Source organism: Collinsella aerofaciens, assembly GCF_028209395.1.
In the GTDB taxonomy this organism is placed as follows: domain Bacteria; phylum Actinomycetota; class Coriobacteriia; order Coriobacteriales; family Coriobacteriaceae; genus Collinsella; species Collinsella aerofaciens_AZ.
This window is the reverse complement of record NZ_JAQLDQ010000005.1, coordinates 1-106,453: the sequence shown is the minus strand read 5'-3', so window position 1 is coordinate 106,453 and position 106,453 is coordinate 1. Positions and strand designations below refer to the sequence as shown.

Annotated in this window: 98 protein-coding genes and 2 tRNA genes; 16 read left to right on the top strand and 84 right to left on the bottom strand. The window is 60.4% G+C overall.

Translation table 11 applies throughout. The features are described 5' to 3' along the window. Positions 1-145: 145 nt before the first annotated feature. The 27 genes from PMW67_RS04035 to pyrR all read right to left on the bottom strand — a co-directional run bounded on the left by PMW67_RS04035 (position 146) and on the right by pyrR (position 27,187). Entirely contained in the window at positions 146-2,392 is a 2,247-nt protein-coding gene (locus PMW67_RS04035; protein ID WP_271738810.1) for a polyribonucleotide nucleotidyltransferase, read from the bottom strand. 149 nt (positions 2,393-2,541) lie between these two features. Beyond that, positions 2,542-2,820, bottom strand: a complete 279-nt coding sequence (gene rpsO / locus PMW67_RS04030; protein WP_035138510.1) for a 30S ribosomal protein S15 — start codon at positions 2,818-2,820, stop codon at positions 2,542-2,544. Between the two features lie 138 nt (positions 2,821-2,958). Further along, positions 2,959-3,708 carry a DNA repair protein RecO gene (recO, locus tag PMW67_RS04025; protein WP_271738809.1) on the bottom strand — a complete coding sequence of 250 codons (750 nt, stop codon included), beginning with the start codon at positions 3,706-3,708 and terminating at the stop codon, positions 2,959-2,961. 12 nt (positions 3,709-3,720) lie between these two features. Next, a complete protein-coding gene (era, locus tag PMW67_RS04020; protein WP_271738808.1) occupies positions 3,721-4,788 on the bottom strand; it encodes a GTPase Era in 1,068 nt (355 codons plus the stop codon). A gap of 12 nt (positions 4,789-4,800) precedes the next feature. After that, positions 4,801-5,178, bottom strand: coding sequence for a diacylglycerol kinase family protein (locus PMW67_RS04015; RefSeq protein ID WP_099431794.1), 378 nt, complete (start codon positions 5,176-5,178; stop codon positions 4,801-4,803). A gap of 9 nt (positions 5,179-5,187) precedes the next feature. Beyond that, positions 5,188-5,697, bottom strand: coding sequence for an rRNA maturation RNase YbeY (gene ybeY, locus PMW67_RS04010; RefSeq protein WP_271738807.1), 510 nt, complete (start codon positions 5,695-5,697; stop codon positions 5,188-5,190). Then, positions 5,694-6,680 carry a PhoH family protein gene (locus PMW67_RS04005; RefSeq protein WP_271738806.1) on the bottom strand — a complete coding sequence of 329 codons (987 nt, stop codon included), beginning with the start codon at positions 6,678-6,680 and terminating at the stop codon, positions 5,694-5,696. Before PMW67_RS04005 ends, ybeY begins: the two co-directional genes overlap by 4 nt. Continuing rightward, positions 6,661-7,953: a MiaB/RimO family radical SAM methylthiotransferase gene (locus PMW67_RS04000; protein ID WP_271738805.1), complete on the bottom strand. Its 1,293-nt coding sequence runs from the start codon at positions 7,951-7,953 to the stop codon at positions 6,661-6,663. Before PMW67_RS04000 ends, PMW67_RS04005 begins: the two co-directional genes overlap by 20 nt. A gap of 9 nt (positions 7,954-7,962) precedes the next feature. Beyond that, positions 7,963-9,111: a molecular chaperone DnaJ gene (dnaJ, locus tag PMW67_RS03995; protein ID WP_271738804.1), complete on the bottom strand. Its 1,149-nt coding sequence runs from the start codon at positions 9,109-9,111 to the stop codon at positions 7,963-7,965. 81 nt (positions 9,112-9,192) lie between these two features. Next, on the bottom strand, positions 9,193-10,296 hold the full coding sequence (locus PMW67_RS03990) for a DnaJ domain-containing protein (RefSeq protein WP_271738803.1): 1,104 nt from the start codon (positions 10,294-10,296) through the stop codon (positions 9,193-9,195). Positions 10,297-10,354: 58 nt separating this feature from the next. Further along, the gene (gene hemW, locus PMW67_RS03985; protein ID WP_271738802.1) at positions 10,355-11,587 is read right to left on the bottom strand and encodes a radical SAM family heme chaperone HemW; all 1,233 of its coding nucleotides are present in this window, start codon (positions 11,585-11,587) and stop codon (positions 10,355-10,357) included. Between the two features lie 2 nt (positions 11,588-11,589). After that, complete coding sequence (gene dusB / locus PMW67_RS03980; RefSeq protein WP_271738801.1) at positions 11,590-12,633, bottom strand: tRNA dihydrouridine synthase DusB; 1,044 nt, start codon at positions 12,631-12,633, stop codon at positions 11,590-11,592. A gap of 4 nt (positions 12,634-12,637) precedes the next feature. Continuing rightward, entirely contained in the window at positions 12,638-14,449 is a 1,812-nt protein-coding gene (lepA, locus tag PMW67_RS03975) for a translation elongation factor 4 (protein WP_271738800.1), read from the bottom strand. A gap of 96 nt (positions 14,450-14,545) precedes the next feature. Beyond that, positions 14,546-14,812, bottom strand: a complete 267-nt coding sequence (rpsT, locus tag PMW67_RS03970) for a 30S ribosomal protein S20 (protein WP_022094714.1) — start codon at positions 14,810-14,812, stop codon at positions 14,546-14,548. A gap of 133 nt (positions 14,813-14,945) precedes the next feature. Next, a complete protein-coding gene (holA, locus tag PMW67_RS03965) occupies positions 14,946-15,908 on the bottom strand; it encodes a DNA polymerase III subunit delta (protein ID WP_271738799.1) in 963 nt (320 codons plus the stop codon). A gap of 78 nt (positions 15,909-15,986) precedes the next feature. Then, positions 15,987-18,290, bottom strand: coding sequence for a DNA internalization-related competence protein ComEC/Rec2 (locus PMW67_RS03960; protein WP_271738798.1), 2,304 nt, complete (start codon positions 18,288-18,290; stop codon positions 15,987-15,989). Then, a complete protein-coding gene (locus tag PMW67_RS03955; RefSeq protein ID WP_271738797.1) occupies positions 18,287-19,000 on the bottom strand; it encodes a ComEA family DNA-binding protein in 714 nt (237 codons plus the stop codon). The genes PMW67_RS03960 and PMW67_RS03955 overlap by 4 nt, the downstream gene beginning before the upstream one ends. A 213-nt stretch (positions 19,001-19,213) precedes the next feature. Then, positions 19,214-20,458 (bottom strand): tRNA uracil 4-sulfurtransferase ThiI, encoded by a 1,245-nt coding sequence (gene thiI, locus PMW67_RS03950; RefSeq protein WP_271738796.1) that lies wholly within the window; start codon positions 20,456-20,458, stop codon positions 19,214-19,216. Then, entirely contained in the window at positions 20,459-20,740 is a 282-nt protein-coding gene (locus PMW67_RS03945; RefSeq protein WP_035138532.1) for a DNA-directed RNA polymerase subunit omega, read from the bottom strand. It lies immediately after the preceding gene. A 5-nt stretch (positions 20,741-20,745) separates the two neighbouring features. Further along, on the bottom strand, positions 20,746-21,315 hold the full coding sequence (gene gmk, locus PMW67_RS03940; RefSeq protein WP_006236131.1) for a guanylate kinase: 570 nt from the start codon (positions 21,313-21,315) through the stop codon (positions 20,746-20,748). Continuing rightward, complete coding sequence (mihF, locus tag PMW67_RS03935) at positions 21,316-21,624, bottom strand: integration host factor, actinobacterial type (RefSeq protein WP_006236130.1); 309 nt, start codon at positions 21,622-21,624, stop codon at positions 21,316-21,318. A 239-nt stretch (positions 21,625-21,863) separates the two neighbouring features. Next, the gene (gene pyrF / locus PMW67_RS03930) at positions 21,864-22,580 is read right to left on the bottom strand and encodes an orotidine-5'-phosphate decarboxylase (RefSeq protein ID WP_271738795.1); all 717 of its coding nucleotides are present in this window, start codon (positions 22,578-22,580) and stop codon (positions 21,864-21,866) included. Next, a complete protein-coding gene (locus PMW67_RS03925) occupies positions 22,574-23,482 on the bottom strand; it encodes a dihydroorotate dehydrogenase (RefSeq protein WP_006236128.1) in 909 nt (302 codons plus the stop codon). Before PMW67_RS03925 ends, pyrF begins: the two co-directional genes overlap by 7 nt. A gap of 14 nt (positions 23,483-23,496) precedes the next feature. Continuing rightward, positions 23,497-24,264, bottom strand: a complete 768-nt coding sequence (locus tag PMW67_RS03920) for a dihydroorotate dehydrogenase electron transfer subunit (RefSeq protein ID WP_271738815.1) — start codon at positions 24,262-24,264, stop codon at positions 23,497-23,499. Between the two features lie 116 nt (positions 24,265-24,380). After that, positions 24,381-25,670, bottom strand: a complete 1,290-nt coding sequence (locus PMW67_RS03915) for a dihydroorotase (protein ID WP_271738794.1) — start codon at positions 25,668-25,670, stop codon at positions 24,381-24,383. Continuing rightward, complete coding sequence (locus PMW67_RS03910) at positions 25,654-26,598, bottom strand: aspartate carbamoyltransferase catalytic subunit (RefSeq protein WP_055309882.1); 945 nt, start codon at positions 26,596-26,598, stop codon at positions 25,654-25,656. The genes PMW67_RS03915 and PMW67_RS03910 overlap by 17 nt, the downstream gene beginning before the upstream one ends. A gap of 4 nt (positions 26,599-26,602) precedes the next feature. Beyond that, positions 26,603-27,187 carry a bifunctional pyr operon transcriptional regulator/uracil phosphoribosyltransferase PyrR gene (gene pyrR / locus PMW67_RS03905; protein ID WP_006236123.1) on the bottom strand — a complete coding sequence of 195 codons (585 nt, stop codon included), beginning with the start codon at positions 27,185-27,187 and terminating at the stop codon, positions 26,603-26,605. Between the two features lie 452 nt (positions 27,188-27,639). On the opposite strand from pyrR, the gene rpmB reads away from it, so the two are divergent. From rpmB to PMW67_RS03890, 3 genes are all read left to right on the top strand, one after another. After that, positions 27,640-27,828: a 50S ribosomal protein L28 gene (gene rpmB / locus PMW67_RS03900; protein ID WP_022094725.1), complete on the top strand. Its 189-nt coding sequence runs from the start codon at positions 27,640-27,642 to the stop codon at positions 27,826-27,828. Between the two features lie 311 nt (positions 27,829-28,139). Further along, a complete protein-coding gene (gene adhE / locus PMW67_RS03895; RefSeq protein WP_271738793.1) occupies positions 28,140-30,788 on the top strand; it encodes a bifunctional acetaldehyde-CoA/alcohol dehydrogenase in 2,649 nt (882 codons plus the stop codon). A gap of 88 nt (positions 30,789-30,876) precedes the next feature. Beyond that, positions 30,877-31,641: an aminoglycoside phosphotransferase family protein gene (locus PMW67_RS03890; RefSeq protein ID WP_006236119.1), complete on the top strand. Its 765-nt coding sequence runs from the start codon at positions 30,877-30,879 to the stop codon at positions 31,639-31,641. 174 nt (positions 31,642-31,815) lie between these two features. Here the strand turns inward: PMW67_RS03890 and PMW67_RS03885 are convergent, their stop codons facing one another. The 26 genes from PMW67_RS03885 to rpsP all read right to left on the bottom strand — a co-directional run bounded on the left by PMW67_RS03885 (position 31,816) and on the right by rpsP (position 58,499). Further along, positions 31,816-33,525 (bottom strand): proline--tRNA ligase, encoded by a 1,710-nt coding sequence (locus tag PMW67_RS03885; protein ID WP_271738814.1) that lies wholly within the window; start codon positions 33,523-33,525, stop codon positions 31,816-31,818. 12 nt (positions 33,526-33,537) lie between these two features. Then, complete coding sequence (gene ispG, locus PMW67_RS03880) at positions 33,538-34,620, bottom strand: flavodoxin-dependent (E)-4-hydroxy-3-methylbut-2-enyl-diphosphate synthase (RefSeq protein WP_271738792.1); 1,083 nt, start codon at positions 34,618-34,620, stop codon at positions 33,538-33,540. Positions 34,621-34,633: 13 nt separating this feature from the next. Beyond that, entirely contained in the window at positions 34,634-35,995 is a 1,362-nt protein-coding gene (locus PMW67_RS03875; protein WP_271738791.1) for a M50 family metallopeptidase, read from the bottom strand. 24 nt (positions 35,996-36,019) lie between these two features. Next, positions 36,020-37,207 carry a 1-deoxy-D-xylulose-5-phosphate reductoisomerase gene (dxr, locus tag PMW67_RS03870; RefSeq protein WP_271738790.1) on the bottom strand — a complete coding sequence of 396 codons (1,188 nt, stop codon included), beginning with the start codon at positions 37,205-37,207 and terminating at the stop codon, positions 36,020-36,022. Further along, a complete protein-coding gene (locus tag PMW67_RS03865; protein ID WP_271738789.1) occupies positions 37,207-38,106 on the bottom strand; it encodes a phosphatidate cytidylyltransferase in 900 nt (299 codons plus the stop codon). The genes dxr and PMW67_RS03865 overlap by 1 nt, the downstream gene beginning before the upstream one ends. A 2-nt stretch (positions 38,107-38,108) precedes the next feature. Beyond that, positions 38,109-38,903: an isoprenyl transferase gene (locus PMW67_RS03860; RefSeq protein ID WP_055309876.1), complete on the bottom strand. Its 795-nt coding sequence runs from the start codon at positions 38,901-38,903 to the stop codon at positions 38,109-38,111. Between the two features lies 1 nt (position 38,904). Next, complete coding sequence (frr, locus tag PMW67_RS03855; RefSeq protein ID WP_006236112.1) at positions 38,905-39,441, bottom strand: ribosome recycling factor; 537 nt, start codon at positions 39,439-39,441, stop codon at positions 38,905-38,907. 2 nt (positions 39,442-39,443) lie between these two features. Next, positions 39,444-40,166: a UMP kinase gene (gene pyrH, locus PMW67_RS03850; RefSeq protein ID WP_040359955.1), complete on the bottom strand. Its 723-nt coding sequence runs from the start codon at positions 40,164-40,166 to the stop codon at positions 39,444-39,446. A gap of 117 nt (positions 40,167-40,283) precedes the next feature. Continuing rightward, positions 40,284-41,153, bottom strand: coding sequence for a translation elongation factor Ts (gene tsf, locus PMW67_RS03845; protein ID WP_271738788.1), 870 nt, complete (start codon positions 41,151-41,153; stop codon positions 40,284-40,286). A gap of 45 nt (positions 41,154-41,198) precedes the next feature. Next, positions 41,199-41,927: a 30S ribosomal protein S2 gene (rpsB, locus tag PMW67_RS03840; RefSeq protein WP_006236109.1), complete on the bottom strand. Its 729-nt coding sequence runs from the start codon at positions 41,925-41,927 to the stop codon at positions 41,199-41,201. Between the two features lie 219 nt (positions 41,928-42,146). Further along, entirely contained in the window at positions 42,147-43,055 is a 909-nt protein-coding gene (locus PMW67_RS03835) for a tyrosine recombinase (RefSeq protein WP_334204043.1), read from the bottom strand. An 8-nt stretch (positions 43,056-43,063) separates the two neighbouring features. After that, entirely contained in the window at positions 43,064-44,401 is a 1,338-nt protein-coding gene (gene trmFO / locus PMW67_RS03830) for a methylenetetrahydrofolate--tRNA-(uracil(54)-C(5))-methyltransferase (FADH(2)-oxidizing) TrmFO (protein ID WP_271738787.1), read from the bottom strand. 14 nt (positions 44,402-44,415) lie between these two features. Further along, positions 44,416-45,348, bottom strand: coding sequence for a DNA-processing protein DprA (locus tag PMW67_RS03825; protein WP_271738786.1), 933 nt, complete (start codon positions 45,346-45,348; stop codon positions 44,416-44,418). Then, positions 45,348-46,871, bottom strand: coding sequence for a YifB family Mg chelatase-like AAA ATPase (locus PMW67_RS03820; protein WP_271738785.1), 1,524 nt, complete (start codon positions 46,869-46,871; stop codon positions 45,348-45,350). Before PMW67_RS03820 ends, PMW67_RS03825 begins: the two co-directional genes overlap by 1 nt. Further along, entirely contained in the window at positions 46,871-47,356 is a 486-nt protein-coding gene (locus PMW67_RS03815; RefSeq protein WP_055250020.1) for a YraN family protein, read from the bottom strand. Before PMW67_RS03815 ends, PMW67_RS03820 begins: the two co-directional genes overlap by 1 nt. A gap of 189 nt (positions 47,357-47,545) precedes the next feature. Then, positions 47,546-48,334, bottom strand: a complete 789-nt coding sequence (locus PMW67_RS03810) for a ribonuclease HII (protein ID WP_271738784.1) — start codon at positions 48,332-48,334, stop codon at positions 47,546-47,548. 93 nt (positions 48,335-48,427) lie between these two features. After that, a complete protein-coding gene (rplS, locus tag PMW67_RS03805; protein ID WP_006236098.1) occupies positions 48,428-48,769 on the bottom strand; it encodes a 50S ribosomal protein L19 in 342 nt (113 codons plus the stop codon). A 209-nt stretch (positions 48,770-48,978) separates the two neighbouring features. Beyond that, the gene (gene ppdK / locus PMW67_RS03800; RefSeq protein ID WP_271738783.1) at positions 48,979-51,729 is read right to left on the bottom strand and encodes a pyruvate, phosphate dikinase; all 2,751 of its coding nucleotides are present in this window, start codon (positions 51,727-51,729) and stop codon (positions 48,979-48,981) included. A gap of 298 nt (positions 51,730-52,027) precedes the next feature. Continuing rightward, positions 52,028-52,903: a pyruvate, water dikinase regulatory protein gene (locus PMW67_RS03795; protein ID WP_271738782.1), complete on the bottom strand. Its 876-nt coding sequence runs from the start codon at positions 52,901-52,903 to the stop codon at positions 52,028-52,030. Between the two features lie 34 nt (positions 52,904-52,937). Beyond that, positions 52,938-55,034, bottom strand: coding sequence for a glycine--tRNA ligase subunit beta (glyS, locus tag PMW67_RS03790; protein WP_271738781.1), 2,097 nt, complete (start codon positions 55,032-55,034; stop codon positions 52,938-52,940). Between the two features lie 3 nt (positions 55,035-55,037). Beyond that, positions 55,038-55,949, bottom strand: a complete 912-nt coding sequence (locus tag PMW67_RS03785) for a glycine--tRNA ligase subunit alpha (RefSeq protein ID WP_006236091.1) — start codon at positions 55,947-55,949, stop codon at positions 55,038-55,040. Positions 55,950-56,008: 59 nt separating this feature from the next. Continuing rightward, a complete protein-coding gene (lepB, locus tag PMW67_RS03780; RefSeq protein ID WP_271738780.1) occupies positions 56,009-56,572 on the bottom strand; it encodes a signal peptidase I in 564 nt (187 codons plus the stop codon). A 2-nt stretch (positions 56,573-56,574) separates the two neighbouring features. After that, positions 56,575-57,333, bottom strand: a complete 759-nt coding sequence (trmD, locus tag PMW67_RS03775) for a tRNA (guanosine(37)-N1)-methyltransferase TrmD (protein ID WP_271738779.1) — start codon at positions 57,331-57,333, stop codon at positions 56,575-56,577. A gap of 10 nt (positions 57,334-57,343) precedes the next feature. Then, positions 57,344-57,865: a ribosome maturation factor RimM gene (gene rimM, locus PMW67_RS03770; RefSeq protein WP_271738778.1), complete on the bottom strand. Its 522-nt coding sequence runs from the start codon at positions 57,863-57,865 to the stop codon at positions 57,344-57,346. A 4-nt stretch (positions 57,866-57,869) separates the two neighbouring features. Then, on the bottom strand, positions 57,870-58,115 hold the full coding sequence (locus PMW67_RS03765) for a KH domain-containing protein (protein WP_171021534.1): 246 nt from the start codon (positions 58,113-58,115) through the stop codon (positions 57,870-57,872). A 42-nt stretch (positions 58,116-58,157) separates the two neighbouring features. Further along, complete coding sequence (gene rpsP / locus PMW67_RS03760; RefSeq protein WP_022094749.1) at positions 58,158-58,499, bottom strand: 30S ribosomal protein S16; 342 nt, start codon at positions 58,497-58,499, stop codon at positions 58,158-58,160. A 201-nt stretch (positions 58,500-58,700) separates the two neighbouring features. On the opposite strand from rpsP, the gene dinB reads away from it, so the two are divergent. Beyond that, the gene (gene dinB / locus PMW67_RS03755; protein WP_368160167.1) at positions 58,701-59,954 is read left to right on the top strand and encodes a DNA polymerase IV; all 1,254 of its coding nucleotides are present in this window, start codon (positions 58,701-58,703) and stop codon (positions 59,952-59,954) included. Between the two features lie 99 nt (positions 59,955-60,053). Here dinB and rsfS read toward each other — a convergent pair whose 3' ends face one another. From rsfS to PMW67_RS03660, 19 genes are all read right to left on the bottom strand, one after another. Then, a complete protein-coding gene (rsfS, locus tag PMW67_RS03750) occupies positions 60,054-60,509 on the bottom strand; it encodes a ribosome silencing factor (RefSeq protein ID WP_035138582.1) in 456 nt (151 codons plus the stop codon). Between the two features lie 28 nt (positions 60,510-60,537). Continuing rightward, positions 60,538-61,071, bottom strand: a complete 534-nt coding sequence (gene yqeK / locus PMW67_RS03745) for a bis(5'-nucleosyl)-tetraphosphatase (symmetrical) YqeK (RefSeq protein WP_199576729.1) — start codon at positions 61,069-61,071, stop codon at positions 60,538-60,540. A gap of 86 nt (positions 61,072-61,157) precedes the next feature. After that, positions 61,158-61,835, bottom strand: a complete 678-nt coding sequence (nadD, locus tag PMW67_RS03740) for a nicotinate-nucleotide adenylyltransferase (RefSeq protein ID WP_117637231.1) — start codon at positions 61,833-61,835, stop codon at positions 61,158-61,160. A 3-nt stretch (positions 61,836-61,838) separates the two neighbouring features. Then, on the bottom strand, positions 61,839-63,305 hold the full coding sequence (gene obgE / locus PMW67_RS03735) for a GTPase ObgE (protein ID WP_199410562.1): 1,467 nt from the start codon (positions 63,303-63,305) through the stop codon (positions 61,839-61,841). An 84-nt stretch (positions 63,306-63,389) separates the two neighbouring features. Further along, entirely contained in the window at positions 63,390-63,647 is a 258-nt protein-coding gene (gene rpmA, locus PMW67_RS03730; protein ID WP_006236075.1) for a 50S ribosomal protein L27, read from the bottom strand. Between the two features lie 33 nt (positions 63,648-63,680). Beyond that, entirely contained in the window at positions 63,681-64,055 is a 375-nt protein-coding gene (rplU, locus tag PMW67_RS03725; RefSeq protein ID WP_271738776.1) for a 50S ribosomal protein L21, read from the bottom strand. A gap of 67 nt (positions 64,056-64,122) precedes the next feature. Continuing rightward, positions 64,123-64,935 (bottom strand): TIGR03936 family radical SAM-associated protein, encoded by an 813-nt coding sequence (locus tag PMW67_RS03720; RefSeq protein WP_117583244.1) that lies wholly within the window; start codon positions 64,933-64,935, stop codon positions 64,123-64,125. Beyond that, a complete protein-coding gene (locus tag PMW67_RS03715; RefSeq protein WP_271738775.1) occupies positions 64,932-66,809 on the bottom strand; it encodes a TIGR03960 family B12-binding radical SAM protein in 1,878 nt (625 codons plus the stop codon). Before PMW67_RS03715 ends, PMW67_RS03720 begins: the two co-directional genes overlap by 4 nt. Positions 66,810-66,819: 10 nt before the next feature. Next, complete coding sequence (locus PMW67_RS03710; RefSeq protein WP_271738774.1) at positions 66,820-67,749, bottom strand: YcjF family protein; 930 nt, start codon at positions 67,747-67,749, stop codon at positions 66,820-66,822. Positions 67,750-67,767: 18 nt separating this feature from the next. Continuing rightward, a complete protein-coding gene (locus tag PMW67_RS03705) occupies positions 67,768-68,994 on the bottom strand; it encodes an FtsW/RodA/SpoVE family cell cycle protein (RefSeq protein WP_022094759.1) in 1,227 nt (408 codons plus the stop codon). A 9-nt stretch (positions 68,995-69,003) separates the two neighbouring features. Beyond that, positions 69,004-71,073, bottom strand: coding sequence for a penicillin-binding protein 2 (gene mrdA / locus PMW67_RS03700; protein ID WP_271738773.1), 2,070 nt, complete (start codon positions 71,071-71,073; stop codon positions 69,004-69,006). A 13-nt stretch (positions 71,074-71,086) separates the two neighbouring features. Beyond that, positions 71,087-71,653 carry a rod shape-determining protein MreD gene (locus PMW67_RS03695; RefSeq protein ID WP_022094761.1) on the bottom strand — a complete coding sequence of 189 codons (567 nt, stop codon included), beginning with the start codon at positions 71,651-71,653 and terminating at the stop codon, positions 71,087-71,089. Between the two features lie 11 nt (positions 71,654-71,664). After that, positions 71,665-72,606 (bottom strand): rod shape-determining protein MreC, encoded by a 942-nt coding sequence (gene mreC, locus PMW67_RS03690; protein ID WP_271738812.1) that lies wholly within the window; start codon positions 72,604-72,606, stop codon positions 71,665-71,667. A 78-nt stretch (positions 72,607-72,684) separates the two neighbouring features. Beyond that, on the bottom strand, positions 72,685-73,716 hold the full coding sequence (gene mreB / locus PMW67_RS03685; RefSeq protein ID WP_006236061.1) for a rod shape-determining protein: 1,032 nt from the start codon (positions 73,714-73,716) through the stop codon (positions 72,685-72,687). A gap of 127 nt (positions 73,717-73,843) precedes the next feature. Continuing rightward, complete coding sequence (locus PMW67_RS03680; protein ID WP_229065279.1) at positions 73,844-75,148, bottom strand: tetratricopeptide repeat protein; 1,305 nt, start codon at positions 75,146-75,148, stop codon at positions 73,844-73,846. Between the two features lie 11 nt (positions 75,149-75,159). Continuing rightward, complete coding sequence (locus tag PMW67_RS03675) at positions 75,160-75,702, bottom strand: peptidylprolyl isomerase (RefSeq protein WP_006236059.1); 543 nt, start codon at positions 75,700-75,702, stop codon at positions 75,160-75,162. 107 nt (positions 75,703-75,809) lie between these two features. Further along, the gene (locus tag PMW67_RS03670) at positions 75,810-76,952 is read right to left on the bottom strand and encodes a zinc ribbon domain-containing protein (RefSeq protein WP_195919140.1); all 1,143 of its coding nucleotides are present in this window, start codon (positions 76,950-76,952) and stop codon (positions 75,810-75,812) included. A gap of 103 nt (positions 76,953-77,055) precedes the next feature. Then, positions 77,056-79,779 carry an HAD-IC family P-type ATPase gene (locus PMW67_RS03665; RefSeq protein WP_271738772.1) on the bottom strand — a complete coding sequence of 908 codons (2,724 nt, stop codon included), beginning with the start codon at positions 79,777-79,779 and terminating at the stop codon, positions 77,056-77,058. Between the two features lie 75 nt (positions 79,780-79,854). Further along, positions 79,855-79,931 (bottom strand) — tRNA-Arg (locus PMW67_RS03660). A gap of 204 nt (positions 79,932-80,135) precedes the next feature. Here PMW67_RS03660 and aroF point away from each other — a divergent pair. The 8 genes from aroF (at position 80,136) to aroQ (ending at position 88,604) form a co-directional block, all read left to right on the top strand. Further along, positions 80,136-81,158, top strand: coding sequence for a 3-deoxy-7-phosphoheptulonate synthase (gene aroF / locus PMW67_RS03655; protein ID WP_022094767.1), 1,023 nt, complete (start codon positions 80,136-80,138; stop codon positions 81,156-81,158). Between the two features lie 3 nt (positions 81,159-81,161). Then, on the top strand, positions 81,162-82,076 hold the full coding sequence (locus PMW67_RS03650; protein ID WP_238022461.1) for a prephenate dehydrogenase: 915 nt from the start codon (positions 81,162-81,164) through the stop codon (positions 82,074-82,076). 36 nt (positions 82,077-82,112) lie between these two features. Continuing rightward, on the top strand, positions 82,113-83,219 hold the full coding sequence (gene aroB, locus PMW67_RS03645; RefSeq protein WP_225093657.1) for a 3-dehydroquinate synthase: 1,107 nt from the start codon (positions 82,113-82,115) through the stop codon (positions 83,217-83,219). Next, positions 83,213-84,532, top strand: coding sequence for a 3-phosphoshikimate 1-carboxyvinyltransferase (aroA, locus tag PMW67_RS03640; protein ID WP_271738771.1), 1,320 nt, complete (start codon positions 83,213-83,215; stop codon positions 84,530-84,532). The genes aroB and aroA overlap by 7 nt, the downstream gene beginning before the upstream one ends. 1 nt (position 84,533) lies before the next feature. After that, positions 84,534-85,631, top strand: a complete 1,098-nt coding sequence (gene aroC / locus PMW67_RS03635) for a chorismate synthase (protein ID WP_271738770.1) — start codon at positions 84,534-84,536, stop codon at positions 85,629-85,631. A 53-nt stretch (positions 85,632-85,684) separates the two neighbouring features. Then, complete coding sequence (gene pheA, locus PMW67_RS03630; RefSeq protein ID WP_271738769.1) at positions 85,685-86,830, top strand: prephenate dehydratase; 1,146 nt, start codon at positions 85,685-85,687, stop codon at positions 86,828-86,830. Further along, a complete protein-coding gene (locus PMW67_RS03625; protein WP_271738768.1) occupies positions 86,831-88,081 on the top strand; it encodes a shikimate kinase in 1,251 nt (416 codons plus the stop codon). It abuts the gene before it with no gap. Positions 88,082-88,166: 85 nt separating this feature from the next. Continuing rightward, entirely contained in the window at positions 88,167-88,604 is a 438-nt protein-coding gene (gene aroQ / locus PMW67_RS03620) for a type II 3-dehydroquinate dehydratase (RefSeq protein WP_271738767.1), read from the top strand. Positions 88,605-88,666: 62 nt separating this feature from the next. Here the strand turns inward: aroQ and PMW67_RS03615 are convergent, their stop codons facing one another. The 4 genes from PMW67_RS03615 to PMW67_RS03600 all read right to left on the bottom strand — a co-directional run bounded on the left by PMW67_RS03615 (position 88,667) and on the right by PMW67_RS03600 (position 91,482). After that, positions 88,667-89,653 (bottom strand): acyltransferase family protein, encoded by a 987-nt coding sequence (locus tag PMW67_RS03615; RefSeq protein ID WP_124786122.1) that lies wholly within the window; start codon positions 89,651-89,653, stop codon positions 88,667-88,669. Between the two features lie 75 nt (positions 89,654-89,728). Further along, positions 89,729-89,805 (bottom strand) — tRNA-Arg (locus tag PMW67_RS03610). 52 nt (positions 89,806-89,857) lie between these two features. Further along, positions 89,858-90,625, bottom strand: coding sequence for an ABC transporter ATP-binding protein (locus tag PMW67_RS03605; protein ID WP_022094777.1), 768 nt, complete (start codon positions 90,623-90,625; stop codon positions 89,858-89,860). A gap of 11 nt (positions 90,626-90,636) precedes the next feature. Next, on the bottom strand, positions 90,637-91,482 hold the full coding sequence (locus PMW67_RS03600) for an ABC transporter permease (protein WP_271738766.1): 846 nt from the start codon (positions 91,480-91,482) through the stop codon (positions 90,637-90,639). Between the two features lie 160 nt (positions 91,483-91,642). Here PMW67_RS03600 and PMW67_RS03595 point away from each other — a divergent pair, with 160 nt between their 5' ends. From PMW67_RS03595 to PMW67_RS03585, 3 genes are read left to right on the top strand one after another with little or no spacing between them, the layout of a single operon-like run. After that, the gene (locus PMW67_RS03595) at positions 91,643-92,614 is read left to right on the top strand and encodes a glycosyltransferase family 2 protein (protein WP_271738765.1); all 972 of its coding nucleotides are present in this window, start codon (positions 91,643-91,645) and stop codon (positions 92,612-92,614) included. Between the two features lie 6 nt (positions 92,615-92,620). Further along, positions 92,621-93,589, top strand: a complete 969-nt coding sequence (locus PMW67_RS03590) for a glycosyltransferase family 2 protein (RefSeq protein WP_118334446.1) — start codon at positions 92,621-92,623, stop codon at positions 93,587-93,589. Beyond that, positions 93,573-95,984, top strand: coding sequence for a YfhO family protein (locus tag PMW67_RS03585; RefSeq protein WP_271738764.1), 2,412 nt, complete (start codon positions 93,573-93,575; stop codon positions 95,982-95,984). Before PMW67_RS03590 ends, PMW67_RS03585 begins: the two co-directional genes overlap by 17 nt. A gap of 37 nt (positions 95,985-96,021) precedes the next feature. Here PMW67_RS03585 and PMW67_RS03580 read toward each other — a convergent pair whose 3' ends face one another. The 6 genes from PMW67_RS03580 to rfbA all read right to left on the bottom strand — a co-directional run bounded on the left by PMW67_RS03580 (position 96,022) and on the right by rfbA (position 100,755). Beyond that, complete coding sequence (locus PMW67_RS03580) at positions 96,022-97,476, bottom strand: sugar nucleotide-binding protein (protein ID WP_271738763.1); 1,455 nt, start codon at positions 97,474-97,476, stop codon at positions 96,022-96,024. A 122-nt stretch (positions 97,477-97,598) separates the two neighbouring features. Then, positions 97,599-98,618: a dTDP-glucose 4,6-dehydratase gene (gene rfbB, locus PMW67_RS03575; protein ID WP_124786119.1), complete on the bottom strand. Its 1,020-nt coding sequence runs from the start codon at positions 98,616-98,618 to the stop codon at positions 97,599-97,601. 20 nt (positions 98,619-98,638) lie between these two features. After that, positions 98,639-99,235, bottom strand: a complete 597-nt coding sequence (locus tag PMW67_RS03570) for a hypothetical protein (protein WP_117774325.1) — start codon at positions 99,233-99,235, stop codon at positions 98,639-98,641. A gap of 2 nt (positions 99,236-99,237) precedes the next feature. Then, a complete protein-coding gene (locus tag PMW67_RS03565) occupies positions 99,238-99,423 on the bottom strand; it encodes a hypothetical protein (RefSeq protein ID WP_089573662.1) in 186 nt (61 codons plus the stop codon). A gap of 98 nt (positions 99,424-99,521) precedes the next feature. Continuing rightward, on the bottom strand, positions 99,522-99,752 hold the full coding sequence (locus PMW67_RS03560) for a DUF6718 family protein (RefSeq protein ID WP_124786118.1): 231 nt from the start codon (positions 99,750-99,752) through the stop codon (positions 99,522-99,524). Positions 99,753-99,855: 103 nt separating this feature from the next. Then, positions 99,856-100,755 (bottom strand): glucose-1-phosphate thymidylyltransferase RfbA, encoded by a 900-nt coding sequence (gene rfbA / locus PMW67_RS03555; protein WP_271738811.1) that lies wholly within the window; start codon positions 100,753-100,755, stop codon positions 99,856-99,858. Between the two features lie 169 nt (positions 100,756-100,924). Here rfbA and PMW67_RS03550 point away from each other — a divergent pair, with 169 nt between their 5' ends. Next, the gene (locus tag PMW67_RS03550; protein ID WP_271738762.1) at positions 100,925-103,396 is read left to right on the top strand and encodes a glycosyltransferase family 2 protein; all 2,472 of its coding nucleotides are present in this window, start codon (positions 100,925-100,927) and stop codon (positions 103,394-103,396) included. Positions 103,397-103,587: 191 nt separating this feature from the next. Here PMW67_RS03550 and PMW67_RS03545 read toward each other — a convergent pair whose 3' ends face one another. After that, positions 103,588-105,432 (bottom strand): N-acetylmuramoyl-L-alanine amidase family protein, encoded by a 1,845-nt coding sequence (locus tag PMW67_RS03545; RefSeq protein WP_199576462.1) that lies wholly within the window; start codon positions 105,430-105,432, stop codon positions 103,588-103,590. A 197-nt stretch (positions 105,433-105,629) separates the two neighbouring features. Continuing rightward, positions 105,630-106,453 (bottom strand): IS256 family transposase (locus PMW67_RS03540; protein ID WP_271738761.1); only part of this gene is annotated, 824 nt, incomplete at its 5' end.

The following is a 106,453-nucleotide window of genomic DNA, read 5'->3' as shown; positions in this document are numbered from 1 at the left end:
GCGTCTCGTGGGCTCGGAGATGTGTATAAGAGACAGCCTTTGCGTGCGGAACTCGCGATAAACTTCATATGCGGCCCTCCCGGGCGCAAGCAAAAGGGCGACCCCTGTCCGGAGTCGCCCTTGCGGTGCTGGTTATGTACGGCTGTTACTCAGCGTCGTGGTGACGGCGGGGCTTTCGGCCTCCGTTGTCGCCGGGACGGCGCGGACGGTCGCTGCGCTCAGAGCGCTCGCGACGCGGACGCTCACGGCGCTGGAAGTGCTCGCCGTCGCCCTCGGAGGCACCCTCGGCACGAGCCGGGGCCTCGGGCTTATCAAGACGATCGAGCGAGATCTTGCCGCGATCGTCGACCTCGATGACGACGACCTTGACCTCGTCGCCCACGTTGAGGACGTCCTCGACCTTCTCCACGCGGCCCTTGGCGACACGGGAGATGTGCAGCAGGCCGTCCTTACCGGGCAGCAGGTTGACGAAGGCGCCGAAGGGCTGGATGGAGACAACGCGACCGGTGTACTCCTCGCCCGGCTCGGGAACCTTGATGATGAGCTTAATGCGCTCGACGGCCTGGTCCACGGACTCGCCGGTGCCACCGACAAAGACGGTGCCGTCCTCCTGGATGTCGACAGAAGCGCCGGTCTCGTCCTGGATACCGCGGATGACCTTACCGCCGGAACCGATGACGTCGCGGATCTTGTCAGTCGGAACCTGGATGGAAACGATGCGCGGGGCGGTGCTGCGCGTGGTGTGGCGCGGCTCGGGGATCACATCGAGCATCTTCTGCAGGATGAAGGCGCGACCCTCCTTGGCCTGCTGCAGGGCACGAGCCAGGATGTCGAAGGTAAGGCCAGTGGCCTTGTTGTCCATCTGCAGGGCGGTGATGCCCTCGGTGGTGCCGGTGACCTTAAAGTCCATGTCGCCCAGGAAGTCCTCGAGACCCTGGATGTCGGACAGGACCACGGTCTTGCCCTCCTCCTGGATCAGGCCCATGGCGATACCGGAGACCGGGCGCTTAATAGGCACGCCGCCGTCCATAAGGGCGAGCGTGGAGCCGCAGGTCGAAGCCATCGAAGAGGAGCCGTTGGACTCCATGACCTCGGAGACCACGCGGATGGCGTAGGGGAACTCGTTCTCGTCGGGGAGCACCGGAAGCAGGGCGCGCTCGGCAAGGTTGCCGTGACCGATCTCGCGGCGCTTGGGGCTGCCCATGCGACCGGTCTCGCCGGTGCAGAACGGCGGGAAGTTGTAGTGGTGCATGTAGCGCTTGCCCTCGGTGGGCTCGATGGTATCCAGACGCTGGCCCTCGTTGAGCATGCCGAGCGACAGGACGGAGAGCACCTGGGTCTGGCCGCGCTGGAACAGGCCGGAGCCGTGAACGAGCGGCAGGTAGTTGTCCTTCACCATGATGGGACGGATCTCATCGGCGGCACGACCGTCGACGCGCTCGCCGGTCTCAACGACCATGGTGCGCATGGCCTTCTTCTCGAGCTTCTTGAGCGCCACGGGGATCTCGCGCTCCCAAGCGGCCTGCTCCTCCTCGGTGAACTCGGCGCGGATGGACTCCTTCAGAGCCTCGACCTTACCGATACGGGAGAGCTTGTCGGCGTCGCGAAGGGCGGCTGCCATCTCGTCGTAGTGGGCGAAGATGCGCTCCTGGACCTCCTCGACGGGCTGGTCGAGCGGGTACTCCTTCTTGACGATGGGGCCGTTAACCTGCTCCCACTCGGCGACGAACTCGTCCTGAGCCTGGCAGAAAGCGGCAAGGGCCTCCTGGCCAAACTTCATGGCGGCGAGCATGTCGTCCTCGGAGATCTCCTCGGCGCCGGCCTCGACCATCGAGATGAAGTCGGCGGATCCGCCCAGCTCCAGGTCCAGATCCGAGTTCTCGCGCTCCTCGTAGGTGGGGTTGACGATAAACTCGCCTGTCTCCACGTTGCGGCCGATGCGCACGCAGGCAAGCGGGCCCTCGAAGGGCACGCCGCCAAGCGTCATGGCCAGGGATGCACCCATGACGTTGATGACATCGAAGGGGTTGACCTGGTCGGCGACGAGCGAGGTGGCGACGATGTGCACCTCGTTGCGGAAGCCGTCCGGGAAGCTCGGGCGAATCGGGCGATCGATCATGCGGGCCGTGAGCGTGGCCTTCTCGCTGGGACGGCCCTCACGCTTGAGGTAGCCACCCGGGATGCGACCGGCAGCGTACATCTTCTCGTTGAAGTCGACGGTCAGCGGGAAGAAGTCGTAGTTCTTGCGCTCCTTGGAGACGACCACGGTGTCGAGCATCGTGGTGTCGCCCTGCTTGACCAGGCAGGCGCCGGTGGCCTGCTTGGCAAGCTCGCCCGACTCAAAGGTGTAGGTCTTGCCGTGCAGCTCAAAGGTCTTGGATACGAGTGTCATTGTTCTCCTTAACCCCGCAGACCCCTTGTCTGCGGGCTTCTCATGTGACGCGGGCCCCCTGCCCCCGCCACGCTTCAGAGCGTGATTGTTCGCGCCCTTACACAAAAAGAGCGCCCCGCTGCGCAGGACGCTCTTAGCATGTACAAATCCTACTGGATGTTGTCGCGGATGCCCAGAGCCTTGATGAGCTCACGGTACTCGACGATGTCGTTCTTCTTGATGTAGGAGAGAAGACGACGACGACGGCCGACGAGCATGAGCAGGCCACGACGGGTGTGGAAGTCCTTCTGGTGGGACTTCATGTGCTCGGTCAGCTCCTTGATGCGCTCGGACAGGATGGCGACCTGAACCTTGGGGTTGCCGGTGTCGACCGGGGTGTTACCGAACTGGGCAGTCAGCTCCGCCTTGCGCTCTTTGGAAACAGTCATTGTTTCACCTTTCGTTTTGCGTCGCCCACGGGCGACTCGATTCGCCTCGGACTGGGAAGCCGCCGGTGGAGCGAACAACCAAGGTCGAGGTACCAACAGGTCGGTATGTTACCACAAGCAGCCCGCGTCTGCGCATCATCACCGACCCAACATGAATTCCATCGCGCGGAGGCGCTGATCGGTGTGCGTCGCAGCCCAAACATGCGAAAGCCCGAGCAGGAATGCCGCCGTATGCGGGTCGATTCGCTCGGCCATGAGCGCATCGAAGGTCATGGACATGAGGGCGCGCAGCCATGCGGTCTCACCGGTCGACACCAGTTCGGCACCTGGAACGCTCGACGCGCACGACCCGCACATGAGACCGCCCGCCTGGGCTGAAAAATACGACAGCATGGGGTCTCCGCACAGCACACAGGCCGAAAAATCGGGACGATAGCCAACGTGCGATAGCAGCTTAAAGACATATGCCGCCACAAGTAGGTCCATATGTGCCGTGTCAAGCCCGCTGCCCACCAGGGCAAGCGCTCGCTGCGTTATGGCAAAGGTAAACGGGTCCTCGGCGTCCTCGAACGAGCACACGCGCGCGACCTCGGCGATCGCGCTTGCGGCGCAGGTCGTCTCGTAATCGGGCGCAGCGCCGAGCGGCGCCTCCATAAGCTCGGCCTGAGAAACCACGTCGAGTGACCGTCCATGTGCGAGCAGCATATCGACCGTACAGAACAGCTCGCAGCGCGCAGCCAGGCGTCCGCCGGGTTTGCGGGCGCCCTTTGCCACTGCACGAACCTGCCGTCCCCGCTCGTCAAGCATCGTCAAGATCAGGTCGGTTTCCTTGAGCTTAGTCTTGTCGAGAACGAGCACCTTTGTGCGATATGTGCGAGAGCCTGCCATGAACGCCGAGGCTTAATCTTCGGCATTGTAGCCAAAGCGGCGAATCTGGGCCTCGTCGTCACGCCAGCCGGCCTTGACCTTCACATCCAGCTCCAAAAAGACCTGCGTGCCAAAGATGCGCTCAAGATCGCGACGGGCGTCGATACCGATATGCTTGATCATCTCGCCGCCCTTACCGATGATGATGCCCTTTTGGCCCTCGCGCTCGACGTAAATGGTGGCGTGCACGCGCAGCACCTTCTTGGTCTGCTCGAGCGCATCGCAGATCACGCCAACGGAGTGCGGAATCTCATCACGGGTGCGGCGCAAGACCTTCTCGCGCACAAACTCGGCAACGAGCGTCTCATCGGAAGCGTCGGTACCCATGTCCTCGGGGAACCAACGCGGACCCTCAGGCAAAAAGTGCGCAACGGTCTCGATAAATGCATCGACGTTGAAGTTCTTGACCGACGACGTCACGATCTCGTCGTCATATTCCATGAGTTCGTGGGCTGCCTTAAGCTGCTCCATGACCTGTGCGGGGTCGGCCTCATCGGCCTTGGTGAGCACCAGGACCTTCTTGGAACGAGCGTTCTTGACGCGCTCGGCAACCCAGGCGTCTCCCCTGCCGATCGGTTTGGTGGCATCAATCAAAAACGCGACAACATCAACATCGTTCAGCTCGAACAACGCGCTCTTGTTGAGCTCGGATCCCAAGCCGTCCTTGGGCTTATGAATACCGGGGGTATCGACAAAGACCAGCTGGTAGCCGGGGCGGTTGACGACGGCGCGCATGCGGCGGCGGGTCGTCTGGGCCACCGGCGAGGTGATGGCGACCTTTTTGCCATAGCAGGCATTAAGCAGCGTAGACTTGCCAGCGTTGGGACGACCGACCAGGGCCACAAAGCCGCTGCGGAAACCGGGCTCCACGTCGCCAAAGCCCGCGAGGTTGTCGTCCTCGTCGCACAGGGCGTCGAGCTCCTCATCGCTCATGCCCTCAAACGGGTCGAACTCCTCGACTTCCTCGAGCTCCTCGGTATCCACCGCGTCCAGGGACTCGTCGTCCAAAATCTCATCGGTAGGCTGCATATTGTCGGACATGGGAATCCCTTTCTAAATAAAGCCGAGCGCGTGGGCAAATACCAGCAAGCCCACAATCGCGGCGGTGATTGAAAGAACGTATACAGAAGCGGCGGCGATGTCCTTCGCACGCTTGGCCAACGGATGGAGCTCCTGGGTCGCCAGGTCGACGATGGCCTCCATGGCGGTGTTGCAAAGCTCGCCGTGAATCACCAGGCCGCAACAGATGATAATCGTGGCCCACTCGGCAATGTCGAGCCCCACGATACAGCCGGCAATGACAGTGCACACGCCCGCCACGAGCATGACCTTAATGTTGCGCTCGGTCTTGACGGCGGTGACGAAGCCCTCCATGGCGTAGGAAAACGACTTTAAGAAGGACGGATGGTCCTTGTTCGATCCGGGAATCATAGACGGCTCCTAGTCGTGGGCGTGGTTGGTGATGGGGCCGACGTGGACTAGCTTAGGGTCCTCGCCGCGCTCGAGCGCCAGATCGCGCAGGATGGCGTCCTCGCGGGCCTCCATGACCTCGGCCTCGTCGTCCTCGATGTGGTCATAGCCCAGCAGGTGCAGCATGCCGTGTACGAGCATCAGACGGCACTCGTCAGCGGGGCTATTGCCAAAACCGGGGGCCTGACGGGCAATAACCTGCGGGGCCAAGATAATATCGCCGAGCTCGAGCGTCTCATCGGCGGGAATGTCATCGTCAAAGGCCGAATCGCACTCAAACGAGAGTACATCGGTGGTGCGATTGATACCGCGCCATTCGTGGTTGAGCTCGTGCATCTCGTCCTCGTCGACATACGAAAGGGAAATCTCGACTTCACGCTCAACGCCCTCGGCGGCAAGCACGACCTCGCAGATGTGCTCCACCTCCTGCGCATCGAGCAGCGTATCGAGCTCGGCATCGTTGCTGATCAATACACTCAACGGGACTCCTTTCGGTCGCGCGGGCGCTGCTCGCGCACGTCATCATAAGCATCATATGCCTCGACGATACGACCCACCAGGGCATGGCGCACCACGTCGGCGCGCTCCAGGTGTGCAAACGCCACATCGTCGACACGGCCCAAAATCTTCTCGGCATCCGCCAAGCCGCCACGACGACCCACCAGGTCGCGCTGACTCAGGTCGCCGGTAATCACAAACTTGGAGTTGAAGCCCAGGCGCGTCAGGAACATCTTCATCTGCTCGGGCGTGGTATTTTGCGCCTCGTCGAGCACCACGAAGGCATCGCTCAGCGTGCGGCCGCGCATATAGGCAAGCGGGGCGATCTCGATCACGCCGCGCTCCATAAGCTCATCGGTGCGCTCGCGATCCATCATGTCAAAAAGGGCGTCGTAGAGCGGACGCATGTAGGGATCGATCTTTTCCTCGAGGGTACCGGGCAAAAAGCCCAGGTTCTCCCCCGCCTCGACAACCGGACGCGTCAAGATCAAGCGGCCCACCTCGTGGCGCTTGAGCGCGGCAACGGCAAGCGCCATGGCCAGATAGGTCTTACCGGTACCGGCAGGACCCAAGCCAAACGTGATGGTATGTGAGCGGATGGCATCCACATACCGCTTTTGCCCGAGCGTCTTGGGACGAATGACGCGACCGCGATACGAAAGCAGCACGTCATCGCGAAGCGACGTAGCCTCGTGCTCACCGTCGCGCAGAACGGCCAGGCAGCGAGAGACATCGTCGACAGGCAGCGTGTGCCCGGCAGCCGCCTCGCGAAAAGCGTGTTCGAAAAAACGCGCCACGAGTTCGACCTCATCCGGGTCACCGCTCACGGCGATGCTATCGCCACGGGCGACCACATGGGCGCGAACCAAGCTCTCGAGCGCACGAAGGACGCCGTCGCCGGCGCCCAAAACGCGCGAGGGGTCGATACCCTCGGGAACGGTAAGTCTAATCTTCGAGGCTTCCATGAACCTCCCTGCGCGCATGGACCAAGCCGGAATCATCGACTCCGATGATAGCAACATCGAGCAGGCACGGGGCTGTGAGTCCACAGGTATCGTCAAGACGGGCATGATGGAACGAGCCGAGCGTCAGGTTGTCACCATACTCGAGCACGGCACGCTCGACCGTGCCCACGCGACGACGAGCGTCGGCAATAGCGAGCTCCTGCGCGGCGGCCCGCATACGGCGGCTGCGCTCGGCCATAACCTCGGGCGGCACTTGGTCGGGCATGTCGGCAGCAAGGGTACCGGGACGCTTGCTGTAGCGGAACACGTGCATACGCGAGAAACCCACACGGCGGCACAGCGCCAGCGACTCCTCGAACTCCTCGTCCGTCTCACCAGGAAAACCAACGATGACATCGCACGAAAGAGACGCCTGGGGCAAGTTGGCGCGAATCATACGCACCGTGTCCACGAAGGCCTCGGCGCTATAGGGACGGCCCATGCGATGCAGGGTCGCCGTGCAGCCGGACTGCACGGGCAAGTGCAAAAACGGGGCGATACGCTGCGGATAGCGCGCCATAACCTTAAGCAGGCGCTCAGAGATATCCATGGGCTCGACCGAGGAAATGCGCACATGCGGAATAGACGTGCGCTCCATGATGGCCTTGAGCAGCTCATCGATTTCGACATGCTCGTCAGTCGCGCTCTTGCCATCGTAGGCGCCCAGGTTCACACCGGTCAGCACCACCTCGGGCACGCCGGCCTCCTGGGCCTCGCGAACTTGCTCGAGCACGGACTCGACGGGCACGGAGCGCTCGGGGCCGCGTGCCTTCCACACAATGCAATAGGTGCACCGGTGGTTGCAGCCGTCCTGAATCTTCACGCCCAGGCGAGAGCGACCGAGCGCATCGACCACCTCGCCATCGCTGCAGGCGGGAACGCTATCGGACTCAACGCCCAGCACCTCGCAGACACGATCGGCGACATCGATCTTGGACGGCTCGGCGATCACGCGATCCGAAAGCTCCAGCAGCTCCTCGGGATGCAAATTAACCACGCATCCGGTCACGACCACATAGGGCTCGTTTGGATAAGCCAGCGCATGGCGGACGGCCTTACGGGTCTTGGCCTCGGCCTCGCCCGTAACGGCACAGGTGTTAATGACGATCAGCTCTGCATCCTGAGGCTCCACCATTGCAAAACCCAGGCGCATTAAATCGGCAGTGATACGGTCGGACTCAACCCGGTTGACACGGCAGCCGAGGTTGACGACGGAAATATGGGGTGCGAGCACGCGGGCTCCTTAATCGAGGATATCGTCGAGGGCACTCTTGATACGGTCGGTCACCGACTTCTTACCAGAAGCGACGTCATCGCCCATCTCATCGGCAAAAGCACGGAGCAGCTCGCGCTGCTTATTGGAAAGATTGGTGGGAACGACCACGCGCAGTTGCACGATCAGACGGCCACGCGAACCGCCACCGCCAATGCGCGGCATGCCGTAATTATTGACGCTCACGGTATCACCGTACTGGGCGCCGGCGGGAACCGTCAACTTAACGACCTCGTCGGGCATAATGCCCTCGACCTCGATCTCGCAGCCAAGCGCAGCCTGCGCAATCGAGATATCGCTCACCAGGTACAGGTCGTCACCGTTGCGCTTAAAGCGCTCATGGTCGGCAACGCGCACGTTGACAATCAGGTCGCCCGAAGGCTCGCCGCGAAGGCCGGCCTCGCCAAAGCCGCTCACACGCAGCTGGCGACCGGTCGAAACGCCGGCGGGAATATCGATGTCGATCTTTTCATGCGAAGGCGTGCGGCCCTGACCGTCGCAGGTCTCGCAGGGATGGTCGATGACCGTGCCCTCGCCATGGCAGTCGGGGCAAGGCGAGGAAGACTGAACCTGGCCCAGGAACGAACGCTGAACCGTCGTGACGTAGCCCGTACCGTGGCAGCGGCCGCACTGCTTTTCCTGTGCGCCCTCTGCCCTACCGGTGCCGTTGCAGTCCTCGCAAGGAGCAAGGCGGTCATAGCTGATCGTCTTTTTGCAGCCGAGCGCCGCCTCCTCGAGCGTCACCGAAAGCGAGATGGCCATGTCACGTCCGCGACGACGCTCACGACGGCTGCGGGCGCCACCGCCGGCACCGCCGCCAAAGAACGACGAGAACAAGTCGTCCATGCCCATGCCACCAAAGATATCGTTGATATCGACGTAGCCTGAACCACCAGGGCCGTCGGCAGTGCCGTAACGGTCGTAGTTAGCACGCTTCTGATCATCGGAAAGAACGGAATACGCCTCGTTGAGCTCTTTAAACTTGGCCTCGGCCTCGGGGTCGTCCGAAACGTCCGGGTGTACGGTACGGGCCTTCTTTAGAAACGCGCGCTTAATCGTCCGCGCGTCGGCATCCCTGTCGACGCCAAGTACCTCGTAGTAATCCCTATTTTCCGACACGACCGAATCCTTCCGACTTTCATTATTGTCACAGTGCGTCCTATACCCAAGCAGGGCCGGCCGCAAACAGAGGGTTTGATGTTATTGCATTTGGTACGGCGAAAGCATGGCCCGTTGCGAGCAGCTCGCGAACCAAACCGACACGAGCGCGAACATAAAGCCGTTGGCAAAACCGTTGGCAAACTGCATCGCACCGCGCTTCCACCACAGCAGACTGCGATGAAGCACACCGTCCGAAAGCACCATGAACAGGCCCATGGTAAACGGAATAAAGCACATCACGGCAAAGGCAGAGAACACGCCCGAGATGGCCGAGAGTACCAAAAACGGCGCCACGATGCCCATCAGGTAAAAACCGGTACGAGCTTTGCCTTCCAAGCGCTCGGCCTCAACATGGGCGCGGCCGACCAGGTCGCCGCCCGCGGCACCGTTGGTGCCAGCATGACCCATGCCGCTGATGCGGACCTCGTCGCCATCGTGAGTGCCGGCAGGAAACTCAATCGTCTGCTCGGAGGTTACGCGAGTACGACCGCTGCCACCGCAAACGGGGCAGGGGTCGGCCACGACCTTACCGGAACCGCCGCACTCGGGGCAGACCGACTGGAACGTGCCCGCACCAAACAGGAAGGACAGGTCGACATCGATGTGGCCGCGGCCGCCACAGCTCGGGCAGGTATGGGCATGCTCAGACGAAACGGAGCCCGAGCCGCCGCAGTTGCTACAGGTATCGAAGCGCGTGTAGCGGACGGTCTTGCGGGCACCGCCCTTGGCCTCCTTCGCGTCGAGTTTGATATCGACGACCACGTTGGCGCCGTTCTCGGGATTGTAGGCAGCCTGCCCGCGACGCTGCTGGCCCCAGGCGCCACCAAAGGGAAAGCCGCCCTCAAAAGGATTGCCATAGCCTGCGCTGCCGGCGTAGCCGCCACCATAGGGCGAAGCCGTAGGAGCACCGGCGAAGGGATTGCCAGAACGCATGGCGTCGTAGCGCGCACGTTTTTGCTCATCCGAAAGCACGGCGTAGGCCTCGGAAACCTCTTTAAACTTTTCCTCGGCATCCGGCTCTTTGTTGACGTCCGGATGGAGCTTGCGGGCCTTTTGTTGGAAGGCCTTTTGAATATCACGCGAGGTGGCATCCTTGGAGACACCCAGGATCTCGTAGTAATCTTTTTCGTTCATCGTCGCCATGCGCGGCAACCTCCTGCTCACAGCAGCGTATATATTCCGGTAATTCTACCCGAGCGGCCTAAGCTAGATCCCAAAACAGCTCGAACAGAACATTTCCATCGAGCCAGCCCAGGTGGGTCGGCGCCAGACGAGCTCGAACATGGCCCGCGACGACATCTGCCGAAGTAAAGGGTCCCTCATGGACCCCGAGCGTCTCAGGCACCCAAGTGACAAGACCCAATTCGAGCGCGCGATCGCAAGCGGCTGTCAGCCCATCGGCCGGGATGACACGAGCCGCGCGAACCAACAGGTCGGACGCGACACCGCGCGTCATGCGACAGGCGAGCATCAGGTCTTCGGCCGCAGCCTCGCGCTGCGACAGATGTTCGGCCTCGAACGCCGTCGCATCATCGTCACGTTGCACCAGACGCACGCGGTACGCATCGCCTCGAGAAGAAACACCGGGGAACAAACCTGCAAGACGGTCGAAATCCGCGGCGTCGAGCATGCCCGCGGCAGAACGCCCCAGGCCCAGGTAGCCCCGTCCGGTCCAGTAGGCAATGTTATGGGCGCACTCATGGCCGTCGAGCGCGTAGCTCGCCACCTCATACGGGTGATAGCCGGCGGCACCCAGGAGCTCGCGTGCCACGTCCATGCATGCGGCCTGAAAATCCTCATCAGGCTCGAGCGACTCGTCACGGCACGCCATGCGATAAAGGGGCGTCCCCTCCTCGAGCGTGAGCGGGTAGACCGACACATGATGCGGAGCCGCCGCCAGCACGCCATCGAGCGTACGCTTCCAACTCGCTGCGGTCTGCCCGGGAAGTCCGCACATAAGGTCGCACGACACGTCGAGCCCAGCGTTCTTGACCGTCGCGATGGCGGAGAGCGACCGATCGGCATCGTGAATGCGGCCGATGGCGGTAAGTTCGGCGTTATCGAGCGTTTGCACGCCCAGAGAAACGCGTGTGACACCAACCTTGGCAAGCGCAGCGGCAAGCTCGGCGGTCAGCGATTCGGGATTGGCCTCGCAGGTAAACTCAACGGGGGCGCACCACGCACGAATACGCCGCGCCAGCTCCACCAGGCGCTCCCCCGCCAGCGACGGCGTACCGCCGCCAACATAGACGGTGCGAATCTGGTCGAGGGCCCCAGCCTTGCCAAAAGCATCGAGGCGCGCGTACAACTGCTCAAAATAGGAATCGAGCGCGGCATCCAAATCACACGAAGCAAAGCTGCGCGAGTCGAAGTCGCAGTAGCGGCACTTTTGGGCACAGAACGGCACGTGCACGTACAGCGCGGTAACGGCCACCCTTAAGCCTCCAGCGGATGAGGGGGCACCGATTCGCCGGCGGCAAGGGCAGCCTCGCAGGCCACCACATCATGCTCGATCTCATCGACCAGCGCCATAAACTCCTCATACGTGGAGCAGCGCACCACATGGGCACGCCAAGCGGCGGCATGGGGCATGCCTTTTAAGTACCAGCTTGCGTACGTGCGGGCACGCGACATGAGCGGCAGGAGCTCATGCGTCAGCGTTAGGTGCTCACGCAGGGCGTCCAGGCGCTCGCGTGAGGAGCGAGACGGCACCGGCGTAGCGTCGAGTGCAAGGGCGCGAGCATCGCCGAACACCCAGGGGTTGCCATAGATACCGCGCGCGATAAACACCGCGCTGGCACCCGAGCTGCGCAGATGCTCCGCGGCATCCTCGGCGCAGAACACATCGCCCGAACCGATCACGGGAATCTCGACGGCATCTGCGACCTCATCGACGACCGACCAATCCGCCTGGCCAGTGTAGAGCTGCGTAGCGCAACGACCATGCACGGCGACTGCGGCAGCCCCTGCACCCTCAAGCATCTGGGCAAATGTCGCGGCATTGCGGTCCTCGGCATAAAAGCCTTTGCGAATCTTGACGGTCACGGGCACGTGCGCCGCGCCCACCGTGGCCTCGACGATCTTCTCCGCAAGGTCGGGCGTGCGCATGAGCGCCGAGCCCTCGCCCTTGGTGACAACCTTGCGGGCGGGGCATGCCATATTGATATCGATGAGCGACAGGCGATCGCCAACGCGCTCCTCGACGGCGGCGACGGCGCTCGCAAACTGATCAGGCTTGGAGCCGAAGAGCTGCACGCAAATCTGCTGCTCCTCGTCGGCCGGTAGCACCAGGCGCCAGGTCTTGTTGCTGGCATAGGCAAGGCCCGCCACGCTCACCATCTCGCTGTAGGCAAGGTTGGCACCGCGGCGGCGGCACATGATACGGTAGGCAGGGTCGGTCACGCCCGCCATGGGAGCCATAAGGAACGGCTGCTCGGCATAGGCGCCCAGCAGCCGCTGACTATATTCGGAAAGCGCCATAGACCTACTCGTCCACCTTGAGGATCGCCATAAACGCCTCCTGCGGGACCTCGACCGAGCCGATGGCCTTCATGCGCTTCTTACCCTCTTTCTGCTTCTCGAGCAGTTTGCGCTTACGAGAAATATCGCCGCCGTAGCACTTAGCAAGCACGTCCTTGCGGCGCGCCTTGACGGTGGAGCGGGCAATGATCTTGTTGCCGATAGCACCCTGGATGGGCACCTCGAACAGCTGACGCGGAATAATCTCCTTAAGCTTGTCGCACAGGCCACGGGCCAGACCATAGGCCTTGTCCTTGTGGACGATAAACGACAGCGCGTCCACCTCGTCGCCCGAAAGCAAGATATCGAGCTTCACAAGCTCGGATGGACGATACTCATTGAACTCGTAGTCCAACGAAGCGTAGCCCTTGGTACGACTCTTGAGCTGGTCAAAGAAGTCCAAGATGAGCTCGGCGAGCGGCATATCGAAGCGCATCTCGACCGATTTGCTCGTCAGGTGGATCATGTCGGTCGTGACGCCACGATGCTCGATGGCGAGCTGCATGACGGCGCCCGTGTACTCAGGCGGGCAGATGATCTTAGCCTTGAGGTAGGGTTCCTCGATACGCTCGATGCGCGTGGCCTCGGGCAGGTCCTGCGGGCTGCGGACATCGACCATCTCGCCATCGGTCTTGTACACGTGATAATCGACCGAAGGGCTCGTGGCAATGAGGTCCAAGTTGAACTCACGCTCGAGGCGCTCCTTAACGACCTCCATGTGCAGCAGGCCCAAGAAGCCCACGCGGAAGCCAAAGCCGAGCGCCACGGACGTCTCGGGCTCCCACACCAACGAGGGGTCGTTAACGTGCAGCTTATCGAGCGCGTCACGCAGGTTCTCGTAGTCCTTGTTATCGATCGGGAACAGGCCCGTATAGACCATGGGCTTGGCCTCGCGGTAACCCGGAAGCGGCTCGGGGCAGGGGTTCGACGCCCAGGTAAGGGTGTCGCCCACGCGAACGGCCTCGGGGTCCTTCAGGCCCGTGACCACGTAGCCGACCTCGCCAACCGTCAGCGCGTCAACCGGGGTCTCGGCAGGACGCTTGACACCCACGCCGTCGACCAAAAAGTCGCCCTCTGCCTGCATCATGCGCAGGGTATCGCCCTTTTTGATGGAGCCGTCAAAGACGCGCACCGTGGCGACGACGCCACGATACTCGTCGAAGTACGAATCCAGAATGAGTGCCTTGAGCGGCGCGTTCGCATCGCCCTTGGGCGGAGAGATCAAAAAGACAATGGACTCCAGCAGATCGTGGATGCCCTCGCCGGTCTTGCCCGAGACACACACGGCATCATCGGCAGGAATCGCCAGGTCATCCTCGATCTCGGTCTTAACCTCATCGGGATGGGCCGAGGGCAGGTCGATCTTGTTGATGGCCGGCACAATGTCCAGATTGGCGTTCATGGCGAGCGTCGCGTTGGAGACGGTCTGCGCCTCGACGCCCTGCGTGGCGTCGACAACGAGCACCGCGCCCTCACAGGCTGCCAGCGAGCGCGAGACCTCGTAGGTAAAGTCCACGTGGCCCGGCGTATCGATCAGATTGAACTGATACGTCTCGCCATCGTCGGCGTCATAGGACACGCGAACGGCATTGGACTTGATCGTAATGCCGCGCTCGCGCTCGATATCCATGGTGTCGAGCAGCTGCGACTCCATGTCGCGCTCGTCGACGGTATGGGTGAGCTCGAGGATGCGGTCACTGATCGTGGACTTGCCATGGTCGATGTGCGCAACAATCGAGAAGTTGCGGATGTGGGAAATGTCAATTGAAGTATTCATGCGGACTATCTTACCCGAGCGGTACAAAAAATGGAGCCTGTTCCATAAAACAGGCTCCATTTATGCGCGTAATCTGTGTGGTGTGAAATTTACAACTTAGGCGTTGATGCTGTTCACGAGCTTGGCAAGACCGGACTTGCGGTTGGAAGCCTGGTTCTTGTGGATAACATGCTTGGCGGCAGCCATGTCGAGACGCTTGGTGACGGTCTTGAGGGCAGCCTGGGCCTTCTCGGCGTCGCCCTCGGCGACGGCGGACTGAACGTGCTTGGTCAGCGTCTTGAGCTCGGACTTGACAGCCTTGTTACGCATGCGAGCTGCCTCATTGGTGCGGATACGCTTCTTCTGAGACTTGATGTTTGCCACTTCTGGAGTTCCTTTCGAGTTCCTTGCAAAAAATGTATGACACCTCTGAGACACGGTGAGGTCATGCAAGCGCCTACTATAGCACGCTCCCCCTCAAAGGGATAGAACGAATTTGTCAAATAGGCAGGTATCATCACGATTTTCTCAAGATGTTCGTAATCCAGAGCAAAAGCGCGGTCTGAGAATCGGCCGAACCCTTGAGCGCGAGCTCCACGTCGACCGCACCCTCGAGCGCTGCGACGAGCTCTGCCATCGAAAAGCGACGTGCCCAGGTCAGGTGATTCTTGACCTGCCAGGACTGGAGCTTGAGCGTTGCGGCCAGCTCACGACCCTGTCCGCGCGCATCGAGCGCCTTGGCGACGATTAGCTCGCGGATGCGGCCGCACAGCAATGTGTAAGTCCACACGTAGCTCTTGGCGGGCAGTAGATTGAAGAGCTCGAGCGAGCGTCGCATGTCACGGGCCGAGACCGCATTGAGAAAGTCCCAGGGCTGGACTTCGGCCGTGCGCACAATCCAGCGCTCCACATCGGCAAGCTCAATCTGGGGCGCCTCGACCATCTGGGCAAGCTTAGCCAAGTCGTTATCGAGCATGCGAGTGTTTTCACCCGAACGCGAGACGAGCTCCTCGGCGGCCGCCGTCGAGATCGACTTGCCGCGCTGCGTCGCCATCTGCTGCACACGGCGCGGTAGCTCCCAGCGCTTGGTGCCGGAGCAATCGACCACCGCCTTCTTGTCGATCTTGGCGATCGCCTTATACAGGCGCGTGTTCTTGGCAAGCGAGTCGGCGATGATGAGGCAGACCGTTGTGGGGCTGGGACTCGCCAGATACTCGACGAGCGGCTCCGAGACCGCCTTGGCGAGCTTTGAGCAGCCATCAAGGATTACCAAGCGAAACTCGCTGCCCATCGGAAAGGTGTTAAGCGATCCGATAATCGACTCGATATCGGGGTCCTTGGTCATGTCACGCTCGTCGAGGTTGAACTCGACCATACCCGACTTTTCCAGACGCGCTTTCATACGCGAGACGGCGTGATCGCGCTTGACTCCGTCGGTGCCGACGATCAGATATGCCGGCAGCAGACCGGTTTCGGACATTACGCTCCCCTCCCGCAGGCCTTCGTATTCGCTCCGTGCCATTCTAGCCCAGGGGCCCACCACACGCCAAGGACGTCGTCACGGTCGCTGGCATCGCATCGCAAAGCCATTCGCAGTCGGCGTGACGGTAATGTCGCCGTGTTCGATAGTGCACGCGAAAACGCCGCCCGCTTCCTTAACGGCATCGATGCAGGCATCGGACGGATGGCCGTATCGATTCCCCTCGCCCGCGCTCGCGAGGGAAAGCTCGGGCTTCAGGACGTCCAGCAACTCACCATCAACTGAAACCTTAGAGCCGTGATGCCCAAGTTTAAGGACATCGATATCCCCCACCTCCTGCACGAATTCCCGTTCTTGGTCAAGCTCGGCATCACCGGTGAGGAGTATGCGCAGGCCCTTGCCTTCCTGAACATAAGAGAGCAACAGGACAAGCGAGTCCTCATTTCCCTCGCCATCCACGGACTCGAATGGCCACACCACGCGGGCGCAAAAAGAGCCGATGTCGACCGTATCCCCACGGCACACCTGCCGATACTCCACGCCAGGTCGGTTCAATACCTCGGCAGGAGCATCCTCCAGCGCATCCGCCGCCACGGCAATCGTTCCGACCGAAAACTGTTCGAGCACGGCAGGCAGACCACCCCAGTGGTCCTCATCCCAATGCGTCACAAAGACGGCATCGATATGGTGCACGTTATTGCGAACCAACGCTGCTACCACGCGCTCGTCGAGCCCGCAGTCGACGAGTGCTACTGCGCCGCCCTGGCGGATAAGAATCGCATCGGCCTGGCCCACATCGAGCACCGTCACCGAAGGCGGCGCGAATCGATCCCAGTAGACGTACGGAATCGCAGCCAAGAGCACCAGGCATGCAAGCCCCACCGCCATAGGACGTGCGCGGGGACGCGGCCACCAGACCAGCAGAACCGCCAGCACACACGGCACTAGGTAAATCCACATGCTATCGGGCGGCACGCTCACGGATGCACCCGGCACGGCGGCAAACAGCTGCTCGAAGAACAGAGCGCAACGGGCGGCAATCATGGGCACAACGAGCGCCCAAGTCCGCAACGGCGCCACGAGCGAAAAGGGAACAAGCACGATCGACACAGCAAGCAGTACGCTCACCACCGGACCGATGACCGCATTTGCCAGCGGAGCAATGAGCGAGAACGTACCGAAGGCGGGAATGGTAATGGGAAGAGTCGCCAGTTGCGAGCACAGCGTGACGGAAAGCATGCTGGCGACGCCCGATGGCACACCCAGCTCACCCAAAGCGTAGGTCGCATAGGGGCAAAAGCACAGAATGGCTAAAACGCTGGCACATGAAAGCTGAAAGCCCATCTCGAACAGCACTGTCGGCCTCAGTAGCACAAAGATGGACATGGTTACGAAGAGAGCCGATGCGCCGTGCCGGCGACGCCCCGTGCCGTTTACGACAAGCGTCGCGAACACCATGCAGCACGCGCGCACGGCCGAGGGAGACGCGCCCGTAAAGGCAGCGTAGCCAACAAGCGTTATCGCCAATATCGCCCGCTGAAGACCACGCGAACACCGAGTCTTTTGCAATACACCCTCGATTACAAACCCCACGATAGCCAAATGGCTGCCCGAGACGGCGATAAGATGCGCCGTTCCCGTCACCGAAAACCAGTCGCCCGCCGGTTGGGCGCGCAGCTCGGCCGAACGACCACAGACGACACCGGCTATGAGCGCACGCGCCGGGTCGGTCGCAGGCGCGATGGACGCAAGCAGCCCATTTCGCAGCCGAAGCAGCGGCCCCGGAGAGCCCTCATCGACCGACACAATCCGAACGGCTTTAACCTTGCGCACCTCGCCTCGGAGCACGCGCGATCGTCCATATGCATCGTTCTCAAAACGTGAAACGCGACCGATAACACGCGCGTGCGCCCCGACCTTGAGTTCGAGGTAGCACGATAGGCGAACCGTTGCCAAGTTCTTACCGTCCGCACGTGCCTCGCAGGTATAGGAATACACGTCGTCGTTTATGGATGGATCGCCCTGCACGACAAACTCGAGGCCGCTTGCCGCTCGACCGTCGAGCGCCTTCGAGGCGTTGAGCGCGCCCGCAGCCCACCACGCCGAGACGACCGCTCCCGCCACGAGACCGACGGACGCGGCGTACAGCCACCGCTTCCAAGGGGCAAGCCGCGCACAAGATTGAGCCAGCACAACGAATACCGCCGCCGCAACGGGAATGGCCCATAGCGGCCCGACCGCCGGCGCCTGCTCCCTCAGCAGCGCGTCAGCGGCCACGTTGAGCACCAAGGCGCAGCTCATGCACATGCCGGCACACAGGGCCATCGTCCACGGTATCAGGGGCCGCGGAGGCATCACATGCTCGCGCTCGGTCGCACTCATACGCAGATGCAATCTTTGATTTTGACAAGCTTTTTCTCGCCAATTCCCGACACACGCATCAGATCGTCAACCGAGGCAAAAGCACCGTTCTTTGTCCGCTCATCGATAATCGACTGGGCCATGGAGGGACCGATGCCCGAGAGCGTCTGTAGCTCTGCCGCGCTTGCCGTATTGATGTTTACTAGGCCTGTTGCGCCACTCACGCCCGATGATGCGGAAGCCCCACCATCAACACCGGCTTCCGCAATGGACGCCTGCTGCTCCCCTACCGTTGGAACGTGGATTTTTTGTCCATCAGTGACCTTAGATGCCCGATTGAGCCCCGTAACGTCTGCCTCGGGAGCCAGCCCGCCGGCGGCATCAATCGCCTGAGCCACCCGCGCGCCGTCCTTGAGGCGATATACACCGGGCGACACAACGGCGCCATCGACATCGACATAGACCTCTGCCGCGGCAGAAGCCTTAGTCGAAGAGCCTTCGGATGTCTTTCCGCTCGAAGCATCGCCGGATCCCGGCTCCACTAACGAGCCCGTACCATCAGTGCGCTCAAACGACACACCGCCGGCACCGCCGGCAAGGTTCGCCATCGCCAAGCCGCTCGCCATCGCAATGACGCCCAGCATCGCCGCCACCACAGCCTTATGACCGAGCAGCTTGCCCGCCCAGCGGTCCATCTTTTTGACCCGTTCGTGTTGTTCGCGCTGCGCCATAGCAAAACCTCCCAACAACATCGTGCCAGGAAAAGAGCCCTGCAACAGCCATGCTTCAAAACCGGTTATCGCGGTCAAACCAAAAGCCGACCAAAACCTTGCACAAATCTGTCCATTTATTCAGGCACACGTCAGCAAATGAACACTTAGCCGCAAAATGCCCAGATAGCAAAAGACCGACGATGCAGGCGCATCGTCGGTCTATGCACAAAATTACTCGTGATCTTGGTAAATCTCACGCGGAGCAAGCTCCGAATGTTTGCGTTTTAAGGTCTTAGGGGCCTTATACGTGTTGCTATCGAAGTCGATGTACTCGGTCTGCTTGAGCAGGCGATCGATCATCTCCTCGTGATCGAACAACTCCCAGGCCTCATGCACGGCATCGAGTTTAGCGTGCGTCTCGGGACGGCGCGGCATAAACAGTGTGCAGCAGTCGGGAGCGGCCTCAGTCGAGATATCGAACGTACCGATCTCCTCGGCGCGCGCGATAATCTCCTGCTTGTCCGAACCGATGAGCGGACGGAACACGGGGATCTTCACGGCCTCGTTAACGGCCATGATATTCTCAAGCGTTTGGGAGGCAACCTGTCCAAGCGATTCGCCCGTCACGATGGCCTTGGCGCCCTCGATGTGTGCAATGCGCTCGGCAACCGAATACATAATGCGGCGATACATGATCACGCGCAGGTTGCTGGGACAGGTAACCGAAATCTCACGCTGGCAGTCGCCAAACGGCACCACGTACAGGCGGCCGATCTGGACACCCGGCTCAAGCGCACGGATGATGTCCTGCACCAAATACTCGCTCGTGTCGGGCGTCTGCGGACGACCAGAGAAATGTACCGGCACGCACACCGCGCCGCGACGCGCGAGCATCCAGGTCGCCACCGGAGAATCGATACCCGACGACAGCAGCGTCACAACCTTGCCGGCAGACCCCACCGGAAGACCACCCACGCCGCGCTCAGAGCGCGCATACACATAAACGCTACCCTGGACCACCAGCACGTGCACCATCGCATCGGGGTCGTGCATTTGAACCTTTTTATCGGGGAAGGCCTCACACAGCACCTCGCCCACCTGACGATTGATGTCAATCGAGGTGAGCTCATAGTCGGTATTGGAGCGCTTGGCGTGCACCTTAAACGAATCGAAGGAACCAAACTCGCGCAGCGCCTTCACGGCGGCGGCACAGTACTCCTGAGGGTCGCGATTGGTGTGATACGCCAAAGACACGCGAGCAACGCCGGGAACGGTGCGAATGACACGCGCCGCCTCGTCGGCCTGATGCTCGTTAAAGGTCACGAGGATATAACCGGAAATTCGAGACACGGCATTCACGGAAAAGGCGGCCAAGGCCGCCTTGATGTTATCCATGAGGATATGCTCAAAATGTGCGCGGTTCTTACCCTTCAGTCCAACCTCGTGATAGTGGACCAGGCAGACGCGAGCCGCCATTTAGGCTTCAGCAACCTTGTGGCCGAGCGCCTTCTCGTAACGGGCCTCGTCGTAAGAGATGTCGCCGTCGACAATCTCGTCCATAGCCATCGAGATGGTATCGGCACCGGAAAGCCCGATGGTGATGTCATCGACATCCTGGACGGCAAGCACGCGGTTGTGCTGGCCACGCAGCATGCTATTGATGTCGCAGGCGCGCTTGGAGGCAAGCGAAGCAAGCAGGAAGCGGTTGTGATCGGTCTTCTCCAGAAGATCGTCAATGCAAGGCTTTACAACGGACACGGACCTCAGATCCTTTCATGCATATCGAGAACGCGAACGAGCTCATCGGTCGCGCGGTCGAGATCGTCATTAACCACGACGTCGTCGTAGCGGTCGGCAAGGGCAAGCTCATCGGCGGCGTTTGCCATACGCAGCTCAATCGTCTCGGGCGTCTCGGTACCGCGACCGACCAGACGCTCGCGGAGTACCTCAAGCGAAGGCGGCTTGATAAAGATCAGCACGGCCTCGGGGAAACGCTCCTTCACCTGCAGGGCGCCCTGGACATCGATCTCCAAAATCAGAGACGCGCCCGAGGCGAGCTTGGATGTGACCTCGCTCACCAACGTGCCGTAGCAGTTACCGTGGACCTCGGCCCACTCAACAAACTCGCCGTTTGCCACGCGGCGGTCGAACTCCTCGCGCGTCAGAAAAAAGTAGTTGACGCCGTCGACCTCACCTTTGCGTGGTGCTCGCGTGGTAGCCGAAACCGTCAGGCCCAGGTTCGAGCGGCGCTCGCGCACACGAGTGACGAGCGTACCCTTGCCTGCGCCTGACGGTCCAGAAATCACAAAGAGCTTGGAATCCTGAGCGCTCACTTATTTGGTCAGCTGCTCGAGGAGCTGCTCGCGCTGACGGACGCCGAGGCCCTGGACGCGACGGGTAGCGGAGATACCGAGCTCCTCCATGATCTTGGCGGCCTTGGCCTTGCCATAACCAGGAAGAGACTCGATGAGGGTGGAAACCTTCATGCGGGAAGCGATGGGGTCATCGGAGTTGAGCACGGACTCGAGGGACTTCTCGCCCTTCTTGATCTGCTCGCGAAGCTCAGCGCGGGCGTGACGTGCGGCAGCAGCCTTCTCAAGAGCCTGCTTGCGCTGCTCATCGGTAAGCTGAGGGAGTGCCATTCGTACCTCCAAATAGTTGGGTTATATCTGATTCAATAATTGGCATTTTAGCACGTAGAACGTACAAAATGCCCAGTCGCGGCTCCATAGGTTAGACGATACCCGCAAAAAGTGCAATATACTGCGCCCAAAGTTAAGCCCCTGACCTGCGATTCCACACAAAGGATGGGAAAGTTTACGCAGGCACAGGGGCTATTTTGTGCTAATGAGACCCAAAAGTGGTGACTTAGGGGAATCTTTTACGCGACGTTTTCGACCAGCTCAGCGACGATGGCGTCAAAGGCGGCAACCGGATCGTCGGCACCGGTGATGGGACGGCCCACCACAATGTGGCTTGCGCCACGCTCGATAGCCTGGGAAGGCGTCGCCACGCGGGACTGGTCACCAAGGGCGGCACCCACCGGACGCACACCCGGAGTCACGATCAGGGCATCGGGGCCCAGCAGCTCACGCATGTCGTGAGCCTCCATCGGCGAGCACACGATACCGTCGATGCCGTTGGCCTGAGCGAGCTTTGCCAGGCGGGCGGCCTCCTCGGCCACGGGCGGCTCGACGCCGATCTCGCTCAAGGCATCCTGGTTCATGCTCGTGAGCACGGTGATGGCGACGAGCTTGGCGCGGTCCTCGCGCGCCTCCTCGGCGCCCTCGCGGCAGGCAGCGAGCATGGCGCCCGAACCCAAGCCGTGGACCGAAAGCAGATCGGCACCGGCAAGCGAGGCCGAGCGGGCAGCACCGCGAACCTGATGCGGAATATCATGGAACTTAAGGTCAAGGAAGACCTTAAAGCCCAGGTCCTTAAAGGTCTTGACGATCTCGGGGCCCTCAGCGTAATAGAGCGTCATGCCCACCTTGAGCCAAGCGGCATGACCAGAAAGCTCGTGGGCGAGCTCGAGCGCACGCTCACGGTCGCAGTCGAGGGCGACGATAACGCGGTCGCGGGCGTCGGTCTCTAGCATTCGAAAGCACCTACCAGCTCGTTGATGTCCTTTACGCCCTGGGACTCCGCCCAGGCCTCGAGCTCGTGCGCGATCTTGAGCGAAGCGCACGGATCGACGAAGTTGGCCATACCGACCGACACGCAGGTGGCGCCAGCCAGGATAAACTCGGCCGCATCCTCGCCCGTCATGACACCGCCGACACCGTTGATGGGGATATCGACGGCCTGGGCAACCTCCCAGACCATGCGCACGGCGATGTGGTGGCACAGCGGGCCCGAAAGGCCGCCCTTGGGCTTGGCCACGCGGGACTTGCGGGTATGGACGTCGATGGCCATGCCCTGGATGGAGTTGATGACTGAAAGACCGTCGGCGCCGGCAGCCTCGAGGGCCTTGGCGATCTCGGCGACGTTGACCGGCGCCATCTTCACGAACAGCGGCTTATCAGTCACCTTACGGCAGGCAGCCATAACGGAAGAGGCGCCCTCGGGCGTAGAGCCCATGGCGGCACCGCCGGCGGCGATATTAGGGCAGCTCACGTTGATCTCATAGCCGGCAGCCCAGGGGCACAGCTCAACATACATCTCGAGTGCGCGGACAAACTCGTCAACGGAGTGACCGGCGACCTGGCAGATGACCTGGCAACCGTCCTTGGAGAGCTGCTCGAGCCACGGACCGGACTCACGGGCAAAGGCAGCCACGCCGGGGTTCTGAAGGCCCACGGAGTTGATCATACCGCCGGGAATCTCGGCCATGCGGGGCGCGGGGTTGCCGGGCCAGGGCTCGGCAGCGCAACCCTTGGTGGTGATGGCGCCCAGCTGGGAAACATCAAAGAAGTTCTGGAACTGCCAACCGTAGCCAAAGGTACCGGCTGCGGTGTTGATGGGGTTCTGCATCTTGACGCCGCCGAAATCGACGGCCATGTTCACGGTACCCACTAGAAGACCACCACCTTGGAAGCATCGAACACGGGGCCGCACATGCAGGCGCCCTTCATACCGTCGACCGTCTCGACATTGCAGGTGTTGCAGGCGCCAAAGCCACAGCTCATCATGCGCTCAAGCGACACCTCGCAGTACGCACCGGCCTCGGCGGCAGCGGCGGCGACTTTCTTCATCATGACAGCGGGGCCGCAGCTGGCCACATAGTCGTAGCCGCCCTCGCCGAGCAGCTCGGCTGCCGGGTCGGTGCAAAAACCGTGCGTGCCCAGCGTGCCATCGTCGGTGCACACGTTAACCGTGGCGCCCAGCGCGCGGAACTCATCGACACCCACGGCCTTGGAAGCGGTGCCAAAGCCCAGGCACACATCCACATCAACACCCTGCTCGGCAAGCATACCGGCAAGACACAGTACAGGCGGAACGCCGATGCCACCGGCGACGAGCAGGGCCTTCCTGGTGCCCTCGGGTACCATCCAGCCACGGCCACCGGGGCCCAGCAGGTTAGAGGTGGAGCCAGGGCCCATCTGGGACAAACGACGGGTATCGTCGCCCACGACGGCGTACCACAGCTCGACGGTACCGGCCTCGGCGTCGGCGCGATAGAAGCTCAGGGGCACGCGAAGCAACGAGGACGCATCGCCGGGCACGGCAATGTTCACAAACTGACCGGGCTTGAGCGCACTTGCAAGCTTGGGGGCCGAGATGACGAGCGAGAAGATGCCGTCGGCGATCTCCTGGTTCGAGACGACCTCGAAGTCGTGCATGCGTGCAGTGGAAGGTGTGGGCATAGACGCTCCAATCCCCCATGCGATTGCATGGTCAAAACGAACAGAAAGCGCGGCACCGCAAGGGCACCGCGCACAAAAGCGATAAGGCTATGCTAGCAGATGCAGCCGTCGGCGAGCGTCTGCTTACCGCCGACAAACACATCGGTGGCACGACCGGTAAGCGTGCGGCCGGCAAAACCGGAGTTCTCGGCGCGCGACTCATAACCGTCCTCGCCGACCGTCCAGGTGGCAGAGGGGTCGAACACGGTCAGGTCGGCAACGGAGCCCGCCTTGACCTGAACCTGGTCGAGGCCCAGGATCTCGCGCGGCTTGATGGCCATGAGCTCGACCATGCGGCCCACGCTCATCTTGCCCGTGTTGACCAGCTCGGTGAGTACGAGCGACAGCGAGGTCTCGAGGCCAATCATGCCAAAGGGCGCAAGCTCAAACTCGCGGGCCTTCTCCCACGGGGTGTGGGGAGCGTGATCGGTGACGATAACGTCGACGGTACCGTCGATGACACCCTGACGGATAGCCTCGGCGTCCTCGTCGGTGCGCAGCGGCGGATTGACCTTGAACGAGGTGTTGTAGGTCTCGTCCAGGTCGTTCTCGGTCAGGAACATGTGGTGCGGGGTAGCCTCGCAGGTAACCTGAACACCGGCGGCCTTACCGGCACGCACGAGCTCCAGGCCGTGAGCGGTGGAGATGTGCTGGATGTGCAGCTTGGCACCGGTCAGCTTGGCGATCTCGATGTCGCGGGCGATCTGAAGCTCCTCGCCAGCAGCCGGCCAACCCTCGAGAGCCAGACGGGTCGAAACCTTGCCCTCGTTGATCTGGCCGTGGCCGACCAGGTCCTCGTCCTGGCAATGGCTCATAAAAACCTTGCCGAACATCTTGCCGTAGTCCATGCAGCGACGGAGCATGCCCGCGCCCTGCACGCCGCGACCGTCATCGGTGAAGGCGACGGCGCCGTGGGCGACCATATCGCCCATCTCGGACATGGCCTCGCCCTTAAGACCGCGGGTCATGGCGCCCGACGGATAGACGCGGCAGTGACCGACCTCGGCAGCACGGGACTTGACGAACTCCACGACGGTGCCGTTATCGGTGACGGGATCGGTGTTGGGCATGGCACACACGCCGGTAAAGCCGCCCTTGGCAGCTGCGCGGGTGCCGCTCTCGATGTCCTCTTTGACCTCGTAGCCGGGCTCGCGAAGGTGAACGTGCATGTCCACCAGACCGGGGACGAGGTACTTGCCGGAAAGGTCGCGGACCTCGGCCCCCTCGACGGCGAGATTCTCGCCGACCTCGGCGATCTTGTCGCCGTCAATCAGGACGTCAACGACACCGTCAAGCTCGACGGACGGGTCGACGACGTGGGCATTCTTAAGAAGCAAGGCCATTATCGGCACCTCCAAGCAGCAGATACAGGATAGCCATACGCACGCAGATACCGGCGTAGACCTGCTCCAGGATGACGGAGCGTTGCGGGTGGTCGGCCATATAGGAGTCGAACTCGACGCCGCGGTTGATGGGGCCCGGGTGGCAGATGATCGCGTCGGGCTTCATGAGCTTCTCGCGGTCCTTGGTCAGGCCGAAGAGCTTGTGGTACTCGCGAATGGTCGGGAACGGGGCACCCTCGAGGCGCTCCTGTTGCACGCGCAGCATGTAGACGACGTCCAGCTCGGGCAGGACGGAATCGAGGTCGCTCGTCACGTGGTCGCAGCCCAGGACCTCGGGCGACGGCGGCAGCAGCGTGCCGGGGGCGACGGCGTAGGTCTCGCAGCCCATGATCTTAAGGGCGGGGATCAGCGAGCCGCAGACGCGGGAGTGGGCGATATCGCCGACGACGGCGACCTTCAGACCGTGGAAGTCACCCTTGTGCTCCCAGATGGTGTACAGGTCGAGCAGGGCCTGCGTAGGATGGTTGTGCTTGCCGTCACCGGCGCAGATGACGCTCGCGGGCGAGTTCTGCGTGACGATGTAGGGAGCGCCGGCGTGCTTGTCGCGCACGACGATGCAGTCGATCTTATAGGCGTTAAGGGTCTCGACGGTGTCGACAAGGCTCTCGCCCTTGACCGTGGAGGTCGAGGAGCCACCAAAGTTGAGGCTATCGGCCGAAAGACGCTTCTCGGCGAGCTCGAAAGAGCTGCGGGTGCGCGTCGAAGGCTCGTTGAACATGTTGACGATGGTCTTGCCCTTGAGCGTGGGGACCTTCTTGATCGCACGCTCGTTGACCTCGGAGAACGCCTTGGCGGTCTCGAGGATGAGCTTGATGTCCTCTTCGGAGTACTCGGTAATGTCGATCAGGTGCTTATGGTTGAACGCCACGGTACTACTCACCTCCCAGCGGCGCGGAGCCCACGTGGGAACCCGGCGCGACGTCGTTAATCTCGACGGCGGTGTGGCCGTCGACTTCCTTCATATATAGGTGCACGTTCTCCTCATGCGACGAGGGAACGTTCTTGCCGACAAAGTCCGGCGAGATGGGGAGCTCGCGGTGACCGCGGTCAACGAGAACTGCCAGCTCAATACGGCTCGGACGGCCCAAGTCCATGACGGCGTCCAGAGCGGCGCGAATGGTACGACCCGTGTACAGGATGTCGTCCACCAAAACGACGCGCTTGCCGTCGACGCTAAAGGGAATGTTGGTGGCGTGGATCGCGGGAGCGAAATTGGTCGCATAGTCATCGCGGTAGAAGCTGATGTCGAGGCTGCCGAGCGGAACGTCGACGCCCTCGATCTCCTTGATCTCCTCGGCGAGCTTCTTTGCCAGAAGGTCGCCGCGCGTGACGATGCCGACCAGAGCGAGGTCTTCACAGCCCTCGTTGCGCTCGAGAATCTCGTGCGCGATGCGGGTCATCGCTCGATTGACGGCGGTCTCGTCCATGATGACCGCCTTGGGGGAAGTCGTGCCCATCGATCTCCTTCCTCACATGTCTTGACTGCTGACACAGTCAAAAAAATAGATGCCCGACCGCTTAAAGCGGACCAGACACCCACAGGAAGGGCTGCTCTTTGGGCAGCTATGTAATTCCATGTGGGTATCTCGTACCCCTTTAATGGTCAAGGGATAGTGTAGCCAACCTCGAGCTTAATTGCGAGCATAAATACAGAGCAATCCGTAAACGGAGCCCAAAGCTCAATAAACCTATATATATTTGTGGGACGAGCTTGAAAACGCACGCACGAGCTGGCATAATCCCCTCTGCTGCACGCAAATCGGATCTACGTCCAGGGCCGTTGCGTGAGCACTATCGCCAAAAGAGGAATATCTCTGTGTAGATTACGCACAGGGAGCTGCTTCTGTGCTATAGTTCAGGCTTGTTTGTTAACGCGACATGTTCGTTTGTCGCCCAAGGAGGGTCAGTTATGTCCAAAGTTTGCGAAGTTTGCGGTAAGCACCCCGTTGCCGGTCGCTCCATCAGCCACTCTCACCGCGTCACCAACCGTAAGTTCCGCCCCAACATCCAGCGCGTTTACGTCGTCGTCGATGGTCACCGTCGCAAGATGAACGTTTGCTCCACCTGCCTCAAGTCCGGCAAGGTTGCGCGCTCGTAAATAAGGTCTTACCAACAAGTACCTCGGACTCTCCGGGTCAAAGACCTCGCGTTCATATAGAACTTACCAAAGGCGCCCTCCCCTACGGAGGGCGCCTTTTTGCACTCATTGGGGACAGGCTTACATGAGCGAAAACACCCGTGTAAGCCTGTCCCCAATGAGTGGGGCGATGCTATAGGAAAGTTTAGTTAAAACGCTTCAGTATATTGAAGCGTTTTAGTTTGTCTTTTACGGGAATCTGCCCGTTCACCGAATTATTTCTTGCTATCATGCAAGACGTAGGGTAAATCTCCGATCGCAAGGAGACACAAATGGTGAAAAAGTCACCGGAAAACACTACTCCCGCAATTGTGGACAACGTAGAGGCGCTTGAGGCTAAGCTCGCTCAGATGCGAGAGGCCCAGGCGCTTTTTGCTACGTACACGCAGGAGCAGGTCGACAAGATCTTCTATGAGGCCGCCATGGCCGCCAACAAGGCTCGTATCCCGTTGGCGAAGATGGCCATCGAGGAGACCGGCCGCGGCGTTCTTGAGGACAAGGTCATCAAGAACCACTACGCCGCAGAGTACATCTACAACGCTTACAAGAACACCAAGACCTGTGGCGTTCTGGAGCGCGACGAGGCTTACGGCATCACCAAGATTGCCGAGCCTATCGGCATCGTGGGCGCCGTCATCCCGACGACCAACCCCACCTCCACTGCGATCTTCAAGACGCTGATCAGCCTGAAGACCCGCAACGGCATCATCATCTCCCCGCACCCGGCAGCCGCCAAGTGCACCATCGCCGCCGCCAAGCTCGTGCTTGACGCCGCCGTCAAGGCCGGCGCCCCCGAGGGCATCATCGGCTGGGTCGATGTCCCCTCCATCGAGCTGACCAACATGGTCATGCGCGACGTCGACATCATCCTCGCCACCGGTGGCCCGGGCATGGTCAAGGCCGCCTACTCCTCGGGCAAGCCCGCCCTGGGCGTTGGCGCCGGTAACACCCCGGTCATCATCGACGACACCGCCGACGTGCTGCTCGCCGTCAACTCCATCATTCACTCCAAGACCTTCGACAACGGTATGATCTGCGCTTCCGAGCAGTCCGTGACCGTCATCGACAGCATCTACGACCAGGTTAAGGCCGAGTTCCAGAAGCGCGGCTGCTACTTCGTCAAGCAGGGTGCCGAGATGGAGGCCCTGCGTGCCGCCATGTTCAAGAACGGTGCTCTCGATCACCGCATCCCCGGCATGGCTGCCGCCAAGATCGCCGAGCTCGCCGGCATCGAGGTTCCCGCCAAGACCAAGATCCTGATCGCCGAGGTCACCTCCACCGACCCCGCCAAGGAGGAGTTCTCCCACGAGAAGCTCTCCCCGGTCCTGGCCATGTACCACGCCAAGGACTTCCAGGAGGCCGTCGACAAGGCCGAGCACCTGGTGCTCGCCGGTGGCCCGGGCCACACCGCCTCTCTGTACGTGCACCCCGCCCAGGCCGAGAAGATCAGCCTGTTCGAGCACGTCATGAAGGCCTGCCGTATCGTCATCAACACCCCGTCCTCGCACGGTGGCATCGGTGACCTGTACAACTTTGGCATGAAGCCGTCTCTGACCCTGGGCTGCGGCTCCTGGGGCGGCAACTCCGTCTCCGAGAACGTTGGGGTGAAGCACTTGATCAACGTTAAGACTGTGGCCGAGCGCCGTGAGAACATGCTGTGGTTCCGCGCTCCCGAGAAGGTCTACTTCAAGAAGGGTTCCACGCCCGTCGCCCTCGACGAGCTGGGCAACGTCATGGGCAAGAAGCGTGCCTTCATCGTCACCGACCAGTTCCTCTTCAAGAATGGCAACACCCGCGCCATCGAGGCCAAGCTCGACGAGATGGGCATCGCCCACGACTGCTTCTACGACGTCGAGCCCGATCCGTCGCTGCAGTGCGCACGTCGCGGCGCCAAGCAGATGGCTCTCTTTGAGCCGGACGTCATCATCGCCGTCGGCGGTGGCTCCGCTATGGACGCCGGCAAGATCATGTGGATGATGTACGAGCACCCCGAGTGCAAGTTTGAGGACATGGCCATGGACTTCATGGACATCCGCAAGCGTATCTTCACCTTCCCCGAGATGGGCAAGAAGGCCTACTTCGTCGCCGTCCCGACCTCTTCGGGTACCGGCTCCGAGTGCACGCCGTTCGCCATCATCACCGACAAGGAGACCGGCATCAAGTGGCCGCTCGCCGACTACGCGCTGCTCCCCAACATGGCTATCGTCGACGCCGACAACTGCATGACCGCCCCGCGCGGCCTGACCGCTGCCTCCGGCATCGACGTCATGACCCACGCCATCGAGTCCTACGTCTCCATCATGGCTTCCGACTACACCAAGGGCCTCTCCGAGCGCGCTGCCAAGCTCGTCTTTGAGAACCTGCCCTCCAGCTTCACGAACGGCGCCAAGGACCCGCACGCCCGCGAGGAGATGCACAACGCCTCCTGCATGGCCGGTATGGCCTTCGCCAACGCCTTCCTGGGCCTCAACCACTCCATGGCTCACAAGCTCGGCGCTTTCCATCACCTGCCCCACGGCATCGCTAACGCCGTCATCCTGACCCGCGTCATGCGCTACAACGCCGCCGAGGCTCCCGTCAAGATGGGTACCTTCTCCCAGTATCCTTACCCCAACGCGCTGCACAACTACGCCGAGATGGCCAAGTACTGCGGCATCGAGGGCAAGGACGACAAGGAGGTCTTCGAGAACTTCATCACGAAGCTCGAGGAGCTCAAGGACTTCATCGGCGTCAAGAAGACCATCGCCGACTACGGTGTTGACGAGCAGTACTTCCTCGACACCCTCGACGAGATGACCGAGCAGGCATTCAACGACCAGTGCACCGGCGCTAACCCGCGCTACCCGCTCATGAGCGAGATCAAGGAGCTCTACCTGGACGCCTACTACGGCCGCGAGCCTCAGGACTACGCCGTCTGCTAGTTTTAGCACGGTTTTTAACGGCGGGGGTGCACGGGTGTTTCACACACCCCCGCCGTCGCTTCTATCGCATCGTTGAAAGGATGCAACCATGCTGCTACCCGATTCCAAGACCGAGCTCGTCCGTCGCGGCAACAAGGTCGTTTACGACCTGGGCGACAAGATCGTCAAGGTCTTTAACGAGACCAAGCCTGTCTCCGACGTGTTCAACGAGGCTTTGAATCTTGCCCGCATCAATGAGTGCGGCATCCGCAGCCCCAAGGCTCTCGAGGTTTCTCAGCTCGAGAACGCCAACGGCTGGGCGCTCGTGACCGAGAAGGTTCCGGGCACCACCCTTGCCGAGAAGATGACTGCCGAGCCCCAGCGCTTTGGTGAGTACCTCGAGATGTTCGTCGACCTCCAGATTGAGATCCACGGCTACACCTCCCCGCTGCTCAACCGTCAGCGCGACAAGTTCGCCCGCATGATCGACAGCCTTGATCAGCTCAATGCCACCACGCGCTACAACCTTCAGGAGCGTCTGGACGGCATGACCAAGGAGTTCAAGGTCTGCCACGGCGACTTCAACCCCTCCAACGTCATCGTCGGCGACGACGGCCAGCTCTATGTGTGCGACTGGGCACACGCCACCCAGGGCTCCCCTGCTGCCGACGTTGCCACCACCTACCTGCTCTTTGCCCTCAACAGCAAGGACCAGGCCGAGGCCTACCTGGAGCTCTACTGCGACCGTGCCGACATGCCCATGCAGGTCGTGCGTCAGTGGACGAGCATCGTCGCCGCTTCCGAGCTCGCTCGTAAGCGCAACGTGAACGATGAGTTCCTGAAGAACTGGATCGACGTCGTCGATTATCAGTAATATCTGAGCGATTTATTTCGCATCGGAGGCACAATGGGAAAACCCCGCAGCTCGCATGGGCTGTGGGGTTTTCCTTTTAGCTATAAAAGATTCTTAGACGCAAAAGCGGCCCTGCACCTCTCCCAAGAGAGACGCTGGGCCGCTTCGTAAGCGCATTCAACGCAGCGGGCTCGATTAACGGCGTGCTGCCTTCACAAGGTCGGCGACCTTGGCGACAACCTCATCGATCGCCACGTCCTCGCGCTCACCCGTAGCACGGTCCTTGAGCTCAACGGTACCGTTCTTAAGGCCGCGCTTGCCAAGAATCACCTGATACGGGAAGCCCATAAGGTCATTGTCGGCAAACTTAAAGCCGGGACGCTCGTCACGGTCATCGACGACAACCTCGATGCCCTCGGCGCACAGAGCCTCGACGATTTGATCGCAAACGGTAGCGCACTCCTCCTTCTTGGGATCGAGCGGAATCACCGCGACCTCGTACGGGGCAACGGAGACCGGCCAAACAATACCGTGCTCGTCGTTGTGCTGCTCCACGACGGCAGCGAGCGAGCGGGACACACCAACGCCGTAGCAGCCCATGATAAGCGGCTTCTCCTTGCCGTCCTCGTCCATAAAGGTGGCACCCATGGCCTCGGAATACTTGGTGCCCAACTGGAAGACCTGGGAGACCTCGATACCGCGGGCAGCGGAAAGCGGCTTGCCACAGTGCGGGCAGGGATCGCCGGCAATGACGGTTACCAGATCGGCCCACTCATCGACGGTAAAGTCGCGCTCGGGGCAGGCGCCGGTAAAGTGATAATCGACCTCGTTGGCACCGCAGGCCCACTGCTTGGACTCGCGCAGGCTCTCGTCGCACACCAGACGAATGCCCTCGGGCAGGTTAACCGGTCCGATAAAGCCCTTATGCAGACCGTAGGTCTGGAGCTCCTCGTCGGTCATCATGCGATAGCCCTTGCCAAAGACGTGCTCGGCCTTGCAGTCATTGAGCTCGTGGTCGCCCGGAACAATGGCCACAACAGGCTTGCCCTCGGCGTCGATGAGTGCCAGCGACTTGCGCGTGCCGTTCTCGGGGAACCCAAAGAACTTTGCAACGGCATCGATGGTGCCCATGCCCGGAGTCTCGACCTTGGTAAGCGTACCGTCGCCAGGACCCTCGGTCACGACAACCTTGGTGCTTGCAGCCTCGTCATCGGCGGCAAAACCGCAGTCATCGCAATAGACGAGCGAAGCCTCGCCGGCGTCAGCCAAAGCCATGTACTCGACGGAGGTATCGCCACCGATCTCGCCGGAGTCGGCGACAACGGGCAGGGCCTTGATGTAGCAGCGCTCACAGATGTTGGCGTAGGCCTGCTTCATCTTGTCGTACTCCTCCTGCAGACTCTCCTGCGTGGCAGAGAAGCTGTAGGCGTCCTTCATGATGAACTCGCGGCCGCGCATCAGGCCAAAGCGGGGACGGAACTCGTCGCGGAACTTATCCTGGATGTGGTACAGGTTGACGGGCAGCTGTTTGTAGGAGCGCAGCTCGTTGCGCACCAGGGCCGTGACGGTCTCCTCGTGCGTGGGGCCCAGGACGAACTCGCGACCATGACGGTCGTCAAAGCGCACAAGCTCCTTGCCATAGGCATCGATACGGCCGGACTCACGCCACAGCTCGGCATCGACCATAATGGGCATCATGAGCTCCTGGGCGCCGGCAGCATCCATCTCGTCGCGCACGATGTTCTCGATCTTGCGGATCGAGCGCCATGCGAGCGGCAGATAAGAATACAGACCGGCGGCCTCCTTGCGGATCATGCCGGCACGGAGCAGCAGGCGGTGGCTGGCGAGCTCAGCGTCCGCCGGATCCTCTTTAAGCGTCGGCGCATAAAGCTTAGACATATACATTGCTCGAGTCATTTATTTCTCCTCAATAAGCTTGTCGACCTCGGCCATGAGCGCGTCGACAATTTGATCCTCAGCTACTTTACCAATGATCTGGCCATGCGAAAAGAGCAGGCCCTGACCTCGTCCACAGGCCACACCTAGGTCGGCGTCGGAAGCCTCGCCGGGGCCATTAACGGCACATCCCATCACGGCGATCGAAAGCGGCGCGGAGTAGTTCTTAAGCCGCTCGGTGACCTCCTCGGCGATGGGAATGAGGTTAACCTGACAGCGCGCACATGTGGGGCACGAGACAATCTCGGGGCCACGGCGACGCAGGCCCAGCGACTGCAGAATACCCCAAGCGACCGGCGGCTCCTCAACCGGATCGGCCGTGAGCGACACACGCATGGTGTCGCCGATGCCTTCAGAAAGCAAGATACCCAAGCCTACAGAGCTCTTAATGGTGCCCTGAAGCTTGGTACCCGCCTCGGTTACGCCCAGGTGAAGCGGAACGTGGGGAATCTCACGCGACAAGGCTCGATAGGTATCGAGCGTCGTTTGCACGCTATGGGCCTTGGCCGAAAGCACAATGTTCGTAAAGCCGCGGTCTTCAAAATGCTTGACGAAACGCTCGCTCGACATCACGAGCTTTTCGGGCTGCGTGAGGTCGTCGCGCTCGGCGATATCCTGCTCAAGCGAACCGGCATTGACGCCGATACGAATCGCACAGCCCGCTGCACCCGCAGCATCGATCACCGCGTCAACCTTGGCCCAATCGCCGATATTACCGGGATTGATGCGCAGCTTGGCAGCACCGGCCTCAACGGCACCAATGGCCAGCTTGTGGTTAAAGTGGATATCGGCAACGATTGGCACCGGAGACTCGGCACAGATGATGCGGAAACCCTCAAGCGCGGCCTCGGTGGGCACGCTCACACGCACGATATCGCAGCCAGCCTGCGCCAACGCGCACACTTGCGCAAGCGTTGCCTGGGCATCAGCGGTATCGGTGCAGGTCATGGATTGGATCACCACCGGCGCACCGCCACCGATCTGCACACCGCCCACATGCACGGGGCGCGTCAACTCGCGAGGCAAAGGATGGGATAAAGACAATCCAAACACTCCCCTACAGAATAAATCGAAGGATGTCGGAACGAAGCATATAGACAAACAGCAGCGCAAAGAGCGCGATGCCCACATAGCTCACAATCGTCTGGACCTTGAGCGGAAGCTCGCGGCCCACAATCTTTTGAATGATCTCGATGACCAGCTTGCCGCCATCGAGTGGTGGGATGGGCAGCAGGTTCATAAAGCCAAGCGAGAACGAAATGAGGGCGGCAAACGAAAGGAACGTGGCAGGGCCGGCAGCAGCAGCCTGTGAGGACATAACGCTAATACCCACGATCGAAGAAGACTGATCGAGAATCTCCATCGTATGCTGCGGCTGGAGCAGGCGCATCACGCCCTCCGCTGTCTGCGCAACATACGAGAAGGAGAGGCGCGCCGAGGTGATAGGGTCCAAACGGACCACCTGCGTAGAGGCATACACACCTAGGCGCTCATCCTCTTTAAGCGCAACCGTGGTCGAGCACTGCTTACCATCGCGCTCATACTCAATAGCAATATCGTCCTTACCGGCGGCCTTACCGATGGCATCGTAGACATCCATCCAAGTGGAACATGAGACACCGTCAACCGAAAGGATCGCATCACCGGCCTCGATACCCGCCTTGGCGGCAGTAGACCCCTCGTCAACCTGACCGATCACGTTGGTATCCATCGGCACGGTGACACCCGCAATGGAATAGATACTCATAAGCAGCAAAAAGCCCGTCAGGATATTGACGAGAATGCCCGCGAGCAGCATAAAGGCGCGCTTGAGAAAACCCTGGCCCAAATAGGTATGCGAACGCTCTTGCGCAAGGAACTCGGCTTCGCCGCACGGCAGCTCCCACACATCGCCCTCGATAGTCGCATGCTCTCGATCGAAACGGCGGCCGTCAAAGGTGGTGTAACCCGCCGCATCTCGCGGCAGCGTCTGATACTTGGTGGGATAGTAGCTCGGCGAGGGCTTCTCCCCTTCCTCATACCAGGGTGCGATGGAACCCCAGCCCAGCAACAGGGCGCATGCCTCGAGCACATCCTCCTCGGAAAGCTCAAGCTCGACAGCAAGGTCGGCCACGGTCACGCGACCATGACGATAGATAGCCGCGAGCACGCGGTCGGCACACGAGACGTCGGTCGGATCCATACCGCAAATGGCAGCGTAGCCACCCAGCAGCAGCGGGGTCACGCCAAACTTGGTTCCAATGCGACGCGACGTGTAATGGATGTCAAAGCGGCACGGCAGGCCCAAAAAGAACTCGGTCACACGGACGCCGCAGGCACGCGCCGCCAAAAAGTGGCCGCCCTCGTGCAAAAACACGAGGACGGAAAGCATCAGCAGGCCCCAAAAGACCGATGAGAGAACGCTCAGAACAGTATCCATAAAACGAAAAAGCAATCCTTATGGTTAGGAACGAGTTGCGGCGAGCACCTGCGCAGCTTTTTCACGCGCCCACGCATCGATGTCGCGAAGCTGCTCAAACGAATCGACCGCCTGCATATCGTGAGCATCCATGCAGGATTCCACAATGCAATCGATATCGGTAAAGCTGCAGCCATCGTGCAGGAAGGCATCGACGGCGACCTCGTTGGCGGCATTGAGCACGCACGGCATGGTGCCACCTGTCTTGCCGGCACGTTCGGCCAGTGCCAGACAGCGGAAGGTATCCATGTCGGCAGCATCAAACGTGAGCTGCCCCAGATCGCGGAAATCGATACGAGGCGCCGGGGTATCCCAACGCTCGGGATACGAGAACGCGAACTGGATGGGAATACGCATGTCGGAAGCACCGAGATGCGCCATCACGGAGCCGTCGGCAAACTCGACCATAGAGTGAATCTTGGACTGACGCTGCACGACCACGTTAATAAAATCGAGGTCGCAGTTAAACAGATGCATGGCCTCAATGCGCTCTAGGCCCTTGTTCATGAGGGTGGCGGAGTCGATGGTGATCTTGGCACCCATGGCCCACGTGGGATGTGCGAGGGCATCGGCACGCGTCACGCAATTGAGCTCGTCGCGCGTACGGCCAAAGAACGGACCGCCCGAGCAAGTAAGCCAGATGCAGTGGGCCTCGCGCGGATTCTCCCCCAGATAGCACTGGTAGATGGCGGAGTGCTCGGAGTCGACCGGAATTAGCTGACCCGGTTGCGCCAACGGCATCAGCAGGTCACCGCCGACAACGAGAGACTCCTTGTTGGCAAGTGCGAGACGCTTGTTCGAGGTCAGGGCCGCATGGCTCGCTTCGAGCCCGGCAGCGCCCACAATGGCAACAAGGACACAGTCGACGTCATCGCGACGCGCGAGCTCACAAACCGCCTGCGCACCAACACCGAGCTCGGTGCCCTCGGGCAGTTCCTGCAGTACAGCGTCCGCACCGTGGGTGGTGTCGGCCACGGCAACGGCCGGGACCGAAAACTCGCGGGCGGCGGCAACGAGCTCCGAAGTGCTGGAGTTAACGGACAACGCCGTCACCTGCAGTCGATCGGCATGCTGACGGCATACATCGAGTGCCTGCGTGCCGATAGAGCCCGTACAGCCCAGAATGGCAACGCGAAGACGCCCATCAGGGCCGTACGTCGTCTGAAAGGCCATTACAGCACGCCTCCGATCATCAAAAGCAGCTGCGCGGTAATGCAGCCAAAGATAAGCGAGTCGCTACGGTCGAGCATGCCGCCATGGCCCGGGATAAGGTTGCCGGAATCCTTGACGCCCACGCCACGCTTGATGCGTGACTCAATAAGGTCGCCGATAACGCCCAGGATGGACACAACCACGCCGCACAGCAGTGCGTAGGGCAAGCTCAGCTTATAAAAATGCGTCGCCCACAAAATGAGCCAGATAAGAACCGAGCCCAAGATGCCGCCGACAAAGCCCTCCCAGCTCTTTTTGGGAGAAATCTTAGGGACCATCTTGTGCTTGCCGATACGGCTACCCACGATGTAGGCAAACGAATCGGAGACCCAAAGGGACGCGCAAACGCCCACCGAAAGCAGGGCGCCGGCAAAACCGGGCACGGCATCGCGCAGCAGCACGATAGCCGACAGCATAAAGCCAGTGTAGATGGGACCCATGAGCGTCACGGCCACATCAGAGATGCGGGTACGCGGCGACCAAACATACCAAATGCCCACAGCGAGCATCAGGGCAAAAAGCAGGGCATTCAGCAACATCGAATCGCCCAACGCCGACAGCGGAAAGAGTACGGCGGCAGCGATACCCATGCGCTCGTTAGCCATCTTGCCATCGAGCCTCGTCATACGGAAAAACTCATAGCAGCACAGACCGCTCATGACAGAAACAAAGATGGCCGTGGGCACAATACCCAAAACCAGGCACAGGATAAAGACAACGGCATAGACGATACCGGCGGCGGCACGGGTGATAAAGCCGGCAAGCCACGAACCGGTGCCATTCTTCGCTGCGGGCGCTCCTGCAGCGACAGCCTTGCGCTCAGATGTCTTGGGAGCAATTGCCTTGGGACGATCGGACACGATTAAGCCTCCTCGGTCTTGCTCAGACCACCAAACCTACGGTCACGGCCCTGATAGGCCAAAATGGCGTCGACAAGGCCCCAACGATCAAAGTCGGGCCAATAGGTATCGGTGACGTAGAATTCGGAATAAGCCACCTGCCACAGCAGATAGTTCGAAAGGCGCAGCTCACCAGAAGTGCGAATCACAAGCTCAGGATCGGGAAGGCCAGCGGTATAGAGGTGGGAAGCCACCATGTCGTCATCAATTGCGCCAGGATCGATCTTACCGGCGGCAGCGTCGAGTGCGATCTGACGGACAGCGCGGGTAATCTCGGCACGCGCGCCGTAGTTGACGGCAAGCGCCAGCGTCATGCCGGTGTGATTGGCGCACTCAGCAAGACCTCGCTCAAAGACATCGCGGGTCTTCTTAGGCAGTGCGGAAATATCGCCCAAAAAGACAACGCGAACGTTTTCGCGCTTAAGCAGCGGCAACTCATCGATAAACGTCTTGGCAAACAAATGCATCAAAACGTTGACCTCGTGCTGCGGACGATTCCAGTTTTCGGTGGAAAACGCATAGGCCGAAAGGACGTCGACACCCAAGCGCACGCATGCGGTAATGATCTCGCGCAGGGAGACGATACCCGCCTTGTGGCCCTCGGTGCGTGCAAGACCGCGCGACGTGGCCCAACGACCGTTACCGTCCATGATGCACGAGATATGGTGCGGAATGTTATTGAGGTCAAGGTCGGAAAAACCGACGCCCGCAGGGGCGTCGGCAAAGTACTCGACCAGTTTATGCTCGTCGTATTGCACCTTAGATCTCCATGACCTCGGCTTCTTTTTCCTTCAGAAGCTCCTCGACCTTGGCGACATACTCATCAGTGTGCTTCTGGACCTTGGCCTGCTCGCGACGGACATCGTCCTCGGTGAGCTCCTCATCGCGCTCGAGCTTGTTGTTGAAGTCGCGACGGATGTTACGGATAGACACCTTGGCCTGCTCGGCGTACTCGCGGCACTCCTTGACGAGCTCGCGACGGCGCTCCTCAGTGGGAGCCGGGAACGGAAGACGAACGACGGTGCCATCGGAGTTGGGGGTAATACCCAGATCGGAAGCGCCGATGGCCTTGACGATAGCATTGATGAGTGCCTTGTCCCACGGCTCGATGAGCAGCATGTGGGCCTCGGGGGTCTTGACGGCGGCAACCTGCGTGACCGGCGTGGGAACCCCGTAATAATCGACGGTGATGTCGGACAGAATGTTGGCATTGGCGCGGCCGGTACGGACCTTGGAGAAGTTATGCTTGAGGGACTCGAGCGACTTGTCCATATGGGCGGTGATGTTCTCTGCCATGCTTAATCCTCCTGATAGACGAGCGTGCCGACGGGCTCACCCGCGAGCGCGCGCTTGACGGTGTCCTCGCCATCGATGTTGAGGACCAAAATCGGCATACGGTTATCCTGGCACAGTGCCGTAGCCGTGGAATCCATAACCTGCAGGCCGCGGACGAGCACCTCGTGATAGGTAATCTTGTCAAAACGGACGGCATCGGCGCACTTGACGGGATCCTTGTCGTAGATGCCGTCAACCTTGGTGGCTTTAATCAGAATCTCGGCGCCGATCTCGCACGCACGAAGAGCCGCGGCGGTGTCGGTCGTAAAGTACGGATTGCCCGAACCGGCAGCGAAGATGACGACGTTGCCCTTGGAAAGGTGGTTGATGGCGCGACGGCGAATATAGGGCTCGCAGATCTCGTTCATCTGGATAGCGCTCATCACGCGGCAGGGAACATCGTTATGCTCGAAGGCATCCTGCAGGGCGAGCGCGTTCATAACGGTTGCCAGCATGCCCATGTAGTCGGCCTGAGCACGCTCCATGCCACCGGCAGCGCCGGCCATGCCGCGGAAAATATTGCCGCCGCCGACAACGACGCCGACCTCATGGCCAACGGCGAGCAGCTCCTTGACCTGCTTGGCAAGATGGTCGGTAACCTTGGGGTCGATGCCATATTGGCCGTCGCCCATCAGTGCTTCGCCGGAAAGCTTAAGAAGCACGCGTTTATATCGGATGTCGGACAAAGCGATCCTCCTTTAATTAGACTCTCAATATGATATCAAAGGCTCTAAGTAGAGCCATGAAAAAGCAGGCTGTGAGTAAAACCCACAGCCTGCTCATTACCAGCTACAAGAGCTTATTTACTCGCCACGGACCAGACGGTCAAAGGCAACGACGGTAATGGTGTCGCCGAGCTCCTTGGAGACCTGCTCAGCGTACTTCTTGATGGTGAGGGAGCTGTCCTTGATGAACTCCTGCTCGGTGAGCACGGACTGCTTGTAGAACTTCTCCAGACGGCCGACAGCCATCTTCTCCTGGATAGCCTCGGGCTTACCGGACTCGGCAGCCTGAGCCATGTAGATCTGCTTCTCGTGCTCGACGGTCTCGGCCGGAACCTGATCGCGGGTAGCGCAGATCGGGGCGACGGCGGCAACCTGAAGGGCAACGTCGTGAGCGAAGGTATTGAAGGACTCAGCCTGAGCGGTCTCGGCCTTCTCGAAGGCGAACTCGACGAGGACGCCGATCTTACCACCCATGTGGATGTAAGAAGCGAGCGCGCCGTTCTCAGCCTTGCGGGCAGCGAAGCGGGAGATCTTCATGTTCTCGCCCATGATGTGAATCATCTCGGTGAGCTCGGAGGAAACGGTCTCCTCGCCCATCGGCTTCTCGAGCAGAGCGTCGACATCGGCCGGCTCGGTGGTGGCGACAACCTCAGCGACCTTGGAAGCAAAGCCGGTGAACTTGGCGTTGGAGCCAACGAAGTCGGTCTCGCAGGAGAGCTCGAGCAGAGCGCCGGTCTTGCCATCCTCGGAGACGAACGCGGCGACAGCGCCCTCGTTGGTCTCACGGCCAGCCTTCTTGGCAGCCTTGGCAAGGCCGTTCTTACGCAGAACGTCGACAGCGGCGTCCATGTCGCCGTCAGCCTCGACGAGAGCCTTCTTGCACTCCATCATCGGGGAGTCGGTCATCTCGCGGAGCTGCTTGACCATAGCGGCGGTAATCTGGGCCATTGTGGTTCCTTTCAAAGAGATGAAAAAGAATTAACTAAGACTGATTTACTCGGCCTTGGGCTCAGCGGCCATCTCGGCCTCGGAGACCTGCTCCTTGCCGGAGCCAGCGAGGCAGGCGTCAGCCATGAGCTCGCACATAAGGGTGACAGCGGAGATAGCGTCATCGTTGCAGGGGATGCCGTACTCGACCTCGTCGGGATCGGAGTTGGTGTCGATCAGAGCGACGACGGGGATGTTCAGGCGCTGAGCCTCCTTGATGGCGTTCTCCTCGCGCTTGGTGTCGATGACGAAGAGAGCCTGGGGCAGACCCTTCATGTCGCGGGCGCCACCGAGGTTGGTCTGGAGCTTGGTGAGCTCCTTGCCGAGCACAGCCTGCTCCTTCTTGGGCAGAACAGCCATGCGGCCGTCCTCGACCATAGCCTCGAGCTCCTCCATGCGGTTAATGCGGGAGCGGATGGTGACGAAGTTGGTCAGCATGCCGCCGAGCCAACGCTGGTTGATGTAAGGCATGTTGGCGCGCTCAGCAGCGTTCTTGACGGCCTCCTGAGCCTGCTTCTTGGTGCCGACAAACAGCACGTTGCCACCCTTGGCGACGTTCTTGACGAAGGTGTAGGCCTGGTCGGCGTCGAGGATGGTCTGCTTGAGGTCGAGGATGTAGATGCCGTTGCGCTCACCGAAGATGAACGGCTTCATCTTGGGGTTCCAGCGACGGGTCTGGTGACCGAAGTGGCAGCCGGCCTCGAGCAGGGTGCGGATATTAATCTTGGTAGCCATGTTAAACCTCCTGTGGTTTGCCTCCGCGCGGGGTCATCCTCCAAAACCAACCCGGACATGTGCTACCAAAGCCCGGGCACCACGGTATGAAGTAGCCGCGCGTGCGTGATAAAAACATGTTGCCGTGAAGCAACCCGATGAATGATAGCAGGAATGCATCTTCCTGCCAACCCGCAATCAAAACCACACACCTGAGTGCGGCGCGGGACGTCCCAGCCACTATTCGCCGCGGGGATGGGCTTGAGCCACGGCACGTTTGAGCCGATCGGGTGTGAGATGCGTGTAGATCTGCGTCGTGGACAGGCTCGCATGACCCAGCAGCTCTTGAACCGAGCGCAGGTCCGCACCGCCCTCGAGCAAGTCGGTCGCAAAGGTATGGCGCATCGCATGCGGGGCGATGTCAGCCGGAATGCCGGCGAGCGTCGCCAGCGTATGGAACCGCCGCCGGAGCATGGCAGCGCTCATGCGATTGCCGCGCGCCGATATAAACAGCGGATGCGGCCCGGTAGCGAGGTCACGGCGCTTTGCCCGAGCGAGCAACTCCGGCCTCCCCTCCTCAATATAGAGACGCGTCGCCTCGAGTGCGCGACGGTACAGAGGAACGATGCGCTCCTTGCTCCCCTTGCCCCACAGGCGCAGTGTGCGCTCGGACCATGAGATGGATTCCACATTGAGCGCCGCAAGCTCTGAGATGCGGGCACCCGAGGCATAGAGCAACTCGAGCATCGCCGCATCGCGCAGTCCCGCGGGTGTTGAGGTATCGGGGGCTTTGAGGAGTGCCTCCACCTGTTGAGTCGTAAGGACGCCCGGCAGGTCGCGCGGCAGCTTGGGCGATGCGATCGCCGAGACCGCATCGCCCTCGACAATCCCCTCGACAGCCATCCACCGATAGAGTGAGCGAATGGCAGACAGGTGTGCCGCAAGGGTCCGAGCCGCCACCTGGCCACGCGACAGCTCGGCCAAATAGGAACGAACGGTCCGTACGTCGGCGGCGCGAGCGTCGATGCCCTCGCGTTCGCACCAGGCAGCAAAGCGCTCCAGCCTCGAGCCATAGGCCGTCACCGTGTTGGGAGAAAGTCCCTCGACGCGTGCGATATAGGCGATAAACGAGTCGACGGTGTCGTACAGGTCAAAGGCTATGACCGGTCGCCTCCAAACAGATCGGGGCGAGTAGCCAGATAGGCGTCAAGGGCCTCGAGCGCACGGTCCGCATAGGCCTGGTAGCGGTCGCGCTTGCTGCGGCGCTTACCATCCTCGAGTGGCGGCACCAGGCCAAAGTTGACATGCATGGGCTGATAGCCCACGGTGGCAGGATCGGTCGCATAGCCCACGAGCGCACCCAGGGCGCCCACGCGGGGCAACTCGACGGAATCGGCGCCGATAGCCTCTGCATAGGTGTTGAGCGCCGCGAGCAGACCTGTCGCCACGGCTTCCATGTACCCCTCGGTGCCGGTGATCTGACCGGCTAGGCGCACGCCGGTACCGGGCACGGCAAAGGTGCCATCGAGCACGTGTGGAGCGTCGACAAAGGTATTGCGGTGCATGACACCGTAGCGGAAGAACTCAGCGTTCTCCAGGCCCGGCACCATATGGAAGACGCGCTTCTGCTCGCCAAAGGTCAGGTTGGTCTGGAAGCCCACCAGATTGTAAGCGGTCTTCTCCTTGTTCTCGGCACGAAGCTGAATCGCCGCCCAGGGGCGACGTCCGGTACGCGGGTCGGTGAGGCCGACGGGCTTCATGGCGCCAAAGCGAATGGCGTCCTTGCCGGTGCGCGCAACCTCCTCGGCAGGCTGGCAGGCCTGGAACAGATCGCCGCCCTCAAAGTCCTTGAGCACCACGCGGTCGGCCGTGGTAAGCGCCTCGATAAAGGCCTCGTACTCATCCTTGTTGAGCGGAGCGTTGAGATAGTCGCCGCTCCCCTGCTCCTCGTAGCGCGACTGCGAGAACAGCACGTCCATATCGAGCGTGGAGGCATCGACGATCGGCGCCGCCGCATCAAAGAATGCCAGGGCATCGCCACCGACGAGCTTCATAACCTCTTCGCTCAGCGCCGGTGAACACAGCGGGCCCGCGGCAATGACCACGTGACCCTCGGGAATCTGCGTGACCTCGCCGTGCACGACCTCGATATTGGGACGGGGGGCAACCTCGGCCTCGACAAGCTCGGAAAACTTGACGCGGTCGACCGCCAGGGCACCGCCGGCGGGAACAGCCGCGCGATGGGCGCAATCGAGCAGGACTGAACCCATGCGCTCAAGCTCGGCCTTCAGCAAACCAGCCGCGGAATCCGGACGGGTCGACTTAAACGAATTGGAGCAGACGAGCTCTGCCAGGTGATCGGTATGGTGGGCCGGGGAGCTCACCTGGGGGCGCATCTCGCACAGCTTTACGGCAAACCCGCGATCTGCCAGCTGGATCGCGCACTCCGAACCCGCCAGACCGCCACCGATAACTGTCACCTGATCGAACTGCATCTGCAAACACCTTTCTAATTGACACGTTTTCCATTGTGACCGAAGGGTGTCTGGGCGTGAAGGGCAAACTTGGAGGGCGCATACCTTCCATCCATCATGCGCTCGATAAGGCCCTCGAGTTCAAGCGAACCCAAGAGTTTGAGTACGCCGACAGCATCGAGCGAGACGAGCGCCGCGATGTCGTCGACCTTGAGCGGAGAGGCGATGAGCGCATGCATCACGGTCTGCTGCGTTGGATCCAGGTCGGCAATGCCGGGAGCATCGGGGCGCGAGTAGCGCAGGGTTCCGTAGATGCGTGAGATAGCCATCTCGATAGATTCCTCGTCGACAATGCAGCAGGCACCGTTCGCAATGAGGTAATTCGTGCCACGCGACTCGGGCGATAGGATCGACCCCGGCACGGCAAGAAGTTCGCGCCCCAAATCCATCGCAGCCTCGGCTGTAGAAAACGTCCCGGAAGGCATACCCGCCTCGGATACAAAGAGGGCTTGCGACAGGGCCGCGATCACGCGATTGCGGCGCGGAAAGGCAAACTTGCGCGGACCCATGCCCCACGGAGAGATCGACACGACCGCGCCACCCGTATCGAGCGTGCGCGTAATAAGCCCGGCGCTCGAACGCGGATAGACCACGTCGGCACCCGTCCCCAGCACCACGACGTGTTTGCCGCCGGCGTTGACCGCAGCCCAACCCGAGGCCTGGTCACAACCGACCGCGCCGCCCGAAACTACCGTCACGCCCGCCTCGACCGCCACCTTTGCCGCAAGCTCTGCCACGGCAAGACCATACGGCGAGGCCTTGCGCGCGCCGATGATGGAGAGCGCGGGCGACGAAAGCACCTCGGGGTTGCCGCGCACATAAAGCGTCTGGGGTACATCAGAAAGCTCCAAAACGGTCTCGGGATACAATGCATCACCTGGGTGCAGCTCGAAGGTCCCCTCGGCCATCATTGGTCCCTCCTTCCCTGGTACATCGCCGCCTCGAGCACGTGGTCCTGCGTCACTTGCTCGCTCTCGGCGACATCTGCGATCGTGCGCGCAATGCGAACCAGGCGCACGATGCCACGCCCTGTGAGATGCGTGCGCTTCGACAGGCCGAGCACACACTTCTCCGCCGCATCATCGAGCTCAAAGGTCGAAACGACGCCGTCAATGGACCGTGTCTCGTCATCCTCGGCCTCGGCATCCGCATCGTCCATGCGGGATTCGCGCCAAGCGCGAAAGGCGCGACCGCGCACAACGTAGTCACGTAACTCGGCAGACGACATGCCCTCCGCACCCTCGATAATCACTTGGGGGTCGGGACGGGTCACATCGATCATCATGTCGATACGGTCGGCCAAAGGACCGCGCAGTTTAGACCGATAGCGCTCGACCATCGCCGCCGAGCAGCGACACGGCACCTCGCGATCGCCCAAAAAGCCGCAAGGGCAGGGATTGCTCGCAGCCAGTAGCTGAAAGCGCGACGGGAAGGTAAAGGCCCCGTCGACGCGCACGATCCTGACGTAGCCGCGCTCGATGGGCTGACGCAGCGTCTGCAGCACACCCGTGGGAAACTCGGCAAGCTCGTCCAAAAAGAGCACGCCGCCATGAGCCAGGCTGATCTCACCCGGATGCACCGGGCGCCCGCCGCCAATGAGGCCCGCCGTTGAAATGCTGTGATGGGGGCTTCGAAACGGCCGATGACCTGCCAACAAGCCATCAATGTTCTCACCCAAAACCGAATGGATGCACAGCGCCTCCTGTTGATCCTCAACGGAAAGCTCAGGCAGGATGCCGGTCATACGGCGCGCAAGCATCGTCTTGCCCGATCCCGGGGACCCAATCATGAGCAAGCCGAGTTCTCCTGCCGCCGCAAGCGCCATGCCGCGTTTAGCGACTTCCTGCCCAAGCACGTCGGCATAGTCGAGCTCAGGCTCAAAGGTCGCCTCGACGCCCTCGGAATCCAAGTAGTGCCGCGCGGCATCGCCCATACCATGAGCAAGCTGAGACAAATGATCGATGAATCCACAATCCACGCCCGCGAGTGGCACATGCTGGTCTGACCTGCCGGCGATAAAGGACAGCCCCAAATCACGAGCCAATAGCTGGAACGCCACCTCGCCCTTAACGGGAAGCACCGTACCGTCCAAGCCGAGCTCACCAGCGATAAGACAACGATCGAGGTTGTCGCGGGGAATCTGCCCGTCGGCTGCAAGCACCGCAATGGCGATGGGCAGATCAAAGCCGCTACCGGTCTTGCGGATATCGCCGGGTGCCAGGTTAACGGTAATGCCCGAGCGCGGGATCTCGAACCCGGCGGAGCGCATCGCGCAGCGAATACGACCGCGTGACTCCATCACCTCCATACTCGGAATGCCGAGCATCTGGATGCCCGGAACGCCACCGGCAAGCGAGACCTCGACCGTGACGTGAATCGCCTCGACGCCGCGGATGCAGGCCGCGTGAACGGCAAACGTCTCGAACGCCATCACGACACCTGCCAATCGAACGCGTTGTACTGATGCTCGATCTCGGCGATATGCCCGCCGCGGATGGTGACACCCACAGCATCGAAGCGAATCGCCTTGAGCGGATAATGCTCCATGAGATAGCAACTTGCGATGCGGCGGTAGCGGCGTTGCTTTTGGGCGTCCACGGCCTCCTCGGGAAAGACCCGCGTGGTGCAATCCAGCGAAACGCGTCTGGTCTTGACCTCGGCCATCACCACGACATCGTCGAGCTCATCGAGCAGCACCAGATCGGCCTCGCCCTCGGTGCAACGATAGCCCTGCTCCAGCAAGGTGTAGCCGCGCTCGTTAAAGTAGTCGATGGTGATCAGCTCGCCCAGCATGCCTAGCTCGCGGGGACTGAGTCCCTTGATAAACTCGGGCGTCATCGCCCCGGAGTCGAGCTCGCCGTTTTCCCAACGCTCCTTGAGCTGCTGCGTCTTGCTCTTTTTGCTTGCGGCACTCATGGGGTCTCCTTTCCCGCACACTGCATTGCCCCGATGATGAGGGCACCTTTCATGCGGGTAAGTACCGGAAGCAAACCAAAAGCTGACCAAATGCCGTCAAAAAACGGGCCGTACGCAACAATGGTGTTGCATACGGCCCGCTACCAGCAGGTTTATAAAACCCCAGAGGTCCATGTCTCCACAATTGGCCTAGAAAAGGCGCTCAGTCTGCAGAAAGTTTCCGCAAAAGCTCACGCGGTGCAGCGGACAAAGTCCATGTTTGCGAATGGCCTCGATGTGCTCGGGGCTCGCATAGCCCTTCGACTCGGCCAGATGGTACTCGGGATACTCGGCGTCGTACTCGACCATCATCTCGTCACGCGTGACCTTGGCCATGATGGACGCCGCGGCGATGCAGGCGATCTTGGCATCGCCCTTCACCACATCGCGCTCGTTAGGAACGGCGCCCAAGGGGTTGCCATCCATAAGCACGCAATCGGGCTCGAGCCCCGTATCGGCCACGGCGCCCGCAACGGCGGTACGGATAGCACGGGCCATGCCCATCTCATCGATATCCTTCGGTGCGATATGACAAAAACCGATCGCCTTCGCCACCTCGGCAATCTTCACAGAGAGCAACTCGCGGCGCGCCGGCGTGAGCTTTTTGGAATCGTTGATGCCCCAGACGCGCGGCTCCATAGGAAGGCAGACAGCGCATACCGTCAAAGGACCGGCCACCGATCCGCGACCCACCTCGTCGACACCAACGACCACTCCATCGCCGCCAAGCTCATGCATAAGCTCGTACATGTCATTGACGCGCTCGCGCTCGGCAAGCTCTTTGGCATGGCGTTTGAGGGCGCGTTCGCAAGCCTTGATCACCTGCTGGCGCGGGTCCTCGCGATAATGCTCCACGAGGGCGGGAATCTCCTCAAACGTGGCGCTCGCCAACTCACCGGCAACCTGCGATGCCGAAACCGAGCTCGTCATGTTGGCCATACCAGGCCCTCCTTGCATGCAAATCAAATAAAAAGAAGGGCCACCCGAAGGTGGCCCTTGTGTCCAAACGAGTGGACAGACGCTGCGATCTTCTTAGCGCTTCTCGGGGATGCGAGCAGCCTTGCCCACCTTGTCGCGGAGGTAGTACAGCTTGGCGCGACGGACGCGACCATGACGAACGACCTCGAGCTTGGCGATCTTGGGGCTGTGAAGCGGGAAGGTACGCTCAACACCGACACCGAAGGACATCTTGCGGACGGTGAAGGTCTCGCGGGCACCGGCGCCGGCCATGCGGATGACGTCGCCCTGGAAGACCTGGATGCGCTCGCGGTCGCCTTCCTTAATGCGGTAGTGAACCTTGACGTTGTCGGCGACGCGAACCTGAGGAATGTCCTCGCGGATCTGCTGACGCTCGATTGCGCGGATGTAATCCATGTGCAATTCCTTACTCTTCTAGAGGTGCCGTACCACCTTGGCCGGCACGTAGTTGAACAAACGTATTCGAGTATACACGCGCGGGTTTATGCTGCAAGAACAATTTTTTACGCAGACAAAAAGACAAAACCCGCACATGATAACCGCCCGCCTCACGAATGAGGCAGGCGGCATGAAGGGGGCTACGCTAGGCGTCTATACCCAAAACATTAGGCGGAGCGCTTCGCCTCGAGCTTGGCCTGGGCGGCAGCCAGGCGTGCGAGGGGTACGCGGTAGGGCGAGCAAGACACATAGTCCACATCGGCCACGTTGAACAGGCCCTTGATGGACTTGGGGTCGCCGCCGTGCTCACCGCACACGCCAAAGTGCATGTCGGGGTTGGTGTCGCGGCCCTTCTCGACAGCCATGCGCACCAGCTCGAGTACTGCCGTATCGATGGTCTCGAAGGGGTTGTCCTTCAAGATCTTCTTGTGCATGTACAGCGGGATGAACTTGGCCTCGGCATCGTCGCGAGAGAAGCCGAAGGTCGTCTGCGTGAGGTCGTTGGTGCCAAAGCAGAAGAAGTCGGCATGATGGGCGATCTCGTCGGCGACCATGCAGGCGCGTGGCAGCTCGAGCATCGTGCCCACGGGAATATTGAGCTCGACGCCCTCCTCAGCGGAAACCTCGGCGATCACGTGCTCGATGACCTCGCGGGTCTGGACATGCTCGGCCGTAATGGAAACGAGCGGGACCATAATCTCGGGGCGCGGGTCGACGCCCTCCTTGATAAGGCGGGCGGCAGCCGTGGCGACGGCGCGGACCTGCATGAGCGGCAGATCGCTAAAGACGACGGACAGGCGCACGCCGCGCAGACCGAGCATCGGGTTGGACTCGACCATGCCGTCGATACGACGCAGGCGGGCGCGCAGGACGGCAAGCTCTTCCTCGCTGGCGCCAGCGGCTTCCTTCTTGGTGATGGCGACCTCGAGCTCGCGAGGATTATCCAGGAACTCATGAAGCGGCGGATCGAGCAGACGAACGACCACATCGCGACCGGACATGGTCTTGAACATCGCCAGGAAGTCCTCGGTCTGAACCTTAAGCAGGTCGGACAGGGCCTGCTGCTTCACCGCCTCATCGTCAGACAGGATAAAGCTCTGGATGATGTTCTTGCGGTCGCCCAGGAACATGTGCTCGGTGCGGCACAGGCCGATGGCCTCAGCGCCAAACTCGAGGGCGAGCGCGGCATCCTCGGGGTTGTCGGCGTTGACGCGCACATGGTTGGCGTGGCCACAGGTCTCGTCCAGACGAATCTCGTCGGCCCAGGACAGGATGGTGTCCAGGTCGCCGGTGAGCTCGGCCGAAACCAGATCGACGGCGCCGTCGACGACGATACCCTGGGTGCCGTCGATGGAGATGACATCGCCCTCGTGCAGCACGCAATCGCTGCCTTCGATGCGTACGACCTTCTCAGCCGCGTCAATGTGGAAGCGCTCGACGCCGCAGACGCAGGGCGTGCCCATGCCGCGGGCGATAACGGCGGCATGGCTCGTCTTGCCACCGTGGCTGGTCAGGATACCCTCGGCGGCAACCATGCCCTTCAGGTCATCGGGGTTGGTCTCCCAGCGAACCAGGATAACCTTGTGACCCTCGTTGGCGCGCGCGACGGCGTCATCGCTCGAGAACACGACCTCGCCCACGGCGGCACCAGGGCTGGCGTTTAGACCGCTGGCCAAGGCCTCGTACTTTTTGGAGGTATCGAACTGCGGGTGCAGGAGCTGGTCGAGCTGCGCGGGATCGATGCGGTTTACGGCCTCCTCGCGGGTGATCAGTCCTTCCTCGACCATTTCGATAGCGATGCGCAGAGCGGCGGTTGCGGTACGCTTGCCCACGCGGGTCTGGAGCATCCAGAGCTTGCCCTGCTCGATGGTGAACTCGATATCGCACATATCGCGGTAATGATCCTCGAGCGTCAGGAACACGCGCTCGAGCTCCTCACCTGCGGACTCGAGGCCCGGGGTGGTCTTGAGGTCGGCGATGGGCTCGGTATTGCGGATGCCGGCGACGACATCCTCGCCCTGGGCGTTGACCAGAAAGTCGCCGTAGAACTCCTTAGTGCCGTCGGCCGGGTTGCGCGTAAAGGCGACGCCGGTCGCGGAGGTCTCACCCTTGTTGCCAAAAGCCATAGCCTGGACGTTGACGGCAGTACCGAGCTCGTCGGAGATGCCGTGCTGTTTGCGGTAGATGCAGGCGCGCTCGTTCATCCAGCTGCCAAAGACGGCCTGGATTGCAAGGCATAGCTGAAGCTCCGGATCGTGCGGGAAAACGGGCTTGCCATCGGCGACCTCGAGCTCGGGATACAGGGAGGCATCGACGTTCTCGGAGAAGATGCCCTTAAAGGTCTCGACGAGTTCCTGCAGGTCCTCGGCCGAAAGCTCGGAATCGACGCGAACGCCGGCGACCAGACGGGCCTGGGTCAGGGCGTTCTCGAACAGGTCGGCGTCAACGCCCATGACGACATTGGAAAACATCTGGATAAAGCGGCGATAGCTATCCCAGGCAAAACGCGGGTTCTGCGTCTGCGCGATGAGGCCCTGGACGGAATCGTCATTGAGGCCCAAGTTGAGGACCGTGTCCATCATACCGGGCATGGAGAACGGAGCGCCCGAACGAACCGACACGAGCAGCGGATCGGAGGCGTCGCCGAGCTTCTTGCCACAGCGGGCCTCGAGGTCTGCCTCGGCGGCAACGATTTCATCGAGTGCGCCATCAGGCCACACGTTGCCGGCACCGGAGTACTCGACACAGGTCTGGCAGGTAATGGTAAAGCCGCCGGGAACCGGCAGGCCGATACGGCTCATCTCGGCAAGGTTTGCGCCCTTGCCGCCAAGCACGAAGTTCATGGACTTGTCGCCCTCAGTCACGCAAGTGCCCTGGGCGTCGGTACCAAAACGGTAAACCCTCTTGCAATCGCTCACGATACTTCCCCTTCCATGCGCTCTCGCGCACGACCGTGGTAACGAATCGACCCGCCGGATGCGGGCCGTGAGGGTACTATACGGCGGGCATTGAGCGGGCTTGCGTAGAGGGCGCGGGGTTTGGTAAACGTGGTAAATGTGACGGTAAACGGTAGGTAAAGGTGGTTACATTATGAAGATACCAATGCAAGAGAATTGCAGGTCAAATGCAGGTTCTTTGCTAAATCGCTTTACCAATATCGTGCATTATTTTTAGGTAGTCTTTTTGAGACGGTGCATTTTTAGCTACCGAAATGAGTTAACTTTGCTGGGCTCGGCGGGCGGTTCGGCGGGCACGGGCTTCTTGGATTTCCTCCAAGTGGCTAATGATCTCGGCAGCGCTTTCCTCGATGGCCTTGCCGTCGGTACGCACCACAAAGCAGCCTAGGCGTTTCATGAGGGCACGAGCTTCCTCAAGCTCGCTGCGCACGCTCTCGGGCTCGGCATAGGAGCCGGCAACGGCACGAGCGTAGTCATCGCCCAAGCGGCTATCGCGAATTTCGGAAATCACATCGACGGTCGAAATCAGGCCGAACAGGCGCATCGGGTCGACCTCGTAAATCGACTTCGGCGGCTCCATGCCATGGGCCAACGGAACATTGGCAACCTTGTAGCCCTGATAAGCCAGATACATCGACAGCGGCGTCTTGGACGTGCGCGATACGCCCAGCAGCACGATATCGGCACCCGACAAATCGTCGCAACCGCGCCCGTCATCGTGCTCAACGAAATATTCCATGGCCTCGATACGATGGAAATAGCGGTCATCGGTCCTGTGAATCACGCCCGCGACGCCTTTGGGCGGCACACCGATGAGCGACGATAGCACGGCGAGCGTCGGACCGATCAGGTCGACCGAACGGATATGCAGCATGCCCAGGTAATCGAGCACGCGGGCGCGAAGCGCCGGATCGACAATGGTGTGAAACACGGCAATATCGCGATGGTCGGCATCGACGCGCGGGCCCACAAACGACTCCACCTGCTCCACCGAGGTCACCTTGGGCAGGCGCAACAAACGAAAAGCCCCTTCATCAAATTGCCCGGACGCCGCAAGCACCACCTCACAAGCGGTATCACCGAGCGAGTCGGAGATAACGATAACGGTGGGACGAGCGGTGACCGGGCAATCCATGCGGGGCTCCTTTTGCGCTTACGCGCAGGCTGGCTTACTTTTTGCGGGCAAGCTCACCGATGTTGGCGATGCCGGAGAAAACGGCCTCGAAGCGGTTGAGCAGCTTAAGGCGATTATCGCGAAGCTGCTCGTCCTTGTCCATGACCATGACCTCGTCGAAGAAGCGGTCGATGGGGGCGCGCAGGGCGGCAAGGGCGGCAAATGCGGCCGGGTAATCCTCGGCAGCAAGGGCGGCGTCGACAGCGGTCTGAGCAGCCTCGGAGGCGTCGGCAAGCGCGAGCTCGGCCTCGCCCATCAGGGCGCGGTCGTACTCCGCACCCAGCTCGGGCTTGGAGATGTGCGCGGCGCGGGCATAGGCGGTAGCCAGGTTGTCAAAGGTCTCGGCATCGTTCTTGCGAGCCTCGTCGAGGGCGGCGCAGCGGGCGAAGAAGACGGACGGGGCGATGATGTGCACCGCGGAGACGGCGGCAACGGTATCGGCCGGGATCTTTTCGTCACGGGCCATGCTCACCAGGCGGCCATGGAAGAAGTCGCGAACCTGCTGGGCGACCTCGGCGGCGTCGAACTCAATGCCCTGCTCACTGTAGAGCTCAAGGGCGAAGTCGATCAGCGACGTGGGGTCAATCGGCAGGCGATCGCGCAGGATGTTGATGATGCCGATAGCGGCACGACGCAGCGCGTAGGGGTCCGAAGAGCCGGTCGGGGGCTCGCCGATGGCAAAGATACCGGCGATGGTATCGAGCTTGTCGGCGCAGGCCACGATGCAGCCAGCGGTGCCCTCGGGCAGCTCGTCACCGGCAAAGCGGGGACGATAGTGATCGCGAATGGCGTGGGCGACCTCGTCGTTCTCCCCCATCGCGGTCGCGTAATAACCGCCCATCACGCCCTGCTGGCTCGTGAACTCGACGACGGCGTTGGACACCAGGTCTGCCTTGCACAGGTGTGCGGCGCGAGCAGCGTCGGCGGCAAGATGGGCGCCCAGGTGAGCCTCGCGGGCGATAGCGAGCGCGAGCTGCTCGATGCGCTCGGACTTGGCGAGCACGCTACCGAGCTTCTCCTGGAAGGCAACCTTGGCCAGACGCTCACGGAACTCGTCGAGGGAGATCTTCAGGTCCTCCTCGTAGAAGAACTTAGCGTCGTCCAGACGGGCGCGCACGACGCGCTCGTTGCCGTCGATCACGCGCTCGGCGTTCTCGGGCTTGCTGTTGGAGACGACCACGAACTCACGCGTGAGCTTACTCTCGCCGTCATAGATCGGGAAGTAGCGCTGATTGGTGAGCATGGACTCGCAGATGATCTCGTGCGGGACCTTGAGGAACTCCTCGTCGAAGGTACCGACGAGCACCGTCGGCCACTCGCAGAGGTTGATGACCTCTTCGAAGACCTTCTTGGGCGTATCAACATGGCAGCCGGGACGGGCAGCCTCGACCTCGGCGATACCGGCAAGGATGGCCTCACGACGACGCTCAGCAGAGAGCACGCCGGCGTCCTCGAGCACCTGCTCGTAGACGGCGGGGCTGGCGACAACGTGGTCACCAGGGCCAAGTACGCGATGACCACGCGTGGTGTTGCCACTCGTCACGTCGGCAAACGACACGGGCACAACATCCTCGCCCAAAAGACAGCAGATCCAGCGGACCGGACGAACAAAGGTCGCATGCTCGTGACCCCAGCGCTGGCTGCGGTAGTTGGGCCACTGCAGGCCGGCGATGGTCTTCTCGCACAGAGCGGTCAGAATCGGCGTAGCCGGTGCGGAGGGAATGTTCTTCTCAGCGAACACATACTCGCGACCGTCAGTGTCCTCGCGACGAACCAGGTCCTCGGCAGCCACACCGCACTTGCGGGCGAAGCCCTGGGCGGCCTTGGTGGCGTTACCATCGGCATCGAAGGCGATGTTGGCCGCGGGGCCGCGCTTGACCTCGTGAACCTCGTCGGTCGCGGTGGCGACGTCGGCAACGAGCGCAGCCAGGCGGCGCGGGCTCGAGATCACACGGACCTCGCCGTGGGCCAGACCGGCCTCGTCGAGACCCTTGGCGATCATGGTGCCAAGCTGCTTGACGGCATTGTTCAGCGGTGCGGAGGGCATTTCTTCCGTACCGATCTCAAACAGGAAATCCTTAGCGTCTGCCATGGCTTACGCCACCTCGCCTTCCTGATCGGCATTCTCGTTGACTCCGGCGACCTCGGCCATGTAGGCCTCGCAGCACGCCTTGGCGACGGCGCGGACGCGCAGGATGTAGTTGGCACGCTCGACCGCGGACAGGGCGCCGCGAGCATCGAGCAGGTTGAAAGCGTGGCTGCACTTCATGACGCAGTCATATGCCGGCAGCGGCAGCTTGCGCTCCAGGCAGGAATGGCACTCGGCCTCGTAGTCGTCAAACTTCTGACGCATCATCTCGACGTTTGCGACCTCAAAGTTATAGGCACTGAACTCGCGCTCGTTCTCGAGGAACACGTCGCCATAGGTCATGGGCGTGCCGTCGGGCAGGTAGCTCCACACCAAGTCGTAGACCGAGTTAACGCCCTGCGCATACATGGCAATGCGCTCTAGGCCATAGGTGATCTCGACGGGCACGGGGTCGACCTCGATGCCGCCTACCTGCTGGAAGTACGTAAACTGCGTGACCTCCATGCCGTTGAGCCAGACCTCCCAGCCAAGGCCCCAGGCGCCGAGCGTCGGGCTCTCCCAGTCGTCCTCGACAAAGCGGACGTCATGGTCGTTGGGGTCCAGACCGATAGCGGCAAGAGACCCCAGGTAAAGCTCCTGGGCGTTGACCGGTGAGGGCTTGATGAGCACCTGGAACTGATAGTAGTGCTGCATGCGGTTGGGGTTCTCGCCGTAGCGGCCGTCGGCGGGACGGCGGCAAGGCTGCGCATAGCAGGTGCGCCACTCGGCGGGACCGAGCGAGCGCAGCGTGGTCGCGGTATGGAAGGTACCGGCACCGACCTCGGAGTCATAGGGCTGCATAATGACGCAGCCCTGCTCGCCCCAGTACTGCTGGAGGCGCAGGATGATGTCTTGGAAGGAAAGCGATGAAGCGTTCATGCCTCTAATATCCCCTCGTCGAAACGATTACACGGTTAGGTACTGTACTATAGCGGTTTTTAGTCGATAGCGCCGATGCGGTTGAGCGGCCAGTAGCGAACGAGTGCCACAGCGATCAAATCAGAGCGATCGACGGGACCAAAGTAGCGTGAGTCGGCAGAGTTTTCGCGGTTGTCGCCCATCACCCACACGCACCCGTCGGGAACGGTGTAGGGATAGCTTACCTGAGTGCCGGGTGCTTGGACCGAAAGTGGCCAGCTCATGCCCGTCGTATAGTCCTCGTCGAGCGCTTGGCCGTCAACGACCACCTTGCCATCCTGCAGGTCGACCGTCTGGCCGGCCGTGGCAATAACACGCTTGACAAGAACATCATGCTCGGAGGTGCCATCGGGGTTGTGAAACACCACGATATCGCCCTGCTTGACGGGCTGACCGAGCTCGAGGCTCACCTTTTGTGCCAGGATCTGGTCGCCAATCTCGATCGTGTCCTCCATAGAGCCGGTGGGCACCACAAAGGGCTCGACCACAAAGGTGCGGATCAGGAAGGTGGCCACGAGCGCGATCGCGATGACCGCGATCCACTCAAAAGCGCCCCTCAACGCGGAATGTTGCGTAGGAACCATACTCACTCCTCGCTCTGCGAATACGAAGCGTCAAGGATCTCCTGCGCGTAAGCGCGCTCCTCGGGCGTGAGCCGCGCCGTCTCGATCAGATCGGGACGCCAGCGGCAGGTGCGCTCGATGGCGTTCTTGCGACGCCAGGCATCGACCTTGGCGTGATCGCCGCTCACGAGCACCGGAGGCACGCCCTCGCCGTTGAACTCGGCAGGACGGGTGTACTGCGCGTACTCGAGCAGGCCTCCATCCTCGGCGGTCGAGAACGACTCGTCCACGTTGCTCATCTCGTCGCCCAGGGCGCCGGGAATCAGGCGTACGACGGCATCGGCAACGACCATAGCGGGAAGCTCGCCGCCCGTGAGCACGTAGTCGCCGATCGACAGACGCTCATCGGCATACGCATACGCGCGCTCGTCGACGCCCTCGTAGCGACTGCACACAAACAGCAGGCGCTCACTTTTGAGCAGGCGCTCGGCCACACGCTGCGTAAAAGGCTCGCCACAGGGGGTAAAGAACACCACAGTGGGCTTGGGACCCTCTGCGCTAATGGCCTCGATGGCCTCTGCGATAGGCTCGACCTTCATGAGCATGCCCTGCCCGCCGCCGTACGGCTCGTCATCGACAGTACGATGGCGGTCGTGCGTCCAGTCGCGCAGGTTATACGCCTTAAAATCAAAAAGGCCGGCCTTGCGGGCGCGGCCCAAGATCGATGTGGACATGACGGGCTCAAACATCTCGGGAAAGACCGAAAGGGTCTCGATCAGCATGTTGTCCTCCCTACTTGTCCATATCGATCAGGCCGTCCATAACGTGGACGGAAATTGTTCCTGTGTCGGGAAGATCGAGCACGACCTGCTCGATCACGGGAATCAGTACCTCGCCGTACCGATCACCCTCGACAACCCAAACATCGTTGGCGGGCGTCGACATGATCTCGACGATCGTACCGAGCGAACCGAAGCGCTCGTCGACCACCTCGCGACCCATCAGGTCGGTATAGGCAGTGTCGAGCGAATCGAGCTCAAAATCGTCACGATTTGCCAGCACGTAGCATCCCGTGATGCCCTCGGCGGCCGTCAAGTCGTCAATGCCCTCAAACGAGACCAGATCGCCATCGCCCGTATCGGTGACGGACACGACCGTGCAAAAGCGGTCGCGCTTGAGCGCCGGCGGCGTCAGGGCGACGCGCATACCAGGCTCTAATACAGAAGGAAGCCCCCGCAGCGGCTGCGCGAGGACCTCCCCCTTCCTTCCGTGCGGCTTGACAACACGGGCGATGTTTTTGTACTGGGACCTCAAGGTCCTAGCCCAGAACCTCTACCTCGACAGCAGTGTCGAGGCGAGCGGCCAGTGCACGGGCGAGCGTGCGAATGGCCTTGATGGTACGGCCACGACGGCCGATGACCTTAGCGACGTCATCCTCGGCGACCGAAACCTCAATCGTAGAGGCGTCGTCACCATCGATGACCTCAAGGCTCACGGAATCCGGGTCGTCGACGATCTGAACAACGAGATATTCGACGAGATCGGCGATGCGATCTGAGAGCATTGCCTCACCCTCGAGCTGTGCAGCGTCAACCTCAGGCACGATTTACTCCTCGGCGCCCTCAGCGGCCTCAGCGGCAGCCTTAGCGGCCTCGGCCTCTTTGGCGAGCTGCTTCTTGGACTTCTTGACGACGGTCTCGGTCTTCTCGCCCTCGTTGGCGGCCTTGACCAGAGCGGCGACGGCGTCGGTGAGCTGAGCGCCCTTGGACTGCCAGTCGGCGATCTTCTCGAGGTCGAGGTTGATGGTCTTGGGGGCGGTCATCGGGTTGTAGCGGCCAACCTCCTCGATGATACGACCGTCACGCGGGGCGCGGGAATCGGCGACGACGACACGGTAGTACGGACGCTTCTTAGCGCCGTGACGAGCAAGGCGAATCTTGACTGCCAAAGGAAACTCCTCCAACCAAGCAGCTTTAGGCTGCAACTACAAACAAACAGCTGAACATAATACGCCATCGACGCGGGCAGGTGAAGTCCGTGAGACCAACTTCTTCGGTGTAGTCGAGGGCAAATCCATATCTTAGACAAGAATTCAGGATTTGCAAGCACATACACGCACCCCACATGAGCTGCGCGGTATACTCATGACATGGAAAGACGCGAACATACATACGGTTATGAGGATGCCATGGGCGTCACGCCGCCGCCCTGGACGGGTCCGGCGGTGGGCCTGATGGACCTTGATGCGTTTTTTGCGAGCGTGGAGATGCTCGATCATCCCGAATGGCGCGGAAAGCCGCTCATCGTGGGCGGAGACGCCGATTCGCGTGGCGTCGTGTCCACGTGTTCGTATGAGGCACGTCGCTTTGGCGTGCACTCTGCCATGGCCTCGGCCGAGGCGCGGCGCTTGTGCCCGCAAGCCATTTGGACGCATGGGCATTTTAATCGCTACCGCGAGGTCAGCGCGCAGGTCATGGCGATTCTCGCCGACGAGACCCCGCGCGTTGAGCGCGTATCCATCGACGAAGCCTTTATCGATATCACACCGGGTCGCTTTGCGCCCGAAGACCCGCTGCTGGTTGCGCGGCGTATAAGCGACCGCGTGGCAGGGCTGGGAGTGACCTGCTCCATTGGCGTGGGCTGCAACAAGACGGTCGCAAAGATCGCAAGCGAGCGGGATAAGCCGTTTGGGCTGACCATCGTGCGCCCCGGAACCGAGCAGCGCTTTTTGGCCGCGCTGCCGGTATCTGCCATGAGCGGCATCGGGCGCTCGGCCGAGGAGCGACTGCGCCGCATGCGCATCTACACCCTCGGCGAGCTATCACGTGCACCGGAATCCACCTTGTCCTCTATTTTTGGCGTCAACGGCGAACGCATGCGCCAGCGTGCGCTGGGACTCGAAATCTCTGAAGTCACGAGTCTCGATGAAGAGCGCGAGGTCAAGTCGGTCAGCAATGAACGCACCTTTGCGAAAGATTTGACTGAGCGTGGGGATATTGAGGCGGCGATTGCGCTGCTGGGCGAGTCAGTGGGACGCCGCCTGCGCCGTCAGGGACTAACGGGCGCCACGGTGACGCTCAAGCTCAAGTATTCGTATGGAAACGGTCGCTCGGCACAGCGCCGGCTGCCTCATCCGACCGACGATGAGAACATCTTCGTGGCGGTTGCACTCGAACTGCTCGACAACATCTGGCAGGAAGGAATGCACGTGCGCTTAGCAGGCATCGGCATGAGCGACTTTGACCATCAGGGCGGCATCCAGACTGACCTGTTCTGCGAAGTCGATGACCGCGGGGCCCAATCCAGCGACCGACGCGACCTCTCCGTCGCCATCGACGCCGTCCGAGACAAATTCGGCGACACCGCCCTATCTTTCGGCCGCCAATCCCGCTTCAACGATTAACCGCCTTTAGGCAAAAAGAAAGCCGGGCAGGTGCGGAAAACCGCAACTGCCCGGCGAAATGCGCGAAGCTAGCTAAAAAGCCCCGTATCAAATGAGCTACTAGAGGAGATTGAGGGGGAGCTGGGGGGCGTCACCCCAGAGCTTTTCTAGGCGGTAGAAGTCGCGGGCTTCGGGAGTGAAGACGTGGACGACAACCGAGCCGTAGTCCATGAGCATCCAGGTCTTCTGCTCGCGGCCCTCGATGGAGAACGGATGCTCGCCGCAAGCCTCGGCAACCTTCTCCTCGATCTCGTCGACAATCGAATCGACCTGGCGGTTGTTGGTACCGGTGGCAAGCACAAAGTAGTCGCACACGTCGGAAAGCTCGGTCAGGTCGAGCACCTGCACGTCCTCGCCCTTCTTGTCGTAGGCGGCCTGCGCGGCGGCGCGGGCGACATCCTCGGCGGCGACACCGCTCGCGGACAGCGAGGCGGCGGTGCGGTCGGACGTGGCAACGAAACTCTTGTGCTCCACACCTTCAAGAATCTGCTCGTCAGTCATGGTCTCGTCGGCCATGGAATACCTCTTTCTAGACACACCCGAGCTAGCGCAGCTGGGCGTAATGGTTGTAAATCGTAATAGCCGTGGGATAAAGATAGCGCCCGGACTGGATCACATAGACCAGACCCTGCGCAAAACAGGAGAAGAACAACTCATCGAGCGAGAACTTCCCCACCATCTTGCGCAGCGCATGGGCATAGTCGCCGTGACGGTTGGGCTCGATGGCATCTGCCACAAAGACCACCATATCGAGCGGCGTCATGTCGCAGGCACCCACGGTGTGACGGTCGACAGCCTGGAAAACGGCCGGTGACAGCTCGGGAAAAAGCTGCGGAAGCTCATAGGCGGCAACAGGGCCATGCAAAAGCGGCGTCGCGGCGGAAGGAGAGCCGGCAACCTTGATGCCATAGTGAAGCGCGCGGGCCACGAGCTCGTCATCGGAAAGAACCTTGTCCCAGTCGTGAATTAAGCCGGCGGCAGCCGCATCAAAGCGGTCAACGCCGTAGACCTCGGCCAGATGAAGTGCGGTCTCGGCAACACCCAGCGAATGCACATAGCGCTTGCGCTTATCTTTCATGCGAACATCGAGCAGCTCTTGAATGCGCTTGAGCAGCGCGCGCTCATCGCCCTCAAACTGATCCTCTACCGACAACGTAGCCCCCATCACTCAAAATCTTCTTGGCCCAAATCGGCATATAGCCTGCGCTTGCGAATGTAGCCGAGCACGGACTCGCTCGTAAGATAGCGCACGCTCATGCCGCGGGCAACTCGCTTACGAATGTTCGTCGAGCTGATCGCCAGCGCCGGAATCTGAATATAGCGCACGTCGAACGGCAGCCCCGACTCTTTGATTCGGGCACGCGCCGTATCGATATCAAAGCCCGGTCGCGTCGCCGCAATAAAGGTAGCAAGCTCAGCGATTCGTTCGGCATCATGCCAGGTCACAATATCGATAATCGCATCGGCGCCCGTAATAAAGTAGAGCTTTACCTGCGGCGGGTAAAAATCGCGAAGGGCATGAAGCGTATCGGCCGTATAGGTTACACCCGGACGGTCAATCTCGAACCGGCTCGCCAAAAAGGCCGGGTTCGCGGCGGTGGCGAGGACCGTCATGGCATAACGGTCCTCGGCAGGCGTAACCGGCTTGTCAAGCTTAAAGGCGGGAGAGCCCGCCGGCATAAAGAGCACAGCGTCCAAGTCGAGCGACTCGCGCGCCTGCTCGGCAGTCACCAGGTGCCCGTAATGAATCGGGTCGAATGTGCCGCCCATAATGCCAAGCCGAAACTCCTTGCCCTCTTTTATGGGCAGCTCGGGCAAACCGATTCCACCGCGCAGCGACATGGCTTACTCGCCCTCCGAGGTCTCGGCATCGTCCGCGGCATCCGCCGCATCGACAACCTCGACGCCCTCATCCGCAGCATCGGCCACGTCAATGGCCTCAACGGCAACGTCCTCGCCAGCGTCCTCGAGCTCCTCGTACTCCGAGAAGTCCTCAGCGCCCTCAAAGTCAAAGGCACGCTGGCAAATGCGGACCTCGTCGCCCGCACGGCAACCGGCCTTCTCGAGCGCGTCGTCAACACCCATACGCGCAAACTTATGCTGCAGGTAAATGACGGCTTCCTCGTTTTCCCAGTCGGTCTGGATGACCATGCGCTCGATAGCACGACCGACCACGCGGAAGGCACCGGGCTCTTCCTGGACAATGCGGAAACGCTTCTCGCGCTGCAGACGGCGACGCTCCCACTCCTCGTCGCGCAAATCGACCGGCTCATCGGAGACCGCCAGCTCGGCGCGCAGCTTAGCCACCTGCTCGCCCACGGCAAGCATCAGCGTGTTGAGGCCGGCGCCCGTCACGGCGGACACGGCAAAGAACATATGTCCATCGTCGAGCGCGGCGCGCTTAAGGTCGGCAATCTTGTCGGCCGTGCCCGGCGCATCGCACTTGTTGGCGACGACGATCTGCGGACGCTCCGAAAGCTCGGCGCCATACTGCTCGAGCTCACGGTTGATGATGCGGTAATCCTCAACCGGGTCGCGATCCTCAAAACCGCCCGTCATGTCGACGACATGCATGATGAGCGCCGTACGCTCGATGTGGCGCAGGAACTGGTGGCCCAAGCCCTTGCCCTCGCTCGCGCCCTCGATGAGGCCGGGGACGTCGGCAACGACATAGGAGTACTCGCCGGCACGCACCATACCCAGGTTGGGCACGAGCGTGGTAAACGGATAGTCGGCGATCTTGGGTCGGGCGGCACTCATGCGCGCGATAAGCGAGGACTTGCCCACCGAGGGGAAGCCCACGAGCGCGGCATCAGCCATGAGCTTCATCTCGAGCTCAATCCAGTGCTCCTCGGCCGGCTCGCCCAGCTGGGCGAATGCGGGCGCGCGGCGCACCGACGTCACAAAGTGCGTATTGCCCAGACCGCCGGCACCGCCGGGCGCCACAACGACGCGCTCGCCATCATGCACCAAGTCGGCAATCTCGAACATCGGGGTCTGCGTCTCGGGGTCGAGCTCGCGCACCACGGTACCCATGGGAACCTTGAGAATAAGGTCCTCGCCGCTCTTACCGTTACGACGGGCACCCTGCCCGTGCGTGCCGCGCTCGGCGCGGAAGTGATGCTTAAAGCGGTAATCGATCAGCGAAGACAGCTGAGCATCGGCCTGGATGACGACATTGCCGCCACGACCGCCGTCGCCGCCATCGGGGCCGCCCTTGGGGACAAATGCCTCGCGCCTAAACGACATGCATCCGGCTCCGCCGTCGCCGCCGCACACGTTAATGCGGCTGATATCGGTGAACTGTGACAACAGAATCGCCTCCTACAAAAAGAGGGAGACCCTTGAATCCTAAAACTCAAGTGCCTCCCACATATGTGCTCTATGAAGGGTGAATTACGCGTTCGCGAGCGGGCGTACGCTGACCCTGTGCTTGATACCCTTGTGGAACTCAACGGTACCGTCGACCAGCGCGAACAGCGTGTCGTCCTTGCCACGGCCAACGTTCTCACCCGGGTGGATGTGAGTGCCGTGCTGACGGACGAGAATCGTGCCCGTGGTTACCGTCTGGCCGGCATAGCGCTTCGTGCCAAGGCGCTGACCGCGGGAGTCACGGCCATTACGGGAGGAACCGAGTCCTTTTTTGTGTGCCATTGTGTATACCTACTCTTTCGTTACGAGTGTAATCTACTCGGCGACGGGAGCCTCGGCAAAAGCCTCGGCCTCTGCCTTGACAGCCTTCTTGGCGCGGGACGTAGCCTGGACCTTCACGATCTTCAGCTTGGTGAGCTGCTGACGGTGACCCTTCAGACGACGATAGCGCTTACGCTTGTGGAACTTGAAGACCAGCTGCTTCTCGCCCTTGAACTGCTCAACGATCTGAGCGGTAACCTTGGCCTTGGCCAGCTTGTCGGGATCGGTGACGATCTTCTTACCATCGTTGAGGAAGATGACCGGCAGGGTGACCTTGTCGCCCTCATTGCCCTCGATCTTCTCGACGGTGATGACATCGTCGGTGGCGACCTTGTACTGCTTGCCGCCCGTGTTAACGATTGCGTACATGTTTACTTGCCCTTCATGCATCAGTTAGTGCAACAGCCGAATATAGTAGCAGGCGATAATACCCCCGTCAACGAGTATGTGGAGCAAATCCACAAGTTCGCACAGGTATGGGGCTGACGAGTCGGCCCTCGTCGTCCTCGCATGCTTGATTCTGACGCTCGACATCGTAGGAGCAGATGGTCACGAGGTCTTGCATACCGGTGGAAACAATAGGTGCATCGACGCCCGGGGTCAAGCCCTGCAACAAAACATCAGCAGCAGAAAGCAAAATCTCCGGACGCATGGAGCCCTCGTTGTCGGCATGGGTGTCGAGCATGAGCACCAGATGGTCCTCACACTCCCCCGCCGTGAGCTCATAGCCAACGAGCGTATGGTCCAGATCAAGTCGCTTGCTCTTTTTGCCGCGTGCGTAGTCGATGCCATGGCCTGCACGCAACGTGTCGATCGCGGCGCGTACCTCATCGGCGCTCACGGGCGCCTCGGGATCCAGGTGCAGGTCGATGCGATACGACAGGCGCGTGAGCTGAGCCGTGAGCGCCGGCGTGCGCACGTCGATGTAGGCAGCCTCGATAGGCGCCAGATCGGCCGGTGATGCAGCGGCCAGACGCTCAAAGGCCTCGTCAAGCGCGACGAACTCGGTCATAAACAGGTCATACCACTCGCAGGTCGACGACGTGCCCACGGGCAGCGCCGACGAAAAGCCCACGCGCATATGCGGTGAGAAACCCTGCGTCACGGCATAGGGCAGGCCCGCACGGCGCACGATACGCTCAATGGTATGGATTAGTTCCAAATGGCCCAGGTACTTGAGGCGATCACGCTTGCCGTAGCGAACGCGCAGCCTAAAGAGCGTGGGATTGTCGGTCAAACGCTCACTCATGCGCGATCACCCATCAATACATTCTTGGCGTGGAGCGTGGGGCAGATTCCGCAACCGGTGCACGACGTGCGGGTGCAGTCGGGCGTCGTGACGCCCTCGAGCGAACGGCGGTATTCGCGCTCGAGGAAGCCGCGCGAGCAGCCGGGGCTCACGTGCTCCCAGGGCAGACGCCAGTCCAGCTCATAGGGCAGGTGCACGAGCTCGTTGAGGTCGATGCCGTTTTTGGCAGCGGCCTCCTTCCAGTTGTCGAGCGAAAAGTGCTCCACCCAGGCGTCGAAGCGCGAGCCCGCACGCCAGGCATCGATGATGACCGGCGTCATATCGCGACCGGCACGGGAGAGCGCAGCCTCGATGAGCGAGGTCTCGGCATCGTGGTAATGCACGCGGACGGCACGGTTACGAACGCTCGTGATGAGCAGCTTCTGGCGGCGCTTGACGTCGTCGTAATCGAGCTGCGGGCACCACTGGAAGGGCGTTGCCGCCTTGGGGATGAACACCGAAACCGAGATGGACACCGAGATCGAGCCGCGGCGCGCCTTGGGCACCACGGAACGGCCAAGCTCCAGCACGTGATCGGCCAGGTTGGCGATAGCCACGATGTCCTCATCGCGCTCGCCGGGAAGGCCCATCATGAAGTAGAGCTTCATGCGGTTCCAGCCGGCCTCGAAGGCTGCCTTGGCCGCGCGATCCAAGTCCTCCTCGGTCACGTTCTTGTTGATGATGTCGCGCATACGCTGGCTGCCCGCCTCGGGCGCGAACGTCAGGCCGCCCTTCTTTTCGCCGGCGACCGACTCGGCCATATCCACGCCAAACGAATCCAGGCGCTGCGAGGGAATGGACACGCGAATGCCCGTGTCTTCCAGACGGCGGTTAAGGCGACCGAGCACATCGCGGATGCAGGAGTGGTCGGTCGTCGAAAGCGAGGTAAGCGACACCTCGTCATAGCCGGTCTTTTCCAGGCCCTGGATCACCGACGAGACGATCTGGTCGGCCGAACGCTCACGCACCGGGCGATACGTCATGCCGGCCTGGCAAAAACGACAGCCGCGAGCGCAGCCGCGCAGAATCTCGATAGACAGGCGGTCGTGAACCAGCTGCGCATAGGGCACGCACGACTGCGACAGCGGATTCGTGGCGCCGAAATCCTCGACGACGCGTTTGTAGACCACGGTCGGCGCATCCTTGCCCTCGCGCGGCACGGTGTAGCCATGCGGCGAGCAGGGCTCGTCGTGACGAACCTCATAGAGCGACGGCACGTAGTTGCCGGCAATGGATGCAAGCTGCTCAACAATCTGCGCGCGCGGGACTCCTTCGTCGCGCAGGCGGCGATGCAGCTGGCAGGTCTCGAGCAGCGATTCCTCGCCCTCGCCGATGAGGATGGCATCGAAGAAGGCCGCGTACGGCTCGGGGTTGTACACCGAGGGGCCGCCGGCGATGATGATGGGGTCGTCTTCACCTCGGTCGGCCGCTAACAGCGGAATGCCAGCGAGGTCGAGTGCCTCAAGGAAGTTCGTCACCGCCATCTCGTGCGGCACATGCAGACCGACGATATCAAACGAAGCGACCGGCGCTGCACCCTCGAGCGAGAGCAGCGGAATGCCTGCCTCGCGCATGGCGTCGCCCATATCGGGCCACGGCACATAGCCACGCTCGCAGGAGATGCCCTCGGCCTGGTTAAGGATGTTGTAGAGGATGGCGATACCCTGGTTGGGCAGACCGACCTCGTACACATCCGGATAGATCAGGCAGCAACGGTAGTCGGCATCGGCCTTGGAAAGCGTGCCCCACTCGTGATCGATATAGCGACTCGGCTTCTCGACCTTGGCGAGCAACGGCTCAATTAAATGAAAACAGTCTTGGTATGCAACGCGCAACGGAAAACCCCTAAGCAGCGAGATCTGATGCGTCCTGATAGGACGCCATAGGACGGGTAGCGCCCGCGACCGTGGTCACCAGATCGCGAACGCGGGAGAACGTGGCAGTGACCACCTCGTTGGCACGGCTGTAGTCGACATCGCGCTCGTAGAGCGAAACGAGCGCACGGCCCATGCCATAGGTGCCCGCGGCGGCAGTGAGCGCCTTGACGGCAAACCCAATATGCGGCGTCTGCTTGACGAGCGCGCGGGTGAACGCGCGGATCACAAGACCGCCGGCAAGCACGCCCGCGACCTCGTAGCCGCGCTCAGGCTTAATGCCGCGTCCAAAGACGGCAGCGAGCTCAAAGAGCATGCCCACCTGCGCCAGCGCCATAACGGGATAATCGGCGCCCGGCAAAAACACCAGCGCACCGGTCGCCATATTGGTGAGCGCGCACGAGGTGATGATACGATTGGCCGCCGCGATGCGCATGAAGGCAAAGTTCGCCGCAAAAGCCGTTTCCTTGTCGGTACGATCGAGAATCCAGCGGGCAAGCGTCTCGAGCAGATACGTCTTATCGGTTGCCGCTACCACGCCGAGCATGGGCGTGGACTCCTCGATAAACGGCACCTCCACAGCAGACTCGGCAAGCACGCACACGGGCGCGCCGGCGATCACGAGCTCCTGCACGGCACTCTCCAAGCGGTCGGAACCACACGAGAGCACCAGCACCACATCGGTATCGGTCTTTGGAGCAATTCGCTCCTCCCCCAGACGCTCGACGCGCACAATGCCCGAGGTCGTCTGCGGCACAAAGGCGTCACGCACCGTCTCGGCCAGAAAGCGCGAGGCGGACGAATCCAGATAGACCGAGACGCGCACCGGCGTATCGGAATCCTTCTTAACGGACGCGCCCATCTTAAAAGCGCGGGTCAGCTTATCTACGGGAATTTTCATAGCAAACCCCTCCAGCGGTTACGCGGCGCCCGAACGATGCCGCCATATGGATTGTACGATACCCACCGTCAGCAGCTGAATCATCATCGAAGACGAACCAAAGCTAATAAACGGTAGCGGAATACCGGTAATCGGCATCATGCCGATACACATGCCGATGTTTTCGAAAGTCTGGAACGCCCACATGCCAACGATGCCAACACACGAAAGACGCAAAAACAGCGACTCACACTTAAAGGCGACGCGAATCGTCGAAAAGATCAACAGCACGTAGAGGCACAGGAGCAAAAAGGAACCGCAAAAGCCAAAGGTCTCGGACAGGAAGGCGAAGACGAAGTCGGTGTGGAACTCAGGCAGAAAGCCGCCGGCCGACTGCGTCGCATGGCCCAAACCCTTACCAAAGAAGCCGCCCGAGCCAACGGCGATAAGCGACTGCTGCAGGTTGTAGGCATCGTCCGAATCGGCATTATCGGGGTCGATAAAGACCGTCAGACGGTTCATCTGGTACTGCTTGATGAGCACATCGTGGCCGAGCAACGAATCAAAGACCGAATCGAGCGCCAGGACGAGGGCCACCAGGCCCACGAGCAGGGCCAGGGTCGACAGCACCCATTCGCGGCGTGCACCGCTCATACAAATGACGATGGCGCCCGAAACCAGCACGACCAGGCCCGAGCCCAGGTCGCCCATGGCAACGACGGCCAAAAACGGAATGGACAGCATGCCGCAGAGCTTGACGTAGTCGCGAACGGTATCGATGCGACCGTTATACTGCGAGCCAAGCGTAGCAATAAAGAAAATAGTGATGAGCTTGGCAAGCTCAACCGGCTGGAATGTCAAGCCGATACCGGGAATCTTGATCCAGCCCGTCATGCCCAGACCGCCCGTATAGGACAGACCCGGAATCTTGGGCGAGAAGATCACGATCAGGTCGATGACGAGCAACGCCGTCGAGAAATTGGAAATACCGCGAAGGTCGGTACGCCAGACCAGCACCGCCAGCACCGCTCCGATGCCAATTCCCAGCAGATGGCGTGAGAACGAAGCATCGGCCTTAAACTGCGAAGCCGACCAGATAATGATGGCACCGTAGGCGACGAGCGCCACAGTAGCCACGAGCACACCGATATGCACCTTTTGGCGAAACGTGCCGCGCGAGGCCGAAAGTTGCTTGTTGACACGGTCCAGGCTGCTGCGAGAGCCGGTCTTGGTTGAACGGAACAGATCCGCCGGAGAAAAATCCATCGCAACCTCCTATCGAACCGAAGAATCGCCCGAGGCCGAAGAGGTATCGGGCTCGTCATAAATCACGCCGAGCACGTCGCGCACGACATGCATCGCGGTATCTGAGCCACCGCCGCCCTGCTCCAGGACGGTAGCGATGACATACTTGGGGTCATCGGCCGGTGCATAGGCGCAGAACCACGCGTATTCGTCCTCGCCACTTTTCTCGCCCGTGCCCGACTTGCCGTATACCTGCGGCGTCAGGGTGCCAAAGTGAGCCGCCAGGGACGTCGATGCCGTGTAAATCACGTCGTGCATGCCGTTGCGAACAAGAGCCAAATCCGAATCGCTGTTGATCTTGGCCTCCAGGCGCTTCTTCTTGCCCTTGCCGTTGTACTTATAGGCATCGCCGTCGCCATCGCGCGACACGGCAGACAAAAACACGTGAGGCACGTACTGTTTTCCGCCGTTGGCAAGACCCATATAGGCGCACGCCATCTGCAGGGGCGTCACCAGGATGTCGCCCTGGCCGATGGCAATGTTGGTCATATCGCCGGCATTCCACTTGCGGTCCTCGGCAGAGGCGTCGGTGAAGTACGACTCTTTCCACTCGGCATCGGGAATACGGCCCGCGCCCTCACTCGGCAGATCGATACCGCAGGTCTTGCCTAGACCCCAGCGACGAAAGACCTCCTGCAGGCCCTCGGGATGTTGCTCGTCATAAAAGAACGCCTTGCCCATGTCGTAGAAGACGGGGTCGCATGAGTTGGCGATACCCGACTGCAGCGTCATGGTGCCGTGGCCGGAATGCAGCCAACAGTACTTGCCCCACGACTTGCCCAGGCCCGTCCAATAGCCCGTGCAGTTGGTTGTCTGCGTTGAAGTGTAGGTTCCAAACTCAAGACCGGCCAGTGCCGAGAGCGGTTTGATGGTCGAGGCCGACATGTACTGTCCGCTAATGGCGCGGTTGAGCAGCGGGTGCGAACCCTTGTCATCATTGAGCTCGGTCCACACGTCATTTGATACGCCGCCGATAAAGACGGACGGATCGAACTTGGGCTCGCTCGCCATGCCCAGGATCTCGCCATTGTTGGGATCGAGACACACCACAGCGCCGTTGCCGGCATTGCTGTAGCCAGTGGTCTTGGCAAGCTCGATAGCGCTCGCCAGTGCCGTCTCACAGGCCTGTTGGATCTTAAGGTCGAGCGTGAGCTTAATGTCAGAGCCGGCCTTCGCGGGCACGGCGCCGGCCTGACCGGTCACATTGCCCGAGGCATCGACCTTGACGGTCTGCTCGCCACGAATACCCTGCAGCAGGTTTTCGTAGTAGCTCTCAACGCCCGCCTGGCCCACGATATCGCCCGACTGGTACGTAATCTTGCCAGCAGAAGCATCATCATCGCCAGAGGTTTTCTTATTCTGAGCCTCGAGCTGCTCGGAGGTAATGGTGCCGGTATAGCCCAAGATATGGCATGCCGTCTCGCCATATGGATACTGGCGCTCGGTACGCTCGGCAATCTTGACGCCCGGGAACTCGCCGGCGTGCTCCTGAATATAGGCAACCGTGGAGCGACGGACGTCCGTCGCGATGGTATGCAGGCTCTGGGCGCCCTCTGTATTGTCCTGAATATTGCGAAGGACCGCCACGTAAGGCATTCCAAGCACGTTGGCAAGATGGCGAACCAGAACCTCATCCTCGGCAAGGTCGCGGTAGGCCACGACAGCAAGTGAGGGACGGTTCTGGACAAGCGCCACGCCATTGCGGTCGAGAATGCGACCGCGCACAGCGGGTGTGGTAACGGTGCGAGTCTGATTACTATTAGCCTGCTTCTCGTAATAGTCCGACGAGACCATCTGCATGCCCCACAGCTTGACGGCAAGTGCCGCAAACATCGCGCCCACACCCGTGGTGAGGATGGAAAAACGGCCCTTAAAGGCGGTCGCCGCGGTATTGCCCTCGCCCTCGGTGGCGCGCGGGGCCGTTCCATGCTGTGTATCGTAGGTAAAACGGGAATCGCCACGACGCATGATGACCAGCGCGACCACGATGGCCACAACCAGCACGATACCGGCGATAATAACCGTCATCTGGGAAGACATCTACGGGCCTCCCCTATTTGAGCTTGCGGGTCTTGGGCTTAAAGCGCATACCCGTCTGGCGTCCGCCACGTGCGGAGAATCCATAGCCGGACTGCGGCACGACGCCGGACATCAAAAACGGAATGGCAACCAGACCCGTCAGGATCGAGGACGGCAGCGCATGGCCGAAGATCGCCACGACAAAGCTCGTCTCCAAACCCATAAACAGCAAGATGATGCTGTAGATCACATTAATGACGAGCGCAAAGGCGCCCACAGTGACGCCGCGCGCACTCGGGGTACCGCCCGTCTGACCGACGGCGCTGTGCACCAGGGCAAAAGAACCCACGGTCAGCAGGAGCGACATAACGCCCACCGGCACGGCAGCGGACAGGTCATAGAACAAGCCGCTGCAAAAACCGCACACGACGGCACGGGTCGGGTCGCCCGAGAACACGCTTAGGCACACCAGGATAATCATGAAGTTGACGCGACCGCCCGCAATGGAGATCTGCGGTGCCAGGCCTGCCTGCAGCAGCACGCACACAATGGCAGCGATCACAAACGTGCGGGAGCTCATCCCCTGCTCGTGTAGATCCATGGACATGCCCCCTATTCGCTCGAGCCGGAATCGGTCGTCTCGGACGTGTCGGAACTGTCATCCGAGCTCTCGTCCTTCATCTTGGTTGCAGCATCGCGCGACGTTCCCTGCGGCGTGCTGTTGGCCGTGCTCACGTCCTCATCCGAGGCCGACTGTTCGTCGGTCAGCGAGGTGATGACCAGCACTTCCTCGTTGTTCTCGGCCGTGGTCTGAGCGCGCACCACAATGGTGTAGTACACGTCGTTTGCCGATTTCTCAACCGACGAGACGGTGCCAAGCGGAAGGCCCTTGGGGAACACGCCACCGATGCCAGAGGTCACGATGATATCGCCAACCTTAACATCGGAGTCGACGCTCACGTACTCAAGACGCAGCGTGCCGTCAGCCTGACCCTGCAGCATACCCTGGGCGCGCGTGTCCTGTACCATGGCGGACACGCCCGAGTTCTCGTCGCCAATCAGGCGCACGGTAGAGGTCTTGGCCGATACCTCGATAATCTGGCCGATAACACCGGCAGAACTCGTCACGGGCATGTTGATGGTAAGGCCGTCGGCAGAGCCCTTGTCGATGGTAACGGTCGAGGTCCAGGCATCGCCGGAGGCACCAACGATACGAGCTGCGGTCGATTTGAGGTTGTAGGTCGATTGCAGCCCGACCAGGCCCTCCAGGCGCTCGGCAGTCTTTTGAGCCTCAGAAAGCTCGGCGACCTTAGAGGTCAGCTCCTCATTTTGCTTCTTGAGCTCGTCGAGCGTGTCCTGCGACGCCGTTAGGTTAGAGAACACGTTGCCAATCGCATTGAAGGGAGCCGCCACAGCCGAGCCCACAAAGCGCACCGGAGAGGTAATCGTCGTTACGCCCGAACGCACGGCATGAATCGGCCCTGCCTCGCCCTCGCGGATGTAAAACGTGAGCAGCAACACCGAAATCAGGCTGAAAACAATCAACGGGCGCATACCCGTTGATTGTCGCTTGGTATTCAGATTTGTGGAGAAACCCGAAGATCGTGCCAAATGGAATCCACCTTTTGGAAATTAAGCATTGGTCTGGACGAAGCCGCCATCAAACGCATTGGCCTCGAGCACGCGGGCACAGCCGTTAACGACGTTATCGAGCGCCGTGGGGCTGACGTTGACCGAAACACCGGTCTCATCGCGCAGGCGCACGTCGAGACCGCGCAGCAGCGCGCCGCCACCAGTCAGCAAAATGCCGTAGTACATAAGGTCCGAGGCAAGATCGGGAGGCGTAGCGTCGAGTGCGTCCTTGACGGCCTTGGCCATCTCGTCGAGCGGCTTGTTGAGCGCGCGACGAATCTCCTCGCTCTCGATGCGCACGGTCTTGGGCAGACCGGTGATCACGTCGCGGCCGTTGACCTCGACGTCGAGCTCGTCCTTGAGCGGCACGGCGGAACCGACCTTGATCTTGATGTCCTCTGCCGTACGCTCGCCGATGGCAAGGTTGTAGGCATCGCGAACGTGCGTGAGGATGGCCTGATCGAACTCGTCGCCGGCAATACGGATGGACTGCGAGACGACGATGCCGCCCATAGCGATAACGGCAACCTCGGTGGTACCGCCACCGATGTCGATGACCATGGAGCCGGTGGGCTCCTCGACAGGCAGGTCGGCGCCGATAGCGGCGGCCATGGGCTCCTCGATCAGGTAGGCCTGGCGAGCGCCGGCCTGGATCGTAGCCTCAAAGACGGCACGCTTCTCGACCGACGTGACGCCGGAGGGAACGCAAACGACAACGCGCGGACGCGGGGTCCACGGATAGCGCTTCTCGGAAGCCTTGTCGATAAAGTAGCGAAGCATGGCCTCGGTAACATCGAAGTCGGCGATGACGCCGTCCTTCAGGGGACGAACGGCCACGATGTTGCCGGGCGTACGGCCGAGCATGCGCTTTGCCTCGATACCGACCGCCAGGATGCGCTCGTCGTTCTTGTCGATGGCGACAACAGAGGGCTCGCGAATGACAATGCCCTTGCCGCGCACGGAGACAAGCGTATTTGCGGTGCCGAGGTCGATGGCAAGATCGCCCGCATAGCTACCGAAGAACATATCCATCAAAGAAAACAACGCAACTCCTGATGTGTTGGATGATTGCTGGAAAACTACTAGCTCATGATACTAGCGCAAGCCCGGCACCTCACTTGCGGTGAAGCGCCGGGCAAAGCTAAATCCCATAAGGTCACTACTGGTTGTCAGCAGCCGAGAAATCCATATCGAGCGAGGAAACGGCCCAGCCGATATGATTGTCGGAGCGCACGAATTTGACGGTGTACTCCTGCTCGCCGCCCTTGGACAGCGAAGCCTTGACCTTGGCAGTCGTCTCGGTCATGGACTGATCCATGCCCTCGACGGACACGGTGGCGCCCTGCGGAATCGAGGAGATGATCATCGACTTGGCGTCCTCGGACAGGCTCGAGGCCAGGCAAGACTCGGCCTTTGCGGTGTCACCGTCGCCGGCAGCCTGGAACAGATCGGTGATAACCGACTCCTGCGAGGGGAAGCCAAAGCCGCGCGTGTAGGCAAAGCCCAGACCGCCCGCAGCAATCAAAATGAGCAGAAGCAGCACGATGAAGACTTTGAGACCCGTGTGGCGATGGCGACGACGGACCTTGGCCTGCTTACGATCCTGACGGTCCTGCTGGACCATCTCGGACTCTGACAGTGTAAAGAAGCCGGTGTCCGAGGGATCGGGCATAAACTGACCGGTCGCGCCCGTAGGATCGAGCGGATCGACGGCAGGAGCGTCCATCGCAGGCGCCGGAGCCGTGGCCATAGCCGTCTGGGCAGACAGCGCGGCAAGCGAATCGTGCACGCGGGCAAGCTCATCGGCCTGCTCGGAGGTAAGCTGGTAGATGCCATCGGCAGTAGCGGCGTTAAAGGCGTCGAGTGCGTCGGAGGGACGGCCGGCGGCAGAAAGCGCCTGACCCATGCCGGCGTTGAGCGCGCGCGTGTCGTCACGGGGACCGGCAAAGTCGATAGCCGTACGGTAGGTCTCCACGGCATCCGCCGGACGGCCGAGCTTAATGAAGCAACGACCGAGCTCGCCGAGTGCGGCGGCAGGAGCCGGATTGGCGCCGTCGATGGCAGCCTGACGGAAGGCAGTACCTGCGTTGGCATAATCGCCCGACTGGAACAGCGCATTGCCCAGGCCCAGATAGGCCTTGAACGGCGTGGCATAGGAAGCATCCTGCGTAGCAGCAGAGAACGCCTGGGCGGCCGTCGTGTAGTCGCCCACGGCGGCGAGCGCCTTGCCGCGGTTGGTGAGCAGCGCGCCGCGCTTGCCGTAGGTGCCGTCGTTGAGGGCGGCAGCATAAGCCTCGGCGGCCTCAGCATACATGCCCAGGTGCATCAAGGCGTTGCCACGAAGGTGATCGGCCTCGCCCATAATCTCATCGGGAGTCTTTGCCGCCCCAAGCATCTGGGCTGCAGCGGAAAAATCACCCGCGCGGTAAGCGGCGCGGCCCTGTTGGATCAGCTGGCTATTCAAGGAAGTCCCCTTTACTCGTGAACGATCTCGACATGGACGATCTCGTCGCCGGCACGCAGCTGCGAAATCACATCGAGACCCTCGACCGTGGTACCAAAGACGGTGTAACCGGAATCGAGGTTATGCTGGGCGCCCAGGCAGAAGTAGAACTGCGAACCCGCGGAATCGGGGTCCATGGAGCGTGCCATGGCAAGGGCACCATCGACATGGCTGTTGCGCGGATTGGTGGCAAACTCGCCCTTGATGCAGTAGCCGGGGCCACCGGTACCGGGCATGCCGTCGGGGCCCTCAAGACCAGCGGCGACGTCGGCGCCGGACATATCGCGGGTATTGGGGTCGCCGCCCTGGATGACAAAACCGGGCACATAGCGATGGAACTTAAGGCCATCATAGAAGCCCATCGTGGAAAGCTCGCAGAAGTTCGCGACATGAATGGGAGCGCCCTCGCCGTCAAACTTGACCTTGATGGTACCCTTCGACGTCTCGATAACGGCGCACTCGTCGCCGGCAAGCTGATACTCGGGCGTGTAGAGCTCTTTCTTAAAACCAAACATGTGGTTCCTTCCTCGTGCGTTTAAAGCATATTTGTACGAATTGTAGCAATAAGCATGCGCTTACATCAATTGCGCACGTAGGTTATGCCGACTATGGCGAACTAATTTTAGGAACGCTGCTGCGGCTTCCAGGAACCCACATTGGCGTCGTACTGGTTCAGTGCGCTGTTGCCGCCCTGCGCGATGGGCGCCAGGATATCGCTTTGGTGGGAACTCATCGACTCACCATCGGGAATGGCCAGCGAGATGTCCCAGCTCTGACAGATCACGTCGACACGCTCGTACATCCACTCGGCAAGCTGCTTTAAGTGGGCGATGTCGTCCGCATAGACCGTATCGTCCTGATACTTAAGGTTGTTAAGCTCATCTTGCGTCTTTTTGATCTGGTCGCGCAGGGCGTAGGCACTCTGCGACAGCTCCTGGCGGGTGGACAGCGGCGTTCGGAGATAGCCGTTGTTAAAGGAATCGATGACCTCGCCGATCTGGTCCTCATCACCGTAGGACACGATGGTCTGATACAGACCGTCGAGTCTGGTATAGAGCTGATCATCGGTGAGCACGGTTTCTTCCTGGACCACCTCGGCAGAATCGTCCTGCTTGGTATCGTCCTCAGTCGCCTCGCCCTTTTGGCGCGTGGGGAAGGTCGTCTGCGCAGCCTGGCCAAACTGGTCGTAGAAGGCAGGCATGACACCCATGGGATCGGCCGTCACGAACCAATAGGCACCGCCGCAAACGACGGCAAGGACCGCGATGACGATGAGCGGCTTGGGGATATGACGCTTGTGCTTGTGATAGGCGTCCTCGTCGGGATGCACCTTGCGCTTGGGTTTTTGAGCATCGTCATGCAGGGAAACGGGCGTGGGAATATCGACCTTGGGGATACCGAAATCCTTATCGAAAGCCGGCAGCACGCAGGTCTCGTTAGGATCGGCGGCGTCCGAAAGAACCGCGGCAGCCGAGGCGGGCGCATGAGGCACCTCGGTATCGATCTGCTCTTGCGTTAGGCGCGGAAAGCCCGCCGTGCGGCCCGCTGCCAGGTCGGATGCGGCCGCGTCCTCGGAGAGGATACCCGGAGCAGGGCGTCCGCATTTTGGGCACGTGCGATCATGCGGAGAAAGACGGGCACCGCAGCCCTCACAGAACACGAACTCGGTGTGCTCGGGACCATCGCCCGGACCCACATAGGCGTTGCAGTAGGGGCAGAACGAGGCGCCGTCCTCGATAGTCTTAAGGCAATGCGGGCAGATCACGGCATCCTCTTTTCGAAGCAATTCAAACAATCGAGGTTAGAGCATAACATCGCCACGGCCCCACAGGAACAAGGCACCAATTCAACATCGCCAGGGCGCGTAGTTACTTCTTCTTTTTGCTTGGCATCGAGACTTTGATGCCTTGGGCGAACTTGGTCACACGAGAGCGCTTAGCTCCGGTACTCTTCTTTTTCTTGGGCTGGGCCTGGGCCACGCCCTCGAGTGCGCGGGCCTCGGCCTCGCGAGCGGTGCGATCTTCGCGGCGCTGCGCCATGTCGGCGGCGACGCGCTTGGCAAAACGTTCGGCCGTCGAGCCCGTCGAGCTCACCTTGCCGCCACCGCGACCCAGGCGAACGCGCACACCGCGGCCAAAACCAGTTGCGGCATGACGACGACGCGGCTTGAGCGAATCCATCATCGTGGCGAGCTTAAAGAACACCGAGCAGGTAAAGACCACGATAACAGCCAAGATAACCATCTGGCCCATCGACAGGTTGGCAATAGACAGCAGCTCCGGGAATCCGATAACGCCCACCAGGATGCCGGCGACTACAAACACAAAGAGCACCACACGTAAGGGCGTGAGAGGCTGCGAGATGCGCCAGATTAGGCTGACGCTCGCCGCGCACGACGTAAGCAGGCACATCGTAGACAGCGTGAGCTGGCTAAAGCCAAACACGCGCGCCACAAAGATGTCGAGCGCCGCAGCCAAAATGACCGCAATCGACGCCGGCAGTGCACGCTTGAGTACGTTGCTCAAAAACGCACCCTTCACACGAGCATTGTTGGGCTCCAGGCCCAACACAAAGCCCGGCGCGCCGATGCAGAAGAAGTTAATGAGCGTCATCTGGATGGGCTCGAAGGGGTACGGCGGCAGCGCGATACACAGCGCCGCCAGGCCCATCGAGAACAGCGTCTTGGTCAGGAACAGTGAGGCCGAACGCTGCAGGTTGTTGATGGAGCGACGGCCCTCGGCCACCACGGCGGGCATCGAGGCAAAATCGTTGTCGACGAGTACGATTTCGGCCACATTACGCGCGGCATCGGAGCCGGCCGCCATGGCGACGGAGCAGTCGGCCTCCTTGAGCGCCAGCACGTCGTTGACGCCGTCGCCCGTCATGGCCACGGTGTGCTCGCGGCGCTTGAGCGCCTGCACGAGCTCGCGCTTCTGCTGCGGGGTCACACGACCAAAGACATGGTAGCGGTCCACTGCGGCATCGAGCTTGGCCGGCGTATCGAGCGTCGTGGCGTCCACATAAGCGTCCGCCCCCGGCACGCCCACCACGCGCGCGATCGACGACACCGTACGCGGGTCGTCGCCACTGATCACGTTGAGGGTCACGCCCTGCTCGTTAAAGTAGCCGATGGTCTCGGCCGCCGAGGTACGAATCTCATCGCGGATGGTCACAAAGCCCACGGGCTCGGCCTCGCCCACCATATCCCCATCGGGCGTAAAGCCGTCCACGCGCGCCACCACGAGCACGCGGCAGGTATCGGCAAGCTCGGCGACACGGTTCTCGACCTGCGAAAACACACGATCAGAGAGCACAAACTGCGCGGCACCCATCACATAGGAGCCCTGCGCAAAAGAAGCGCCACTCCATTTTTTAGACGACGAGAACGGAATGACCGACAGCGGCTCAGACACCTCGACCGGGCGATCGGCGTAATAGTTGAGCAGCGCCTGGCAGGTCTCGTTGGCATCGGCCAAAGTCGCACGCGCGACGTTAGCCAGCGCAAAATCGAGCACTGTGGTATCGACGGGAACAGCCGCCTCCTCCGAGTCCACGCCAAAGCCAACACCCTCAACAGGCAGCGGGTAGGTGCCCTCGACCTCCATACGACCCGACGTGATGGTGCCCGTCTTGTCCAGGCACAGCACGTCGACGCGCGCGAGCGTCTCGATGCAGTAGAGCTGCTGCGCCAGCACCTTGCGGCGGGCCAGGCGCACCGTGGCGATGGCGAGCACCGACGAGGTCAGCAGCACCAGGCCTTGCGGGATCATGCCCAGCAGGGCGCCCACCGTGGACAGCAGCGCCGACGAAGGCACATGACCAGCCAACAGCTCGGAGAAGCACCACGAAAGCGCGCTATCGCCCGGGGTTCCCGCGGCATCCCACAGCCCACTTACACTCGAGGCGAACAGAGCCAGGCCAAGCGGAATCATGATGATGCTCGCAAAGCGCACGATGGCGTTAAGCGCGTTCATGATCTCGGAATTGACCTTTTTGACGTACTTGGCCTCGTTATTAATTTTGGCCACGTAGTTGTCGGCGCCGACATGGATCACGCGGGCGCGCAGCAGGCCCGAGTCGATAAAGCTGCCGCTCATGAGCTCGGAACCGGGCTGTTTCTTAATAAGGTCGCTCTCGCCCGTCAGCAGGCTCTCGTTCACGAGCGCCTCGCCCGAAACCACCACGGCGTCAGCGGGAATCTGGTCGCCGCGCCCCAGGCGGATGATGTCGTCGAGCACGATCTGGTCCAGGTCGAGCTCCACCTCGGCGCCATCGCGCACCGCGATGGCCTTCTTGGAGGTCAGCAGCGTGAGCTTATCGACCATCTTCTTGGAACGCATGGACTGAATGACGCCAATAGCGGTGTTCAAGAACACCACGAACAGGAACGTCAGATTCTTAAACGAACCGGTCAAAATGACCAGGAAAGCCAAGATCACGTTGATCAAATTGAACAGCGTGCAGAGGTTCTCGATGATGAGCTCTTTGACCGACTTGGTCTTGAGTTCCATGTTGCGGTTGATTTTACCGGCGGCGATACGCTCCTCGACCTCGGCGGTTGAGAGTCCGCGCTCGATATCCGTTGCTGCCATACCACGTCCCATCACGTCGCGTCGGTATAAGAAAACCGCCCGGACCATGCGAGGTTCGGACGGTCTTACGTTCGATGGTGCCCCATGTTGGATTCGAACCAACGGCCTTCTGCTCCGGAGGCAGACGCTCTAATCCCCTGAGCTAATAGGGCCAACGGTTGGCATTATACCCAAGTGCACCACGGGCTATCAAAATAAAAGAAAAAGCTTTGCAATTCCGAGGAAGACGAGCCGCAACGGCCCACTTTAGAAGGCAAAAGCGAGTCAGATAGTATAAACTCTCATGCACCATATATACACGGCTCGCGATGCGGGCCGTTTTTGCAAAAGTTATCCATCGAGGTGAGAGGCACACCATGATTGCAATTTTAAAGCAGAGCGCCAGCGACGAGGCCGTAAGCCATATCGTCAGCTGGATTGAGAAAAAGGGTCTGAAGACCGATGTCTCGCGCGGCGAGAACGAGACGATCATCGGCCTGGTGGGCGATACGACCAAGATCGACCCGTTCCTGCTCGAGTCCATGGATGTCGTCGAGCGCGTGCAGCGCGTCTCCGAGCCGTTCAAGCGCGCCAACCGTAAATTCCACCCCGAGGACTCCGTCATCGACTGCGGCCACGGCGTCAAGATCGGCGGCGACCAGTTCCAGGTCATCGCCGGCCCGTGCTCCGTCGAGGGCGAGAACCTCATCCGCATCGCCCGCCGCGTGAAGGCCGCCGGTGCCACGATGCTGCGCGGCGGTGCCTACAAGCCCCGCACCTCCCCCTACGCCTACCAGGGCATGGGCCCCGCCGGCCTCGACCTGCTGTGCGAGGCGTCTGCCGAGCTCGACATGCCGATCGTCACCGAGATCATGGATCCACGCGACGTGCAGGTCTTCTTGGACAAGAAGATTGACGTCATGCAGATCGGCGCCCGCAACGCCCAGAACTTCCCCCTGCTCAAGGAGGTCGGCAAGACCCAAACCCCGATTCTGCTCAAGCGCGGCATGTCCGGCACGATCGACGAGCTGCTTATGGCAGCCGAGTACATCATGAGCGAGGGCAACGACAACGTCATCCTGTGCGAGCGCGGTATCCGCACCTTCGAGACCCGCACCCGCAATACCTTCGACCTCAACGCCGTGCCGGTTCTGCACCACCTGTCGCACCTGCCCGTCGTCGCCGACCCCAGCCACGCCACCGGCTACACCCGCTACGTTGAGCCCATGGCGCTCGCCGCGACCGCCTGCGGCGCCAACGGCCTGGAGATCGAGGTCCACGACGAGCCCAGCCGCGCATGGTCCGACGGCGCTCAGGCCCTCACCCCCGACCAGTTCGACGACACCATGCGCCGCATTCGCGCCATCCGCGAGGTCGTCTGCCAAGAGACCATGGAGTAGCCCATGGGTACGGTGAGAAACGCGCGCGTTAACCAGGGCGGCCCCAAGTGCGCCGGTATCGTCGGCCTTGGCCTCATCGGCGGTAGCTTTGCCCGCGGCTATGCCCAGGCGGGCGTCCGCGTGCTGGCCTGGGACCCCGATGACGATGTCATGACGGCCGCCAGCATGGGCACTGTCGCCGGAGAGCTCAACGACGAGACACTCGGCGAATGCGACATCATCGTCCTGGCTTGCTACCCCGAGGCCTGCATCGAGTGGCTCGAGGCGCATGCCCAGGCGCTCGCCGACGCCACCGACACCGAGGCCATCATGGGGCCCGTGGTGATCGATACGGTGGGCGTCAAGGGCATCGTGTGCGAACGTGCCTTTGAGCTTGCCCGTGAGCACGGCTTTTACTTTGTGGGCGCACACCCCATGGCGGGCACGCAGTACTCGGGCTACGCACACTCCCGCGCCGACCTGTTCCAGGGCGCGCCACTCGTGCTCGTGCCGCCCGCGGTGGACGATGCGCTCAAACTGGAGCTTTTGGGCCAGGTGCGCGAGATGGTGCGCCCCTTGGGCTTTGGCAAGTTCAGCGTGACCAGCGCCGCCGAGCACGACCGCGTCATCGCCTTCACGAGCCAGCTTGCGCACGTGGTGTCCAACGCCTACGTCAAAAGCCCCACCGCCCAGGTCCACCACGGCTTTTCGGCCGGTAGCTACCGCGATCTCACCCGCGTGGCGCACCTCAACCCGCAAATGTGGTCCGAGCTCATGATCGACGACGCCGACGCGCTCGCCTACGAGATCGACCATCTGATCGAATCGCTCGGCGCCTACAGCCGTGCGCTCAAGGACCGCGACCAGCGCTATCTGGAGAATCTCCTTGCCGAGGGCGACCGCATTAAGCGCGCGCTCGACGACGAGACCTCCCACTAGACCACCTATCACGCCAGGTCGAAAGGACCGAAGCTTATGGCGATTACCATCGATATCGACACTGCACGCCCCTACCAGGTGCATGTTGGCACGTTTTTGCTGGAGCAGGCGGGACCACTCGTGCGCGCCACTGCCGGCGGTACCAAGGCCGTCATCGTGACGGACACCAACGTGGGCCCGCTCTACCAGATGCCCGTTAAGCAGAGCCTGGAGGCGTCAGGCTACGAGGTGAGCATCTGCACCTTCGAGGCCGGAGAGGCCCATAAGCGCGCCGAAACCTATGTTGCCATTATGGAGTTTGTGGCAGAGCACGAGCTTTCGCGCTCCGACGTGATCGTGGCACTCGGTGGCGGCGTCGTGGGCGACGTGGCGGGCTTTGTGGCCGCCACCTACATGCGCGGCTGCAAGTTTGTGCAGATCCCGACGAGCCTGCTCGCCATGGTGGATTCGTCGGTGGGTGGCAAGACCGCCATCGACCTGGCTGCCGGCAAGAACTTGGCCGGCGCCTTTTGGCAGCCGAGCGTGGTTATCGCCGACGTGGGGTGCCTGGCCACCCTCACGCCCGAGCAGTTCGCCGACGGCTGCGGCGAGGTCGTCAAGCACGCCGTGATCGCCGACCCGGAGCTTTTCGCCGAGCTGGAGAAGACCCCGCTCACGCTGGAGCTGCTCAACCGCGATGTGGCGCGCGTAGCGCTCATCATCGCCCGCAATATCGACATCAAGCGCGCCGTGGTCGTTGCCGACGAGCGCGAGATCAACCAGCGCAAGCTCCTCAACTTTGGACACAGCGCCGGACACGCCGTCGAGGCCTGCGAGCACTTTGAGCTCGGACACGGCAACTGTGTGTCGATCGGCATGGGCATCATCACGCGCGCCGCGGCTCTGCACGGCATTTGCGATGCTGCACTGCCCGGTCGTATCGAGGAGCTCTGCGCCCGCCATGGCCTCAAGACGCGCTGCGACCTAGATGCCGATGCCGTTTTTGCCGAGGCGCTCCACGACAAGAAGCGCGCGGGCGACACCATCGACCTGGTGATTCCGCACGGCATCGGCCGCTGCAGCATCGACCGCACGCCGCTTTCCACTTTCCACGAACTCATTGCCGAGGGCCTCGGCCAGAAGGGAGACGCATTCGCATGCTAGCCCGCATCACCCCGTCCCCGCTTAAGGGCACCGTTCCCGCCATCGCGTCCAAGTCGATGGCGCATCGCCTGATCATCTGCGCTGCGCTTGCCAACGGCGAGACACACGTCACCTGCAACACCACCTGCGCCGACATCGAGGCCACAGTGCGTTGCCTTACGGCACTGGGCGCTCGCATCGAGACCGTCGAGGACGGCTTCCAGGTCCACCCCACCATGAAGAGCATTGAATTTGGCCTGCTCAAGGCCCTAGCCGGCGGCACGCTCGACTGCGGCGAGAGTGGCTCCACGCTGCGCTTTATGTTGCCCGTCGCCTGCGCGCTGGGCGCAGAAGCAACTTTTGTGGGTCAGGGACGCTTGGGCGCCCGCCCGCTGTCCCCGCTCTCGGACGAGATTATCGCCGCCGGTTGCGATCTGGAGGGTCTGGGCGGCTTTCCGCTCAAGACGAGCGGACGCATGCGCCCGGGCACCTTTGTGCTTCCGGGCAACGTGAGCTCGCAGTATATCTCCGGCCTGCTGCTGGCGGCCCCGCTACTGGCCCAGCCCTCCTGTGTGCAAGTGACCGGCCTCATCGAGAGCCGCCCCTATATCAACCTGACCATCCAGGCCATGAAGGCCTTTGGCGTTGAGGTCAACGTCGAGCGCATTCCCGCCAAGGACGGCCAGCCCGAAGTCACAAACTTCCGCGTGAGCAGTGGCTCGTATCGCACGCCCGGCAGCGTTGCTGTCGAAGGCGACTGGTCCAACGCTGCCTTTTGGCTGTGTGCCGGCGCCATCGGCACCGACCCCATCACCGTCGAGGGCGTGTCGCTGAGCTCTGCACAGGGCGACCGCAACGTGCTTGCCGCGCTTTCGCGCTTTGGTGCCCGCATCGTGCGCTCCACCAACGCCGCCACCGTGCAGTCCGACAAGCTCGCCGGCTTTGAGATGAGTGCCCACGACATTCCCGACCTGGTGCCCGTTATCTCGGCCGTGGCCTCGCTGGCACAGGGCCGCACCTTTATCCGCGATTGCGCCCGCCTGCGCATCAAGGAATCCGACCGCCTGGCCACCACCACCCGCGAGCTCACCGCGCTGGGCGCGCAGGTGCGTATTGCCGGCGACGACCTCATCATCAAGGGTGTCGATGCCTTCACCGGCGGTGAGGTCGATTCGCACAACGACCACCGCATCGCCATGACGGCCGCCATCGCCGCGAGCCGTGCCACCGGCGAGGTCGTGATCCACGGCGCCGAGGCCGTCAACAAGTCCTATCCCGATTTCTTCGACCACTACCGCCTGCTGGGCGGCAAGGTCACACTCGAGGAGGAATAGCATGTCCTCGACCTTTGGCAACGTCTTGCACTTAAGCATCTTCGGCCAGTCGCACTCTCCCGCTATCGGCTGCTCGCTCGATGGCATCCCGGCGGGCATCGCCGTGGACCAGGAGAAGCTGCAGGCCTTCCTCGACCGTCGCGCCCCTGGTCGCGACGAGACCGCGACCAAACGCCGCGAGGCCGACGCCGCCCACATCATCGCCGGTGTTGTCGATGGACATACCACCGGAGCGCCCATTGCAGCGATTATCGAGAACACCAACACGCGCTCCAAGGATTACTCCGAGCTGCGCCGCAAGCCCCGCCCCGGGCACGCAGACTTTCCGGCGCGTGTGAAGTACCACAACATGCACGACGTCGCCGGCGGCGGGCACTTCTCCGGCCGTCTGACGGCCCCTCTATGCATCGCCGGCGGGATCGCGCTGCAGGCGCTCGAGGCCCGCGGCATTCAGGTCATGGCGCACGTCGCGCAGATCGGCGGCATCTCCGACCTGCCGATGGACGATATGGTCTATCGCGAGGCCGACCGCAAGGCGATCCTTTCGAACGACCTGCCTTGCATTGACGCCGCCGCAGCCGGCCGCATGCGCGAGGAGATCCTAGCCGCGCGCGACGAGCTCGATAGCATCGGCGGCATCGTGGAGTGCGGCGTCTACGGGCTTCCCGCGGGCATCGGCGACCCCATGTTCGACGGCATCGAAAACCGCATCGCGCATATCGCATTTGGCATACCCGCCGTAAAGGGCGTGGAGTTTGGCATGGGCTTTGCCGTGGCCGCCATGCGCGGCAGCGAGAACAACGATCCGTATCGCATCGATGCCGAGACCGGCGAGATCGAGGTCGAGTCCAATAACGCCGGCGGCATCCTGGGCGGTATTTCGACTGGCGCGCCCGTCATGTGGCGCATGGCCGTAAAGCCGACGCCCTCGATTGGCCGCGAGCAGCAGACCGTAGACATGGACGCCATGGAAAACGCCGAGCTCTCTGTCCACGGCCGTCACGATCCCTGCATCGTCCCGCGCGCCGTCCCCGTAGCCGAGGCAGCCGCCGCTCTCGCAATTTGGGACGCCCTCCTCGAGGACGCCGCCCAGCTCTAACCCGACTCACCTGGGTTGACTGTCAACTCAGCCATTACGCGAAAGGGGCCTCCATGGACCTTGCCGATATTCGCCAAGCCATCGATGGCATCGACACCACGCTCCTCAACAGCTTTGTCGAGCGCATGGACATTGCCACCGAGGTCGCCAAATCAAAAATCGAGATGGGCAAGGCCGTCTTCGACCCCGCCCGTGAGCGCTCCAAGCTCAACAACCTCGCCAGCCGCGCGCCCGAGCGCTACGAGGCGCAGACCATCACCCTGTTCCGTCTCCTCATGAGCATGAGCAAGGCCGAGCAGCAGCGCTACATCAACGAGCTCAAGGGCATCACGGTCTCGCAAAAGGCCCATGCCACGGCCGCAGCCTGTGACACGCCCTTCCCCCAGACGGCCACTGTCGCCTGCCAAGGCGTCGAAGGCGCCTACAGCCAGATCGCCGCGTGCAAACTCTTCGACGTGCCCGACATCGCGTTTTTCGAGACCTTCGAGGGCGTCATGCGCGCCGTGCGCGACGGCTTTTGCGAGTTTGGCGTACTGCCCATCGAAAACTCAACCGCCGGCTCGGTAAACGCCGTCTACGACCTGCTCGCACAGTTCGACTTCCATATCGTGCGCTCGCTGCGCCTCAAGATCGACCACAACTTGCTCGTCAAGCCCGGCACCAAGCTCGCCGACGTGCGCGAGGTTTACAGCCACGGCCAAGCCATTGCCCAGTGTGCGGGCTTTATCGAGTCCCACGACCTGCACGCCACCAAGTACCCCAACACCGCCATGTCGGCCGAGATGGTCGCCAGCTCCGAGCGCACCGATGTTGCCGCCATCGCATCGCGCAGCTGTGCCACGCTGTATGGCCTCGAGGTGTTGGAGCCCAATATCCAAGACTCGGACAACAACTACACGCGCTTTGTCGTCATCAGCCGCGAGCCGCGCGTCTATCCCGGTGCCAACCGAACCTCACTCATGATCACCACGGCCAACGAGCCGGGCGCGCTCTATCGCGTACTCGAGCGCTTCTACGCACTCAACATCAACCTCATCAAGCTCGAAAGCCGTCCCATCCCCGGTCGCGACTTTGAGTTTATGTTCTACTTTGATCTGGACTGCCCCTTTGGCAGCAAGGCCCTCGACGACCTGCTCGATTCGATCGACGACGTGTGTGAGAGCTTCACCTACTTTGGCAGCTACACGGAGGTGCTCTAGATGACCGATACCGCCGCAACCCGCCCCTACGGCGTACTGGGCCGCGTGCTGGGCCACAGCTACACCCCAACCATCTACAAGGAGCTCGCTGGGCTCGAGTACGTGCGATTTGAGCGCGAGCCCGAGGACCTCGCGGCCTTTATGACGGGCGACGAATGGGAGGGTACCAACGTGACCATCCCCTACAAGCGCGCCGTCATGGAGTACCTGGACGAGCTGAGTCCGCTCGCCGAGCGCATGGGCAACGTCAACACCATCACACGCCTACCTGGCGGTCGCCTGCGCGGCGACAACACCGACTACTTTGGTTTTCAGTGTCTAGTCGAGGAGTTGGGCGTAGAGGTTGCCGGCAAAAAGGTCCTCGTGCTTGGTGCCACCGGTGGCGCCGGCACCACGGCGAGCATGGTACTCGGCGACTTGGACGCCATCGTCGTACCAGTCGGTCGCACGAGCGAGGTCAACTACGGCAATATCGCGCAGCAGTCCGACGCCGCCCTGCTCGTCAACTGCACGCCTGCCGGCATGTTCCCCCACTGCCCCGACGCGCCTTGCACGCTCGAAGGGCTCGATGCGCTCGAAGGCGTTATCGACATTGTCTACAACCCCGCCCGCACGGGCCTGATGCTCGAGGCCGAGCGCCGCGGTATCCCTTGCATCGGCGGCCTGCTTATGCTTGTTGCCCAGGCAGCACAGGCTGTTGAGCGCTACACCGGCCAAGTCACCCCGCGCGAGAGGATCCTGGACGTAACGGAGCGCCTGTCACGCCGCGAACAGAACATCGCGCTGATCGGCATGCCGGGCTCGGGCAAGACCCGCGTGGGTGAGCAGATTGCCCTGCTCACGGGTCGCGAGCACATCGACCTGGATCGCGCCCTCGAGGAGCGTTTGGGCATGCCCTGTGCCGACTATATCGTCGAGCGCGGCGAGGCGGCCTTCCGCGAGCAGGAGACGACGGCGCTGTCCGACATCTCCAAGCGCAGCGGCTTGGTGCTCTCCACCGGCGGCGGCGTGGTCACACGCGACGAGAACTACCCGCTGCTGCACCAAAACAGCCAAATCGTGATGCTCAACCGCAAGCTCGAAGAGCTCGCCCACAAGGGCCGCCCCATCACCGCCCGCGACGGCATCGATAAGCTGGCTGAACAGCGCATGCCACGCTACCGCGCCTGGGCCGACTACATCATCGACTCACGCGACTGTGCCGCCAACACCGCCCAAGCCCTCCTCGACACCCTCCCACCCGCTCTCTAACCAAAACCACCACAAAGGGGACAGGCACCTTTGTGGTGGTTTTTCGCTCCGCCGCACCTCCCGCCCAACAAAAAAGGAAACAACCATGAAAGCACTCGTCATCAACGGCCCCAACCTCAACATGCTCGGCATTCGCGAGCCGGGCATCTATGGCAGCGACAACTACGGCCGCCTGGTCCAGATCTGCCAGGAAGCGGGCGCCGCACAGGGCTTCGACGAGGTCGAGGTCTTCCAGTCTAACCACGAGGGCAGCATCGTCGACAAGATCCAGGAGGCCTACGGCAAGGTCGACGGCATCGTCATCAACCCGGCCGCCTACACGCATACGAGCGTGGCCATCCTGGACGCGCTCAAAGCCGTCGCCATCCCTGCCGTCGAGGTTCACATCAGTGCCGTCGAGACGCGCGAGGACTTCCGCCAGGTGAGCTACGCCCGCTTGGCCTGCTTCGCCACCATCACCGGCGAAGGCCTCCAAGGCTACGCCCACGCGTTGGAGCTGCTGAAAAAGCATCTCGAAAAGTAAGCCTGCAACACTACCGAATAAATGACAGCGGGGAGAACCAACTTGGTCCTCCCCGCTTTTAATTACGCCTTCTTGATCACGTACGCCAATCCAATATCGCAGGCGCAACGCACAATTGACGCGAAGAGCCACGATGCTGGCAGCGTCATAAGCAGAGGCATGGTCTGCCAAGGAATAAACCAATCGACCGCGTGGATTGCAAAGATGGCAAGACTGGCCTGTCCGCAGAACACGAGCGCTTGTTCAAAGGACCCCAAAACCGGCACGTCTTTCAACTTCTCCAGCGCTATGGAAACCCAGCACACGCAGTAGCTGCCGGCAAGAGCGGCAACTGTCGCAACCACAAACCCATCCACGCGGCGGCTCGAAAGCTCAAGCCCACTCAGCGCGGCAAGGACAAGCCAAGCGACACCGACTCCAATAAACAGCAGGGGCTTGCCCACGCTCGGCTCGAGCCCCCTTTGGCGTGCCGTATAGCCAACCCACATCAGCAGCACAATATAGCAGCTCAGATCCAAATCGAGCGGCAGGTAAACACCAAAATAGCGAGACACGCTCAAACCGCAAAAGGCAATCGCGGCACAGACAACGCCCTGCCAAACAGCCCCAATCCCGTGGCGATCAAACAGCCGCACAAGTACATTAAACAGTAGGCGCGACGTAAACAGCGCCGCTAGAAACCATGCCATGCCAACGGCGGCAACACCAAACCCAGGCACATCAACGCCAGAGGCAAACAGAATCGTCTCAAGTTCCGCAACCAGCGTACCGCCCGTCAAAGAAGCGCCGCTCATCAAAAAAGTCGGCATCTGCCACGCCAAGGCAAGAACAAGATATGGCACCAGAAGACGCGGCACCGATCCGCTCAGCAGCTCGCGCCACGGCTTCGGCCTAAACGTATACCCGGCAAGAAAAAAGAACACCGGCATGTGAAACGAGAAGATCGCGTGCCGCAAGGGAGAAGGATTTGGGACGGTGTGCCCCACAATGACCAAAATCATTGCAATCCCCTTTGCAATATCGATCCAGTCGAGCCTTTTGTTTCCCATGGCGAACCCTTCAAAACCGCAGCACACAAGATGAAAAAAGCCCAGACCACCAAGCGGTCCGGGCTTAATAAACGATGGTGCTCCATGGCGGATTCGAACCGTCGACCTTGGGATTAGAAGTCCCCTGCTCTATCCAACTGAGCTAATGGAGCAAATAACCGCACGCCCAGCCAAACAATTCGGCCAAGCGCAAGTAATTATAACCTAGTTGAACTGCTCGCGGTACGCCTTGCAGACCTCATCGACCGGGCCGTCCATGCGAAGGTCACCCTTCTCAATCCAAACGGCACGCTGGCAGATACGCTCAACCTGCTCCATGGAGTGCGAAACGAACAGAACCGTCACATCACCGCTCTGGATAAAGTGCTGGATGCGGTCCTCGCACTTCTGCTGGAAAAACACGTCACCGACGGACAGCGTCTCGTCAACGATCAGAATATCGGGCTCGGTAATCGTCGCGATTGCAAAGGCGATACGCGCCACCATGCCTGAAGAGAAGTTCTTAAGCGGCATATCGACAAAATTCTGCAGCTCAGCGAACTCAATAATGCCGTCAAAATTGGCGTCGATGAACTCCTTGGTATAGCCGAGCAGCGCGCCGTTCAAATAAATGTTCTCGCGGGCGGTCAGCTCGGGGTCAAAACCGGCGCCAAGCTCAATCAGAGGCGCGATGTTGCCGTGCACCTTAACGCTGCCCTCGCTGGGCTCGAGCACACCGGCGATAATCTTGAGCATCGTAGACTTGCCGGAGCCATTGGTGCCGACCAGACCCACAACCTCGCCGCGATGAATATCAAACGAGATGTGCTTAAGCGCCCTAAACTCCTCAAAGAACAGCTCGTGCTTGGCAAGCTTAATGAAGTACTCCTTGAGGTTGGTCAGCGACTCGGACGCCATGTTAAAGATCATGGTGACGTCGTCGACCTCGACAGCCAGAGGCTGCTCGCTGTAATCAACAACAGATTCAGTCATCACAGCACTCCTTAGATGTAGAGGATAAATTTGCGCTCGGACTTATGGAACACGGTATAGCCAATAATAAGCGCAAGAACCGCCCAAGCGACGCACATACCAAACGTCATAAGCGAGGGCGTAGTCTGGAACAGGAAGATATCGCGCATAAACTGCAGGTAGTTGAACATGGGGTTCGCATACATCAAGATACGCACGAGATGCGACATTTGCGCAATATAGTCAGTCGTCCAGAAGATGGGCGTAATGTAAGTCCACGCCGTAATGACGACGCTCCACAGATGCATAACGTCGCGGAAGAAGACCGTAAGGGCAGAGAGCATCATGCCCAGGCCCATGCAGAAGCACATAAGCAGCAGCAGGCAAACCGGCAACAGAATCAGGTGCCAAGAAGGCATAACGCGGAACCACAGCATGACGATGGCGACGGCGACCAGCGAGAAGGCAAAGTTGACCAGCGAGAAGAGCACCTTCTGCACCGGGAAAACCCAGCGGTGCACCTTAACCTTCTTGAGCAGAGGGGCAGCGCCCACGATCGACGTCAGGGCCTGATTAGTAGACTCAGACATGACGGCAAAGGTGATGTTACCCACGATCAAGTACAGCGGGTACATCTCGGGCGTCATTGAGCCATTGCGGCCCTGGCCAAAAATCGTCGAGAACACGATGGCCATGACGATCATCATCAGCAGCGGGTTGAGCACCGACCATGCGACGCCCAGAACGCTACGGCGATACTTGATCTTAAAATCCTTGGTAACCAGCTGACGAAGGATAAACGCGTCCTTCTCAAATTCGTTCTTAGCAAACGTCGCAGGCAGACTGCGAGTTTCTTGTTGCTTTGTCTGATCCGACACGGATGCAACTCCTTTACTCGTAATCGTTGACAAACGAACAGTATAGACCCGACGGCCATGCAAACGATTCGCGCAACAAAACTGGAGAACTAACCCACATCTTAGGATGCCAGGCCCAAACGGCTATACTTTCTAGGATTGAATGTATAAGGAGCATTAAGTGAATTCTGAATCCATCGCCGTCATCATCCCTTGCTACAACGAAGCGCTCACGATCGGCAAAGTCATCGACGACTTTCACCGCGAGCTTCCGCAGGCGACGGTCTATGTCTATGACAACAACTCGTCGGACGATACCTCACGCATTGCCACCGAGCACGGCGCCACAGTCCGCTTTGAGCCCCGTCAGGGAAAGGGCAACGTGTGCCGCCAGATGTTTCGCGATATCGACGCCGATTGCTACCTGATGGTCGACGGAGACGACACCTACCCCGCCGAGGCGGCCAAGGCCCTCTGCGAGCCCATCCTTAACGGCACGGCCGACATGACCGTAGGCGATCGCCTTTCCAACGGCACCTACGCCGAGGAGAACAAGCGTGCCTTCCACGGCTTTGGCAATAATCTGGTCCGCGCCATGATCAAGTGGATCTATGGCTACAGCTTCGATGACGTCATGACAGGCTACCGCGCCATGAGCCGCCCGTTCGTTAAAACCTTCCCAGTGCTTTCCGAGGGCTTTCAGATCGAAACCGAGCTCTCGATCCACGCCGTCGACCACCGCTGGCGCATCAAAGATGTGCCCATCGAGTACCGCGACCGTCCCGAGGGTTCCGAGTCCAAACTCAACACCGTGAGCGACGGCATTAAAGTCGTTGCGATGATCGGCACGCTGTTCAAGGACTACCGCCCGCTGAAGTTCTTCAGCCTCGTTGCGCTTCTGTTCGCGGTATTCGGCCTCGCCCTGGGCATGCCCATCGTTGTCGAATATTTCCAGACCGGCCTCGCTCCGCGCTTCCCCACCGCCATGCTCGCCGCGTCGTTTATGTTCCTGTGCGGTCTGAGCCTTGCGACCGGCTTCATCCTCGATTCCGTGGCAAAGGTCGAAAAAAAGCAGTGGGAGGTCAACGTGTACAGCAAATACGCCTACGACGACCAGCCCGGCCACCCTACTTCCAAGCCAAGCGAGAGGTAAACCACCATGCCGCTCATCTCCATCGTCGTACCGAGTTACAACGAGCAGGAATCACTTCCGATCTTTCTCAAAGAGCTCGATGGCGTCGTTCGCATCATGACCCGGCAAGACCCCGGCATCTCCTTTGAAGCCGTCCTCATCGACGATGGCTCGGCAGACAAAACGCTCGCCGTCATGAAGGCGGAAGCCGCGGCGGCGCATCCATACGCCATCCGCTGGCACTCTTTCTCGCGCAACTTTGGCAAGGAGGCGGCACTACTCGCCGGACTCCAGCACGCAAAGGGCGACTATGTCGCCACCATGGATGCCGACATGCAGGACCCGCCCTCGCTCCTGCCGCAGATGTACGAAATCTTGCAGACCGAAGACTACGATAACGTCGCCACACGCAGGACCACCCGCGAAGGCGAGCCTCCCATCAGGTCGTTCTGTGCCCGTATGTTCTACAAGATCATCAACCGCATTTCCAAGGCCGACATCGTCGACGGAGCACGCGATTTTAGGCTCATGAAGCGACCTATGGTCAACGCCATCATCTCCATGGGCGAATACAACCGATTCTCCAAGGGCATTTACGGCTGGGTGGGCTTCAAGACCAAATGGCTCCCCTACGTAAACGTCAACCGCGTCGCGGGCGAGACCAAGTGGAGCTTTTGGTCGCTGCTCCTCTATTCCATCGACGGCATCGTCGCGTTTTCCACGGCGCCGCTCTCCCTCGCCGCCCTCACGGGTATCGTCTTCTGCCTCATCGCCATCATGGGATTTATCGTCATCCTGGTCAAAACGCTTGTTTGGGGCGATCCCGTAGGCGGATGGCCCTCCCTTGCCTGCCTCATTACGCTGTTTGGCGGCATGCAGCTCCTGTGCCTGGGAATCATTGGCGAGTACCTAGCAAAAGCCTACTTGGAGGCCAAGCACCGCCCCATCTATATCATTCGAGAATCCAACGAGGAATCTGATGACACGGCCCAATAACAGCACGCTCAAGAATGTGGCGTTCTACGCCGCCTGCTTCACGTTTCCCATCGCATTTTTTGTCGCACTTGCAGAGGCGGGGCATGTCTACCCCTTTGGCGACAACTCGTTTCTCACCAACGATCTCAAATACCAATACATTGACTTCTTCGCGTGGTTTCGCCGCGTCCTTTTAGGCGAGGCAAACCTTCGCTATTCCTTCTCACAGGGCCTCGGTATGAACACATGGGGGCTCTATAGCTACTACCTCGCCAGCCCCTTCAACCTGCTCTGCGTGCTGTTTCCCGCAGACAAGCTGACGCTCTTCGTATTTGCCATAACCGCGCTCAAGCTTGGCTGCATCCACATCAGCAGCGCTTGGTATGTGCAAAAGCGCTTTGACCTTTCCAAGCCCGCCGCATTCTTGCTATCCCTCTCGTTCACGTTTTGCAGCTGGACCATCAGCAACCTGCGCAACCCACTCTGGATTGATTGCCTGATCCTGCTGCCCATCTGCGCCTACGGATGCCACGAGCTCATCCGCAAGCAGTGCATGATCCGCCTCGTCATCACAACGGCGCTCAATGTCATGTTCTGCTGGTATACGGCCTACATCAGCATCCTGTTCCTCTGCATCTTCGTATTGGTCGAATTTGTCGATTATGTTGCAGAAGAAGGTTTTAGCTGGAAGCTCATGCTCGATCGGGCCCTGCGATTCGCAGGCGCCATCGTGCTCGGGCTACTTCTGTCCGCTTGGACCTTTTTGCCGACCATCCTTGCCATGTCCAAGGGCGGCCCCGTCCTAGCCCTCGGGCCGCTGCTTAAAACCAGCCTCAAATCGCTCATCAGGGGCTTTCTCCCTGGCATGTGGGTGGACAACGATAGTACACCGCAGTTCTATTGCGGCGTCATCATGATGCTGCTCGCGGTGAGCCTGCTGTTTAACCGCACGGTTTCGATCAAGACACGCATCGCAACGCTCGTCGTCACGATAATCCTGGTCGCCAGCTCCGTTTTGAGCCCGCTCGAGTACATCTGGTGCGGCATGCGCGTGCCCAACGGATTCTATTCGCGCACGACTTTCTTGCTGAGCTTCTTTGCGCTGTGGGCAGCGGGCTATTCGTTGCAGGTGTTCGAGGGCCAGCCCAAATTTCGTCATGCCTATCGACCAGCCGTCGTATTACCAATCCTGACAATCACCGCAATTGAGTTGTTTATCAACGCCCATGTGATGTGGAACCAACTGTACGCAGGCTATTCCGAAGAAGCCAACAGCACCTATGTCGCCACCGCAACCAACACGATCACAGCCATTCAAGACCAGGATTCTGCGTCATTCTACCGCATCGATCGAACGACCACGCGTGCCGATAGCGCCGCCCTCAACGAAGGCCTAGCGCTTGGGTACAACCAGTTGTCTTCGTATTCGTCTGCCAACAACCCGCAGGCCATCGCACTGCTCAACTCCCTTGGATACAGCAGCGTCGGCGAATTCTCGACCCGTTATGCCGAGCCCATTCTCGCCGTCGATGCCCTATTGGGAGTTAAGTACGCCATTCCTGAAAACGCGCCTGCAGGATACGTTTCGGCCAAGACGAATCAGGCCGACTCCACAAGCTCGGTGTACGAGAACCCCTATGCGCTCAGCATTGGCGTCGCAGCCTCAAGCGATATCCAAAACAGCACGCTGAAGAGCGAGAACCCCTTCGAAAAGCAGAACGACCTCTACAGCAAAATCCTAGGCCGCAAGGTCGAGCTCTATACCAAGATCGAGGCCGCGAGCACGGAGAATAGCGATAGCTTAAAGCAATGGAGCGTTACTCTTCCGGCAAGCTCCATCGGGTATCTCTACATCAACAAAGATGCGACCGCCGGCAGTTATTGGCCCGTCGCCCTTACCATCGACCAGCGAGCAATCGAAAACGAGGCCTGGAGATTCGACAATAATATCCGCCAGATTGCGGATGCATCGGACACCCCGAGCCAGCATACGGTGTCAATCGGAGTCGCAGAGGGCTATACAGACATGCCCCAAGACAATGAGCCGGTCTTTTACGCCCTCAATCTGGATGTTTTCGAGCAGATTATTAACGAGCTTAAGGCGAGCGAGTTTATTACGACGGTTTTTGAGGACGGAAGGATCGAAGGCGAGTATACCGCCAAGGATGACGGCAACCTGCTGTTGAGCGTTCCGTACGATGAGGGCTGGAACGCAACGGTAAACGGAACCGCCGCAGAACTAACGCCCGCCGCCGATAAGGGCTTGTCGTCCCTTAACATGCAGAAAGGCGCGAATAAGATCGTGATGACCTACAAGACTCCGGGCGCCCTTGCGGGGCTTGCAGTGAGTCTGGCGACCGCCGCCGCCCTTGTTGCAGCGGGTCTATACGCCAGGCATAAGAAAAGCCGCCGTTAACAAGCGGCGGCTTTTTCTCTCGAAAAGTTAATAACGGCTAGAGCGTCTTGAGGTACTCCCCCAGCTCTTCCTCCCAGTCGGGCATGTGGAAGCCTGCAGCCTCGAGCTTGGACAGGTCGAGCGCCGAGTGGACCGGGCGCGGGGCGACGGGGCCGGCGGCGTTCGCGTAGTAGTCGGCGGTCGAAACCGGCACGACCCTCTCGCCGTTGCCGTTGGCGGCCTCGAAGACGGCGCGGGCGATGTCCGCCCAGGACCTGACGGCGCCGGAGCCGGTGCAGTCGTAGGTGCCGTAGGGGGCGTGCGTGCCCAGCACGTGGAAGATGGCCTCGGCCATGTCGCGGGTGAAGGTCAGGCGGCCCAGCTGGTCGTCGACGACCGTGACCTGCGCGAGATTGTCCTCGGGGTCGGCGACGCGGTCGGACAGCCCCCTCATGGTCTTGACGAAGTTGTGGCCCTCGCCGATTACCCAGCTGGAGCGCATGATGTAGTGGCGCGGGCACCCGGCCACGGCGATGTCGCCGGCGGCCTTGGTCTGTCCGTAGACGGACAGCGGGGAGAACGGCTCGTCCTCCGTGTGGACCTCGGCCGTGCCGTCGAAGACGTAGTCGCTGGACACGTGGACCAGGGTGATCCCGTGCTCGGAGCAGGTGCGGGCGAGCAGCGCCGGCCCGGTCGCGTTGGCCTTCCAGGCGGTCACGCGGCCCTCGGGGGTCTCCGCCCTGTCGACCGCGGTGTAGGCGCCGCAGTTGATGACGGTGCCGTAGAGCGACCAGTCGTACTTGGAGTAGGCGTCCGGGTCTGACATGTCGAAGGTGTCGATGTCGCAGAAGTCGAAGTCCTTGGCCACGCCGCGCTCCTCGGCGAGCGCGCGCACCGCGCGGCCCAGCTGGCCGTCGCAGCCGGTGACGAGGGTACGCTTCGGCGCCATCGGGACGACGTCCTTCAGCATCGGGTGGTTGAGGTCGGCCTCGGAGACGGTGGCCTCCGCAAGCGGGATCGGCCACTCGATGGCGAGCTCGGGGTCGGCGAGGTTCACGAAGGTGTAGGTCCTCTTGAGCTCCAGCGACCAGTGGGCGTCCACCAGGTAGGTGTAGGCGGTGCCGTCCTCCAGGGCCTGGAAGGAGTTGCCCACGCCGCGCGGGACGTAGATGGCCTTACTCGGGTCGAGCGTGCAGGTGAACACCTTCCCGTAGGTGGCGCTGCCCTCGCGCAGGTCGACCCAGGCGCCGAAGACCGAGCCTCGGGCCACCGAGATGAACTTGTCCCAGGGCTCGGCGTGGATGCCGCGGGTGACGCCGCGGCTGTCGTTGTAGGAGATGTTGTTCTGGACGACCCTGAGGTCGGGGATGCCCAGGGCGGTCATCTTGGCGCGCTGCCAGTTCTCCTTGAACCAGCCGCGCGAGTCGCCGTGGACGGCGAGGTCGACGACCTTCAGGCCCTCGATGCCGGTCTCGGCGACGGAGAGGTCCTTCTCGAATGCGATGTCTGCCATGTGGGAAAAGCTCCTATCGAAGAGGTTGGGTAACCGGGGGCGCCCGCGCGGGGACGCAGGATCATCCCCATGCCCTGCGGCCCCGCGCGGGCGCCCCGCGGTGCGGTTCGCCGGGGTCCGGCCTACTGCCCCTGGGCGCGGTAGCGTGCCTCGGTGGCCTCCTTGGCCGGGCGCCACCAGGGCTCGTTGGCGACGTACCAGTCGATCGTCTGCTTGAGCCCCTCGGCGAAGTCGGTGTGCGCCGGCCTCCAGCCCAGCTCGCGCTGGAGCTTGGTCGAGTCGATGGCGTAGCGGCGGTCGTGGCCGGGGCGGTCGGCGACCCAGTCGAAGTCCTCGGGGTCGCGGCCCATCGCCTCGAGGATCATGCGCAGGACCGTGATGTTGTTCTTCTCGCCGTCGGCGCCGATGAGGTAGGTCTCCCCCATGCGGCCCTTCGTGAGGATGTCCCAGACGGCCGAGGAGTGGTCCTCGGTGTGGATCCAGTCGCGGACGTTCTCGCCGCGGCCGTAGAGCTTGGGGCGCACGCCGTCGATGATGTTCGTGATCTGGCGCGGGATGAACTTCTCCACGTGCTGGTAGGGTCCGTAGTTGTTGGAGCAGTTGGAGATGGTCGTGCGCAGGCCGTAGGTGCGGGTCCAGGCGCGGACCAGCATGTCGGAGGACGCCTTGGTGCTCGAGTACGGGCTGCTCGGGTGATACGGCGTCTCCTCGGTGAACTTCGCCGGGTCGTCGAGCGCAAGGTCGCCGTAGACCTCGTCGGTGGAGACGTGGTGGTAGCGGACGCCGTATTTGCGGACGGCCTCCAGCAGGCGGAAGGTTCCCTCGACGTTGGTGCGCAGGAACGGCTCCGGGTCGGCGATGGAGTTGTCGTTGTGGGACTCCGCAGCATAGTGGACGATCGCGTCGTGGCCGGGGACGATCCTATCGAGCAGCTCCGCGTCGCAGATGTCGCCCACGACAAGCTCCACGCGGTCGGAGGGCAGCCCCGCGATGTTCTCGGGGTTGCCGGCGTAGGTCAGCTTGTCCAGGACGGTGACGTGGACGCCCGGGTGGTTGTCGACCACGTAGTGCACGAAGTTGCTGCCGATGAAGCCGCAGCCGCCCGTGACGATGATGTTCTTAGGTTCAAAAATCTCAGACATGAATCTCCTTTTTTCGCCTACTAGAGATGTAAGTACTTAAACATTTGAACATATGAGCCTTCAGCAGAATCAGAATCTTCTCCTGCAGGTTTGTTTCTTATGCCAAACTCTCTGTATCCCATGCGACTATAGAACTCAATAAGACCAGGCTCATTGACAGAGTCCAGAAACACAAACCTTCCGCCAACAAGACGCTGTATGTCAGAAATAGACTTTTCAACGAAAGCCATGAGTTCTTCACCGGTTACGCGACCTATACCTGAATCGCTTTTCCCAAATTGCGCCAACAGAACACAAGGCAAATCAAAACAACCAGTTTCTGGTCTAAGTTCACCAAAAGAAGCCAACTTCTTGTGAGCTGTTTTTGAAACGACATTCTCAGGAATGGAGGCAATCTTTAGAGCAAGGGCATAAAAGCCAACTAAAGCGGCCGCATCTGTATCAAATACAAGATAAGAGGCACAGAAACCCCTCAGGTTAAAATCAAACGTGTTATAACGAACAAAATCCTCTATATCCTTGTTACGTTCACAGCGAAAAGAGGAGAGAACGTCCGAAACCTCGTCCTCTCCTCGCGCATTAAGTAATTGGAGTAAAGAATACGATACAAGCGCCATTTCTAGAAGCCCATCGATTTAAACAAAGAATCGATGGCCTTCTTCATGTCTGGCGTCAAAGACGGATCCGAAGGCGATGGCTTGAACTTCAAATCCTTGGTTACGCCTTCATCATATGCGTCGCACAACGCCTTTACGCCCTGAGGAGAGAGCATCCTAATCGGTGTTTTTAAACTTGAAGTAGCCATATGCCCTCCTTCCCTTAAAAATATCTACTTAGATTATAACCGAAAATACGAACACATATTCGAATTGCCCGATTATCATGAAATTCTAACGCAGCTTCTTACTTCGCTTGCTGCTCAAGGCGCTTTACAAGCTGTTCCTCAGAATGGACAAACTCAAATGGTTCATACTCGCCATATGCGGAAGGACGACTGATGTTAATGAGCTGAAGGTCAGAGATGCCGAAACGATCCTCTATCCTTCGCATCATCTCGACAAGTTCCTGGCCTGGCTTAACGGCCATTACCAACGAACCTTGCTTAGAAAACCACTTAGCAACCAGATAACGCATCAGCCAACTCGCCTCCTCAGTACGAAAGGGATGAGAGCAGCTCGACGGAGAGGCCATCGCGCTCCAGAATATCAGTCATCACTCATCCCCTTTCACCAGGCAATTAGTACTCGCGCGGGCTGTTGACGATCTCGCCGGCGGCGACCTTCTTCAGGTGCCGGCCGTAGACCGACTTGCCGTAGGCCTTGGCCGCCTCCTCGAGCTCGGCGGTCGTGATCCAGCCGTTCTCCCAGGCGATCTCCTCGGGGACGGACACGGGCAGGTCCTGGGAGTGCTCCACGGCGCGGACGAACTCCGCGGCCTCGTGCAGGCTCTCCATGGTGCCGGTGTCGAGCCAGGCGTACCCGCGGCCCAGGGTCACGACGGACAGCGTCCCCTCCTCCAGGTACATCTGGTTGAGCGTGGTGATCTCCAGCTCGCCGCGCGCGGAGGGCTTGACCCCATGCGCCTTGGCGGCCACGTCGCCCGGGTAGAAGTACAGGCCGGTGACGGCGTAGGAGCTCTTGGGCTCCGCGGGCTTCTCCTCGATGGACACGGCCCTGCCCTCGCCGTCGAACTCAACGACGCCGAAGCGCTCGGGGTCGTCCACGTGGTAGCCGAAGACCGTGGCCCTCCCCGACTCGGCGTTCTGGACGGCGCGCGTCAGGTGGCGCGACAGGCCGTTGCCGTAGAAGATGTTGTCGCCGAGCACGAGGGCGCACGGCTCGCCGTCGATGAATTCCTCGCCGATGGTGAAGGCCTGCGCCAGGCCGTCGGGGCTCGGCTGCTCGGCGTAGGAGAGGTTCACGCCGTAGCGCGAGCCGTCCCCGAGCAGGCGCTCGAAGTTGGGGAGGTCGGTCGGCGTGGAGATGACCAGGATGTCCCGGATGCCCGCCAGCATGAGGGTGGACAGCGGGTAGTAGATCATGGGCTTGTCGTAGACCGGCAGCAGCTGCTTGGAGGTCACGAGCGTGAGCGGGTACAGGCGCGTGCCGGACCCGCCGGCGAGGATGATGCCTTTCATAGAATTCCTCTCAGTTGACAATCGTTAGGCAAAAGCTGCTAATTGCAAACAACGATTAGACAAACATATTTATTAAAATTATATGCGCCAGCAGCGGCTTCCTCCTCATTCTCTTTAAAACGGACAGTAGAAACACGTAACTCTTTCTGCATTTATCGCGAGGTAGGAAATGAATAAGTACAATGAGCAGTGTCCAACAAACGAAAGGCAAACAATGCGAGTCGAAACAACCGGAGTATGCAGAGGAAACTGGAAAATCTACCAGCAGCTTAAAATAGAAGGCATCCATGAAGGCTCCAGCATAAAAGCTCAAGCGGCAACGGTTGACGACCGCCGTTTACCTTTGTCTCTTCTAAAATTCAAGGACAATAACGGCGAATCAGACTCATACGTTCTTGTAATCCCCGACCCCGACACCCGATCCATTAAAGTTGAGTTTAGCGAAATCGGCAAAGACGGTCGTAACCTGAGCAGCGACTCCCTTTCGCTCAATTGCAAGAACATCAAATGGGAGTCGCGTCTTAACTACAAAATTAAACCTGACATGTGCAGCAAACTCAGAAATTACGATGACGTTTCAGAGTTTGAGATGGCGACGATTGATTTTTGGCAGTGCATCGAAGATTCAAACGAGTATATCCTGAGGTGCACGGTTAGAACACCGTACCGCAACGACTCGCAAATCAAACTTCGCTGCCTCGATCGGTTCCTCAATGAGGTTGAGCTGAGCATAGTCAACTTCGGCTCAAATGTAACGAGTGTTGGATTTACATCCGAGAAAAAACAACTTGAAACACAGCTCTCGATCCGCATGCCAAAGGCGTTTGATCGTTACTACTTTATAATTGGCGATCAAAATCACCCTTCATTCAGTGCATTTGACTGCTTAACGCCTGATAAATTAGGCTTGCTTCTTGAGGAGACCAACTTCCTCTTTACCCATGCGCAGTTTGACCCTGAATACCCCGAATGGTTTACAGAGCATAAGGCAACCATTGGCGCACTGGAGAAGCAGAGAAAAATCGTCTTCAATAGCGCTCCGAAATTCAGCATCATTGTCCCTCTTTACAACACGCCCATTTCGTTTTTTAACGATATGGTCGAATCCGTAAAAAACCAGTCTTATGCAAACTGGGAGCTCCTCCTAGTTAATGCAAGCCCTGACAATCAGGAACTAAAGGCTCGCGTTGAGCAGGAAACAGCCCGCGACAACAGAATTAAGTCAATTAATCTTACCGAAAATAAGGGTATTTCCGAAAACACAAACGCAGGCGTTGCCGTAGCTTCGGGCGATTTCGTTAGCTTCTTTGACCATGACGACATTCTTGAACCGGACTTGTTGTTCTCATATGCCGAGGCAATTGAAAACAATAATGGCGTCGATCTTCTTTATTGTGATGAAGATAAACTCATGCCCGATGGAAAGTTAGCGCAGCCGTTCTTTAAGCCGGATTTCAATATCGATCTGCTCAGAAACAATAACTATATCTGCCACATGCTTACCATCCGTAAGTCCCTGCTAGACACTCTAGAGCCGAACACAAAAGAGTTCGATGGAGCACAGGATCATAATCTGACTCTCCGCGCCGTGGAAAAGGCAAGGAAAGTTCATCATGTTGCGAAGGTTCTATACCACTGGCGCCTAAGCGAGACCTCCACCGCAGCAAATGCCGATAGCAAGCCGTATGCCACTATCGCAGGTATCAAAGCGGTCCAGAGTCATTTGGACAGGCTTGGGCTCAATGCGAAGGTCGAACAAGCGCGTCGTCCCTTTACATATAAAGTAACCTACGCTGTGCCAGATTCCCACCCACTCGTGTCAATTATCATCCCGACTAAAGACCACGCCGACATTCTGAACAACTGCATTACATCAATTGTTGAGAAATCAACGTACGACAATTACGAGCTCGTCATAATCGAAAACAACAGCACAGAAAAGGTGACGTTCGATTATTACGATAAGTTGCAAGCAAAATATCCTGACATCGTTCGTCTTGTAACTTGGGAACACGAATTCAATTTCTCCAAGCTCATGAACTTTGGCGTTGCTCACGCCAAGGGCGACTATCTCTTGCTATTGAATAACGATACTGAGGTAATTACGCCCAATTGGATCGAGACCATGCTTGGCATCTGCGCACGTGAGGATGTTGGCGCAGTCGGTGCAAAACTCTACTATCCCGACAACACCATTCAGCACGCGGGCCTATGCGTCACTGGCGGCGTGGCGGGACATCTTTGCCAGAGCATGCCAAGGAATAATTGGGGCTACTTTGCACTCAACGATGCGCAACAAGACTTCAGCGCTGTCACTGCAGCTTGCATAATGACCAAGCGTAGCGAATATGAGAAAGTCGGAGGTTTCACCGAAGAGCTTCAAGTTGCATTTAATGATGTTGACTTTTGCTTAAAGCTACGCGAGATTAACGACCTGATCGTATACACGCCCGAAGTCGAGCTCTATCACTACGAGTCGATTTCTAGAGGCGTTGAAAACAATACGGAAAAGCAGATTCGGTTCCACAAAGAAGTCGCATGCATGAATTATCGCTGGGCAAAATACTATGTCGAAGGCGATCCGTACATTAACCCAAATTTCAGCGTGGGAGAACCCGGAAATCGCTACTATCATTTATAAAGTGTTAGCTTAATTCTGCGCTTTCTAATTTTAACCTTATTAAAATGCGACTAATAGATAAGGGAATCGAGGGTCAACCCTCGATTCCCTTACTATGAATAATTGCATTCCATACATGATATACAGTTAAGAAGCGTTTGTGATTCGATACACAAGCAGGCGTTGATTCCGCATGCTGGCCAGAATCCGCATCATTCCAAAGGCGTATTTAAAACCCAGCCCCACTGTGGTATAGCGGTAGTGTGGTAGTAGTTCAGCCACCAAGCAAGTGATGTTGTCCTGATGTAACCGATGTTATCCATAACCATACCGTTTCCGATATAAATAGCAATATGGCCCCAGCGGGCACCAGCACTTGTATGAGTATGCGTAGGGACCGCAACGATCATTCCAACTTTAAGCTGAGATATATCTCGGCTGTAACACCAATTCCAGAACATGTCGCATGCGTCGCCGTTGGGATATGACCCCAGCACGGGGTAAAACACATGGCTAACCCACTCCGAGCACAGTCCCGCCCCAGGAGAAGGAACGCTATGGCAACGATTAACGATCTGGGACTGCAAGGAGGCGCGCGCGGAGTGCTCAGGCTCCACCCAAGCACCTGAGGCATTAAAGAAATACTCGGAGTCTCCAATTCTGTTCCAGCCATTTACCATTTGTCCAGAAGACATAAGGTAGTACCACGTTCCATCATCATCGAGGAACCAGCCAGTATTCATAGCTCCGGATTCGTTGTCGAGGTGATACCACCTACCGTCAATGAATCGCCAACCGCGCTGCAGAACCCCATCTGAGTCTGTGTAAAACCACACCTGTGCAGCTGAGGACCAATACCAGCCAGCGACAGGCTTTCCCTCGGGATCCCTGAGCTTAATTCCACCCGCGCCGTCCTTGACGCCCGAAAGCACAATCGCACCACTGCTGCACGCATAATATACGTTTTCATCTTGTGAGAAGACCCAAGTGTTGCACTTTAATGCACCGCCGCTATCCGGATCCAAATAATAAATGGAGCCATTTACAGTTTGAAATCCTTCCAGCATGGCGCCATTATTATTGGGGTCTAGCAAATACCAGCTAGAACCATTGTAAAACCACCCGGTACGAATCTCTCCCGATGCGTTGGAGCAATACCATGCCCCATCGTTAATAAACCAACCGGAGCTCATAGAACCGGATTCGGAAAAATGATACAAAGAGCCGTTAACAAGCCTAAAGCCCGTAGCCATTAATCCAGAAGGCTCAAGCCAGTACCAAGTATTGCCAAGGAGTAACCACCCGGTCTGCATAGCGCCCGAACTGTCCAAATAGTACCAGCTATCATCAATTAAAACCCAGCCGGTCTTCATTGAACCCGATGTCTCGTCAAGGTAGAACCAGCGCCCACCGGTGGCAGCCCATCCCTTCAAATGTGCACAGGAGTTAGAAAATAAATGCCAGCCATCGTTCAAGTATTTCCAGCCAGTAGCTGCATAACCTTCGGAATCAAAATAATACTCCGCCCCTCTAATGGACAGAAAACAGTTTGACGGCCAACCACCAGCCTCATATCTCCACCACCATTTACCGTTTTGGTAGGCCCAAGAACCAGGAAGAGCGATGTTATTATCAGAGGAACGAACGATCTGGAACGACAGTTGAGAGGTAACGCCGGCGTAATTCCCTAGCCCATTCACTCTTATAGTGGCGCAGCCAGGGGCAACATTATCTGAATACGTGACTTCATAATCGATTCCGCTTGCTAGCACAGAACCGCTGGCAGTCAAAACAGAGACATCAGGAGTAATCACATCGCCAGTATATTCATATATCGACGAATCGATAGATGCTTTGAAATTATCGGAATCCAAAGTCAAACGATCGCTACCTGATGTCCCAAATGCTTCCTGACCCGATTGAACCAAAGAGCCATCAGTGCCTTCAGCCACGCAATCTTCAGTTAATGAAAATGCGATTGCGGGCCATAAAAGAGAGATGAAACAAATAGATGTTAGACAAACCACGCTGATTAAACTCAGATGTCGATTTTTCATCATTTTTCTCTTCTCGCCAAATCAAATTAACCTTTGAATATCCAGATGCAGTCGACCCAGAGATGCAGTTCCCAAATTAATTAATATGCAAGACAACTCGCTTGATACGTTGCACCAGATAAAACGATAAGACACTCAACAGGTACCGTCAAGATTCTTTCGCAAATTGATCGAGGCGGCCTCGGCCCCGCCTTGCTCTAGCCCTCCGCCTTCTTGCTCAGCTCGTCCATCTCCTCCAGCTTCGACATGTCCAGGTACCTCCTCTTGCCCCATTCGTGCTCCACGATGTACTTCAGCCTCGCCGTCACCAGCATCAGGGCCGAGTTGCCGTCCGGGAAGGTCCCTACGACTCTCGTCCTCCGCCTGATCTCGCGGTTGATGCGCTCGATACCGTTATTGGTCCGGATTCTGCGCCAGTGCTCCGGCGGGAAGTCCGTGTAGGCGAGAGTCTCGGAGAAGCCGTCGCGCACCGTCCTCGCGGCCGCGCCGAGCCTCATCCCGTCCAGCTCGTCCGCCACCTCCGCCGCCTTCCTCGAGCACGCCTCGCGCGATTCCTGCGCGTGAATCGCCTTCAGCATGCGCGCCACGGCCTTCCTCCTGGTCACGGGCACCCTTCCCAACACGTTTCGGTAGAAGTGGACCGTGCAGCGCTGGTAGCGTGCCCCGGGGAACACCTCCTCGAGCGCACCGAGCATCCCCGCGCACTTGTCGCCGGTGACGAGCCGCACGCCGGAGAGCCCGCGCCCCCTGAGCCACGAGAAGAACTCGCGCCACGAGTCCGCCGACTCGGTGTAGCCCTCCGCGCAGCCGATGACCTCCCGGTCGCCGGTGGAGTTGACGCCGATGGCCACCAGAACGGCCACGTTCTCGTAGGACCCTCCCCAGCTGCGCTTGAGGTAGATGCCGTCGACGAAAACGTAAGGGTAATCGCCCTCGAGCGGCCTCTGGCGCCAGGCCTCGATGGACGCGAACGCCTTCTCGTTGAGGTTGGAGACGGTGCCGGAGGACACGGGCGCTCCCC

Excerpts from the sequence above, each read along its gene's own strand:
- PMW67_RS04035 (WP_271738810.1), bottom strand. The coding sequence starts at position 2,392 with ATGACACTCGTATCCAAGACCTTTGAGCTGCACGGCAAGACCTACACC.
- rpsO (WP_035138510.1), bottom strand. The coding sequence starts at position 2,820 with ATGACTGTTTCCAAAGAGCGCAAGGCGGAGCTGACTGCCCAGTTCGGT.
- recO (WP_271738809.1), bottom strand. The coding sequence starts at position 3,708 with ATGGCAGGCTCTCGCACATATCGCACAAAGGTGCTCGTTCTCGACAAG.
- era (WP_271738808.1), bottom strand. The coding sequence starts at position 4,788 with ATGTCCGACAATATGCAGCCTACCGATGAGATTTTGGACGACGAGTCC.
- PMW67_RS04015 (WP_099431794.1), bottom strand. The coding sequence starts at position 5,178 with ATGATTCCCGGATCGAACAAGGACCATCCGTCCTTCTTAAAGTCGTTT.
- PMW67_RS04005 (WP_271738806.1), bottom strand. The coding sequence starts at position 6,680 with ATGGAAGCCTCGAAGATTAGACTTACCGTTCCCGAGGGTATCGACCCC.
- PMW67_RS03990 (WP_271738803.1), bottom strand. The coding sequence starts at position 10,296 with ATGGCGACGATGAACGAAAAAGATTACTACGAGATCCTGGGTGTCTCC.
- dusB (WP_271738801.1), bottom strand. The coding sequence starts at position 12,633 with ATGGCGCTTTCCGAATATAGTCAGCGGCTGCTGGGCGCCTATGCCGAG.
- lepA (WP_271738800.1), bottom strand. The coding sequence starts at position 14,449 with ATGAATACTTCAATTGACATTTCCCACATCCGCAACTTCTCGATTGTT.
- holA (WP_271738799.1), bottom strand. The coding sequence starts at position 15,908 with ATGTCCGAAACCGGTCTGCTGCCGGCATATCTGATCGTCGGCACCGAC.
- PMW67_RS03960 (WP_271738798.1), bottom strand. The coding sequence starts at position 18,290 with ATGAGTGCGACCGAGCGCGAGCATGTGATGCCTCCGCGGCCCCTGATA.
- PMW67_RS03955 (WP_271738797.1), bottom strand. The coding sequence starts at position 19,000 with ATGGCGCAGCGCGAACAACACGAACGGGTCAAAAAGATGGACCGCTGG.
- thiI (WP_271738796.1), bottom strand. The coding sequence starts at position 20,458 with ATGGCGGCTCGCGTCTGCCTGGTCCACTATCACGAGGTTGGACTGAAG.
- mihF (WP_006236130.1), bottom strand. The coding sequence starts at position 21,624 with ATGGCACTCCCTCAGCTTACCGATGAGCAGCGCAAGCAGGCTCTTGAG.
- pyrF (WP_271738795.1), bottom strand. The coding sequence starts at position 22,580 with ATGCTAGAGACCGACGCCCGCGACCGCGTTATCGTCGCCCTCGACTGC.
- PMW67_RS03925 (WP_006236128.1), bottom strand. The coding sequence starts at position 23,482 with ATGGCCGTCGATTTCGGCGGCGTCAAGATGCAGAACCCCATCAACACC.
- PMW67_RS03920 (WP_271738815.1), bottom strand. The coding sequence starts at position 24,264 with ATGCACGACTTCGAGGTCGTCTCGAACCAGGAGATCGCCGACGGCATC.
- PMW67_RS03915 (WP_271738794.1), bottom strand. The coding sequence starts at position 25,670 with ATGGCCTTGCTTCTTAAGAATGCCCACGTCGTCGACCCGTCCGTCGAG.
- pyrR (WP_006236123.1), bottom strand. The coding sequence starts at position 27,187 with ATGGGCACGACTTCCCCCAAGGCGGTCATCATGGACGAGACCGCCGTC.
- rpmB (WP_022094725.1), top strand. The coding sequence starts at position 27,640 with ATGTCCAAAGTTTGCGAAGTTTGCGGTAAGCACCCCGTTGCCGGTCGC.
- adhE (WP_271738793.1), top strand. The coding sequence starts at position 28,140 with ATGGTGAAAAAGTCACCGGAAAACACTACTCCCGCAATTGTGGACAAC.
- PMW67_RS03890 (WP_006236119.1), top strand. The coding sequence starts at position 30,877 with ATGCTGCTACCCGATTCCAAGACCGAGCTCGTCCGTCGCGGCAACAAG.
- PMW67_RS03885 (WP_271738814.1), bottom strand. The coding sequence starts at position 33,525 with ATGTATATGTCTAAGCTTTATGCGCCGACGCTTAAAGAGGATCCGGCG.
- PMW67_RS03875 (WP_271738791.1), bottom strand. The coding sequence starts at position 35,995 with ATGGATACTGTTCTGAGCGTTCTCTCATCGGTCTTTTGGGGCCTGCTG.
- dxr (WP_271738790.1), bottom strand. The coding sequence starts at position 37,207 with ATGGCCTTTCAGACGACGTACGGCCCTGATGGGCGTCTTCGCGTTGCC.
- frr (WP_006236112.1), bottom strand. The coding sequence starts at position 39,441 with ATGGCAGAGAACATCACCGCCCATATGGACAAGTCGCTCGAGTCCCTC.
- tsf (WP_271738788.1), bottom strand. The coding sequence starts at position 41,153 with ATGGCCCAGATTACCGCCGCTATGGTCAAGCAGCTCCGCGAGATGACC.
- rpsB (WP_006236109.1), bottom strand. The coding sequence starts at position 41,927 with ATGGCTACCAAGATTAATATCCGCACCCTGCTCGAGGCCGGCTGCCAC.
- trmFO (WP_271738787.1), bottom strand. The coding sequence starts at position 44,401 with ATGCAGTTCGATCAGGTGACAGTTATCGGTGGCGGTCTGGCGGGTTCG.
- PMW67_RS03825 (WP_271738786.1), bottom strand. The coding sequence starts at position 45,348 with ATGGCCGAGGGGACCTTCGAGCTGCACCCAGGTGATGCATTGTATCCC.
- PMW67_RS03820 (WP_271738785.1), bottom strand. The coding sequence starts at position 46,871 with ATGGCGTTCGAGACGTTTGCCGTTCACGCGGCCTGCATCCGCGGCGTC.
- PMW67_RS03815 (WP_055250020.1), bottom strand. The coding sequence starts at position 47,356 with ATGAGTGCCGCAAGCAAAAAGAGCAAGACGCAGCAGCTCAAGGAGCGT.
- PMW67_RS03810 (WP_271738784.1), bottom strand. The coding sequence starts at position 48,334 with ATGGCCAACATGACGAGCTCGGTTTCGGCATCGCAGGTTGCCGGTGAG.
- rplS (WP_006236098.1), bottom strand. The coding sequence starts at position 48,769 with ATGGATTACATCCGCGCAATCGAGCGTCAGCAGATCCGCGAGGACATT.
- PMW67_RS03795 (WP_271738782.1), bottom strand. The coding sequence starts at position 52,903 with ATGGATTGCCCGGTCACCGCTCGTCCCACCGTTATCGTTATCTCCGAC.
- glyS (WP_271738781.1), bottom strand. The coding sequence starts at position 55,034 with ATGGCAGACGCTAAGGATTTCCTGTTTGAGATCGGTACGGAAGAAATG.
- PMW67_RS03785 (WP_006236091.1), bottom strand. The coding sequence starts at position 55,949 with ATGAACGCTTCATCGCTTTCCTTCCAAGACATCATCCTGCGCCTCCAG.
- lepB (WP_271738780.1), bottom strand. The coding sequence starts at position 56,572 with ATGGTTCCTACGCAACATTCCGCGTTGAGGGGCGCTTTTGAGTGGATC.
- trmD (WP_271738779.1), bottom strand. The coding sequence starts at position 57,333 with ATGCTGATCGAGACCCTTTCGGTCTTTCCCGAGATGTTTGAGCCCGTC.
- PMW67_RS03765 (WP_171021534.1), bottom strand. The coding sequence starts at position 58,115 with ATGCTCTCAGATCGCATCGCCGATCTCGTCGAATATCTCGTTGTTCAG.
- dinB (WP_368160167.1), top strand. The coding sequence starts at position 58,701 with ATGGAAAGACGCGAACATACATACGGTTATGAGGATGCCATGGGCGTC.
- rsfS (WP_035138582.1), bottom strand. The coding sequence starts at position 60,509 with ATGGCCGACGAGACCATGACTGACGAGCAGATTCTTGAAGGTGTGGAG.
- yqeK (WP_199576729.1), bottom strand. The coding sequence starts at position 61,071 with ATGAAAGATAAGCGCAAGCGCTATGTGCATTCGCTGGGTGTTGCCGAG.
- nadD (WP_117637231.1), bottom strand. The coding sequence starts at position 61,835 with ATGTCGCTGCGCGGTGGAATCGGTTTGCCCGAGCTGCCCATAAAAGAG.
- rpmA (WP_006236075.1), bottom strand. The coding sequence starts at position 63,647 with ATGGCACACAAAAAAGGACTCGGTTCCTCCCGTAATGGCCGTGACTCC.
- rplU (WP_271738776.1), bottom strand. The coding sequence starts at position 64,055 with ATGTACGCAATCGTTAACACGGGCGGCAAGCAGTACAAGGTCGCCACC.
- PMW67_RS03720 (WP_117583244.1), bottom strand. The coding sequence starts at position 64,935 with ATGAGTGAGCGTTTGACCGACAATCCCACGCTCTTTAGGCTGCGCGTT.
- PMW67_RS03710 (WP_271738774.1), bottom strand. The coding sequence starts at position 67,749 with ATGAAAATTCCCGTAGATAAGCTGACCCGCGCTTTTAAGATGGGCGCG.
- PMW67_RS03705 (WP_022094759.1), bottom strand. The coding sequence starts at position 68,994 with ATGGATTTTTCTCCGGCGGATCTGTTCCGTTCAACCAAGACCGGCTCT.
- mrdA (WP_271738773.1), bottom strand. The coding sequence starts at position 71,073 with ATGTCTTCCCAGATGACGGTTATTATCGCCGGTATCGTGCTGGTTGTG.
- PMW67_RS03695 (WP_022094761.1), bottom strand. The coding sequence starts at position 71,653 with ATGGATCTACACGAGCAGGGGATGAGCTCCCGCACGTTTGTGATCGCT.
- mreC (WP_271738812.1), bottom strand. The coding sequence starts at position 72,606 with ATGCGCCCGTTGATTGTTTTCAGCCTGATTTCGGTGTTGCTGCTCACG.
- mreB (WP_006236061.1), bottom strand. The coding sequence starts at position 73,716 with ATGGATATGTTCTTCGGTAGCTATGCGGGCGATCTTGCCATCGACCTC.
- PMW67_RS03675 (WP_006236059.1), bottom strand. The coding sequence starts at position 75,702 with ATGTTTGGTTTTAAGAAAGAGCTCTACACGCCCGAGTATCAGCTTGCC.
- PMW67_RS03665 (WP_271738772.1), bottom strand. The coding sequence starts at position 79,779 with ATGGCAGCAACGGATATCGAGCGCGGACTCTCAACCGCCGAGGTCGAG.
- aroF (WP_022094767.1), top strand. The coding sequence starts at position 80,136 with ATGATTGCAATTTTAAAGCAGAGCGCCAGCGACGAGGCCGTAAGCCAT.
- PMW67_RS03650 (WP_238022461.1), top strand. The coding sequence starts at position 81,162 with ATGGGTACGGTGAGAAACGCGCGCGTTAACCAGGGCGGCCCCAAGTGC.
- aroB (WP_225093657.1), top strand. The coding sequence starts at position 82,113 with ATGGCGATTACCATCGATATCGACACTGCACGCCCCTACCAGGTGCAT.
- aroA (WP_271738771.1), top strand. The coding sequence starts at position 83,213 with ATGCTAGCCCGCATCACCCCGTCCCCGCTTAAGGGCACCGTTCCCGCC.
- aroC (WP_271738770.1), top strand. The coding sequence starts at position 84,534 with ATGTCCTCGACCTTTGGCAACGTCTTGCACTTAAGCATCTTCGGCCAG.
- pheA (WP_271738769.1), top strand. The coding sequence starts at position 85,685 with ATGGACCTTGCCGATATTCGCCAAGCCATCGATGGCATCGACACCACG.
- PMW67_RS03625 (WP_271738768.1), top strand. The coding sequence starts at position 86,831 with ATGACCGATACCGCCGCAACCCGCCCCTACGGCGTACTGGGCCGCGTG.
- aroQ (WP_271738767.1), top strand. The coding sequence starts at position 88,167 with ATGAAAGCACTCGTCATCAACGGCCCCAACCTCAACATGCTCGGCATT.
- PMW67_RS03615 (WP_124786122.1), bottom strand. The coding sequence starts at position 89,653 with ATGGGAAACAAAAGGCTCGACTGGATCGATATTGCAAAGGGGATTGCA.
- PMW67_RS03605 (WP_022094777.1), bottom strand. The coding sequence starts at position 90,625 with ATGACTGAATCTGTTGTTGATTACAGCGAGCAGCCTCTGGCTGTCGAG.
- PMW67_RS03590 (WP_118334446.1), top strand. The coding sequence starts at position 92,621 with ATGCCGCTCATCTCCATCGTCGTACCGAGTTACAACGAGCAGGAATCA.
- PMW67_RS03585 (WP_271738764.1), top strand. The coding sequence starts at position 93,573 with ATGACACGGCCCAATAACAGCACGCTCAAGAATGTGGCGTTCTACGCC.
- PMW67_RS03580 (WP_271738763.1), bottom strand. The coding sequence starts at position 97,476 with ATGGCAGACATCGCATTCGAGAAGGACCTCTCCGTCGCCGAGACCGGC.
- rfbB (WP_124786119.1), bottom strand. The coding sequence starts at position 98,618 with ATGTCTGAGATTTTTGAACCTAAGAACATCATCGTCACGGGCGGCTGC.
- PMW67_RS03570 (WP_117774325.1), bottom strand. The coding sequence starts at position 99,235 with ATGGCGCTTGTATCGTATTCTTTACTCCAATTACTTAATGCGCGAGGA.
- PMW67_RS03565 (WP_089573662.1), bottom strand. The coding sequence starts at position 99,423 with ATGGCTACTTCAAGTTTAAAAACACCGATTAGGATGCTCTCTCCTCAG.
- PMW67_RS03560 (WP_124786118.1), bottom strand. The coding sequence starts at position 99,752 with ATGCGTTATCTGGTTGCTAAGTGGTTTTCTAAGCAAGGTTCGTTGGTA.
- rfbA (WP_271738811.1), bottom strand. The coding sequence starts at position 100,755 with ATGAAAGGCATCATCCTCGCCGGCGGGTCCGGCACGCGCCTGTACCCG.
- PMW67_RS03550 (WP_271738762.1), top strand. The coding sequence starts at position 100,925 with ATGAATAAGTACAATGAGCAGTGTCCAACAAACGAAAGGCAAACAATG.
- PMW67_RS03545 (WP_199576462.1), bottom strand. The coding sequence starts at position 105,432 with ATGAAAAATCGACATCTGAGTTTAATCAGCGTGGTTTGTCTAACATCT.